Here is a 113942-nt window from a genome sequence, read left to right on the forward strand (position 1 = left end):
CGGCGGCCTCGAGTTGCTCGGCCTCTTCGAGCCCCAGCAGCAATTGATCCTCGGGGAGCGTCTCGGCACGACGGCCGAAGCGGTGACGCTGCAATTCCTTGATGATCTGGTGAAGGCGGGCGTTCTCGACGTCGCGCGCCAGGACCATCGCCTTCAGCGCGTCCGGATCGTCGGGAAGCTGGTCAGCAGTCATCGCCATGACAGGATCAGACCATATTCGCCGACAGCCCGCGACAGCGGAATCCAGGCTGATTCACTTGGTCGCGGGTCAGCCTGCCTGGGCTGGAACGCGGGTCCGGCGCGCCTCGTGGACCCGCCGCCAGTCCAGCCCTTCGAGTAGCGCCGAGAGCTGCGCGGCCGTCAGCCGCATCATGCCGTCATGCACTTTCGGCCAGCGGAACTCCCCATCCTCCAAACGCTTGCCATAGAGGCAGACTCCGGTGCCATCCCAGAAGATCAGCTTGATCCGGTCAGTCCGCTTCGCACGGAAGACGTAAACGGCCCCGCTAAACGGATCGGCCCCCATCGTCTCTCGCACCAGCGCCGCCAATCCTTCCGCGCCCTTGCGGAAGTCGACCGGCTTCGTCGCCACCATGACCTTGACCGCACCCGTTGGCCCGATCACGACGTCGCCTTCAGCGCGCGGATTACTGCAGCCACCGTCTTGGTATCGGCGCCCCGGCCGACGCGCATCGCGATGCCGTCGATCTCAAGCTCGATCATGCCGGCATCTCGAGTGACTTGCCGTTTCCGCTGCTTCGGTGAACGGCTGGCTACAGGTTCCGCCGCCGTCACAACCGCCAGCACAAAGGCAGGAGAATCTTGCTGCACCGAAGCGACCTGTTTGCGCGCTTCACGGCGCCAGGCGAAGACCTGCTGCGGCCTAAGGCCATACCGACGAGCGACCTCGGAAATGACTGCGTTCGGCTCCAGCGTCTCCGCGATGATCCGCGCCTTGTCATCCGCCGACCAATGACGCCGACCGCCGGCACCGTTGATCACCTCGAAACGCCGAAGCTGCCGCTCCGGGTCAAGCGTAAGGTCAAGTCCAGACACAAGCCGATCTCCGATCCCAATACAGGATCGGCAACCTCACGGATCGCGACCACTCCCGAAAGGTGGTCCCACAACAGCGCTTACACTGCTTCCGCTTCATCTGTCCGTCCTTCTTGGAGGCCGGACTCTAGCTCCAGGTGGAGGAAAAACTCAGTGGCATGTATGGACCGAGGCTCTAATCGCCACTGGATGAAACCTCAGCGGCGGGTCAGGATTAGATCAGCGGGGCAAGGTCAGACGCTACAGGTTTGGCAACCGACGGGCGTAGTTGCGCTCCAGAGCGCCATGGTGGGGAATAACTCCGCAGCCACTCCTCACCACCCAAGCAAGTCTTTACTTGGGCTTTCGTGCGATCACGATCATACTCTTCGCAAGCGGGGGGATCCGCCCCACCCGTTCAAAACGTAAAACTTCCAATCCAACCTCTTTGAGAAGTATGCCAAGGGTCCGGATGGACCAAAACTTGATATGGCCACCGTCCCACAGAGCCCAGAAATGGGCATCCATTTGGCCGGTCAGAGCTAGTGCCAAATTCTTCATATAGCCATGATAAGGCGTCGAAATGACGGCCGTACCACCTGGATTGAGGAGTTTGTAAACGTTCCTGGCAAATGCCCTCGGATCATAGAGATGTTCGACGACCTCAAGACTAAGTACCATGTCAAACGTGCCATATTGAGCGCGGAGATCGTCGTAAGCGGAACCGCTTTCAATCTTGATATCGGGATAGGCTTGATTAGCAATAGCGACTGCAGATATCGATGGATCTATTCCAGTAACCACACATCTGTTGCTGAGATGCTTCGCCACGCTGCCATTGCCACACCCGAGGTCGAAAATATTGTTAGGAGTAAACTCTGCGACAATTCTATCAACGGCCGGCAACAAAATATTATGGGAATCGTTCGTTTCGTGAGAATCATAAGTGTATTCTAAATTCATCTTACTCATTTGACTCTCCTGGATTAAACCATGGGCTCAACATAATACTAAGCGCTGTCCGCAACATCGGGCTCTCAACCTGCATCCACGACAAATCCCGTTCGTTCTTTGATGGCAGCCGCGATTGATACGCCTTCTTGTTTTGCGAGTTCTTCGATCTCGAAGACCTTCGCGTCAACTAATCCGCGATACCACAGCCCTTGTAAGAAATGAAAATAGAACCCCGGCCTGCCGTCGAGGAAACCAAGGCGTATCAAATAGCGGTAGAGAAAGTAGGCGATCGTTCGAATGCCGGCTGGTGTGCGGAGGTAAATTGCTTCTTTTAGAAAGCGACGCGCTCGAGCCTGCGGACTGGCACCGGAAACTGGCAGTTTGTCTGCCTTTAGAAAGTCGAAACGCACGTTCAGCTGATCTATGGCTTCCCGCGAAGCGTATTGATTGTGCTTTGCCGTCCACCATGTCAAAGAATTCAGGTTAATATCCGAAATTACGACGTCCGACTTCCGAACTTTTCCTTGGACAATTACGTGTTCGTCCATCCAGCGCTGTTCGCAGCGTCCTCGGCCATTGCGCCAAAGCCGAAGCTGCCAACTAGGCTCTATGGCGCCATGTTTCATACGGCGACCAAGGAAATAAATTCGGCGCCGCACGAGTACGCCATCGCAATCCCGTTCAGCCTGCGAAACAACATCGGCAAGCCGGCACGGCGTTGCTCGATCCAAGACCTCATCAGCGTCGATTCGCAACAGCCAGCCACCTTTTGCTGCGAGGGTTGAAATTCCGAAATTTAGCTGAGTCGCGTAGTTTTTCCAGGGATGACGAATCACCTCCGCGCCAAGCTTTTCCGCTATCTCGACCGTCCCATCGGTTGACCCGCTATCTATGACGGTGATGCTCTCAACTTCATCCTTGAAACTCTCAATGCAGCGGGCGATGTGAACCGACTCATTTAAGGTAAGGATAATCGCGTGAATTCGGCTCATTGCCTTACTACCATCGCACATGTCCGTGTAAGCATTTGTAGCTTGGACGAATTGTAATAGCCTATCGCAAACCTATTTGGCGGGCGGGATTGCCTGCAACCACCGTTCCATCAGGGACGTCCTTGGTTACCACCGAACGCGCCCCAATTACGGCTTGACGTCCCACACGTACACCGGGACCAATGAAAGCCTCAGCCGCTACCCAGGCGCCCATCTCAATCCAGATCGCTCCAACGAGAAGTGGAAACGCGGGATCGCGAAAGTCATGCGTCGCGGCGCACAGGTGAGCACCTTGACTTACTGTAACGCAGTCTCCAACCGTGACAGTGCCTACCGAGTAGCACATCACTCCCGGCCCGAGGCTGCTCAGGGCGCCAAGATGCAAATTCCAAGGTGCCCAAATACGCGCAGATGGATAAGGATGAGCGTCTCGCCCCACCGTTGCACCAAACAGCCGCAGGAGGAAGCACCGCCAACCGTGAAATGGGACAGGCGACCACCTGTACAGCGTGGCTTGCACAATTCGCCATGTAAATCGTCTTAATTTGTCATTTAGATCGGGATCAGGGACGGTCTGAAGCGGATGGCGTTGCGGGGGCAATTCGGGCATGGCCTATTCAGGTGTTACAAAGTGCGGCTGATATTGATCGGTGAGCATATGACCGGGCTTAAGGTGGCGCAATTCGATGTGTGAGTTTTGCATCACGTCTTTCGGGTGACGGCAACTGAGAAAGTCGCTCGACTTGGAAGCTCTCCCCGATCGAGGCCAGCACTAGGAAAGCGGATCCTTCTGTTTCTTATAACGGAAAATAGTCTGCAGAGGCTTTTCAAAGACAATATGAAATAATATTGCGGCAACAATACAAACAGCGAGCGTAACAATCCATGTGATCGTCGCACCTGCAAAGCCCGATAAGCCTATCTTCCTAGCTAGCTTGCACATTACGCTGATAATCGGGAAGTGGGTCAGATACAAGACATAAGACGCATTCCCTAGCAACTCACCAGCGCGAGAAACTGGTCTCCACCCAGCAAGTTCTCTTGATACCAACCCAAAAATCAGGACACTTGAAAAAAGCCCGAAGGCAAGAATTCCCCCTGAATCTTTGTGTAGATCGAGTTCCTGCCCCGGAAACAGTTCCCTGGCGGTTACCAGCAGCACCATCAACATCATTCCTCCCGCCCCCAGAATGACAGCCGGCACAGCAGCAGATTCAAAACAACGGCCGCGCACCAGCAGTGCCACGATAACTCCGAGTCCAAAAAGAGTGATAAAATATCCGTTTAAAAATCCAATCGCGAGATACGGTTCAAACAGCCAGCATCCAACCATCGCAATTCCGACCAGAGAAATTCCTACCCAGCCGCCTATTATTAAGATCGCAAAAAGCGCGTAGAAAAGCATCTCGTACTGAAGAGACCAAGCTACAATTATGATCGGCGCACCAGTACCTCCAACGACCGCGGGATCCTGTGGGAGAAGAAGTATGGTCTTTAATATTGTAGACGCATTCCTTGGAAAGGAATCCGACATTCCGGGCATAAAGGAGGCAACCACAGTCACTGCGAGAAGCGTTATTAAATATGGCGGATAAATCCGCGAACACCGCTTCACGATATAAGAATACAGCTGGCGCGGCTTGCCGATGTCAGAGAAATGCACATACGTTATGAGAAACCCACTAAGAACAAAGAAGAAATTAACGCCTGCGGAACCAGCCCCAAAGTAATAGGTGAAAACTGGCTGATTAAAATACTTCGGCGCTGCGACCGCTGCACTCAAGTGGAACAGTACGATCGCCAAGGCGGCAATCCCCCTAGAGATTTGGATCGAGGTCAAGGCCGGCTTGAGGGTCGACTTTCTCGAATACGCGCGTAGTCGTGAATCAAGCCTGCCAACAGCGAAATTCATGAAAAACGCTATGAAGCGGACAGCCCCCTCCTTTTGATTGGACATCGTCGGGCGTTATGCAGTTTTCATCACGGAGTTGGATGAACCAGGCTGCTCATAGAGGTAGTTCGCACCTCTCCGGTAGCGCAATTGATAGCCGGCGTTTAAGAGCGCCTCATGCGCTTGGAAGAAGCGCGTGTTGGATCGCTTCGAAGGGTGAGTGAGTTCATCAAACTCGACTAGTATCTGTGAGGGGCGCACTTTCCCGAGCACCATGTGCTTTAAAACGTCAACCTCTGCACCTTCGATATCCAATTTTAACAATGGCAGCGTTGTTAAACTGTAGTCCCTACAAATCATTTCGACGGTGACGGTGGAAACTTGAATGTGAGTCCCAGTCATTTGGTAGTTGTTTTGGAAGTCAATAATTGAGTGGCTTACGTGCTTTGGATCAGAAGGCGCAAAGAATTTAAGAGACGTTTCCTCAACCCACAACGCTTTTGGTATGAGCAAGAGCTGCGAGGGCTTGATGTTCGTTAGATCGTACCTACCTGGATGCCAAGGCTCGCCAGTAGTCGGCACCAGTTCCCCGCGGGCCATTCGATCTACTATCGCTTGGTAATGGGCAATAGCCCGCGGAGTGGGATCGAGTATGATCACCTTTGCACCGTATTTTGCCGCAAACTCTACGTCGAAACTGGCGTCCTCTCCGAGTCCGCAACTGATCACCGTCGAGCCGTGCAACTCTTCTCTGTCGATGAAGTCCCAGCCCCCATACGCCGATCCAAGTCGCAATGTTTGGACGCGCGAAATAGATACGCGAGGCTGGTGTAGGGCCCGCCGGAATTTGTGAACGGCCTTCTTCAGTAGGGCTATCGAGGGAACTCGGAGCGAACCAGCGCGCGAGAATTTCATTTGTCGCTCCATAATTCACCTTCGTCTAAAATCTTGTAGCCGTACCGCCGCCAAAGCGGCAATGCTCTTAAATACCGGGATCAAGATCAACGCAGACCAAGAAGTGACCCCACTAAGAATCCGGGCACATTCGAATCCAGACGACCAGTCACAGAACAACGCAATCTGGCCGACTGCCGCCACCAAGAAGCCAGGAGTAGACACTCAGCATTCGATCTGAGATCGAATTCCAGCGATAGTCGTTCAGCATCCAGCTCCGACCTCGCTGGCCCATTTTCGCCAGTTTGTCCGTCGACAGACACATGGCATTACGAAGCGCTTGCTCGAGTGAAGAATCGCCAATCTCAGGCCACCAACCGCATCCACGCGACACAAGTTCAGGCCACGGCGCGCCTCTAGAACACACGACCGGCTTCCCGCAAACAAGGGCTTCAGCCACTGTCATCCCGAAATTCTCATCGAGCGTCGGCAAAACAAACAAGTCCGCCTCCTGGTACGCCTCCAACCTCTCCTGCCCAAATTTGGCGCCGGTGAACTTAACTCTGGGGACGGCCATTTCTCGCACAAATTTCTCATATGCGGCAGCATACGAATTGTCGAGAGGCCCAGCAATCTCAAGTTGCCAATCTGGAAACTCGGAACAAATGCCAGACCAGACGCGCAATAGACTGTCTACGCCCTTTTTGGGGTGCAAGCGCCCCAAAAACAGCAAGGTACGTGTTCCTGGATCACGACGAAGGTGGGGTTTACCAGCAGGTAAAATATCGTCAATTCCATTAGGAATAACAGCCACGGGTGCTCTCAGTCCGAAGGAACGAATATCTTCAAGCTCTTTTTCGCTTGTAGCATGCCAACAAGCACACCCAGCCGCAGCAGCCTTCTGAAATAGGTACCAAAAGAGGCGCTTCTTCCAGCGGGAGAACTGCAAGGCGCCAGGGCCCAGCATTCCATGAGGACTGATAACAAGTGGCAGCCCTTCACGGCTCGAAACTATCCCAGACGCCACGTTGGGCATCATCCAAAGGCCATGATTATGAATAACCGCGGCATCACGAGCCAATACCCCCAACCCAAAGCTGAGCGACCGAGACATAGCAAGCCGACGAATCGAGGGAACACTGCGAAAATCTGATTTAAACGAGTGTATATTAAACCCGGTGTTAGACCGATTGTTCGACAGACCTGCGTCGTTAATGGTCACGACTTCCGCCGGCCAACCCGCCTGTATACTTTCCTGGACCAACCTGCGCACGCATACCGTCGTACCGGCTGCTTCAGTCGCCATAGAGGAGACCGTATGAATAACTTTGTGCAATTTAATCGCCTTCGAAGCGCCAGAATGCCTTACATCAGCGCCTGGACGCTGCTATGTCCCGAAACATTTTCAAAAACCGACGTGCCATATCGGCGGTATTAAACGAGTCACCAACAGTATTCAATGCGGCTCCCGACATCCTATTAAGTTCCTCAGGTGATTCCAATGCGGTTGCAATGGTGTCCGCCAGAGACTCGGCATTACCTTTGCGGAATAAGCAACCGTTGACCCCCTCTTCATGAGCAGCAATTTCCGGCATATGCGTCTTGCGATCGTCATGCACGACGCCAGGCAGGCCGTAGGCAAGGGCATGTATAAGGCTTAGGCCGACGCCGCCAGGATACACGAAGAGTTTACATTGATTCGCTATCTCGGAAATCCGCGCCTCGTCGGTCAGACCCCCGTGCAAGACTACCCTACCGTCAAGGTGACGGTCAGCAAGGCGGCGCTGTAACGCGTCTTTCTCCCCACCAGCTCCGATTACGTCCAGCGTAACAGACGCACATTGTGGATATGTAAGCGCGTTTAGCAATAAATCAATTTCGCTCTTTTCGGTAATCCTCCCGATGAAAAGTAAATCTCTTGGACGTTGATCAACGTTATAAGGGATCCGGAACTTTTCGATTGCAACCGTCTCGATGCCGTTATTCAGCCCGAACACGACTTGACGGTCATTATGACGCGCCGTTGCACGGTGCACCTCAACTTCCTTGTCTGTGTAGAAGAGCACGACATCCGCAAAACGCATCACCAATAAACGCAGCCACGAACTCCATTTTCGACTTGTTGCGGACCAGTAGTGCCCCCACCACACAGTTTTGGCTCCCATGAGCCTTGCCTTAACCAAAAGAGCTAGATTAGAGATGCAGCGAGGGGCTCCGGATACAACCACTATGTCATCTCGCCGTATCGGAATCGACAGGGCTCCTCGTTGCCAGAACAACCCAGGCGCGATCTTAAAAATTGAACCAAGCGAAGCTCTCCACTCTGGCAGCGACATTGACTCGCTAAGCACCCCCAAGTCCTCAAAGGAGGCATATACCGTAAAATCCCGTCCCAACTCCTTGGCTAAACGGTTGAATAGTCCAAGCCTATAAGAGGGGACTGAGGGTTGAACGACTATAAGCCTCATTTCGAACCCCTGCCCCGCAGACACGAGACCCCGCCGTCGATCCCGTGAGGGAAAGAACGGAGCATCAAAGGTCGAATGGCCGTAATGCGACGCATACAAAAACTTTCAGAGTGATCATTCGAATAGAGTTCTAGCGCCCTGTTGGGAGATAGGCTTAATTGAGCGCGATCGCCTTTCCCGTTTTGACCCGTACCAAAAAGTTATGACCATCACCGATGTTATCCAAAACGCCGAGTTCCCCCAAAGGCTCCCGCTTCCAGCACTGCCTATTGCTTCTTTGATGAATAGAACTGCTGCGAAGACGGCAATTAAGGGGAATCTTTTTGACCTTATCACTCCGATTGCAGCCCTTATAGCAAGCAAGCAATGAATGATGAACGGCAAGGACCCCAGCAATCCCAAAGCCATTAACGACTCAACGTAGATATTATGCGGATAGTAATTTGAGTGCATTTCAACCGCGAAACGACCAAATGCAAAATCGTCTAGAAACTGCTGCCAAGCTCCAGACAACAGAAGAGATCTAGAAAGGGTTGAACTGTCCGTCTCAGGATCTATTTTCGCCAGGCGTTCGAGTACGACATCTAGATACTGTGTACCGAAAGCGGATAGTAGGAGGCCAATCACGACAGCCGCGCCGAGGATGGTTAGCAATCGTCGTCGGCCCTCTAAGAGCAGTACGTACAATATGAGAGATCCAGCTCCTGCCAAGTATGCACCGCGGGATCGCGCCCACACCGCCACGAACAGCAAAATAGGAATAAAAATAGCTGCCTCAACTGTAAGACGTCGAGAACGGCCAAATGAAAGTACATAATAGATAATAAAGCCGAACGCTGTATGCCCCATCGCAATTGGGTTTATCTTCTCGATCGAGAGGCGGGCACCACCAACTATGTTAAGCTGCTGCCGGTTTAGAATCAGACCAACAAGAAAAATGACACACAGGACACTCACCGCCACAGCGAGATGGTCATCCCTCATTTCTCGATAAGTTCTAGCCAACAATAATGCTGAGAATACCCCGCTTACGAGGAAAAAGCCAAAGACAACACCATTCCCAGGTTTTATCTCTATCCCAAGCAAAAATACATTCTGAACCAGTCTCGCGATATAAAGCAAAGAAAAAATGATGAACGGGTAAAGAAACGAAAAATTCTGGCCAACAGCTTTCCAAGATAACGAGAAGGCAATTGTGATCACAGAGACGATCAGTGCCCTCGAGAGGACTGATCCAACGCTTCCATCAGGGAAGAACTTGGTCACTAAACCTCCAAAAGCATAGTAACCAAGTACCGCAAGCGCAAAACCTGCTGCCGGAGAAATCAGGGCAGAAAGGAACGAAGAATGCGGACTCGACACCCGCAACTTATTTCCCCTACTATCCGTATACATCAACAACCCCGCGTCAGAGTCGACCATAGAGACTAATATTCACTGGTAACTCCGTTGTTGTATTCTACAATCGTAACATGTCTCCCCCTCAAAGGTATATTCAAAGAGTTGTCCATACAGCTACTCTTCAGCAATGAGGTTTTGTTCTCATCTTGCCATGGGTTAACCGCCATCACTACGCAACTTGACGACTTTGTAACAATTGTCCGCACCAGAGGCTGTTTGCTCTGCCAAAGGCGTTGCACTGCCTCCTCCTTGGCAGCGGGCTGACCTCCTTCGATGAGTGTTGCGATCGCTGCGACTCGGTTCAATTGCGTCATGAATAGACCAAGGGTCCTGTAAGGCTGAATTCCAGCCTCTTTGATTTGAGGTTCGCTCCCCCATAGCACGATGCCCTTCGCTCCAAAAAAATAGGGAACAATCGCCAGAGCCTCGACCAGATATGGATCCAGCTCATCCTTTCCTTCTAGCCAATTCGAGTCGTGAAATCGCAACCATTCATAGGCGTAAACTGGCTTGTCGCCAAATGACCGTCCCAATCGGACATTTTCTTCCACGTTTCCCGCAACATAATACACAGAGCCTGGATCACGATAGAAAATATAAACACTAGAGACATAGAAATCCACATAGTCGTCGATATTCTTCCAGATCTCTAGCTCAGTCGAATGCTTTTCCTTAAGCTCTTTTTCGCTAAGTGAATAAAGGCCCCAGTAGTCTCTATCGAATAACTGCCTCCCATAAATTCCAACCCTGATATCAGGATGCGCCTCCTTGGTCCACTTGCTTGGAAGCGCATACCACTTCGACCACTCACGAAAATATGAAGTCGCGAATTCCGCTTCATCTTTCGCTTTCGATGCCTCCCGTACTTTCGTGTTCCGCCAAGCCTTGCTCACGTCCAGCTCAATTGGGAACTCGATATCGTTCACCCAAATTTCGCTAGCGGTTGGCTTTGAGACGTTTCTCCTCACAATCCTTTCAAAATACCCTGGCCGAGCCCAAGGATTATTGTTGGGCCGCCGACCCAAGGTATGGCGAATATTTTCTTTCTGCCCACCAGGATAGTCTGCAAAGGTGTTTACAATCGTGACGGGGGCAAAGCCATGCTCAGAGGCGATAGCTGCGTTGGCGCCTTTCGAAGAGTCGTGCACGTCCCAAAAAACTTGCAGCCCTCCCTTCATGTTGACGGTCGGCAGATCGTCCCAAGACCCAACGGCACTGCGCCCCGTGGAGCTTACGTCCCCACCAAGGATGAATGTTGCGCAGAGCACTGCAGGGCCTAGCGTCGCATAAAGTCGGCTCATTTGACTCGGTTGCTCCTTGTACTCTCGCCCACAGTGACGGACGCCGCCGGAGCGAGTTCAACCCTCTGTCTCGGGAGGCAAGTTGTAGAGGCTGGAGAGCCAGTCGGTTCGTAGCCCAGGGACTGGTCACCTTTACCTACGAAGCTATGCGTTAGGGCCGCGCCGCCTCTTGGTCAGGACCGGCGTCAACAAGTGACGGCGCTAGAGGGCTCCTTTCGATCGTCGATCGCTCTTTGATGAATTGCCGAGCCGGCACTTCAATGAAACGATTGGCTAGATGACTGACAAGCCAAAGCCCGATCACGAGACAGATGAACGGGATGGGGAGAGGAGGGTCCCAGCCCGTGTGCGCCAGCATGCCCTTCCATATCGACATTGCGGGTCTATGCAATAGGTATAAGCCAAAGGACAGTTCCCCCAGATACACCATAGGCCTCGTTCCAAGCACCCAGGCTACCGTAGAGGTCTGGTTCGCTTGGGCGGCAAAAAATACGATAGAGCTCATGAGGATAGCAGGAAATACGCTCTCATACCCGGGATGCTGCAACCCAAACGCCCAATATAGAATGTCTGGTAATGTCAAAACATAAACAACGAGTGAGGCCGGAAGCGCCCAGTTCGCAAAGGAAGTGCTGCGGATATGCCTATGGGCAGCAGCGGCGACCATCCCGAGCAAAAAGAAATGTAAATATCGCGTAATTGCGATACGGCCGCCCGGAAAGCCCAGAAACCATAAGCATAAGATCAGAAACACGGCAAACGCCACCAGACGGAATGTCGTTTTTGATCGAGAACTGGAACACCAGATCCAAATTGGAATGAACAATCCATAAAAATAAAACTCCGAAGCAATCGTCCAAATTGTATTTGTATCGCCAAATAATAGAAGATGTTGAATGGCGTACATCAGGTCGAGGTTGTACGCGAACCGGTTGTCCACGTAGTGCATTGCGCAAGAGAACAATATGACTACCGCAAACAAGGGATAGACTCTCCCCACTCTGGCAGCCGAATATTCTAAGATCGATCCCAGCGATGCCGGCTTCCAAAGATAGAGGTAGGCCATCAGGAATCCGCTCAACGAAAAGAACAACATAACACCGGTGCTAGCCGCACCATCCAAAAAGCTCTTGGGCAAAAACCCGGAGGAAGTGGCGTGCGAGAGAACAACTGTGATGGCGGCCACTGCCCTGATGCCACTCAAAGCCGGGATAAAGTTCGGTGTCGATGCCAAAAACTTTCTCCATTCGTCAAAAACAGCAAAGCTGGAACTCGATTGCAATTGCCGACATCGCATCAGATAGACTTCTGTCTGGGTGAAGGATTGGGTTGCGCCTACGACGTCAAACCGGCGCCCCAGAATCTCCCTTGCGATGGAGCTGTTTTCACCTCACGAGGACCGCCACCGTATCAAAGCTTTTCGGACACGCAATTGGCCGCCCCTCCTGTATGCATGCATCAGGGTGGCGGTCTTTTCCGGAAAAATCCAATGGGGCTTGAAAGAAGTTATGCACATGAACAGGCACGTGGCGCCGCCGGCGGAGAGCAGGGAAGCTAACCATGCCGGCATCGCCAGCGCACCAATTTTACTGGCCCCCAATCCAACCGCTGTCACCAAGATCCAAGCAAAGATACAGGGAAAGCCGAATCGGAACTCTGCTCCAAACGGCCGGCCCAAAATACTGGCCGAAAGCGCCGAGCCCGACAAAGCCGCACTGGCCACAATACAAGTCACGACCAAAGTTGCTGCGTATAGGGAGCTTGGCGCCAGCAGATAAAGCGCTAGCAACGAGAGTCCCACTGTGACCAACTGTATCGGGACACGCCATCCTTGACGTGCAGCTGATCGCGCCAGAACCGCATTCGCCCGATCCAAGGCGCGAAACGGAAGAACTAGAGACATAATCTGAATAAGTACCGCGGCTGGCTGCCACGCAGGTCCGAATAGGATCGATGTCCACTCCCCAGAAGCGACAATGATAGCTATTGACAGTGGAACGCTGGATATCAAAGCAAGTGCCTTTGCATTGTCAAACTCGTACCGAAGAGCTTCTGGCCGGCCGAATGCCGCCGATAGGCGCGGAAAGGTAAACACGTCCATCGGCGCAAATGCCATTGTCGACGCGATGGTTCGAACATTGGTGGCTCTCTGATAGTAGCCCACTGCTGAGACCCCTACCGCGCCGCTGACTGTAAGTCGGTCTAGCGTCATCGAGGCGGTGTCAATGACTCGCAGCCAAACAAAGACCCAGGAAAACTGAATCAATTCGATCACCTCCGCTCGATGGTAGCCGAAGGAAGGGCGAGCCGCCAAAAACGACAAAGCAAAATTGGTAAACTGATAGCCGATCTGACCAGCAACAAGAGCCCATGCTCCAAGACCGATGATCGCACCGGAAATCGAGATGACAATATTGACGGCCAGGGACAGTATTTCAATGCGCGCCAGCTCTTCAAACCTACGAGATCGTTGTAACAAGCCACGCGAAATAGCCAGAAATGGAGTAGTTAAAATTATAAACGACAACCAAGTTATAAGGTCAGATACGCCGTTTTCATTAGCAAAAAAAAACGGAAAATTCAGATTCAATAGGGTAATAGCTAGAAAAAGCGTTGACGAAAGAACTATAGCAATGAACCCGGCTGCAGCCGAGGCGAGATCAGCTGACGATCTGCTACGGACGACGCCCGGCCCAAGCCCAAACTCCGCAAATGCCGCGATCAGCGTCACAGGCGCGAGAGCCACTCCATAGACGCCGAACTCGTAAGGACTGATAAGACGTGAAAGACACACCAACATCGTAATTTGAACGGCTATGCCTACCCAGGCTTGCGCAGTCGTCCAGCCCAGGCCAGACAGCGCGCTCGGAACGCGATTTGGTTTTCTTCCTTGTAGCAAATTCACCACCCATACAGGAATCCTGGCTTGGGAAACAATAACGTGTACGCCACGAAATAGTTTTGACAACGCAGTTATATGGTCAGCAGGAACTCTTGAAGCAATTTTTTGTTTTTTAAGGCTGCAGCCCTTATTCGTGAGCTAACCTCGAACCTTTGATTTTTTCTCAGAAATGATTCCACAATAACTTCGACATCAGCCGCTGTAGCTTTACTGATCAATGCGCAATTGCTTGGAATGCCGATCTCTTCATATGCGGAAATGTTCTTTGGATGCTTGGCAAGCGAGAACGGTTCGGTTCCCATCGCCGCCGCGACGAGGCCAACATGCAGTTTGTCTGTCAGGACTGCGTCCATTCTGCTTAGCAGCGCCGCCATTTGAAAAGGCCCTGGGTAAGGAACGACAGTTGCCCGATCCGGCCCCAGCTTCTGCTTCATGTATGCCTGGAAACGCTGCTGCCCTGAACCCATGTAAACGTGATCTTCGAGCAGAAGGAAATGATTCCCATGAGTCAGGCCTATTCGGCGTTCAAGTATATCATAGAGCTGCTCATAGCCAGCCGACTCTTCCCTGAGACTTGAGATTTGCATGCCGAGGATGTTCTCGACGTTCTTGTTTGCATAGATCGGCGACACGACAGAGTCGGCATAATCTACTGCAGACTTAGGCAAATCCTCCGGCCTAAGAGCGAAGACCATGTCTGCTGTCTGAATCGGGTCTGCGCCACTTAAAAGGCTAAGGGACGCATCGAGAGAGCCGAGATCTCTAACGCAAATCAACCGTGCCGCGCCGAAAAGCTGCCTGATTCCAGCGCGTGTGATCCAATCAAGGCCTGATCCATCGGGAATTGGGCCGACTCCAACTCCGATCAATGCGGTGGGACGCCTGGCCATCTGCGCCAAAAGGATCGGGCCAGCATTCTTGTAAAGCCGCTTAAGAGGGTTCAGTCCGTTTTCTGCAAATTGAAAGTAGCCGCCTCCGGACAGAACGGCGGCATTGGCTCTCAGGACGTCGAACAGTGTAGCAGGAGCGAGGCCAAGACGTTCTCTCAGCTCTGGCGTTACAAATACAGCCTTGATAGGCAATGTGTAGACTTCTCTCACCCAAGAAAGGCATATCTTAGCGAGAAGCACATCGCCAAAATTGTGATTGCGAAGCATTCCATGAAATATCAGCATCGTATATTCGATCCCGTGTTACTTTGTCGAGGCTTCAAGCAAGAGATCATAAAACTTACCAGCTGCGATTTTGCTGTTTTGATGTGTGGTAACATACATTCTTCCACTATCAGCGTGCCATTTCATTAGCGAAGGAGCCTCTAGATATCTGCCAATGGCCTCTGCTATTGCACCGGCGTCCCTTTTGACAATTATTCCCCGCTCCTCGTCCAGAAGCTCAGATATCCCTGAGATCTGGGTGCCAATGCACGCCAACCCAGCTGACATGGCCTCGACCAAGGCGTTCGGCATCCCCTCGTCGGTCGAAGGAAGAGCAAATATGTCGCTTGCATAATAAGCTTCCTGAACGTCTTCGATGTGCCCGCATCTGTGAACGCGGCCCGCTAGGCCGTTCGCATTGATGGACGAGGCAAGGAGCGAGCTGTACTCGGCTTCTCTCGCGGGACCGACAAGTAGCAAATGAACGTTAGCGGGCAGATCGGACAGCGCTTGAACAAGCAAATGCTGTCCTTTCCGCCTCGTCACCGCACCAACCAATAGTACGACAATTCGTGCATCGGCTGGAATTCCAAAACGACGCCGCGCGTTAGACTTTTCCGTTGGATCTGCAGGCCGAAACCGCAGGCAATCTACCGAATTGGGAAAGTAAATTACTTTTTCGGGCGGCACGCCCAGTAGATATAACCGTTCCTGAATCTCGCGAGAAATTGCGAGAACGCTGGACAGCCTGGATATCAACGACGCGCGTCGCGAGGATAATCTCATCATCGTGCGACCTTTTCCGTTGTCGTAGAGTTCAGTGCCAGCAGCGGCCACCCTCCCAACAACCGGAATGCCCATAAGCATGGCATGCATGCTTGGAAGCAACGTTAAAATGTTCGAAGCCGGAGTAAACATGACGTCGAATTCGCGATAATTCTTGCGCATCCAACTATATGATGCCACTAAAAATCTAACCTGTCTGGCATACGACAAAATGCGATTTCCCACGATGTCGACTCGCGGCATTTTTATGATGCGTCTGAAGTGACCATCATCTTGATCTTGTACACTAGACCCATGAGCCAAGGTGATCTCTACCTCGGCATTCTTGACGACCTCCCGTATTAACCTATAGGTTGAAATCGCTGGACCGCTATAATGCGAACCGCATCCGGTTGGAGACCATATTAGAATGCGTAGAGTTTCTATTGCTTACTCCTACTAGGCTGCATTTAAGTGAACCGCCTCGACAAAAATTGCCCCAGCTTGCGCGCAGGCTTCGCAAGGAGCGCGTAGTCAATTGGACCGGAGCGAAGCCATTGGCGTCGAGACCGCAGGGCCTCAAAATTATGTCCGATGTAGGAAGCCAAGCTGCGCGTGCTAACGCCGCCGACCATCATATCCACCAAAACGTTGTTGGTGGTAACGGATTTGAACCCATGGAGTTCAACTGCCCTTAGCATCCAATCATAGTCCGATGCCACTTTGAGGCCAAGGTCGAACATACCAACCGTTTCCGCCACGTTCCGCCTGACGTAAAACGTTGGATGGGCCGGCATCCAGCCAGTCTGAAAACCCTTGGCCGGCCTCGGGACGGCACGCCAGCGCCGCAGGACCCGCTTGTTGACATGATTTTCAACAAAATCCAGATCGCCATGCACGATGTCGGCCTGTTCGAGCGCCGCGGAGATCCGTCCCAGCGCCGTACGATCGTGAAAGCAATCGTCTGAATTCAGTACGCCTACCGCGTCTCCGGTGTAGAGGCGCAGCCCTTTGTTAAGCGCATCATACATTCCCTTGTCGGGTTCGCTGACCAGCCGGATCTGCTCCTGTGGGTAAGACCGAACTATTGCCAGCGTCTTGTCCGACGAATTGCCGTCGATGACCACCAGTTCCTTGTCGCCATGATCCTGAGCCAGGAAGCTGTCGATCGTATGCCTGATCGTCGCCGCAGAGTTCCAACAGACGGTCAAAACCGAGATTTTCATGTCGATGCGGCCAACGTCGCTTACTGTGCCGAAACGCGAATTCGGTCCTCGTCTAGGCACCGATGTTCGGACTCCCGCCTTACCGCTTCGAGATCGGACCGAACCATTTCCTGGACCATTGTCGCCAGCGAGGTCGTCGCCTTCCACCCGAGAACACGCTCCGCTTTCGCGGGGTCGCCGATCAGAAGCTCAACTTCGGTCGGTCTGAAATAGCGCGGGTCCACCTCGACCAGGACAGCGCCTGATTTTGAGTCGATGCCTTTTTCTTCGATGCCGGAACCAATCCATCGGATTTTGATCCCAACCTCATTGAATGCAAGCTCGACAAAACGGCGGACCGAGTTCTTGACGCCAGTTGCAAGAACGTAGTCGTCCGGCACTACATGCTGGAGAATTCTCCACATGCCTTCGACATAGTCGCGGGCATGGCCCCAATCCCGTTCAGCCGACAGATTGCCCAGATAGAGCTTGTCCTGAAGGCCGAGGCTGATTGCGGCAGCCGCGCGCGTGATCTTGCGGGTGACGAACGTCTCGCCGCGCATCGGGCTCTCGTGGTTGAACAGTATCCCGTTCGAAGCATGGATATCGTAGGCTTCGCGGTAGTTCACCGTGATCCAGTAGGCATAGATTTTTGCGGCCGCATAAGGCGACCGGGGATAGAAAGGCGTCGTCTCGCGTTGCGGGATCTCCTGCACCTTGCCGTAAAGCTCGGAAGTCGATGCCTGATAAAAACGCGTCTTTTTTGTCAGGCCAAGCAGCCGGATGGCTTCGAGGAGACGCAATGTGCCGATCGCGTCGGCATTCGCCGTATATTCTGCGGTCTCGAAGCTCACCTGGACATGCGATTGCGCCGCGAGATTGTAAATCTCGTCGGGCTGCACTTCCTGCACGATGCGGATGAGGTTGGTGGCATCGGTCATGTCACCATAGTGCAGCGAGAGCCTTACGTCCTTTTCATGCGGGTCCTGGTAGAGGCTGTCGATGCGACCGGTGTTAAATGACGAGGAACGCCGCTTGATGCCATGAACATCATAGCCTTTTGCCAAAAGAAGTTCCGCCAGATAGGCGCCGTCCTGGCCGGTGATGCCGGTGATGAGCGCAGTCTTCCTATTCATTGTGCTTCTCCGGGATCGACTCGACGATATTCCCAACGCCGGTCAGGGAAACGTTAAGCATTACAACATCCATTTCAAACAAGCTGGAACATTTCAAAATCTCGTGCCTACCTCGTACTGTGAGGCTCACGACGGCAGCTTCGTGTCCGATTTCTTCGCTCGCTCAACGCGCGCCGAATCCTGTCAGCATGGTTCGGATGGTACGAAACACAATCAGTACATCGAGCCAAGGGGAGAAATTCTTGATGTAGTAGAAGTCATAGTGAAGTTTTTCCAGGACGTCGTCCACGGCCGCAACATGGCCCTGGTTGACTTGCGCCCAGCCGGTGATCCCAGGCCGCACGATGTGACGGTACCGATAGAATGGCAGCTCCGCTTCGTACCATTTTGACAGCACGAGTGCTTCCGGCCGCGGACCGATCCAGCTCATCTCGCCGCGCAGGATGTTGAAGGCCTGCGGCAACTCGTCGATCCTGGATTTTCTTAAGAACTGCCCCAATCGGGTGATACGTGTGTCGCCGGCCTTTGTGATAGCCGCTTCCTTCTCATCGCCAGTGGTGGCGCTAAGCTTCATCGTTCGAAACTTGTAGACCTCGTAAGGTTGTCCTCTGTAGCCCATTCGTTTCTGTTTAAACAACGCAGGTCCAGTTGAATCGACCTTTACAGCAATGGCGACGAACAACAAAAGGGGGGAGAAAACAATGAGGACAAACAATGCAGAAGCCCAGTCTACTGATTGTTTTATTTTGAGGTACGCCTGGTTTGGATTCAGAGAGCCCAGGGTATTTTCAGAAAGATGCTCGATCTCTACCCGGCCTGTGAGCGATTCGCTGATTTGTTTGACGTGATATACTGGTGTTCCCGAGAGCGCGCGGTCGGCGATATACCGCTCCCACTCATCCGAGAGGTCGGCTCGGAGATCGGCTACCACGCCGCTCGCGTACTCGACAACCGTGTCGGGCGAGTGGATCCTGTGCCAGCTCACACCCGGTATGCTCTCCAGCCTATTGACGTCTCCGCCAGGAATTATTGCCAGCCGGTATGCATCGAGCCGTCGCGTGGCCAGGCTCAGGCCAAAATACCACAATGTCGATTGTATGAAACTTGCGGCGGCCTGGAATCGGCTATAGTCAAATCTGAAGAAGAAGATAGTGATGAACACGAGGCCATAGGTCAGCGCGAAGGTCGGCAAGATGTAACCAGCCGCCGCAACGCCCGGGAAATTGCCGATGCGCTTGTAAAGGAAAAAGCCTGTCGTATGGGCGATGAATCCCGCAATAATCGTAACTTGCAAGTTTGAGTACAGGATAACCTGCTCATCAAACGACATGCGGATCAGCGCCGGTAACAAGATCGCGAATGTCAATCCGCCAAGCAGCTGAAAGCGCATCCGGAGCAGCAAATGCCTTCGATTGGGCAATTGGACAGTGGTGGTGCTCAAATTGAATCCCGCAACCCGGGTCCCATGGAAACCCGGACGTTCACCTGACAAGGTGCCGCTCTCGGCCAACGCTGGAATAGGCTATGCCTTCCCTCAAGACGTCCTCGCCGCGATAGACGTTCCGCAGGTCAACCATCACCGGCGTCGCCATAAGTGCGCGGAGCCGCTTCAGATCGAGCGACCGAAACGCATTCCACTCGGTGACGATGACGATCGCATGCGCGCCTTCGGCCACCGCATAGGCGCTTTCCCCGAATTCAATGCCCTCTATCATCTTGCGCGCCTGCTCCATGCCGACCGGATCATAGGCCTTGATCGAAGCGCCTGCATCCTGGAGTGCCTGAATAATGGCCAATGAGGGGGCATCGCGCATGTCGTCGGTGTTCGGCTTGAATGTAAGGCCAAGGATACCGACAGTCTTGCCGCGCACAGTGCCGCCGCAGGCCTCAACCACCTTGCGCGCCATCGCCCGCTTGCGCTGATCGTTTATCGAGACCGTCGTTTCTATAAGCCGCACGGGGCTTGCCGCGTCCTGCGCGGTCTTGACCAGCGCAAGCGTATCTTTGGGGAAACAGGAGCCGCCATAACCTGGCCCCGCGTGAAGAAATTTGGCGCCGATGCGGTTGTCCATGCCGATGCCGCGCGCGACGTCCTGAACATCGGCTCCCAGCCGCTCGCAGAGATCGGCAATCTCGTTGATGAAGGTGATCTTCATGGCCAGAAACGCGTTGCCGGCATATTTGGTGAGCTCAGCGGTACGCCGGCTCGTATAGAATATCGGCGCGACATTCAACGAGAGTGGGCGGTAGATCTCGCCCATGACGGCTTTGGCCCGTTCTGCATCGGTCCCCACAATGATGCGGTCGGGCCGCTTAAAATCCTCGATGGCCGATCCTTCGCGAAGAAATTCGGGATTGGAGACCACCGCAAAATCGGCGGCGGAATTTTGCTCGCGGATGATCCGTTCCACCTCATCACCGGTACCGACAGGGACGGTCGATTTCGTCACCACGACCGTAAATCCTTTGAGCGCGCGGCCGACTTCGGCGGCCGCATCGTAGACGAAGGACAGATCGGCGTGCCCATCGCCACGCCGTGACGGCGTGCCCACGGCGATGAAGACGACATCCGATTGCGAAACCGCATCGGCCAGATTGTCGTCGAAACGCAAGCGACCTTGCGCTGTGTTCGTGGTGACGAGGTCGTCGAGCCCTGGCTCGTAGATCGGTATCTTGCCGAGTTTGAGCATAGCAAGCTTTTCCGCATCCCGGTCGACGCAGCAGACCTGATGGCCAAAGTCGGCGAAGCAGGCGCCCGAGACGAGCCCTACATAGCCGGCACCAATCATTGTTATTCGCATATCGCGTACTCTCATCAGCGCCGACGAGACGATCTCGTCAGACAGCGCCTAGTCCCACCGAAGAACGGCTACCGCACTCCCGGGTGAAAACCCGAGAGCCGATCCTACAACAATTTGCATCGCCTCGCCGCATCTCGATGCTTACGACTATGCGATGGCGACGAGATCCCTGGCATCAAGGTCGACAGGTATCTCGCCATTCATGATGGCAACCAGAACCCGAGCCCTTCCGGCTGGATCGAGCCGGTCAAGGCGACCGATCATTTCCGCGAACGGGCCGGAAAGGATCCGAACCGAAGCACCGGCTGCGAGGCCGCCGCTGAAATCGAGCAAGCCATGCTTGCCGGTCAATGCAATGAAGCGCTCTACCAGACCGGAGGGGACAGGCAAAGGCCGGTCCCCTTGCATGACGAGGGAGCGCACACCGAACGTTCCGTTGATCGAGCGCCAACGTTGCAGCGCGACGTCAAGGGCGATGAACATATAACCCGGGAAATAAGCTGCGGACCGTGTTTCGAGCCGCCGGGCATGACGCACGGTTTTCTCGCAGCGAGGCACAAAGGGCTCGAATCCCTGGATCCGGAGATGCCGCTCGGCGACATGCTCCTTCCCGGGAAAGACGCTGGCCGCATACCAGCGCGTTGCCGGCGCGGCGGTCGGCTCCGGCGACAGGGCTGTTGCCTTGCTCGTTGTTTTTTCCGCGCTACTCACGTGTCTTCCTTCGGCGGTCGGCGCATGATCTCAGGTCAACGGTTACGACAGTGTGTGGATACCAGCAAGCAACCAAGCCACTAGAGTCAAGGCGGTTGGGCTAAGAATTTCCTACACATCGTCCAGAAATTTAGCTGTGCCTAAATAATCACCGAGCCGCTTTCTTTTTCAGCTAGCTGAGATGCTATGTCGAGCAATTTATTTCCATACGTAGGTGCTTGGTTACGCTGGTCGTGACGAATCGCCCGTTGGTTCTGGTGCTTAGTCCGTCGACTTGAAGCTAATGTGACGGGCTCGCCGAGTCATGGGGGTCAGGCAACAACATGGCGACAGCGATGCAACGTGCAGTTCCGTTTCTGACCTCAGTTCCGCTCGACCGGCTTCAGGAACGCTTCAACAGCGACCAAACAGCCGGCACCAGGCTCGCGGCCAGCGCAACCTTGATCAGATCACCGACGATAAAGGGCACCACCCCGAACTGCCAGGACTTTTCCGGGCCGATCAACAGCGCCAGCCAGGCAAAGCCCATTGCCATCATGACGATCTCGGCCACCAGCATGGCATTGAAGAGCTTGATAGGATGGCGATCCCAGCCACGATCGGCAGCCCAGCCGACGATCGCCGCCATGACGACGAAGCCGGCTAGATAACCGCCGGTCGAACCGAGCATGTAAGCGATGCCGATGCCCTTTTCGGGTGTGCTCTGGAAGACCGGAAGGCCCAACGCGCCCTCAGCCATGTAGAGAAGCAGCGTGGCGACCCCGAGGCGCATGCCGAAGGCGGCGGCAATCAGCAAGACGGCGAGCGTCTGCATCGAGATATCGACTGGTCCGAGGATGACCTTCGTCTTGGCAGACAAGATCAGCAGCAGCGTTCCAGCGATCGCCAGCAAAAGCTGTCCCGCCAGCCGGGCCGCGCCCTTTTCAGGCAAAGCGAGAGAAATAAGCGGACGCATCGTCGTTGCAATTGCCATGGTCTTCCCCGTTCCGGATTGCCGCCGAACGCGGCCTTGCGTTTTCCTATATTGGCTTCCGTGCTATGCGGCAATCGGTTTTGCCCTCGCCCCAAAAAAGGTCGCGACGTTCGCCATGGCGCTGAGATTCGATACCAGCTTCGACCCATCCTATGGCAAGGGCGTGACCGTTGCGCCAGACGTGCTTCGGATCACGGCCCCGAATCCAAGCCCGTTCACCTTTCACGGAACCAACAGTTATATCGTCGGGCGCCAGACGCTGGCGGTGATCGATCCGGGTCCGGATGACGAGGCGCACCTTCGAACGCTGCTCGAAACGATCGGGACCAGGCCGGTCAGCCACATCTTCGTCAGCCACACGCATCGCGACCATTCGCCGCTGGCGGCACGACTGAAGCAGCACACAGGTGCCGTGACGTTGGCGGAAGGCCGGCATCACCCGGCGCGGCCGTTGCACACCGGCGAGGTCAATCCGCTCGATGCCAGCGCCGACACCGACTTTGTTCCTGATTTCGCGCTGCCGGACGATATGGTGATCGACGGTGACGGCTGGGCGATCCGGACGGTGCTGACGCCCGGCCATACGGCCAATCACGCGGCCTTCGCGCTGGAGGGGACCGGCATTCTTTTCTCGGCCGATCACGTCATGGCGTGGTCAACCACGATCGTCGCGCCGCCGGACGGCGCCATGGCCGACTACATGACATCGCTCGATCGGCTGATCGGGCGCGACGACCGGCTGCTGCTGCCCGGTCATGGCGGGCCGGTGACCGAGCCGCGCAACTTCATGCGCGGATTGAAAGCCCATCGCAAAATGCGCGAAAGGGCGATTCTGGAGCGGATCAACAGCGGCGACCGTACGATCAGGACTATGGTGGAGGCGATCTATCGCGATACCGACCCGCGCCTGCATGGCGCGGCCGGCCTGTCGGTGCTCGCCCACCTGGAAGATCTGGTGACGCGTGGCCTGGTCCGCACCAATGGCGCGCCGGCCATAGACGGCATGTTTGCGCCGGCAAAGTAATAGGATCAAATATCATTCCGCCGGCGCCACGCCAACCTGGCCCGCGACTTCCTGGTCGAGCTCGGCAAGGAAATCGGTGATACGCGCTGCATTGTCGCCAAGGTCACAGCGGCCGAAACGCGAGGCCGAGCGCATATCGACGATGATCGCATCGCCATCATCGCTCACACGGATGGCGACATCGGCGGGAAGGCCAAGCAGGAAGCTCTTGGCCACAGCATCGACCGTCACGTCGCTTTGCCCTACGGCGTCGGGAAATGGCGCCGCGAGCTGCCAGCCCCGCCGATCGAGCACGGTTTTGACCGCCTCCAGAACGCGATCGAAAGGCAAGGTGTAGCTGCGTCCAGTAACAAGCGGATAAGCTTCGGTTTGCAGGCGCTGCTCGCCGGGCGTCGGAGGCAAAAGCTCGTTCATATCCTTTGTCCGGATAGAAATATCGAGCGCTGGCGGATCGTCGAAATCCGTCGAGATGTCGCGCAGCGGCGGATAGGTCGCCGCCCAATAGGCCGCGACAGCGTAAGGGATGAGCACCAGAAGTGCGAACAAAGCGCCGGCGGTCAGATCGTGGCCGCCGCGATCACCGAAATTCCACAATCGCGCAAAGGCAAACCCGGCAAACAAAAGCGCAAACGCGGCCAGCAAGGCGACAACGCCGAGCACCCACAGGAAAGCCGGCGTCTCGACGAAATCATATCGGTGGCCGATGAGAACCGTCAGCAGCAGGACCGCCGAAAAAGCGCCGGTGCGCCGCGACCAACCGGCAGCCCTCGACGTCTGTCGCTCTGGAATTGCCGTCATTGTTTTCCGCGCTGCCCCCAACCCGAACAAGGCATAGTGCCTTTCAGCGGCGGCTTGAAGGCGCAAAGACGCCGCATCTCCGGTCAATCCGTCGGCAGGTGATAATGCCGGAACTGCTGGCGCAAGGTAATCTTCTGGATCTTGCCGGCAGCGGTGTGTGGGATTTCGCCGACAAAAGCGACGTCGTCCGGCATCCACCACTTCGCCACCTTGCCGTCCATGAAGGCGAGGATGTCCGTCTTGGTCGGCTCCCTGCCCGGCTTGCGGACGACCACAAGCAAAGGCCGCTCGCCCCATTTGGAATGCGGAATGCCTATGGCGGCGGCCTCCGCCACGTCCGGATGGCCAACAGCGAGGTTCTCGAGCTCGATGGTCGAGATCCATTCGCCGCCCGACTTGATCACGTCCTTGGCGCGATCGGTGATCTGCATGTAGCCGCCGGGGTCGATATGCGCGATATCGCCGGTATCAAACCAGCCGTCCTCATCGAACTGTTCGGATCCGATGCCGCGATAATAGCCGCGCGCGACGGCCGGCCCGCGGACCTTGAGCCGGCCGAAGGTCTTGCCGTCCCATGGCAGTTCGTTATCGTCGTCGTCCGTTACCTTCATTTCGATGCCGAACGGCGTAAAGCCCTGCTTCTGCTGGACGGCGAGGCGGGCGTCACCCTTCAGCCCGGCATAGTCCGGCTTCAGGGTGCACAGCGTGCCGACCGGCGACATCTCGGTCATGCCCCAGGCGTGGATGACCTGGACATCGTAATTGTCCTGGAACTTCGTCGTGATCGCGCGTGGACAGGACGCGCCACCGATGACGACTTTCTGCAGATAGGGCAGTTTCTTGCCGGTCTCTTCCAGATGCTGAAGGAGCATCATCCACACCGTCGGCACGGCGGCGCTGAAGGTCACCTTCTCGGTGTCGAGCAGCTCGTAGATCGAAGCGCCATCCATCTTGCAGCCGGGCATGACCAGCTTGGCGCCAACCATCGGCGCGCTCTGGGCAAGGCCCCAGGCATTGGCGTGAAACATCGGCACGACCGGCAATATGGTATCGCGCGACGACAGGCCCATGGCATCGGGCATCGCTTCGATCATGGCGTGCAGCACGTTCGAACGATGGCTGTAGAGGACGCCCTTCGGGTCGCCCGTCGTGCCCGAGGTGTAGCACATGCCGGCGGCGGTGTTTTCATCGACTGTCTTCCAGGCGAAGTTGCCGTCGGCTTGAGCAAGCCATTCTTCATAGGCAACGACATTGGGCAGCGCAGCCTCGGGCAAATGCACCTTGTCGGTCAGCACGATAACCTGCTTCAGCGACTTGACCGCGCCGGCGACCTTTTCAAGCAGCGGCAGGAAGGTCAGGTCGACGAAGATCGCCTTATCCTCGGCATTGTTCATGATCCAGGTGATCTGCTCGGGAAAGAGCCGCGGGTTGAGCGTGTGATAGATCGCACCGACACCCATGATGCCGTACCAGGCCTCGATGTGGCGCGCGGTGTTCCAGGCCAGGGTCGCGATCCGGTCGCCAAGCCCGAAACCGTCACGCTCTAGCCGCTCGGCGACCTTCAGGGCACGAGCATGGATTTCGGCATATGTGCTGCGCACGATCGGCCCCTCGATCGAGCGCGACACGATCTCGCGGCTGCCGTGCTGCCGCTCGGCGTTGTCGATCAGCTTGTGGCAAAGCAGCGGCCATTCCTGCATCAGCCCGAGCATCTTGTTCCTCCCGTTATTTTTTTGCGCCATTGTGGGACGAACCGGCGGATTGTCCAGCCAGAACCGGGCTGGAGCGGTGCATAGAGCCAAAGGAGGCGAAATTCGCCACAATCCGGCCATGCTCGGCGTTAACGTTGATTAACAGGCGGGGCGCGATTGGCGAATGAAAGAGGTTCGCATGGATGCGCAGCTCGACGACAAAGCCCTCGAAAATACGCTTGTCGAAAGTCTGGCCGACCTGGTGGCGGCCGATGTCGCGCAGGCCGATCTGGTGCCCGACGCCAAAACCGTTTCCGAAGATGAATTCGTCGAGGTCGTTGGTGGCGCCCTCGAAGCGGTCGGCGGCAAGCTCTTGTTCAAGATGTGCGTCGAGAACGAGGGCGAAAGCCAGCACGTCGCTGCCGCCTGCGTCGGCGATGGCGGCAATCGCCAGTTCCTGCTGCTCACCTTGCCTGCCAGCGGTGGTGCGCTGAAGGTCGAGACCACCTCGAAAAGCTCCAATCCGGTGGCCGGCATTGCCGCCGCCTATGCTGGGCTGATGGACGCATTCCAGGCCGCCGCCTGAGTTTTCGGCGAAGCGGAAGAAAGAGGTGAGACTTGCCCCCGCGGGCGACGCTTTGGCGGCGCGGCAGGCAGGTCTTGCACAACGCGCTTGCCAGACACATTTGGGGTCGAGGCAAGGAGATTCGACATGGACCAGATCGCAAACCCGTCACCCGGCTTTCAGCGCAATCCGGGCAAGATCATCACCGTCGAGCCTTACAAGGGCACAGTGACGGTGCGCGCCGGCGATGTCGTCATCGCCTCGTCCAGCAGGGTCAAGGTGCTGACCGAATCGCCCTATCCCCCCGTTTTCTACCTTCCGTTCGACGACATCGACTTCAACCAGCTTGGCAAGACCGAGCACTCGACCCATTGCCCCTACAAGGGCGATGCCACCTATTGGAGCGTGCTGCCCGCCGGCGATGCAGGCAAGGATGCGATGTGGGCCTATGAGCGGCCTTTCGACGAGATGGCGGATATCCGCGATCACGGCGCGTTCTATCCAAGCAAGGTGACCATCGAGGCTACGCCCGACTGATCAGTCGGTGGTGCCTTCATTGCCGACACCGTCGGCATCGTCGAGCCGGACGAAGGTGAGGCCCTTGGCCTTCAGCGCCAGAAGCCCCTGCACTACGCCGTCGCCGGCCGCATGGGTTGGCTGGTTGATATGAGCGATGATGACGTCGCCGTCGTTTGCTGCCGCGATGCGCCGGGCGGTCTCTTTTGCACCGAGCAATGAGCCGCCGTCGCCGTTGATCGAGAATCCGGCGATCTTGAAACCAAGCTTGCGTATCATCGCGATTGCCGACGGGCTGTATTCGGCGGTTGCGCCGCGAAACCATTTCGGCGCCGGTTCGCCGATCACGGCAAGAGCGGCAGCACCCGATTCGACCTCGGCCAGCACGGCCGCCGGGCTGCCGGCACTGCGAATGCCGTAGATCTTTTGCGGCGTGTCGACGGCCGGGACGTGGCGGCCGCCATGGTTTTCCAATTCAAACAGTTCGGGATGCGCCCGCATGATCTCGACGGCGGCGGCGTTGTGCTTCAGCCAGATGCCGGTGACGAAAATGGTGGCGGGAATCTTGTTTTCCACCAGGGCCGAGAGAATCCGTGTGTCGGTCCTTCCGCCGCACGCATCGAACGTCAGCGCGACGCGGCCGCCCCCCGCCTCGGCCTTGATGTGCAGCGTCGGTGCGACGAGCAACTGGGCGTTGCCAGGAGAAACAGCCCATAGCGATATCGCAACGGCGCAAAAATACTTTTGGAACAGGCGCATCGATTATTTCCAGGTCGGCCGGATCAAAGTTGAAGCGGCGACCCCGAGACCGGCATCAAGGCGGAAATCGGGACGATGCCCCTGCAAAAGCGTCAGCAGCGGCAATTTGACCGCCGGCCTGACCTTTGGCAAGCGCGAGGTCACAATGCGTGCTCCACGTCCTTAACCGTACGTGAAAGGATCGCGCGCACCGCGTCGACCATCGCTTTGACCTCAAGTCGCCAGAAGCAGCAAGCCTTGCTCGGATCGGGACGGCGGCAGAGGTCCCTGGCTATGCACTCGCAAGGCATGGAGGGCCGCGGCGTAACACTGGCCACGCCGACAGGACCCCAGACGACGGGGTCGGTCAGGCCGAAGAGGCCGACAACCGGCGTTCCCGCGGCGGCGGCCATGTGCATCGGGCCACTCTCGTTCCCCAGAAACAGGCGTGCCTCGCCGAGGACCGCCAGCAGCGTTGCCAGCGACAGCGCCCGACCACGTTGACGACCGGCGAAGCGGCCTTGGCGATGATGCGCTCGGCAGATGCCCGTTCGTCGGGACCGCCGACAAGCAGGAAGTCCAAACCGGTCTGCCGCGAAATCTCGTCGATCGCCAGCGCAAAACGTTCCGGCTGCCATCGCTGCCCCGGAAGCTCGCTCCCGCATGAACGGCTATGAAGGCGTTACGCCGAAGATGATGCCGGTCGAGAAGCGCCAATACCCTGGCCGTCTCCAAAGGCAGCGGCTCAATCGTTGGGACCTCTGCACGCAACTCCACGCCGAGCGCCTCAAGCGGCGAAAGATAGCGGTAGAGATAATTCTGGCCACCAAAGCCAAAGCCAAATGGCTTGGCCAGGACATTGGCGGGCTGGCGTTCCAGCCAGCGCAACGGTTTTTCGGGAGGATCATATCCGACGCGGGTCTTGGCGTTGACGAGCCTGACGATGATGCGTGAGGTTTTGGAACAGGTCGATGGTCAGGTCAAGCCGGAAGCGGCGCAGCGCGAGCACCATCGCGTAAAGCTCGCGGCCTCGCTCCAGAGGGGTACCACGCATCCGTACGCGCCGGAAAGCCACCACGTCCGAGGCGAGGCCATGAGCCACCAGGAAACTGGCAAAGCTCGCCTCGCAAAGGAACACTGTCCTGGCCCTTGGATATTGGAGGCGCAGGTTACTGGCGAGCGCGGAGGCGAGGACAAGATCGCCGATGAATTTCGTCTGGAGGATGAGAATCGAGCGGACGTTTGTGCGCGGGTTCTGCAACATCTGTTTTCTGGCACCGGGGGTTCGGGAGCCGGAAACTGGGCAGAAACGATGTCGGGATTTGGAGCCGTCACGCGCACGTTCGCGTGAATTTGGTTACAAATCGGTAAGGTCAGATACTGGGTGGATTCCAACGCATACCGCGGCCGTTCTTTGCAGCCTGCGCAGCCGATTGCGCGGCACATCTGTTCCGGATCGAGCAGATCAAAGTCGACGCGGCGATCCCAAAAGCGCCATCAAAGCGCGAGGTAACAGTGCCTGCTTCGCGTCTTTACCGGCACGTGAAGGATCACGTCCACCGTGCCAGCAACCGATTAATCTCAAGCAGTCAGATGCAAGCTTTGTTCGCACCCGCCCGCGGCACACTTCGTGGAACACACATACAAAAGATTGGTCAAAGCGGTCTCACGAAGACTATTGCCACCCGATGCTTCCGCCGTTGTGTGCGCCCCCAGGGATCAAGCTACATGACCCACTAGTGAGAGTTGCCCTGTGGCTTTTCCTGGCCTTGAGACTTCGACCACCAGACAAAATACAGCGAGCCCATCTTCATCACAGGCACGCGGCGGTCGCGTTCCCTGGCTCGCAACTCACGATAGGTCTTCATCTTCAGAGTGCCGCCAGGCAACCTGATACGCACTGCCATCGGTCCAACTCCCGTTGTGCAACGCAGCAATTTTCGTGCAATGCGGTAAGTAGAGACCTTCCGTCACGGAAGAGTCAACGGCAGCGTCATCAACTTATTTTGCGAGCTCGCCTGCAGAGGCTCCGCGCGGCCTTCCCAGGCGCATGCCAGGCCGGAAGAATTGCTGCGTCACCCGGGCGACTGATCGTCAATCAGGCGCTGGCGGTTCGACCACCAGGTGAAATAAACCCGGCCGATCTTGACGACGGGTATGCGGCGGGCGCGCTCGCGGTCGCGCAATTCGCGGTACACTTTCACCTTCAGCGTGCCGCCCGGCATTCTGATACGCACTGCCATCGCTTCCGCCGCCCCAAATTGTGCAATGCAGCATCGCCTTTCGTGACGGAAGTGTCAACGCCTGACCGCTGACTTTTTCTGGGATTTATCGAGCGGTCTCGGAAGTTTTGGCGCGCACGGTGGTTGCTGATCCAGCACCGAGGCATCAGTGCCCAGTCGGGATAGTCGGGTGCGGGGGCTTTTTCCTGGGCGAGGACTTGTTGGGCGAGGATGGACAATCGGGCATGCCGCTCGGCCACCAGATGACGAAGTAATTGCCGACCTGCCAAACCGGCACCTCGCGCTTCTGCTCGCGCCGCCGCAGCTCGTCCCTTTTCTTGATCTTCAAAGTCCCGCCAGGAAGCCTGATTCTTATCGTCACGTGTCCTCCCGCACCCCTCCAGGTACGAACGATAGTCGTAACAGTTTCATCCCGGCTAAGCAATTTCATCCAGGCCGAGCAATTTCGGGGTCGGTAGACGCAGCGCGCCGGACCGGCGCGAGATCGCCGGAACCGGCTCTATTTGAAGAAATCCGCAATGCCGTTGATGGCCAGCACCGCATAGACGATCGGTCCGGCGATAAACGCACAATAAAGGCAGAGGATCGCCGCCAGCACCAGCAGCAGCGGCTTGTCGCGACCGACGGCGCGGAGCTCGGACTTCACCGACCAGCGCGCCGCAGCGGTTTGTTCATCATCAGGCATATGCACCATCCCGCGGCCATTTCACACGGCGGGTCGAAAACATCAACCTTCCTTGCTGCGCGGAGGAATCTTCGGTCGGGATCTATTCACGCTCCGGCTTTCGCAGCTTGCACCGCCGCTTGCGCGGCGGCCAGCCTGGCGATCGGCACGCGGTAGGGCGAGCACGAGACGTAGTCGAGGCCGACCTTCTCGCAGAAATGGATCGAGGCCGGGTCGCCGCCATGTTCGCCGCAAATGCCGAGCTTGATGTCGGGCCGCGTCGCCCTGCCCTTCTCGGCCGCCATCCGCACCAGTTCGCCGACGCCCTCTATGTCGAGCGATACGAATGGATCCTGCTCGATGATGCCTTTTTGCCGGTAGGTCTCGAGGAACGAAGCCGCATCGTCGCGCGAGATACCGAAGGTGGTCTGAGTCAAATCGTTGGTGCCGAAGGAGAAGAATTCGGCCGCCTCGGCGATGACGTGAGCGCGGATCGCGGCGCGCGGCAGCTCGATCATCGTGCCGGTGAGGTAATCGATCTTGACGCCGGTCTCCTGCATGACGCTTTTGGCGACGGCATCGATGCGCGCCTTGACGAAGTCGAGCTCCTTCACCAGCCCGACCAACGGTACCATGATCTCCGGCACCACCAGCGCGCCGGCCTTCCTGCCGGCCTCGACGGCCGCCTCGAAAATGGCGCGCGCCTGCATCTCGGCGATTTCGGGATAGGAGACGGCAAGCCGGCAGCCGCGATGGCCGAGCATCGGATTGAACTCGTGCAGCGCTTCGGTGCGCCGCCGGAGCTTGTCCGGCGATACGTTCATGGCGGCGGCGACCTCGGCCACCTCCTCCTCCGTTTTGGGCAGGAATTCGTGCAGCGGCGGATCGAGCAGGCGGATCGTTACCGGCAGGCCAGCCATGATCTCGAACAGTTCGAGGAAATCCGAGCGCTGCATCGGCAACAGCTTGGCCAGCGCCGTTCGCCGGTCCTTTTCCGTATCGGCCAGGATCATCTCGCGCATGGCAATGATGCGGTCGCCGTCGAAGAACATGTGCTCGGTGCGGCAAAGCCCGATGCCTTCGGCGCCGAAGGACCGCGCCATGCGGGCATCGAGCGGCGTCTCGGCGTTGGTGCGCACCTTCATGCGGCGCGCGCCGTCGGCCCATTCCATGATGGCGGCGAAATCGCCCGAGAGTTCAGGCTGCAGCATCGGTACGACGCCCTTCAGTACCTGGCCGTTGCCGCCGTCGATGGTGATGATATCGCCCTTGCGGAAGGTTGCGCCCATCGCCATCAGCGTGCCGGCCTTGTAGTCGACGCGCAGCGAGCCGGCGCCCGAAACGCAAGGCTTGCCCATGCCCCGCGCCACCACGGCGGCGTGGCTGGTCATGCCGCCGCGCGTCGTCAGGATGCCTTCGGCCGCGTGCATGCCATGGATGTCTTCGGGGCTGGTCTCGATGCGCACCAGGATCGCCTTGCGACCTTGCGTCTTGGCCTCCTCCGCGTCGTTCGATGAAAACACGATCTCGCCAGTCGCAGCGCCCGGCGAGGCCGGCAGGCCGACGCCGATAATGTCGCGCGCCGCTTTTGGATCGATTGTCGGATGCAGCAACTGGTCGAGCGAGGCCGGATCGATGCGGGCGACGGCCTCTTCCTTCGAAATCAGTCCATCCCTGGCCATGTCGACGGCAATCTTCAGCGCCGCCTTGGCGGTGCGCTTGCCGGACCTGGTCTGCAGCATCCACAATTTGCCGCGCTCGATGGTGAATTCGAGATCCTGCATGTCGCGGTAATGTTTTTCCAGGCGGTCGGAGATACTGACGAAAGCCTGGAAGGCATCCGGCATCAGTTTCTGCAGCGACGGCTTGTCGGAGCCGGCGGCAATGCGCGCCGCCTCGGTGATGTTCTGCGGCGTGCGGATGCCGGCAACGACATCCTCGCCCTGCGCATTGACCAGGAACTCGCCATAGAGCTGCTTTTCACCGGTCGACGGATTGCGGGTGAAGGCAACGCCGGTGGCCGAGGTGTTGCCCATATTGCCGAAGACCATGGCCTGTACGTTGACCGCCGTGCCCCAGCTTTCGGGAATGTCGTGCAGGCGCCGGTAGGTGATCGCGCGGTTGTTCATCCAGCTGGAAAACACCGCGCCGATGGCGCCCCAGAGCTGCTCGTTCGGATTCTGTGGAAAGGGCTTGCCGAGTTCCTCCTCGACCTTGGCCTTGTAGAGCGCGATTACGCCTTGCCATTCGATGGCTGTCAGCTCGGTGTCGAGATCGCGGCCGAGGCCGCCCTTCTGGTCCTCGAGGATTTCCTCGAACACCTCATGGTCGAGACCCATGACGACATCGGAATACATCTGGATGAAACGGCGGTAGCTGTCATAGGCGAAGCGCGGATCGCCTGAATCGGCGGCCAGGGCTTCGACCGTTTCGTCGTTGAGGCCGAGATTGAGCACGGTGTCCATCATGCCGGGCATGGAAGCGCGGGCACCGGAGCGCACCGAAACCAAAAGCAGTTTCGACGGATCGCCGAAACGGCGCCCGGTCAGTCGGCCGATGTGATCGAGGGCGACCGCAACATCCGCCTCCAGCGAGGCCGGATAGGTGTGGTCGTTGGCGTAATAGGCGTTGCAGACTTCGGTGGTGATGGTGAAGCCCGGCGGCACCGGCAGGCCCAGGCTGCACATTTCGGCAAGGTTGGCGCCCTTGCCGCCGAGCAGATTGCGGTCGCCGGCACGGCCTTCCGCGGCGCCGTCGCCAAAGGTGTAGACCCATTTGGTCATGCTTGTTCTCCGGTGCAGGAGATTGGAAATATTGGCAAATCGAGCGATATGATGCTGCAGTGCGAAAGGCAAGGCATCGACCGAGCCAGCCGGCCTCTACAATCGATTAAGGAGAAGCGGCGGCGGAAAGACTTGCTTTTTGGAACGCTTTGCCGCGCGGAACATAATGAGAACGATGAGAACGACCGGAGAGCTCGACTATCTGGAAATGCCGATGACGGGCGGAACATTAGACGGTGTGGAGGCCTTCTGCAGCGCGGCCTTCTCGTCGCTGCTCACCAATTCCGGTTATTCAGCCTATACCGAAGGGCTGGACGGCGGTCTTCAGGCGGACGGCCAGTATCTGCCGGCGAAGCCGCTCACGTGTGCTATTCCGAAAGGCTGAGGAAACATTGAGCGCCGTTGAGAATGCCGGCGGCACCATTCGTCAGGCCGATCTTTTCACTTGCCGGCGCCAGGCCGTTCCATTTCCTCGACTCAGCGGGCAATGAAGTGGCCGTGTGGGGTGAATAGGCCCGTTCAAGCTGACGATTGCAAAGCCGGTGAATCGGTCGCACATAGTCGATGTGTCGGCATTGAGCTTTCCCTCGGGTCGTCCTATAAGGCCGCGCGCACAGCGGGCACGCTCCGGCTGTTGGGGCGTCGCCAAGTGGTAAGGCATCGGTTTTTGGTACCGACATTCCCAGGTTCGAATCCTGGCGCCCCAGCCAAACGCAAACGGGGTCCATTCTGTGTCAGACCCGAAGACATGGGTAGCAGAGCGTGGTCCTTGTCGAGGAAGGGATATCTGGGATGAACTGTCACATCTCTGAAGAAGGGCAATGGTGTTAATTCTGGAGAGACGCGCTCACAGGAGTGTGCGATTGAGAGATGGTGAAGTAAGGGCGCGTAGGAGACCGTTCTCTGCCCAATCGCGGTTCTGAGGTCCTTGACTGGTCGTGGTTGCGGTGCCGAATGTGGCCTTCACGAGCGGTAGTGGCTCGCCCCGACATCGTGGTGGACGCGGCGCGACACCTCCGAGCTGGGTTTATCTACAGGTTCGGCCCGCGCCGTTCTGACATTCGTTGGCAGTCTCGGCCCGAACGCAAACCGAACTTGATACTTTTCCTCGCCTTGGTTGGCGCTGCGATAGAGCTCGTTCAAGGATCGGCCTTCATAAGGCGCGATTTGGACGGACTTGACTTGGCCGCCGATTGCGTTGGCATTGGATGCGGTCTGGTGGCGGTCAGCTGTGCCAGTTCGTTCGTTGGGCGGGCCACTTGACATCTGTGTGTGGCTCAGTCCCCTGGGAGTAGGCAATCCCAAGCTTGTTGGGGATGGCGCGCTGACAACCGAGTATTCACGCGAATTTCCGGGCAGCTCAGGGAGACTTGCCGAGGATCCTTGTTACTTCTGCTTGGCGCGATAGGTAATTAAATCCTCTTAAGTTATCAACGGGATCAGAACGGGTATGTCTTGGCGCTTGTTTGCTACTTTAGCTATGTTTTTGGCGCTGTTTATGTGCGGCATCCTCACCCTGCTGCAAGTGAACGATCAAAAGCGTTCTCCGCCGGTCATGGCCGACGGGCCTAAAGCTTTTAGCGGCACGCTGGTGATAAAAGACATTAGAGATATTACTGTCGCGGCAAACCACGTGATCTTGTGCGGAGCAACTTTCACGAAACCTGCCCAAATGACTGCCCTTGTATCCGAAGCGGCAAGCGATCGGTTCCCGCCTCAGATGGTCACATGCAAACCAGTAGGGCTTGGCACGCCCTGTGACGGTCTTGTCGCGTCAAGGCTGAACAACTTTATCGTGGCCCAATGTTTCACCAAAGACGGAGCCGATCTCGCCGAACAACTCATAAGCCAAGGAATTTTGTGCGGCCAGCCAGACCAATCCGGTGGACATTATAAGCCGTGTCCGTAGCCTCGTGGTATGGGAGCGCTGGCCCTAATCTGGCGCGTCGCGTCCTATCCGCTTAAACGTTTTCGACCTCATCGTCACGTTGCGCGTGTATTGGCTATCCATTCCGATTTATACCAGTCTACAAACCTGCCCAAGCCGACTTCCAGTGACGTTCGCGGTTTGAAACCGAAGTCGTGTTCCATCAATGTCATGTCGGCGAAGGTCTGCACCACATCGCCGGGCTGCATCGCCACGGATTGGCGGTTTGCCTTTACGCCTAACAGCTTCTCCAAAACATCAACGAAGTCGTCCAGTCGAGCTGGTTGGTTGTTCCCCACATTGTAGAGCTTGCTGGGCGGAACGTACGTTACCGGCGGCTTATCGAGCACCGCAACAACGGCTTCCACTACATCGTCTATGTATGTAAAATCGCGCCACATCTCGCCGTTGTTGAACACGCGGATCGCCTTGCCTTCAAGCATGGCCTTGGTGAACATCCAATAGGCCATATCCGGCCGGCCGAAGGGACCATAGACCGTGAAGAATCGCAGACCGGTCTGAGGCAGGCCAAACAAATGGGCATACGTGTAGCTCATCAATTCATCCGACTTTTTCGTGGCCGCGTACAGTGACACCGGATGGTCCACCCGGTCGTTCTCGCTGAAAGGCACTTTTTGGTTGCCTCCATAAACGGAGCTCGATGAGGCATAGACCAAATGCTCAAAGCCGGGGCAGCCACGACAAAATTCTAGGACCTCAAGATGACCGGCGATGTTGGACCGGATGTAGGCTCGTGGGTTTTCTAACGAATAACGCACCCCAGCCTGTGCCGCGAGATGAACGACTTTATTTATGTTCTGCCCGTTTAGGGCTCTCGCGAGCCCCATCGGATCAGCTATATCAATCTCTAGAAAGGAAAAACCTCGCCGTCCGAGCAGGCGCGCCAGCCGAGCTCTCTTCAATCTCGGATCATAGTAGTCATTCAAATTGTCGACACCCACTACGCTGTCACCACGTTCCAGAAGGTTGAGACAAACATAGCTTCCAATAAAACCAGCTGCACCTGTGACCAAGATTGGCAAGCGAAATCCTCTCAACGGCGTGGTAGATGAAGTCAGGATATTTTTAGTCTGCCCATGCGGAGCGAGCTGAGTACCATTGCTCGTCGGGGGGTTCAATCGGTACCCCAATCACTCTTTGAAAATTCTGAATCGCACTTAAGTTCACTCAGCCAATGTTGCCCGGCGTCGAATCGGAATTGCCGCACGATGGAAAATTGGTCACCGGGTTAGGGCACGCCCTCACGCACTAACAGCAACTTGACCATCCCGCTTCGCAATCTCAGTTGCGGCTGATCTCTTCGCGGGCTAGCACCGGCCCAGTATTTTTCCACAATAAATTAGTGTCACCGACGGAGAACATGATCCGGCTTGCATCTTAGCTTAACATCGGCTGTACCGGCCGCAGTCAAATGCCCGTTGTGGAAGAAAGCCGTTTTCTGACTATGATTTGGCGTCCTGCCTGTTGTATATTGAGACTTTCACAAGCCAAGATATTATATTTGTATGGGAGATCCTGCCGTAGCACAGTACAGCTACCTTATGTTCCTTTATCATAGTCGCCAGCCATCAATAAGGGTTGCTAAAAAATTCAAAACTTTTCTACAAATTATTTCATAAATAACCCATCTCAAATTAATCATGATGCAATTACTCTAACACCACAAATTACGTTCTGCATCACAGCTACGAACTCATCCACAGTCAACTATCCATTTATCCTCGCCCGCCATCTATTCGAAGTACGTTTTTTCAGCAATGTGACAATCCAGCCGCCGATCAATCATTCTATCAAGGCGTGCAGGTATGTGATTTGGCGCTAATATACACCTTCTAGTAGGCAGACATCCGCGGGGCGCTATCGAATCAAAATGAGGGATTATGGATGGCGACTCTCCATTATACGTCGGGTGGATCCGGCACGGACATTGCAAAGGCCGGATTCAATCTGGCTAGCGTGCAATATGTTGAGCAGGTCAATGAACTGCCGGAAGGCATGAAAGGCTTGGTGTACCTTGACGAGGCCAACGGCGTAACACAATCCTTTATCGACAAGGTTACACCTTTCCTAGGCAATCCGAACGTATTTGGGTTCTTCCTGGTTGACGAGCCGGATCCCACCGGCCAATGGGGTACTTACGCCTCCGCCGCAAATCTGAAGGCAGAATCCGACTGGATCCATGAGCATTTTCCAGGCGCCAAGACCTACATCACAATGATGAGCTTGGGGACGTCGGCGAATCCGGATTTTAGGGGCACGTACAATCCCGCCAATACGGGTATCGATTACTACGGCATAGATGTCTATCCCGTCCGCACGGATGGCCCGGTCGACTACAACATGATCGACAAATTCGTCGCCGCCGCTCAGGCATCGGGCATCCCGACGAGCCAGATCGTTCCGGGCTACCAGGCGTTTGGAGGTGGCGAGTATAACACCGACATGGGTGGCAAATATGTCGTGCCCACCGCCACCCAGATGGAAACCATGATGGACCACTGGGCCAAGCTGGTTCCGTCACCCGCCTTCGACTACGCATACGCCTGGGGTTCTCAGCGAGGCGACACAGCGTTGGAGAGCTCTTCGGAACTGCAGGCCGTTTTCCGGGAACACAACCTTGCAACGACGGGGACCACTCCGCCTCCCGTCGACACAAGCGACACCTTGTATGGCACCAGCGGCGACGATGTGTTTCATGGGGCCGGCGGCCACACAATGATCGGCTACGGCGGCAATGACACCTATTATGTCGATGATGTCCGCGATAAGGAGATCGAGGCGGCGGGCGGCGGTACCGACAAAGCACTCGCGTCAGTAAGTCATGCGCTTGCGGCTGGCTCCGAGATCGAACTTCTCGCCACCAACAGCCCGTCCGGCACGACGGCAATCAACCTCACAGGCAACGAGTTCACCCAGACCATCCAGGGCAATGCCGGCGCCAATGTCATCAACGGCCTCGGCGGCGCCGACACCATGACCGGCTATGGCGGCAACGACATCTATTATGTTGACAATGCCGGAGACAGGATAAATGAAGTGGTGGGCGGAGGCGCCGACAGGCTGCTCAGTACGGTGAGTTATGCCCTTTCGGCTGCCTCATCGGTGGAGCTTCTCGCAACCAACAATCCTTCTGCCACGACGGCAATCAACCTCACTGGTAATGCGTTCGCCCAGACAGTCAGGGGCAATTCGGGCGCCAACGTCATTGATGGTGGCGGAGGCGCCGATATCATGGTCGGCTATCGCGGCAACGACACCTACTTTGTCGACAACGCCGGCGACAGGGTGCACGAAGCGATGAATGCGGGCGCCGACAAAGTGCTCGCCTCGGTGAGCCACACCCTTTCGGCCGGCTCGCAGGTCGAGATTCTCGCCACCAGCAACCCGTCCGGCACAACTGTAATCAATCTCACCGGCAACGAATTCGCTCAGACGATCGTGGGTAATGCCGGCGCCAATGTCATCAATGGCGGACGGGGTGCCGACATCTTGACCGGTAACGGAGGCAATGATGCATTCGTGTTCAATAGCGCTCTTGGAGCCGGCAATATCGACAAGGTCACCGACTTCAACAAGCTCCAGGACAAGATCCACCTCGATGACGCCGTTTTTGCCGGGCTTAAGTTGGGTGGCCTTTCATCCGATGCTTTCTTTGCTGGTACGACCGCGCATGATAGCTCCGACCATATCATCTACAACAGCTCAACCGGAGCGCTCTCTTTCGACAGCGACGGGATCGGAGGCGCAGCTCAAATACAGTTCGCCACGCTTTCTCCAGGTCTGTCGCTTGCAGCAGGTTCGTTTCTTGTGATCTGAACGACCCAGAACGGCGGACCTTCTCATCGAGCCGGTCCGCCGCTCTGTCTTTGTTAAAGCACCGGATTTTCCTTGAGGTCGCCGAGGAAGGCAGCTCTCTGCGCGCGGCCCGGCGCGCCGATATCGATCACCGCCAACGGGCAAAGTTGCAGATCTGGATTGGCTTGCCCCAGATCCGCAGCTTACGGCAGACGGCACTTTCAGGAGCGCGGTTGGCATCTGCCCGGACAACGGCAATCCTGCCCTGCCGATCTTCATCGAGTTCCCGCGTGATCGGTATTCCTTCTGACGGCCGTCCGACCGGCATAAACCTGGAACACTTATCCCGGCTTCAGGCTTCGCCGGGTTCTGATAAACGCCCCGTCTTGTCATGAACCGGATCAGCATCGGCCCTATCAGCTTTGCCGGATCGGCAACTACCTGTCCGGTCTCGCAGACCGAGCAATTCAGCATGGGCGACCAGATCGCGATGTACGGCTCCGGGGCAGTTCGACCGTGATCTTGACCGGACGGTCATCGGGAATGGCGGAGAGTTTCAGCTTGGTGGTGACGGATCCTTCGGCGCCGCATCCGGTCAGCACCAAAGCCTTCGGCGATGCGCATCAGGTCGCTGAGCGCTGAACGGATTTGCGCCCAAGGAAATTCGGAGCATTCCTCCCATGCCTCGCCCTCGCGTAATACGGCATCGAGCTTGCCTGCCACACCGGCGATAGTGGTGGCGGGAGTCGCTGAGAACGCTTGCAGCAGATCTTGCATTTTCTCGCCTGCCTGGCGCTCAGCGCTGAAGGCGGCGGTATAGCCAATTTCCTCCGCGGCCGCATCCCAGCGTGCCTGATGCGCCGCGAAATCAGCTTCGGCCCTATCGCGGAGAGCCGCCATATCCGGCGCTTTGCCGAGCAGTTCATTGAGCATCTCGATCGAATGGACCGTCACCTGCTCACCCTCGGCTAGGCGCACGGTCGCACAAGGAAAGCCGACGCTCTCGACAAGCCTTGTCTCAAGGCGCTGCTGCTCGCGGCAATGCCGTTCGGTCTGTTTGCGGACTCTCTCCCATTCCCGCCAAAGCGCCAGCGCAGGATCAGAGCGCGCATTCGAGCTTTCGGCGCCGCTTACGGACGCGTTGCCTTCGAGCGTCCACGCGGAGGTGGCTACGATCGTTCCCGCAAGCACTCGCCTGCGGGTGACGTAAGGCAGAGTCATGATATTGTCGGAATCAGCCATGATCCGAGCTCCAGTCAGGTTGGGCTGTGGTCAGGCTGACTGGGGTGTTGGCGCACTCTGGCCAGCCGCCGCACTTGCGATGCAAGTGCAATGCACGTGCATATTTATGCGCCTTTTGAAACTGAATATCAAGCCCCAGAGCGAAAATGACAAAAAAGCCGTTCACCACCCGCCTTGATCCGCCGGTGTTGGCGTTGGCACAACAACTTGCAGAAGCGGAGCGGCGTTCTATCACCTCGGTGATAGAACTCGCATTAATCGAGTACGCAGAACGGCGGGGAATCAAGATAAGTGCGAAGGAAAGGGAATAGTCAGAGCGAGCTGGCGGACGCCGCCAAGGTATCGAGTTGGCGAGCACGCATACGATTACATGGAGCAAAAATCAGTCGACGGCCCGGCTGGCCAACTGTGGGTGATTGGCACGTTTCCGGCCCCTGCCCCCGCGCTCGGCCGCCAACGATAGATCAAACCTAATGCTGCCCATCGTATCGTAGACCGGCAGGCGCACTCTTCTCACAATCTCATCGAAACAAGATCGACAAGTATCGTTACAATCGATCTTGCCAATGCGGAACGGCTCGCTGCCAGCGAATTCAGCAGCTCTGGCCGACATTGGCTAAACCATAGCGGCGGATTCTCGACCTTTACTCCGCCGCTCCCCGCTCACGTCCCGGGCAAGAATATCAGTTCGCTGAAGATGTCATCCCATTCGATATCGCCCCAACCGAGGGGTAAGTGCAGGTCGCCTAGACCTAGACTAGCGCTGCATCCTCCTGCGGCAGGTAAATTCGATGGAGGCCCTTCGGGCGCCCGAAGGAATCATGGACATGCAGGTGCCCCGCGACCGGCGCCGTGGCCCGCAATTGAGCGCGGAAGTTCAGGCCACCACGGGCGGACTCGATATAAGCGTGACTGAAATCGATGAGCGCCACCAGGTTCGGATGGCTAACCGCCTTTACCGTCTGCGCCACCTCGGCCGGGCTCTGCTGGCACTGACCCGGGGTCCATGGCGAAGAGGTTCTCGAAGGCGATGCGCACACCATAGGGCTTGCAGAACTCGGCGAACTCGAACATCGCTTCGCGTTCGCGTTCCTCGAAACCGGACCATCGAGAACCTGGTTGGCGAAAAGCCGCTATGCTGGACAAGGACACGGGCATCGATCCGATCGCAGAGTTCGACCAAGGCCTTGGCGGCATCGATCTGGTAGCGGCAGACCGCAGGGTCCATGAGGTTCGATGAGACGACGCCGTGAACCGTATAGCGGAAATCGAACTGCCTCGTCAGTGCGATAAGCCTCTCGGCTCTTTCAGGGACTATACGGCCACCCGCTATGAGATCGAGGGTCGTCAGGCCCAGTTCGACGGCCTCGACGCCCATATCAGCAAAGCTGCGAAGGTCCGCTTCAATGCTCTCCAACCCGCCATTGGGGGAGATTGAGTTAAAACCTGTGGCGATAATGTTGCTCATATGCATCCCCCGATGACGGGCGGCCAGGAGTCCCAGCCGGTCCGTATCACTGCTAGGTGAGATGGCAATTGCTGAACCGATGCCACTCTCGAAACGAGTCTTCGTTCGCCCCCAGGTGCGATCGAGCGGTCTACCGCTGTGATCAGTAGGCCTACATTAACGCGGATCGGACCGAAGCGACGTCGAGTCTCACGAAGCAGGCTGCCTGCCCCGGACCTGCAAGCTCTCAAGAGCACCTCTCGTTCCGAACAGACTTCATACAGAGAACCTTTCTCAGGCTAAACTATTACGGTTTCAAGCAAATCATCCTGTCATCCTGGCGAATTCATCAGCCTCAGAGCTGGTGGTACTGGCAAGATGCGCCGCATGAGGCAAATCATCCGAACGCCAGAGAGGCCCTGCCTCTGCAGAGTTTCCGGGTTTTAAGTTTCATTGGTGCGGCGTGCTCGCAGAGCCCACGAAAAGATCGGTGAAGTTCGCAACACGTTGAATTCTCGGCGACACGCAGAGGTTACAGCCCGCCTGTATGCACCGCAATGGCTCAGATTTGTCTGGGTAGGGTCTACTCGGCGCCTGGAGAAGGCGAAGATTCCCGGATCGAGGCGCTTAGGCCACTGCGCCAGGGCGGAGCGATCAGATTCGTGTCATACCGTCAGAGGCAAGACACTCGCAATTGGGGGAACAGGTGAAGGAAGAGAACGACGTTGAGAAGCTGGTGCGCACGCTGCGTGCTCGAGCACCTGATGACGCGGCGGTATTGCTGGCCCGAGAGTCTCCCGAGTTCATTCGGGATACACTAAAGTTGTTGCCGGACCGGCACGCCCGTAAGGTGGCGGAGCATTTGCCGCCGCACATGCGGCCTATCAAGCCTCACGGCGATGGCAAGGACCTCGCGATGCCCGAGTCGCTCGTCGAGCTGATGGACCCGATTCCCGCCAGCGTTCCTGTCGGCACGACGGTAGCCGCCGCAGTGGAGGCCGTCAGACGCACCCAGGTGCCGACCGAGCTCACTTATCTCTATGTCACCGACGAGGGCGACAAACTGGTTGGCCTCGTGGTCCTGCGCGATCTGATGCTGAGCGAAGCGGACGCCACGGTGGATCAGATCATGCTGCCAAAGCCGTTCGCCCTCCCCGTCGGACTGTCCTTGAGCGACGCATGCAAGGCAGCGGTACGCCGGCACTACCCTGTCTATCCCGTGGTGGACGCGGACAACCGGCTGCTCGGGCAGGTTCGCGGCTGGCGGCTGTTCGAGCAGCAAATCATCGAGATTTCCGCCCAGTCTGGCCAAATGGTGGGTGTCCAGAAAGAGGAGCGTTCTTTTACGCCGCTGTTTTCAGCCTTCCTGAAGCGTCATCCGTGGCTGCAGCTGAACCTGCTGACGGCCTTCATGGCCGCTTTCGTGGTCAGTTCATTCACAGGCACGATCGAGAAGATCGTCGCCCTGGCGGCGTTCCTCCCGGTCTTGGCCGGGCAGAGCGGAAACACCGGCTGCCAGGCACTGGCTATGACGCTGCGTGGCCTTGCCCTGGGGGATGTGGACAAACGACCGAAGCTGCACCTGGTGATGAGGGAGGGCGCGCTCGGGATCGCCAACGGCGTGCTCGTCGGCCTTGTGGCGGCTGCGGCGATGTGGTTCTACGCCTCGCGGCAACCGGAGTCGGCGGCCCAGGCGCCCATGCTGGCACTTGTGATCCTGCTTGCCATGTCCGGATCGTGCCTCATGTCCGGAATCTCCGGCGTGCTGATCCCGTTGGGCCTGCGCCGGGTCGGCGCCGATCCGGCGGTCGCTTCGGCGATCTTTCTTACCACCGTCACCGATATCGTAGGCATGGGCCTGATGCTTGGGCTCGCCACCATGCTCGTGCTGTAGTTTTGGCCTGTCCGCCGATGCGCGTCCTGCACAGGACGCGGTCGGCGGGATCATCACCGTTGGATTTTTGGAGCTTTGAACCACCGTGACTGAGCAGGTTGCGATACAGACGGATTTTGCGCGTAATTTAAGCGCAGGCATGGGCTTTCTGGCCCAGGAACTCACCGCGGGTGTGACGACCGCGGGCGTAGCGCTGCCGATGTGCGTCTCCTCCGGCGTCCTTGCCCTATCGCCGCTCGGCGCAGATCGGGTGGCGGAAGGCGCGCTTGCCGGCGTCATCGCTGCCATTGTCGGCGGCGTTGTCGCGTCCGCATTTCAACGGTCGTGCTTCGTGACGACCATGCCCAGTAATTCGCTGATCCAGGCCAGCCTGCTAGGATCCCTGCTCGTCGCTCTCGACGGCAACACGACCCAAGCGCTGCTTGCCTTCGTCGGCTACGTGATGCTGACCGGCCTGTGGATGATGCTTATCGGCGCAACCGGTCTCGCCCGGATTGTCAAGCTTGCCCCCCATCCGGTTGTCGCCGGGTTCGTCTCGGGCGTCGGAATCCTGGTCATCAAGAGCCAGACGCCGATGCTTTCGCAGTTTCCTCCTGGAGCGGCATCATGGCGGCGGATTTCAGCCTGGCGACGATCACAAGACTTCCATTCGGTCTTGCGCTGATCGCGGTCATGGCGATGATCACGCGGCATGCGCCCAAAGTTCCGGCGCTGCTTGCCGGCCTGATCATCGGCTATGTAATCTACCATGCTGCCCGTCTGTGGGCGCCCGACATTGAGCTCGGGCCCGTTATCGGATCGATCGATATAGAGGGCTGGGCACCGGTAAGCATGATCGAGGCTGCCTCAACGCTCCGGCTGGGGCTGAAACATATCTGGTGGACCCTGATTGCGGGCTCGTTGACCTTGGCGATCGTGGGAACGCTCGACACCGTCTTTACCCTGCGCACTGCGCGCAATCTGGCCGACATTCAGGTCGGCCAGGACCGCGCCCTTGTCGGGCTGGGCATGGCCAATCTTGTCTCTCCCATGATGGGCGGGCTGTTCGTATCCACGTCGGCCGCGCTGACCGCCGCCAACTACCGTGCCGGCGGGCGCATGCGCACCTCGACGTTTGCGAGCCGGGCGGTGCTGCTTGCGGCCATCCTTGCGTTCCCGAATCTGATCTTCTCGATGCCGCTGGTTGTGCTGTCCGCCATTCTGGTCTTCGTCGGCATCAATACCATCGACCGTTGGGCACTGCGGACGGCGCGGCAGGCACTTCTCGGCGACAGCGCGGTGGGCCGCAGCCAGGCACGGCGCAATATGGCCGTGGTCGCCGCTGTGGCGCTCGCCACAGTCCTTGGCCAACCCGTTATCGGCGCCGTGGTCGGCGTGGCGCTGGCCTGCATTGTCTTCATGATCGAAATGAGCCGACCGGTGGTGCGGCGCAAGGAGATCGTCGGCAAGACGCGTTCCAGGCGCATTCGCTCCACTGCTCAGACCGAGTTGCTGGCGATTCACGAGCGCGAGCTGGCAGTCCTCGAGTTGCAGGGCGTGCTATTCTTTGGCAATGCCGATGAGCTCGCGGAGGAAATTGACCGGCTGCCCAGCGTGGTGCGAGTGATCATTCTCGATTTCCGCGCCGTCAGCGACGTCGACGCCTCCGGCGCATTGACCTTGCAGCAGATCTCCGCTCGCAGCGCCCGGCGTGGTCAGCGATTGTTCTTCAGTGATTTCAGGGATGCCGAGGCCCTGGAGGAGTTTACGTCACAAAGCGATGGGCCCAACATCTACCCCGATCTCGAGGCAGCGCTGGAGCGCTTCGAGGAGGAAATCGTCGAGCGCACGGACAGTACTGCCCGCTCGGTGATAGAGGTGCCGCTCGAGCGCACCGATTTCGGCATGACCATGGCGCCGGAAGATCTGAAGATGCTGATGAGCTATCTCGACCGCGTCGAGTTCCCCAAAGGCGCCGTGCTGTGCCGCGCTGGCGATCAGGCCGACCGACTGTGGATGCTGACGCGCGGCTGTATCAGCGTCTGGGTTGATGCGCCTGGCGGACGGCGGCGGCTGGCGAGCATCGGGGCTGGATGTACTGTGGGGGAAATGGGCTTCCTGACTGAGCGACCGCGCTCGACCGACGTCATCGCGGACGAGGACGTTGTTGCCTATGAGCTGACCTCGTCGGCCGCCAACAAGATATCAAAGGCCAGGCCGCATATCGCGCAAGCCGTGTTGAGAAGCATTGCCCGCCAGCTCTCCGATCGCCTCCGCAATGCGACGGAAGACCTTCGGATGAGCCATATGTGACATCGATGGGTCAGGCAGCGACCAAATGCGCGCAGAATCACGCGAACTATATTGATCTTGAAGAACGCTAGATTCGCTATCCGGAGATGAGTTTTGTTAGTTTATACCGCTATCGAATACTTCGGCCAATACAGCAACGCTGCGAAGATGTTCTGGCAACCAGCGCAGCCGAAATGTGAATTAACCCGATTGTTTGTTGCGCGCCTGCAACAGCTGCTGAAAACTCGGACGATTTCGTCACAGGTCAGTCGCCTTTTTCTTGTAGTCGTGCTAAATCGTTCGCACTAGTCGGGTTTGGGGTGGGTTCTCGGCATGCAATCTTCGTTTCGGACGATCGTCGGCTGCGCCGCAGCGCTGCTTTGTACCGGCGAATTGCCGGCCGGCGCGCAGGGTCTTTTTTCGGCCTATGACGATGCTTTTTCAGCCCGCATCGCCAGTCCGGCCGACAACGGAACGCTCGCCCAATTCGTCACGGTTGCCGTTAACGCCGGGCAGTACGATCAGGCGATCTCGTCAATCGAGCAGTATTTGATCAAATATCCCCGCGATGCGCGCGCCCGGCTGGCGGCCAGCCGGTTGTACTATCATGTCGGCTCCTATGAATTGGCTCGGCGGCAGGTGCAGTACGGCATGGAAGTCGGCGGCCTGACCGCAAGTGAGCAGCAGGAAGCTGTTCGCCTGCTCGCCCGCATCGAGCGCGCGTTGCGTGGCGTCACCTGGGAACTCGCCCTGACCGGCGGCGTGTTCAGCGCATTTACCGATTTTGAGCCCGGCGGGGCGCAGGACGACGACAGCTTCGTCTCGCCCTATGGGCGGGCGGAAGGCTTTGTCCGATGGGACCTCGGCACGCCAAGTGCCGACGCTCTCGTTCTTTCGGGGTCATTGACGGCGACACAGCGCTTTTTCACGCCAGACCTGTCGGTTCCGGGTGGCAAGGAGACCTTCATCCACGGCAACGCCGCGATCACCTGGGACAAGGGATTACCCAACAGTGGGATCGATTCGCTGCGCCTGCTGCTTTCCGCGTTCACAGTTACGGATCGCTTCGACAGCGATATCCAGGAAACCGGCATCGGCGTCAGTGGGCGCTTTCTTGTGCGCCCGACGGTCGAGACGACGCTCTTCGCCGGTGGCGGCTACATCGATCTAGGCGCCTCGCAAGGCATTTTCGCCGATAGCAGGCTTTTCTATGAGGCAGGCGGCAGCTACCGCTTCCGCAATGGCCAGGCGCTCGGACTGCGCTTTGTCGGCTCGAATGACTTCGCCTCCGGATCTGAAATCGGCCGCAGCTACACGGGCGAGGTCCGCTATGGCGGCCTGTTGATGAACGTACCGGATCTTTTCGCATGGTCGCACCAGGTCGCTTTCTCGGCCGGACATAGCGACGCTCCCGATCTGTCCATCGGCATCGGCACAAGTATCAAGAGCGACTTCTGGCGCATTGCCTCGGAAAGCGATTTTCAGCTGACGGAGGCGCAGAAGATCAGCGTCGATCTCGCCTATCGCGAAACCAACTTCGACATCGCCAGCCGCGACCGAAAATCGTTCGAAATGCTCATGAGCTATACGTTGACGCTCAATTGAAAGAGGCCGCGATGAGGACCCCGTACCGTCAGATCGCCATTTTTATCGCCTGCCTTGCCTTCGCGGCACCATCCGCCGCTGAGACGGTCGGGTCGATGACGGCCTATCAGACCAACATCGTCCGCAACAACGGCGGGACAATGAACGTTGGTGCCGGCGTCGAACTCGGCGACCAGCTGCGCAGCAATCCCACCGGTCTTGGAATGCTGGTGTTCCGGGATGAATCGAGCGCCAAGATTGGTCCGAACACCAGCCTGACGATCGATGAATTCGTCTACAATCCGGGCTCCGGATCGGGAAAGATCGACATCGGGATGAACAGCGGCCTGGCCCGGTTCTATGGCGGCCAGGTTTCGAAAGGCGGCGTCATGCAGGTTGCGACGCCGCATATGGTGCTCGGAGCCAGAGGCGGCATCATCGAAGTGCTGGTGGCAGCCGGCCAGACCGTCGGCATTCTGCGCGCCGGCCGCATGACCTGCACGATCAATGGGAAACGGCTGGTCATCACAAACCCGGGCTACGCCTGCACATCGGAAGATGGCAAGCTGCTGACCGGCTACGGCGGAATCGACACCTTCCCGATATTGGACAGCATCGACCGGATTGCCGGCACCGGCCTGCCAGGCGCACCGGGTCCGGGATTGGACGTAAGCGCGATTTGTGCGTCGGCACTCGGCGGCTCGCTCAAAGTCTGCGACTCCACCGACGGCGCATTGCCAGGAGTCGTCATGGAGTTCCCCGACAGCCCAACGCCCCCTGTGGGCGGCGGCGTGGAGGATTATGGCGATGGCGAGGGCGACGGCTGCGACTACTACTGCAATTAGGCCCGGCCGCACGACATGAGCCTTTTGGCCGGTTGGCGCTGGGCTGATTGGCGGCAAGCTGGCAGGCGCAAAATATCCGGCCTTGTGGTCGTGCTCCTGCTGCTCGCTTGCCATTTGGCTTTTGACGGGCCGTTGTCGCGCCTGCGTGAGCGGACGTACGACTTCTACCAGTTTCTCGCCCCACGCCAGGCGACGAGCAATCCTGTCGTGATCGTCTCGATAGACGACGCCAGCCTCAAGGCACATGGGCGATGGCCCTGGAACCGTGGCCTCTTGGCCGATCTGGTCGATGGCATCACCGCATCCGGCGCCGCGGTGGTCGGGCTTGCGCTGGTACTCCCCGAGGCCGACACCTCGCCTGAGGGCATCGGCGGAGACAAGCGCCTGGCAGCGGCGCTGGCCAAAAATCGAACGGCGCTTGCCGTCAGCCTTGGCAATGAGGCGACGGTTTCAGAAGCAGAACCCAAAGCCGGCTGGTCGATCGTCGGGCAGGTACCCGATACACTTCCCGGCTTCACCGGCCTGACCGGCTCGCTTGCCGAATTCTCGAACGCCGCCGCGGGCCTCGGCGTGATTCGCACCTTGCCCGATCCCGACGGCGTACTGCGCCATGTGCCGCTGCTGTGGCTTCGCAATACCGCTCAAGGCGTGCAGCTGTGGCCGTCCTTCGCGCTCGAGCTTCTGCGCCTTTACGCCGGGCAGGACGGCTACATAGCCCGGATGAATGCCGCCGGGTTTGACGCACTCAGGATGGCCGGCGCCATTGTGCCGCTCGAGCCCGAGGGGAGCATCCGCCTCTGGGAAACCGCCACCGATACGCCCCGCCTATCTGCCAGCACTATCCTTTCGGGCCATGGCGATCCGCGGCTGCGGGACGCCATCGCCATTGTCGATCTGTCGGCCGTGGGACTGACGCAGTACCTGCCCACCCCGACACGTCCAGCGCGACCAGGCGCGGACATCCACGCCGATGCAATCGGCCAGATGCTTGCCGGGCGCTACCTGGCAGAGCCAACGCACGCGCGTATGCTCGAGCGGCTCTGGTTTGTCCTCAGTGCCGTCGTTTTCATCGGGCTTTCCGGAGTGCTCGCCGGGCGCGTCGTGCTTGGTGCCCTGGCTCTCGTGCTGCTGGCCGTCACGCCGTTCGTGTTCGGCGCTCTCGAATACAGCCTGCAGGGTGCACTCTATGACCCGCTGCAGCCGGCGCTTGCGACGATCCTGGTAGCCGGCTTCGAAGGCTATGTTCTCTACAGGCGCAGCGAGCAGCGCCGGTCCACCCTGGCACGGCAGTTCTCCCAGTATCTGTCGCCCTCCGTGGTGCAGCGCCTCGCAAGCTCGGACACCGAAGCGATCCTGTCCGGCGAGAAGCGCGAGATTACGATCCTGCTCAGCGACATACGCGGCTTCACGACGATGAGCGAACAACTCGATACCCAGGAAATCGCCAAGGTGGTCAATCACTTCCTCGGCATTGCGACCGATGAGATCCTCAAGCGCGACGGCACCATCGACAAGTTCATGGGCGATGCGGTGCTCGCCTTCTGGAACGCGCCGCTTGATCAGCCGGACCATCGCGAGCGCGCGCTCGACGCGGGGCTTGCCCTGATCGAACGGGTGAAGCGTGAAGACGCCGCCTTCACCGCGGACGGCCACCCCTCCATCGCAATCGGCGTCGCCATCGAGACCGGCATCTGCTCGGTAGGCAATTTCGGCTCCGAACGGCGCTTCGATTACACCGCGATCGGCTCCCCGGTGAACCGCACGGCACGGCTCGAGTCGACGACCAAGAAGCTGGGCATCCCCCTGGTGCTTGGTCCCGGCTTTGCGGCAGGAGCATCGATGCCGGTCGTCCAGGCAGGCGCCTTTGAGCTCCAGGGTTTCAAGGGCGAGGTGCCGGTTTTCACCGTTCCGGAGATGCAAGCTGCTCACCAAGGTATGAGCCGCGAAGTAGAGAGCCAACGTGGTGAGCAATCTGGCGCCCCTGCCGTGGTGGTTGGTTCGCCGCCATCCGTGCAAATGGCACCGCCTGATCTTGCACCCCGAACCCGAAGCACACGCTGACCGGATCCAGCGGATGGCAGGGGTGCCGACCTGCTTTGTGAATTAATACTGCTGGGGAGGCCTAGGTGTCATCAAACGGCCCTTTAATTGCGGGTGGCTGTCAATCCGGATCAGCGCGACAGCCGATGAGACGCGGATAGACGGCGAAGGGATCCGTCGAGGTAACCCCGGCAATGATTGTCGAGGCCGCCGAATTTTCGAGCGAGAAGATAGGCCCTGTTATCCAGTTCACCACGAATGCAGCACGGCTTCGTTGAGTTCGCCGGCGCCATCATGTGGAGGCAGCGCGTGGTTCAGATTGTTTATCCTCGCCGCCGGATCATGCGCTCGGGATGTTCCCAAGAGCATCCAGCCGTAGCACTCCCCGAGCTGCCCTAACGAGAGAGTTCGCTGGGCCGGGATTATGGCCGTTATGAACCTGACGCAATCGATGCAGCTGGCGCTGGCCTCGTCGGGCGCGTGGGCGGTTTATCGACATCAATCGGTCGCCGCGGATGTTGGGATGCGCAGGCGTCGGCGTACGTAGCACCGATGCGCCTTGGGCATGTGGGCGTTGACAGTGACATGGCCGCAGCGACGTGTTTCAGACGCCGAGCAATTCCAAGGACTGAGCACCAGAACCGAACCTTCCGACGGATTTTCGCGAGCTGCATTCCTCCCTCCCCTCCTTATCAAAACCGCCGCTCGCGAATTCGCTGGCCAGTATATCTGCGATATGATATACATATATCACTCAGAGGATATACAAATGCCGCTCTTCATTCGCGATCCCGACGTCGATGCCATGGCCGTCGAGCTGCAGCAGATTACCAACGCGCGCAGCAAGACCGAGGCCGTCAGAACCGCCTTGCGCCATGAGATCGAGCGCAACCGCGGCAGCGTCCCGCTGCGCGAGAGACTTGCCAAAGTCAAGGAAATGGCGCGGCGGATCGGGCCGGCCAACCCTGATTTCGATATGAAGAAATTCACCGACCAAATGTGGAGCGACGACTGATGTTCGTCGATGCCTCGGTGATCGTTGCCATCCTGAACGAGGAACCTGGCGCGGAAGAACTGGAAAAGCGGCTCGAGGCCGCGACCAAGCCGCTGTATATTTCCCCGCTCGTCCGGTTCGAGGCAGTCCAGGGTCTCGCGCGAGCATCGGCCGAAGCCATCAAAAAGAACGCCAAGCCCACGGCCGACATGCTGGCGCAAGCCCGTGAGACCGTCGACGCCTTTTTGATCGAGATCGCCGGCAAGGAAATCATGATATCCGGCGACATCGGCGACCGGGCGATCGAAGCCAGCATGAAATACGGCAAAGCAGTCGGGCACAAAGCCGATCTCAATTTCGGCGATTGTTTTGCCTACGCTTGCGCGAAGGCTCACCGGCTTGCCCTGCTTTACAAGGGCAATGACTTTTCACAAACTGATCTGGCGTAAGGCTTTCCTGGCCTTGCATCGCGGCGCGAGAGCCGATGGGCCCTTTTGCATGCTTTGGGCGAATCGTCGTCTTTCATGGTTAAACGCAATATTACGAGGAACGTTCGCTGCAGCACTGGTTTTTTTCGGCACGATCACCGTCCAGGCACAGCAGGCTGGGTGCTGCGATCGGGTGCGCCATGCCGCGATCTTCCAGGGGGCGATACGGCCCACGCACCACCTGCTACAATCGCTTCGTTCGATGGCGGAAAGCTGGTGTGTGGAACCGCCTCATGCATGGCATCACCAAAGCCCATGATGCAACGGTGCAGATGATCGATACCTCCATTGTTCGCGTCCATCAGCAAGGCGCGACAGCAAAAAGGGGGATCGAGATTATTGTCTCGGTCGTTCCCGATGCGCGCTGACGACCAAAATCCATGCTCTTGTCGACGCCGAAGGCAGGCCGATCAAGCTGACGCTCACGGCAGGTCAAATGAGTGACATCGCCTACGCAGCGGACTTGATCAAGGATTTGCCCGAGGGTGCCATGCTGCTCGCCGACAAGGGCTATGATGCCACGCCTTGCGCAATGCCGTCACCGAGCAAAAGGCATGGGCCAACATCCCGCCCAAGGCCAACCGCAAGGACCCGATGTGCTTCAGCCCCTTTCTCTACAAGGCCCGCAACCTCGTCGAACGTTCTTCAACAAGGCCAAGCAGTTCCCTCGCATCGCAACTCGATATGACAAGCTGGCAGAAAACTACCTTGCTGCCCTGAAACTCGTGTCAACTCGCATCTGGCTACGCGGTGATGAGTCTACGTCCTAGCGTTTTGCGTGCCCTGCCCGGTTGTCATTCGCCGCGCATGGTCGCCTGGAACGTCGGCAGGTGCTTCTTCTGCGCCTCGAGCATTTTCTCGCGATAGACGCCATAGATGACGTCGGTGTCGTGCAGTGTGACGCCGGCAATTGTCGGCGAGGCAAAAACCGGCAGTTCGATGCCGCGTTTCGAAAGCGCCTCGGCGGTGCGCGCGATCAGCTCATGCGCCAGGATCATGGCAAGCACGGTCGACGAACCGGAGACCGGCCGGCTCCAGCCCTCGACCGGCACGATGGCATCCTCGATCGGCGAGCAGGTGTCGATGACAAGGTCGGCGGCATCGGCAAGCCGTTTGCCGGAAGAGTGCGTCGCCGGCTTGTCGAGATTGTTCTTGCTAGTTATCGCAACGACGAAGATGCCGCGTCTTTTCGCATAAAGCGCGGTGTCGATGCCGGACGAATTGCGGCCGCTGTGGCCAAAGATGATGATCGAATCGCCTTTGTTCAGCGGCTGGTGGTCGAGGAATTTCTCGGCGTATTTCTCGGTCCGCTCCAGCCACAGAAGTTCGCGCACGCCGCCGGCGCCGAGCACGTTATGCCACATGACACGCGGGTCGGTCAGCGGATTGAAGCCGACATAGCTGCCGTAGCGCGGAAACACTTCCTGGACCGGCAACACCGAGTGGCCCGAGCCATAAAGATGAACCAACCCGCCGCTCTCGAGCGTGTCGGCAAAGCGGCTGGCCGCTTCGCCAAAGGCTTCGGCATTGGCTTTCGAGGCCTGTTCGATGAGGGCGGCAAGGCGGGGTATGTAAAGATCGGACACGTCGGTACTCCTGTTATGGGTCGGCTTGGGTATGGCTCAGCTTCTTGCGGTTGGCGCGGCGCGACCGGCACGCAGCGTCGAGCGGATTTCGTAGCGGTCGCCACGCATCACCGAGACAGTGAATTCGAACGGGCCGCGCTCGTCGGTGGTGATGCGCTCGACCACGAAAGCGGGGCTCCCCGCAGGCAGATCGAGCAACTCGGCATCCGCCGCCCCGACAGCGCCGACACGGTAGTTTTCGCGCGCTGCGACCGGCACGATGCCGTAATGGCGTTCCAGCGCTTCGTAGAGCGAGCCTTGCAGCAGGCCGGCATCGAGAAAGCCCGGCACGCGCGCGGCCGAGAGTTGCGCAGTCTGAATACCGATCGGTTCGTTGTTGCCGAGCCTGAGCCGCCGGATGCGCACCACCGGGTCGCCCTCCTCGATCTCCAGCGCTCCGGCCGCGGCGGCATTGGCGGTGGTCAGGCTGCAGTCGAGCAAGCGCGAGCCGGCGACCACGCCCATATTGCCCATTTCCTGCGTGAAGCTGGTGAGTTCGCGGGTGCCGGCGACCAGCGTGGTGGAGCGCACGAAGGTGCCACGGCCATGTTCGCGCCTGAGCAGCCCGTGCTCCTCAAGATTGCGCAAGGCGTGTCGCAGCGTGATGCGGCTCACCCCGAACAAGGCGCACAGTCTGTCTTCGGCCGGAATCTGGTCGCCGGTCGCCCACTCGCCACTCTTGACAATGGCGCGGATGGCCTCTTCCACCTGATACCAGAGCGGCTCGGGCCTTCTGCGGTCGGGCAGATGGAAGCTCGCTTGACTCATCTTATCTGCCTCCACTGTGCTCCGGCGAGACCAGCCAGCGAGGCGCCGACGAGACCGGCGCGGGAGCCGAATTCGCCGGACCGCAAAACGACGTCGCGCAGATGCGGCGGCAACTGACGCCGCAATGCCGCAAGCAGCGGCGGCCCTATCACGTCCAGCGCATCGGCAAGCCCGCCGGAAATCAGGATCGCCTGCGGATCAAGCAGCGCGACCGCACCCGCAAGGGCAGTGCCCAGCCGGCGCGCCGGCAGCTCCAACGCGTCAAGTGCGGCCGTGTTGCCAGCGCGCGCGGCCTCGATCAGCCTGCCGCCATTGGCCAGCCCGATCTGGCGCGCCGCGGCGTCGAACGCCCGCCCGGAAGCGAAGCGCTCCAGCCAGCCGCTACGGTCCTCGCCTTCATCCTCGATGTCGGCGCAGGCCCAGCCGAATGAGCAGGCGCCGCCACGTGCGCCTGCAACGATGCGGTTGTTGGCCAGAACGGCGGAGCCGATACCGGTGCCGATCGCCAGCAGGATGGCATCGGACAGGCCTTTTGCGGCACCTTCGACCGCTTCGGCCAGCATGGCGACCTGCGCGTCATTGCCAATGGCAACAGGCAGACGAGGAAACAAGGCCGCGATGTCGATGCCGTCGAGATAGGGAAGGTTCGGAATCCAGCGGCAGACCGAGCCCTCGACAAGTCCGGGCACCGCAAGCCCGAGGGCGTCGACCGGACCGGCCTCGGCGCGCAAGGCACCGATACGGGCGACGAAGGCATCCAGGCTTGTCGGCGCAGGCTCGCGGCTCAGCATCTCCAGCCAGCGAACATCGCCGCTATGGATTGCGGCGCGCAAATTGGTGCCGCCAAGATCGATAGCCAGAATGCGTGTCATCGAGAGCCGCTCCGATTGGCTGGCGCGAACAGGCCACTGCCGGCTTGCCAGGACTGCGAGGCCGCCGCAAAACCCTGCGCGTAGCGCGTGCCGCGCAGGCAGCCGCGAAGCCGATAAAGCGCACTGTAATAATCGACGTAGGGGAAACTGCTCAGGCCGCGTGCCAGTTCGTATTCCCGCACCGCCTCGCTCCAGGCCTCGAAGCCGTCGCTGACGTCGACGAGGTGTTCGGGGCGAAAGCCTTCGTCGTCCTCCCAGTTTTCGCCGAACAGCAGCAGTTGCGGTGTGTGTGCAGCATGGTCGCGCTTCAGCGTCGGCAATGCCGCAAAAAAAATACCGGTCTGTGTCAGTCGGGCCGCGGCGCGATGGTCCTTGTGCCAGCTGCCATGCCAGTGAGTGATGACGATTTGCGGCTTCAACTCGCGCACAACATCGCAAACCTTGAGCGCCGTCTCGTCGTCGCAGGGCAGGAAGGCGTCGTGCAGCCCGAGACTGCGCATGGCAACGCCCAGCCTGGCTGCGGCCTTTGCGGCCTCCTCCTGCTTCTGGACGCAATAGTACTCGGGGGCGAGGCTTGGATGGCCCTGCTCGCCCATGCTGAGATGCAGGAAGATGACTTCGGCACCGCCTTGCACCGCCGCCGCCGCCAGTGGACCGGCAATCACCTCGGCATCGAAGGCATGCGCCCCGACGACCAGAATCGAGCGTGCGGCATAGACCTTGTCCTCGATCATTTCGCGCCTCCCCCGGAGCCGACGCCCTCGCGAATCTGGCGGGCAAGCAGACAGTACATGATCAGGATGGGCGCCATGGAGATGGCAAGCGAGGCGAACACGAGGCCCCAATCCGTGCGGAACTGGCCGACAAACACGCTGATCGCCAGCGGCACGGTCTTGTAGCGGTCGTCGAAGATGAAGATCAGCGGGAAGAAGAAGTCGTTCCACACGGCGATAGCGGTGAAGATGGCGACGATCGATACGGCTGGCTTCACCATTGGCAGCACGATCTGGAACAGAATGCGCGCCTCGCCGGCCCCATCCATGCGCGCAGCCTCGTCGAGCTCGGACGGCAGTACCCGCATGAAATTTGCGAAGATGAAGACGGCGAAGGGAATGCGGATGGCTGAATAGACGAGGATCAGGCCGATCAGCGAATCGAGCAGGCCAAGGTTGCGCATCAGCGTGAACAGCTCCACCGAGGCAAGCCGGATCGGCAGCATGATGCCGGACAGGAACAGGCCCAGCATGATACCGTTCCAGCCCAGCCGATAGCGGCTCAGCGGATAGGCGGCCATTGCCGACACGATAATCGTCAGGATCACCGCACCGCCGGTGACGATCAGGCTGTTGATGAAATTCTGGCCGAGATCGGCGCGCGTCCAGGCCGCAACGAAATTGTCGAAGGCAAAGCTTTGCGGCAGGCCGAGCCTGTTGTCGTAGATCTCCGCCGTGGTCTTGAAACAGGAGACGACGAGAATATAGAGCGGCAGCAGCACCGCTGCGGTCCACAGGACCAGCGCCGTCCAGCCGGGCAGCCGAGCAAGCTGTCGAGGGATGGCGAGCATATTCACAGTTGCACCGTGCGGCGGTCGAATAAGCGCAGCATCACAAGTGTGCCGATGCTGAGGATGAGAAACAGCAGCGTTCCCAGCGCAAGCGCCAGGCCTATATCGGTGATACCGACCGCGCCTTCGGCGCCGAAAGCGAGCCGGTAGAAATAGGTCACCAGCGTGTCTGTGGAATAGCTCGGATTGCCCTGCACGCCTTGCATGACATAGACGATGTCGAACTGGTTGAAGGTGTTGATGAACGACAGCGTCGTCAACGTGCCGACGGCCGGCATCAGCAAAGGCAGGGCAACCGAGACCAGCATACGGCCGCTGCCGGCGCCATCCAGCCTGGCAGCCTCGAATATCTGGGACGAAATCTGCCTGAGGCCGGCGGTGTAGATCAGCACCGGCAGGCCCATCCAGTTCCAGGCGTCGACGGCGATCAGCATCACGAGTGCCGTGTGGCTGTTGCCGAGAACCGTCAGGCTGCCTTGATGCAGGCCAAGGCCGTTGAGCATCCATTCGATGGTGCCGCCGGGCGCCAGCAGCAGCCGCCACAGGGCGCCGACGATGACCGGGCTCAGCACTGCCGGGAAGAAGAAGACCGACTGGAAGAAGGCCGCCCCTTTGGCGCGCAGGAACAGCAGCCAGGCCAACAGCAGACCAAGGCCGTTCTGGAACAGCATGATGCCGAAGAACCAGGCGACGTTGTGCCAGAGCGCTCCGTAGAGCCGCCCACCGCTCGGGAAAACGAACAGGCGGGTAAAATTCGACAGGCCGGCGAACTCCAGCATGCGCAGGCCCCTCCAGACGAAGAAGCTGCCCCACAGCGACATCAGCAGCGGATAAAGGACAAACAGCGCATAAACGGCCAGTGCCGGCACGATGAACAGCACGGCCATGCGCTGCTGAGTGCGCTGAAGGCTGCTTTTGCGGCGACGGGCGATCATGTGCTGTTTCGCGCAGGGTGTGACGGCCTACTGCTTCGGCTTGAACCAGCTGCTGACGGCGGCCTGCATGTCCGCCGCCAGCTTCTGCGGCGTGATGTTGCCTTCGACCATGTCGATGATCTCGGACTGCAGGATCGAGGAGGCCGTAGGCGTCTGCCAGCGGAAGCCGACAAGCGTCAGATAGGGTGTGGAATTCTTCGACATCTCCATCATCGTGGCGAGTACCGGGTCCTTCACGGTGACGTCGGTACGGGCCGGCGGCCAGCCCAACTCGTCGGCGAAGAGCTGCGCGAACTCGGCCGAAGCCATGAAGTTGAGCACCTTGATCGCTGCCTCCTTGTTGGTGCTTTCAGAGACCAGACCATAGGAGCCGTCTGAAAAGGCCGAGGTGTAGAGCTTGGTGGCAGGATCGTCGGCGGGGAACGGGAAGATCGAGAATTTCAGCTTCGGGTTCTGCGCCTTGAAGCTGCCGTTCTCGAACGAGCCGCCGAAGAACATGGCCGCCTTGCCGCCGATGAATTGCTGTGTCGAGGTGGTGTAATCGACCCCGGCAAAGCCGTCGGAGAAATATGGCTTCAAGTCGGCATAGCGTTTCAGGGCAGCCACGTAGCGCGGATCCTCGAAGGTCGCCTTGCCGCTCATCATTTCGTCGTAGAAGCCCGGGCCATAGATGGTCGGCCCGACAACACCGACGCCGATCTCCAGCGCCCAGGCGGAGCCGTTGGCACCGCCGGCGGCTATTGGCGTTATCCCCGCCGCTTTCAGCTTCTCGCAGGCGGCGACGAAATCTTTGTAGGTCTTGGGAATCTCGATGCCCTGGGCGGCGAAGATATCTTGATTGTAGAAGACGCCCATCATCGGCACCGAATAGGGCACGCCATAGGTCTTGCCGTCGGCACGGCCACGAGCGCCGCCCAGCGCGCTATCGGGCATGTTCTTCAGCTCCGGCACGCTGTCGTCGAGCGCGTCGAGATACCCACCCTCGATGAACGGTTGCAGTTCGCCGTAAGCCTTGAGCTGAGCGATATCAGGCCCGCGGCCGCCACGCAGCGCCGTGCTCAGCCGGTTCTGGTAGTCGGCGTCGGGGGTGAACTGGATGTTGACCTTAATGCCGGGAGTCTTGGCCTCGAAGGCGTCGAAGATGCGGCGCATCGCAGCCTCGTCCTCGGTGCGCCAGCTCCACAGGGTCACGGTGTCGTCGGCCTTGGCCGGCAGTGCGGTGAGGACTCCGGTGCAGACTGCGGCAAAGCCGCCGATCAGGCCGAGTGTGGCGCGTCGATGAATTGAAAACATGCTCAGTCTCCCATTCTTGTCGATATTGTCATCCCCACGGCGGTTCAAAAGCCGCAAGGCAGTCATAGCTTTTCTCATGTCATTATAACGACATGACTTCGACCGCAAGTGCCTTGCAGTATGTTCGGGCATGGCCGGCAGCGGAGAATCATCTCGAACTGTATCAGATAATTTCTTGTTTTCACGATGTAATCTTGCATGCTTTGTTGACCGCAGTAAGAAAACGCCGCAACACCGGCAGGAGCTCTCCACGAAGATAGCGCTTGCATCGTTGCTTCAAGTTGTCATAACGTCATGGACGTCGCTGTGTGGCTATGCGGAGGGTCGGATGTCTTTGGCTTGGATTTCGAAACTGGCGCTGGCTGCAGGGTTGTTGGCCTCGCCCACCATTGGTTGGGCCCAATCGGTCAACATCTCCTATCTGACCCACTGGTCGCCCGAAACGGTCGCTTTGCTGGACGCCGCGGCCAAGGACTACGCCAAGATCAATCCGGATGTGACCGTCACCGTGCGCGCCGTCCCCTTCGGCGATCTCCTGACGACACTGCGTTCCCAGGGCGGCAGTTCCGATGGGCCGACGATCGGCGGCATCTACGATTTGTGGCTGCCCGAACTGGCGCGAGACAAACTGGTCGCGCCGGCCCCCGACACGGTTGCCGGCGAGGTCAGGAGTGCGTGGCCGGCCGGTGTCGTCAGCGCAGCCTCCGTTGGTGGCACGCTCTACGGCATTCCAAACGAGATCGACGTCTATGCGCTGAACTACAACAAGGAGCTGTTCAAGCAGGCAGGCATTACGGCCGCGCCGAAAACCTGGTCCGAATTGAAGGATGCGGCCCAGAAGCTGACCAGGAAAGATGCCGGCCAGCAAGGTTTCGGCATGATCAATTCCTGGGCGGCGGGCGTCGTCCATCCCTTCGCCTCGCTGCTGGCCTCCAATGGCGGCGAGCTGGTCAAGGACGGCAAACCGGTGCTCGACAGTCCTCAAGCCGGCGAGACTTTCCAGCTCTACGAGGACCTGATCAAGTCCGGTGCCAGCGATCCGGCGATGGCCACGGCCGACGCCAACACAACCGGTCCCTTCCTCGACAATTTCGTTTCCGGCAAGACCGGCATGATCATCATGGCCAACTGGTGGGAAAGCGCATTGAAGAGCGGCATGGGCGACAAGTTCTCCAATATCGCCACCGCACCCATCCCGGTGGGTCCGAACGGCGACAAGCCGCACTCGATCTCCTATTCGTGGATGACCGTCGTCAACGCCAATGCCGGTGAGGCCGAGCAGAAAGCGGCATGGGATTTCCTGGCGTGGCTGAACAGTCCGAAGTCCGGCGAGAACGGCGCCTCGGCAATGTCGGATATTCTGATGTCGATGGGCATCCTGCCGACGCGCACCTCCGACATCGAAGCCCATAAGGATAAGCTCGGCTCCGAGTTCCTGTCCGGCTATGTCAGCGTCCTTGCCGACGCCAAGCCCTTCCCTGTCGTGCCGGGCGGCCAGGAGTTCAGCGAATCGCTGCAGCAGACGCTCGAGGCGTTGCAGTATGGTCAGCTCTCGGCCAAGGATGCGCAGGCGAACGCGCAGGCCGATGCCGTCTCGATCCTGGAGCGTGCCGCCAAATAGCGAAGGCGCTGTTTCGAGAGCCCGACGCTTTGGAAGCAGAGCGATGATCAAGAACTATCGTGCCTCGGCGGGCATCATGCTGGCGCCTGCCGTGACATTGATCGGTGTTTTCATCCTGCTGCCGATGCTGCTCACCATCTGGCTGTCATTCCAGGAGTGGTCGACGCAAACACCTTTTTCTAATGCGAGCTTCATCGGCTTCGACAATTTTCGCGAAATATTCGGACCGACCTCGGTCGGGCGGGATTTCAAGCGAGCACTGCTCAACACCGCGATCTACACGGCATTGTCGGTGATGCTCATCCTGCCCCTTTCGGTCGCGTTCGGTTTGATGGTCTACCAGCGCGATGTCGCAGGCGGCACGGCGCTGCGGACCGTGTTGTTTTCCACCTACATGGTGCCGATGATCGCCGTGACGCTGGTCTGGTCGAAGCTTTATTCGCCGAGCGAAGGGCCGCTCAACCAAATGCTCGGCCTCGCCGGCATCGGCCCGCAACCCTGGCTGTCCTCGCCAAGATCGGCCTTGATCTCGATCGTCGTCCTCAATGTCTGGCAGCAGATCGGCTATTTTACCGTGCTGGCCGTTGCCGGGCTGACCCAGATCCCGGGCAGTCTTTACGAGGCGGCGACTCTGGACGGCGCCACCCGACGCGAACAGTTCCGCTTTATCACGTTGCCGCTGCTGCGGCGCACGCTTCTGTTCAGCGCCGTCATCGCCATCATAAACGCCGTGCAGGTGTTCGAGCCGGTGGCGCTGATCACCCAAGGCGGGCCGGTCGGCTCGACCAATGTGCTGACCTATCACATCCGCCGTGTCGGCATCGAGCGCGCGCAAGGCGGATTGGGCTCGGCCATGGCAGTGATGCTGATGTTGGCGCTGATCGTCGTTGTGTGCGCGCTGTTTGCATTTACCAACCGGAAGGATGACGAATGAGCGCGCCGGGCCGATCAGCATCGAGCCGGTTGGCGCGCAAACGCCTGGCGGGCCGCAGAGCACTGCTCGCCACGCTGATGCTGCTGGTTGCCGTGGCCTCCGCCTTTCCGCTGTTGTGGATGGTGCTCTCCAGCCTGAAGACGCCGGCCGAAACCATGCAGGTGCCGCCGGTGTGGATACCGCGCACGCCGAGCCTCGAAGCGTATGAGAAAGTGTCCGGCGTCATCAATGTCGGCCGCTCGATGTGGAATTCGCTCGTGATCGCCACGATCACCACCGCCGGCATTCTGGTCACCAGCATGATGGCTGGCTACGCCTTCGCCAAGCATCACTTTCCCGGCCGCTCACTGCTGTTTTCGGTGCTGATCGCCACAATGTTTCTGCCGCCGATCGTGACTTTGGTCCCGCTGTACCGTCTCGTCGGATCGATCGGTCTGAATGCCAGCCTTGCCGGCATCATCGTGCCCAACCTCGCCAATGCCTTCGGCATTTTCCTGATGCGCCAGTTCATCGCCGGCGTGCCGGACGATTTGATCGACGCGGCACGGATGGATGGGGCGTCGGAACCTGTGATCCTGTTCAAGATCGTCGCGCCGAGCGTGGCGCCCGCGACCGCGGCATTGGCGCTGTTTGCCTTCGTCTATCATTGGAACAGCTATCTGTGGCCGCTTACCGTGCTGCAGGGCAATGCGGAAGATTATCCGATCGTCATTAGCCTCAGCCGCCTGCTCAGCTACAACAGAGGTGCGCTCAACACCGGACTGGTCATGGCGGGCGCCACTCTTGCCGTGCTGCCGCCACTGGTGCTGTTCGTTTTCCTGCAGCGCTTCTTCGTGGATTCGATCGTCGGCTCGGCGATCAAGGGATAGCGTCGGCGGCACTGCCGGCTTACGCCGGTCGGTCGTTGGGACGCGCTCTGCAAGCTCCAGGCAATCAGCGAACTTGGACGCCAAATGCCCACAGCTTAGCTGCACCTGTGATACCGGTTGTTGTGCTACATATGTAACCATGCTCATCACCCCAGGAGCGGGAGATCATGGCACTTACCCATGAGACTATTGAACTGTCGGGATTTGGCGTCCTCACCGGAAGGCCGAAGGAGGTTGGTGACCGACTTGATCGCCTAACTGCCGAGCTGGTCATAGCAGTAACGGTCGAGCATGGGAGTGAACCTGCTGTGCGCGGCCTCGCGGACACGCTCGTCAGCATTGCGCCTCTGGTGCGTACGATCCTGATGAGTCGCCAGCGCGAAGCCATAAGCACGATAATCGACGCCCTGGTCCCTGACGTGCCGCCTCCGCAACACATGCTCATACAAGCGCGGATGGCGGCCGAGGCGAGAAGAGAAGTATTGGAAAGCGGCGGTTGGCTGACCGCTCCTCAAGTCGCGACAATGGCGGGGTTCAGCACGAGCAACCCACGTGCGCAGCCAAACAAGTGGAAAAAAGAAGGCCGGATCTTCGCAGTTCGGCATCGGGGTGTAGACTATTTTCCCGGCTACGCTCTGGATATTGCAGTTGGATATCGGCCCACTAAACCGCTCGCTAAGGTTCTGAGTGTGTTTCGCGGGAAAAAGGATGCCTGGGGGCTCGCCTATTGGTTTGCATCGATCAATAGCTTCCTTGGCGGCAAACGTCCGCAAGATGTGCTCGCCTCGGACCCCGAACGCGTTCTTTCAGCTGCCGTGGATGAGTTAGCACGCGCACCACATGGCTAACCGACGCGGCTTGGCGCACGAAGCTATCCATGAGCCGCATCCGATGGCGCCAATGGCGCTTAGTATCGGACGCATCCAAGCCGCGCCTGTATGGCGGTTGAGACGAGTCTCTTTTTGTTACTCAGGGACAGTTGGCGCGACGCGATCTGAACGACATCGGCGGCCCGTGATGGCCCGAGATGCCGCAACGCCTGAACGACTGTTCCCGCAGCACTCCCCGGTGCTATCGGGTGTTTGGGCGACGCATGGCGCAGGTCGATAACACGCTTTCCGAGCACCACGCGACGGGATGGACCATCCGTGAGATATGAGGTTCGGGCGGGAACTTGGCTGGTCAGACCAAGCGCATTGGCCGCATGCGTCCCGGCGACCTGCACATGAGAGCCCGTCTCCCTGGCCAGCGCCTGGGCAACATAATCGGGCGACGGGGAAAGCGCCCCAAGTTTTGGATGCAGTTTCGGGAAATCGTAAAGTCCGCGGGCGAGACGCCGCAACTTATCTCTTTTGACGAGGCGCGAGAGCGCCTGATCGATCGCTGACCGTCCCGCCAGATCAAGAAAATCGCTGGGCGTGAAAACGCTCCCGCGCCCACTACCGCGGGCGCGCCTCAAGATCCGATCAGGAACTGAGGAAACGACCATCTTCATGCGTCAGAAAATAACGCATCTTTTACTGACATTCATCGAAAAAATAGGCATCGCTGTCTGGTTGCTAGGTTTCTCAACAGAGTGCGAGAGCCCAACCAAGCGCCGCGGACTCAGTTGGCGGGCCGCAGCGACAGAGGACTCGGAGACGGCTTGTCCGTGAGAACCTGTTGTTGAAACGAATTCGGGCGCGAGGGTCATGCCGGCCACCGGTCACGCCCGTCGGATGGCAGCCTGCTACAGACTGAGTACTGCGGAAAGCTGCCGAGACGATGACCGCCACAAAGTGACGGCTCGATGCCGAGCTTCACGCAGCAAATCTTGGCTCCGGAACTCCCGTTACGCCGAGGCCGGTGATGGCAAAAAGGCTGCCGCGTAAAACTCCGTCGCCCGGAAAGCGCGGCAGCGGCGGCTTGGCCATCGACGTGACGTACAGGGTATCGAGCTTCGGCCCGCCGAACATGACGCTGGTGATCTTCTTGACGGGCATGTCGATGATGCGGTCGACGCTGCCGTCGGGCGCGTAACGCACCAGCCTGCCGTCATAGACCAGCGCGTTCCAGAGGAAGCCCTCGGCATCGACAGTTGAGCCGTCGGCCGCCCCTCCCCGGCTGGTATCGACGCGGGTGAAAGTGCGCCGGTTGGTGGCGGCACCGGTTTCGATATCATAGTCGTAGGCCCAGATCTCGCCGGTCCAGGTGTCGGCGAAATAGAAGGTGCGGTCGTCTGGACTCCAGCACGGGCCGTTCGAGCAGATGATGCCGGAATCTATCCTGGTCACGGAGAAATCGGGATCGAGCCGGTAGAGCCCTCCGGAGGGTCCCTCTTCCATCGTGTCCATTGAGCCCGCGAAGAAGCGGCCGCGCCGATCGACCTTGCCGTCATTGAGCCGGTTCATCGGCCGGTCCGGCTCCGGATCGTGGATCGGCGTCACCTCGCCGGTGGCGAAATCAAGCAGATGGAAGCCGCGCTGCAGCGACACCACCGCGCCACCGCCGTCCTTGCGCAACGCCATCGAGCCGATCTTCATCGGCACGTCCCAGCAACGGATCTCGCGGCCGTCGGCGGTCGCCCGAAACACGCGCCCATCGAAACTGTCGATCCAGTAGAGGCGCTCCTGTTCAACGTCCCACAGCGGTCCCTCGCCCAGCGTGGTTTTCACGTCCACCACGACCTCGATCTTCATGCCGTCCTCCTCTGTTCGAACCTTGCAGAAACCGGTCAGAACGCGACCTGGTCGCCGCCCTTCAATGACAGGATTTCGCGAGCCTCGTCGGGCGTCGCCACTTCCATGCCGAGGCCTTCGATAATCTTACGGGCAAGCACCACCTGCTCGGCGTTCGATTTGGCAAGCTTGCCCTTGCCGGCCCACAGACTGTCTTCGAGACCAACGCGAATATTGCCGCCAAGCGCTGCCGATTGCGCGGCAATGCGCAACTGGCTGGCGCCGGCACCCAGCACCGACCAGCGGTATTGGTCGCCGAACAGCCGGTCGGCGGTGCGCTTCATATGGGCGACGTCTTCCGGGTGCGTACCGATGCCGCCGAGCAGGCCGAACACGGATTGTACGAAGAACGGTGGTTTCACCAGCCCGCGATCGGCGAAATGCGAGAGGTTATAGAGATGGGCAATGTCGTAGCACTCGAACTCGAAGCGCGTGCCGTTGTCGTAACAGGTCTCCAGTATGTACTCGATGTCCTTGAACGAGTTGCGGAAGACCAGGTCACGCGTCGCTTCCAGGTGCGGCCTTTCCCAGTCGAACTTGAACGTTTCGTATTTGTCTACGAGGTGATAGAGCCCGAAATTGATCGACCCCATGTTGAGCGAGGCGACTTCCGGCTTGAACTGGGCGGCGGGCCGCACACGCTCCTCCACCTTCATGTAAGGACTGCCGCCGGTGGTGATGTTGATGGCGGCATTGGTGCCTTGCTTGACGCGCGGCAGGAAACGCGCGAACGCCTCCGGCGTCTGGTCGGGCTTGCCGGTCTCAGGGTCGCGGGCATGCAGATGCAGGATTGCCGCACCAGCCTCGGCCGCCGCAATCGCCTCCGAGGCGATCTGGTCTGGCGTGATCGGCAGATAAGGCGACATGGTCGGCGTATGGATTGCCCCCGTCACCGCACAGGTGATGATGACCTTGCCCTTGGCCTGCGGGGCGCCGGGCTTGCGGCTTGTTTCCATCATCGTCCAAACTCCTGATCCGATTTTTTCTTGTGCGCCGCCAGCGCCATCAGCCGACGGTCACGCCAGACCTGCCGTTCGCCGAGTTCCTCTCGCGGCAGGCGCTTGCGGCGCTCGGCCTCGACCGTCTCCATGACCTCGCCGGCCCAGTCGACCCGACGCAGCATCTGCGGGAAGATGTTGCAATAGATTGTCTGGTAGCGCTCTACATAGTCGCGCACACCACCGGGCGCGTTGAGGTCGATCGTTTCGAACGGACCCATGAACGACCAGCGCAGCGCCAGCCCCTCGCGCAGGCCCGTGTCGACGTCCTCGACGCTGGCATAGCCGTCGGCGACGAGCCGGAACGCCTCCTCCAATAGCGCGCCTTGCAAGCGGTTCATGATGAAGCCGTCGAGTTCGCGCTTCATCACCAGCGGCGCATGGCCCGCCTCGATAAGAAACGCGCGCGTCCTTTCCACCGTTTCGGCGGAGGTCCATGGCGCCGGCACGACTTCCGCTGCCGGGATGAGATAAGGCGGATTGATCGGGTGCACGACCAGGCAGCGATGGCGCCCCTGAAGATGATCGGTGAATTTCGACGGCAACAGCGCCGAGGTGGAACTGGCGATCACCGCCTGCGGACCGGCAAGGACGTCGATCCGGGAGAACACGTCACGCTTCACCTCGAGGTTTTCCGGCGTGTTCTCCTGCACGTGGACGGCATCGGCCAAGGCCTCGCCAAGCTCCGCCACAATGGTGATGCGGCCAAGCACGGCATCGACCGCCTGTCCCCGCAGCAAATCGTTTGCGGCGAGGTCGCCGAGCACGCCGGCTATATAGTCGCGCGCACCGCTGGTCGCGGCCGACGCCTGGTCCCACATCCGCACATCATGCCCGGCTCGGGCGAAGCTGATCGCCCAGGCTCGCCCGATGAAGCCGCTTCCGACAATTGCTACCTTCGCCATGATCGCCCCCTCACAGTGTCTCGACATTGCCGTCGACGCCAAGCGACTGGCCGGAAATGTTGACGCCCGCATCGGAAAGCAGGAAGGCCACCATTGCCGCGACATCGTATGGGCTGGTCATGCGGCGCAGCGAGACGTTCTGCAGATAGCGTTGTGTCATCTCCTCGTTTGACACGCCGAGCTGCTTTGCCCGGTCGGCAATGACCTTGTCGATGCGCGGCCCTTCGATGATACCGGGCAAGATGGCATTGACCCTGATCCCATGCGGTCCGAGTTCCTTGGCAAGGCTCTGGGTCAGGCCGACAACGCCGAACTTGGCAGCCGAATAGGGCGTCCGGAACGCGTAGCCATGGCGGCCGGCGGCCGAAGACATTGAGACGATCGAGCCGCCGCCCGCCGCCTTGATCAGCGGCACGGCACGCCGCGCGCACAGGAACTGGCCGGTCAGGCAGATATCTATGCAACGCCGCCAGTCTGCCGGATCGATCTCGTCGACGCCGCCGGTTGGCCCGGCAATGCCGGCATTGTTGATCAGGGCGTCGAGCCCGCCGAGCTTCTCCTTGACGATCTCGAACAGTCGGTCGACATCGCCGTCGCGCGAAACGTCGGCCTTGACTGCGGCGGCGAGCGTAATTCTCTCTGGAGCAGCGGCCAGCGCCTCGTCCGAAATATCGCAGATCGCGACGCGTGCGCCGAGCCGCGATAGCGTCTCTGCAATGGCAAAGCCAATGCCGCCAGCGCCCGCCGTGACCAGCACACGCTGGCCTTTGAGCCCGGTCAGGAATTCGTCCGCCGAGGCCGGTGCGCTTGAGCTCATTGTTCCATTCCTTTCACTGAATCCGCCTTTCGCGCAGCGCCATGACGGCCCCGAGCACCACCAGCCCAAACAGGATTGCCCGCGTCGCGTAAGGCAGCGTCGTGCCGGCGAGCAGCATCTGCAACGCGGTCAGGAGCAGCACCCCGCCCAGCATGCCGAGATAGTGGCCGCGCCCGCCGGTGATCAGCGCACCGCCAACCACGACGACGGCGATTGAGGGCAGCAGATAGTCGTCACCCATGCCGAGGCTGGCCTGGCCGGAAAAGCCGGTCAGCATGATGCCGACGATCGCCGCGCAGACCGCCGACAGCACATAGACGAGGATGAGCGTGCGACCGACCGCGATGCCGGAGAGCTGGGCTGCGCGCAGGCTGTTGCCGATGCCATAGACGCGGCGGCCGAAAGCGGTGCGGCCAAGCAGCAGCACCGCAAAGGCGACGAAGGCAATCATGAACAGCACCACCGGCGTGATGGCGAATATCTTGCCGGTCATGAACCAGCGCAGCATCGGCGAGGAGAAGCCGGCCGGCGTGCCTTGCGAGTAGAGCAAAGCGAAACCTTGCAGAATGCCGTTGGTGGCCAGCGTCATAACGATCGGCGAGATACCGAGAAAGACGATGCCGATGCCGTTGGCGAGACCGATCAGGCAAGCGACGACGAGCACCGCCGGCAGCGCATAGGCAAGTGCAGCATCGGATCCGTTGACCATACCGGCAAGCAGGATTCCTGACAGGCCGATCGTCCACGGCACTGAGAGGTCAAGCCCGCCGGTAAGAATCACGCTGCCTTGCCCAAGCGCCAGGATGGCGAGAAAGCTCGACAGCACGAACAGCGAGTTCCAGTAGGTGAAATTGACGATGGCGCGCCCGAGCCAGATCTGGGTGACGATGACGACGATGGCAAGACAGACATAGGCCGGCAGCGCATAGCGCAGCGTCTCGGCGTTACGGACATGGAAGGCAGGCTGCGGCGCCTGCTGCTCGCCGGCGCTGCCTCGCGCGATTCTCAGTCGTCGGTCGGTGCGATCGATCTGCGATGGCAGCATTCCGGCGCGCCACGCGGCCAGCCGAGCCCGCAGCGCACGCAGTTGGCGGGCAAGCACGGAGTCATGCGATAGCGAGCCGGCAAGCACGGCAAGGATCAGGATCGTGCCCTCGGCGATCGTCGAATAATAGGCCGAGACGTTGAGCACGAGCAGGATGTTGACGACCATCATCAGGATGTAGGCGCCGAAGACCGTGCCGACCGGCCCACCTTGACCGCCGCCCAGCCTTGTACCGCCGACCACGACTGCCGCGAACATCGACAGCAACAATGAGTTGCCGACCAGCGGATCGCCGCTGCCGGTCTGGGCGCTGATGAAAACGCCTGCAAGCCCATAGCAGCCGCCGGCGATGACATAGACCAGGAAGCGCACGAGAACGACGCGCACGCCGACCGCGGCGGCGGCATCCGGATCGCTGCCGAGCGCATAGAGCGCTGTCCCGAAGCGTGTGCCTTTGAGCCAGAACCAGCCGAGCAGGACGACGCCGATGACCACCAGCGGCATCGGTATCCAGCCGGCGATAGCATCACCGAGATAGAAGGCGCCAAGATCGGGCGAGACGAAGCCGCCCGGCTTGTCCATGACCAGCAGGGTTACCCCCTGCAGGATGAACATGGTCGACAGCGTGACGACGATAGGCTGCATGCGCAGGACGGCAATGAAGAAGCCGTTGAAGGCGCCGACCAGCATGCCGACCCCAATTCCGGCCAAAGTCCACAGCGCGACACTGGTGCCGGTCGCCATCGGATCCATGCTGTTTGCCAGGACGACATTGACCAGCGAGATCACCGCGCCGGCGGACAGGTCGAAACCGCCGGACAGGATGACAAGGGTCTGGCCGATCGCCGCCAGTGCGGAAGTGGCGCCGCCGCTCGATAGGAACGAAATGTCGAAATAAGTGAGACGCCCGGCACTGACCAGATCGACGATCAGCAGGAGCGCCGCAAAGACGATCGCCGCGATGATGGCGCCGCGATGCCGCGCGAGGAGCCGCGCCAATGTCGCGGCCGGTGCCGCGGCGGCCAAGCTCGTCACACTCATTCCGCCGCCTCCCGGACCATGTCCCGGTGGCCAAGCGCCGGCCGCATGATCGCGCCTTCGGTGATCTCGTCGCCGGCAAGCTCCCCCACCAGATGGCCGTCATAGAGAACGAGCACCCGGTCGCATTGATGGACCAGCTCGGGAATTTCGGTTGAATGCAGGAGGATCGAGCCGCCGGCCGCCACATAGTCGCGCATCATCACGTAGAGCTCGTGCTTGGTGCCGACATCGATGCCCCGGGTCGGATCGAAAAGCAGCAGGATCCGGCTTTCGGCGACGAGCCATTTGGCAATGGCTATCTTTTGCTGATTGCCGCCCGAGAAGGCCCCTGCCCTCATCCACAAGGCACTGCGGTCGACCTCCACGGTCGAGAAGGCGGACTGGACGGCCTTTGACTCCTCGTCTGTTCCGATCAGGCCAAACCGGGTGAAGCGCGCGACGACCGGCAGCGATGCATTCTGCCGGCCCGAGAGCTTCAAGAACAGGCCCTCCGTCTTGCGGTCCTCCGGCACCAGCCCGATTGCCATATTGGGCTTGAGCGCATCGGCCGGCGAGCCGAGCCATACTTTGCGGCCGTCGACCAGGATATGGCCGCGCTCGATCTCGGCCATGCCGAAACAGGCGAGGAACAGGTCGAGCTGACCCATGGCCTGCAGCCCGGCAATGCCGAGGATCTCGCCCTTGCGCAGGTCGAAATCGACGCCGTCGAGCTTCCTCCCCGCTTTGAGATCGCGCACACCGAGCACCGGCGGACCGAAGGCGGCCTCACTTTGAGGTTTCGGCGGGAAGGTCTGGGCGATGCTGCGGCCGATGATCTTTTCGATCACCTCACCATCCGAAACATCGGCAACCGGCGCGGTCACGATATGGTGGCCGTTCCTGAGAATGGTCAGCGTGTCGCAGAAAGCCCGCACCTCGCGCATGCGATGGGTGATGAACACGACCGTGGTACCGGCCGCTTTCAACTGCGCGATGATGGTGCCCAGCCACTCGACATCGCCACCGGACAGTGTCGAAGTCGGCTCGTCGAGCAGAAGGATGCGCGGCTTGCGATAGAGCGCGCGCGCGATTTCGATCTTCTGGCGGTCGGCGAGATCGAGCGTCGCTACCTCGGCATCGAGATCGACCGTAAACCCCAGATCGGAGATGTGCTTGCGGACTGCCTTGCGCGCGCTCAACCGCCTGATCAGGCCGATTGGGCCAACGGGCGCATAAGGCAGCAACATGTTATCGAGAACACTGAGATCGCGTACCAGGGTCATTTCCTGGAAGGCTGTCTGCACGCCTTTGGCGTGCGCGGCGCGCGGCGAACCGAGTGGCGCCGGTACGCCTGACAGGGTGATTTGCCCATCGTCGGGCCGTACCAGCCCCGACAGCAGCTTGACGAGCGTGGACTTGCCCGCACCGTTCTCGCCAAGCAAGGCATGCACACTGCCGGAAGCGATCTCGAAGGAAACGCCATCGAGGGCGACTGTTGCGCCAAACGCCTTGCGGACGCCCTCTATGCCGACAGCTGTCAAATGCGCTGACATCATGGTCCCAGTCCCGGCCTGCATGAAAGGTGCGTGGAGCGCCTCGAAAGTACCCCACGCCCACTTCGGAGTGCCTACTCCTCGGGCTGGCCTACAAGGGCGGCCGCGAGACCGATTTCAGGTGTCTGATCGGAGAAGATCGAGGCGAACCAGCCTGGATTCGAGACCAGCGACGGTTTGAACGCGTTGCAACCAGCCTTCATCTCCGCCCAGGTGCCCTCGTCGCAAAGCTTTATCGTCTCGTTGGTGACGACCGGCAGCGGCAGGATCGTCTTCTTGGCAACGTCCTTGCCTTCAAGCGCCTCGACGGCAAGCTTGAGAGCGAGCGCCCCGGAATAAGGCGGCGAGGCGTAGGAAATGCGCGAGGCGCCGAGCGGCGCATAGGGTGACGTCGCGCCCTCGACCTCCGTGCCTTCCGGCAGCATCTGGATACGCCCGCCATTGGAACCCTCGCCGGCGCAAGGCAGGAGTTCGCTGCTCTTCTTGCCGGCCTCGAGCTGCATGGAATTGGCGGTGAAGCAGCCGACCTGCATCCATAGCCCGTTGATGTCGTCCCAGCTGCGCGTCGCCAATATCTTGGAAAGTTCGGTACGGGCCACCGCCTGGCTCCACATGCCGACAGCCTCGCCGACGATCTTGATGTCGGGATGCTTGGCAAACACCTCCTTCGCGGCCTTGGTGCGCAGATCATCGACCGAGGTGCCGGGGACGCCGGTCACCGCGATGATGTTGCCCTTGCCATTAAGCTTCTTGACCAGCCACTCCGCCGTCACGCGGCCAGCCTCCTCCTGGTCGATATGGACATTGTAGGCGCAGGGCTCGGTGATCTCGGCATCATAGGCAAACACCTTCACGCCCTTGTCGCAGGCGTTCTTCACCACCTGGTTGAGGGCTGTCGGCGAGATCGGGAAGATGACGATGGCTTCGGCGCCTGCCTGGACCATGGCATTGATCTGCTGGATCTGGCGCTGTGCGTTCGGCCCCGCCACCTGGACCTGGAGGTCCACCTTGTCGGCCATGCTCTTGTGCGACGCCATCGCCTTGACCATGTTGGCGGCCTCGGCCTGCCAATCATTGCCGATGAAGCTCATGCTGAGAAATATCTTGTGCTTTCCGGCCGCTTCGGCGGCGGACATCGCAAAAGTGCAAACAGCCATGCCGGCAAGCAGCGCAAGCGGCCGGGCTCTCGATCCGATACCCATTCGAAACTCCTCCCAGTTCAGACGACCGAATGCCTCCCAAGGGCACGAAACGCAACGCCTTGTCATTCGGTGCGCCTGACCGTATCATGATTTGATCAAAGATCAATGATGAAATGGCTGAGAGGCAAAGCTGGACACGCGGGCGCTTGACGCGGCAATTCGAACCTTGCATTCCGGGCTCAGGCGCCGGGTATGACAAGAGCGCCGCCCGAATGGGGGAAGGTTGGCAGAAATGGCTGGGGCAGCATTCAGGAAGCCGGGCGTCGAGATCACGCCGCTGTCCAGGGAAACCCTGCAGGACAGGGTTTACCGGCACGTTACAGAGCTGATCCTCGACGGCAGCATCGTTCCAGGTGAAATGGTGACGGTGCAGAGCCTCGCAGACGCTTTCGGCGTCAGCCCGATGCCGGTTCGCGAGGCTCTGCGGCGTCTGAGTGCCGCCAACGCCTTGATGGTGGTTTCGGGCCGTTCGATCGGTATCCCGGCATTAAGTCGTGCGCGGCTTATCGATCTCAGGAACGTCAGGTTCGAAGTCGAGGCGATCGCCGCCGCATGGGCCGCAGAACGCATTGACGATCAGGGCGTGATGCTGCTGGGCCAGCATCTGGAGGCACTCGAGCAGGCCAATGCCGCCGGCGACGTCAAATCCTATCTCAGGGCCAATTACGCCTTTCACTTTTCCATCTATCGGGCCGCGGGCTCGGAAAACATGCTCAGCATCATCGAGAACCTGTGGCTGCAGATCAGCCCCTATTTCAACATGCTGCACGATTCTGGAAATTATTCGACCGCCAATCAGCACCATCAGCAGATGTTTGCAGCGCTGCGGGACCGCAATGCGGAAGCGGTCCGGGCGGCGGTTCGCGCCGACATCGACGCGGCTTTCACCGTGCTGATCAAACTGCTGAAGTAACATTCCTCGGAGTCCGGTACACCGGCGAGCCGCCGCTAGGCACGAACATGTCCATTTGAGCATGGCGGCCTCCGGTCTGCCCCCCCTGAGATCAGGATGGTATAGAGTCCGGCTGCATTTCAGAGGCTTCGACCAGCTGGGTCGGCTCGACCAGATCGGCGTTTGCGCCCACCATCACTTCGTCCAGGTGATGATAGTGACGGCACGGCTTGCGAAGCGCTCGATTTCCTCGCGGGCCTGGGGGACGGCGTTCAGATAGTCGATGAGAATGTTGATGTCGAAAAGCGCGCCTACCATTCGCGGCGCAATTTCTCCTGATAAGCCAGCCCATCAACCTTGCGCTTATCCCACAGGCCGAAGCCATCCTCGACCTGCTCCCGATGATGGCGGTCGAGATAATCGTCTATTGCCACCCGGATCAGGGCCGTACGGGAAGCGGCCGGCTCGAGGGCACATGGCTGGCGCCCTCGATCTCGGCAGCCCGGATAAGAGGGTTCGCGATTTCACCGAAGTTCATGGCGTGCCGCCTTTTCCTGGCTGTTCTGTTCCTCGCCACCGTCCGTGCGGTTGATTGTCACCGTACACGTGATCAGGGTATTCCAGTCCGGGCCGTGTTCAATGACGTTATTAAGCTCGGATATCTCTTCTAGAAAATGCTCGATCGCAATGGGGCCGTTCTGGTGCGCGTAGACTAGAACCGCCTTCCAGCGTTTGTCACCATGAAGCGTTACGACGTTGCTCATGCCGAGTGTCTCCTGGGTCACGAACAAATCCGGCTGGATGCCCGCCGGGCCAAATGCCTAGACCACAGCTCATGTAGCACGCATCGAGTGCAAACCTCAGTGGGATGACGCCGCGAAAGCCTGGGCAACAATCTAAAGCTCACATCAATCGTTCGCCGGCGCGGGCAAGCTTGCACCAGCCACAGGCGGCGCATCGCGGCCACCTAGAAAGAACCCCGGGGTCGAGGCGCAACGTGCAATCGCGTGACGTGCGAGCCGGGCGGCTCTGTCGGGCAAAGCCTAGCGCCCAACCTGATACTCCCGGCCCGCAGGGCTGAGGCGACTAGTCCCGCTTTGGCACAATCGGATTTGGCATCTGAGTTGCCTAGCAAGACTCGCTGGCGTGTAGCCACAGGGCTCACTCAGGAGGTGGAAGTGGTTTTGGCCCAAAATTTGTCTGATGTTGCGCTCACGTTCGACTGTCCGAATTGCTCGCATCCGATGGATAAGGAACGGCTCTGCGATAAGAACGATCGCGCACTTCATATGCGACGGGTGTAAAGCCAAGGTGCCGCTCACTTATCCGCAGAAGCTGGCAATCTTCGAACTGCACAAGGGATTGGCCGGGCAGTCGCGAAGGCACGAGCTGAGAGATCGTGCGCCTGCCAGCGCGGCTGGATTGTCGCCGACAAGATGACTCAGCGAGAAACGCCCAAAGTTGACGCACGGATGGGAGCGCCATGATGTGCGCCGGAAAGACGCTCTGTTCTCGAGGATCGTTGGGCGGGCGATACGATGATGCGGGAGCAACTCACTTTGAGGCTGGTCGTGGTCAACTCAAGACGAATTCCGCCAATAGGACCGTTAGGAGCAGTGACAGCGGGACGGCCAGGAGACAGCACAGTTCAAGAGTGTTGTTTTGGCGCCCGTCCATCGTGCTGATCCCATTTCTTGTGCTTTGTCATTTGACAACAACGGGCAGTAGCAGCCAGCGGTTCCATACCTGTCGGTTCATGAAGCGCTTATCGTGGCGTATATTAGCGACACCTTGACCACGTCCAAGGCTGCTCCACCCTCATTCCATGGCGCGGATCAGCATTGGAGATGAGGTGGCAATAACCGCTACAGTTCGGCGCCGGGTTATGGAGGATCGCGTAAGTGTTTCTATCCCGGGCTACAAATTCCCGCATTCCATCAAGGACAGCACCTCGAAGGTAAAGCGAGGCCAGCAGATCGAGCTTAGAGGAGAAGTTACCCGGATCGGTGAGGAGCAAGTGACGATCGATCTTGGACCGCTGGTGACAGTTGATCTGGACAATGTCCGCCTGGTCGAGAAATACCGCCCACACCAGCGCAGAACGAACCTACACGACAAGACAGGCTAGGCTCGGCGTATTCGTCATCGACTGGCCTTTGCGTCCTTCGTTCGCATGCTTCGCTTCCATTAGCATTAGCTCATATTTAGATAGCCGGCGCTGCCCCTCTAACCCCGCCGGTCAGGCCCGGCATCCTGCTGACACCCCGCCGGGTGGGTGCCGGGCCACACGCGTCCGCGATCGCCGCGAAGGATGCTTGACGCGCAGTCTTCTCACACCATGTTTGACCCACTGGATTCGCCGGCTGCTTCTTTGGGGCGCCTGGCGGTGGCACAGAGATGATTCCGCGGCTCGGCAACGAAAGTTGCCTGCCCAGCGGTGCGTTGATCCAAAGCTGAAGGAGCACCAGGATGGCTGACGACCACAGCAAGCTGGATCTTCGAGATCGCACCCACGTATCAGCGCACGAAGTCCATGAGGTGGAATGTTTCGCCCAGCAGAATGGCCTGACGCCAGACCACGTTCGGCATCATCAGGACCCACGGCAATGACCGGACCCGCTGAGGGAAGCTGCCAAGGCGCAGATGGCGCGTGGACTTCTGAGGGCAAGCTCGCGCGGTGCGTCCAGGTTTTCCACTGCAAATTTCGCCCGTTCTCAAATTTTTTCCTCCATTTCGCGCGACTCAATTAGCATCTTCTGATGGAACGTCGTCACGCCCTCCGAAGAGTCACGAACGGGTTTTGGGAGGTGTATGACATAGATGACGACGAGGTTGTCTTCACAGACGGGGTAGCTCTGACAAATTTGCAGGGAGAAGAGGCACTCGACGCCCTGGAGCTGCTAAAGGGCGGATTTCTGATCCCGAGCAACCGAAAGTATTCCCGATTCTGACCCGGCGGTGAGCTGCTGTCCGACAAGGTGCGGCATGGAATTATCGCGCATTACAAATGCGCGATAATTCCTGTCGGCGCTCAGGTGGCCAGATTTTCCGCGCATCTTAATTTTCCGCGCATCTTAAATGCGCGATATTCTCGCGAGAGGTCGGGCCGGGCGAAGCCCGCTCTCGTCAGAGATCGCGACAGCCAACACCGCTCGGATGCATTCTAACGCTGCCAAGAGGGGCGACCTGTGTGAGCTCACCAAAGCAAGTTTTGCCAAACTTCTGCGAGGCCATGTCAGGGGACTTGGAAGCCATGCCTATTGCCCCGTGGACGTTGCGACACAGCAGCGATTGGGGCACATTCGAGGCCATGTGCAATCTCTACAACATCACGATCAGCCAGGAGGCCATCCGCCAGTGGACCCGCGCCTTGCGCGATATCCTCGGCAATCTCGAACCCTCCATCGACATCTATCCCAACCAGCCCGGCCCGGTGGTGCGCAACGCGCTGGACGGCAAACGCGAATTGGCCAATCTGCTGTGGGGCATGCCGACGCCACTGGAGCGGGTGAAGGGCAAGGCCGACTACGGCACCACCAATATCCGCAATCCGCAATACGGCCACTGGCAGCAATATCTCGGCATCGAGAACCGCTGCGTGGTGCCCGTCACCAGCTTCGCCGAGCCCAGCCCGACGCCCGGCGACAAGGACCCCCAGACCGGCATTCAGCGCAACTTCTGGTTTGCACTCGGCGAGGACCGCCCGCTGTTCTTCTTTGCCGGCCTGTGGACGCGCTGGCAGGGCATTCGCAAGGTCAAGGACGGCCCCGCCGAGCACCAGGTCTATGGCTTCATGACGACCAGGCCCAACGCGCTGATCGCGCCGATCCACGACAAGGCAATGCCGGTGATCCTGACCACGCCGGAAGAAACCGAGGCTTGGCTCAGCGCGCCATGGTCGGAGGCAAGACACCTGCGGCGCACGGCGCCCGATGACGCGCTGGTGATCGTCGACAAGCCGGCGACGCAGATCAAGTTTCCGCAGCAGGCGCCGGCGCAAGGCTCATTGTTTTAGCGCTTGAATTTCTGCAGCACCCAGATGTAGCCCTTGGGCGGATGATCCTGGTCGATGAACTGCGTCTTCACCGTCGTGTCCTTGCGGCTGCATCGCTTGCACCTGAACCTGATCGCTTCCAGCGGTTTGTTCCAGCCCACCACCTGGGCGACATCGTTGGCCCTGAAGCGCCCGACGTGGTAGCAGTGGCCGCACTCCACGATAAGCAGCATGTTGGCCTTGGCGGCACGCCCAACGCTGTCCATCGGCCCGGCCATGGCTCATTTCCGGGTCGAGTAATCCTCGGGGAGGGGAAGCAGGCCAAGCTCCGCCATCCGATAATCGGGCTCCTTCTCCGCTACGCTGGCCAGCACCTCGTGCAATTTCTCGACAAGCCCGCAAAGCTGCCAGAACAGCTCGCCATGCGCCTTCAGATGCAGCTGCGACGACAGCACCGTCCGGCGCAGGCTCAGAGCATCCCTGATGATCGCCTCCGCATCTCTCGCCGACAGCCTGTCGAACCGGCTTTTTCGTCTGCCCATCGCGGCTCTCCTCGATTTGTGAGCAACCGCCCCGCCTACTGACAAATAGGAAGGCATTCCTCGCAGAGTCAATTCGCTCTTGACATTTTTGTTCCCGTTTTGTTCAATTTCAACAGGAACGGATCGGAGGCACCGCCATGGACCACATCGTGAGGCTGGACAGCCGCCAGGAGGCCGCCCTTCAGGCCATCGCCGACAGGTTCATTGCATTGCATAAGGGCGATGTAGTGAAGGCGCTGAAGGAGATGATTGTGCTGAATGGGCATCTCCAAGACCGTCTTGACGAACTCTCGGCTCCGCGTCGGGCAAACATCAGGAGGAACGACAATGGGCATTATTCGTCTGGACGCTGAAGCGAAAGCCGAACTCCATTCTGAGGCAGTCAAGCTCATCGCCCGATACGACAGTCCCCTTGAGACCGTAAAGGCGCTCATGGCGTATAACTGCGAGCTTGAGACTCAAATTCTGGCCCTCGCTCACCGGCACCCTGGACTGGTAGAGCTCGGTTACGACGACACGCCGCCAATCTTGGGATGAGCCATAGATATCGGAACGGCCGCCATGCCGCCCGACGGGTATGATGATGACGGCGAGTGCCTCAGGATGTTCGAGATGCAATGAGCCCGGAGGATTCGCGACAAATATGCCAACCAGGGCCGAGCCAGCCGGTGACAACAGCTCGCTTATTTGCGGCATGACGGGGTAGAGTTGACCATGCAGGATCTTATCAGCTTTTTGGAAGCCAACTCCGCGCTGATGCTGGCCAACCCGGCCGCCTTTGCCAGTTTTGCGGTTCTTTTCGGAGGAGCCGGATTTGCGGTCGGCCGCTATATGTTGACCGAGCGTCTCGCCAATCTGGAAAGCCGCATTGCCAGGCGTGACGAGGAAATCGCCGAGCTAAAAACCAGGAAAGTACAAGATGGCGACCCGCCCATGGTGCCCATAGTCGGCACTGCTGCAATAGGTCCAATCAGTCGAAGCGACCCTGTAGCTCTGGCCATCGGACGGGCCAAACGCACCGGCCCGGCAACCGCAAATGAAGGACGACGAGCATACTGAAGGCCAGCCATCCTCTGCAAAAAGCGCGGAAAATGATTGTTTACTGCCTTCGACCCACGATAGCCGCAACCTTGGCCAATCACGATCCAACTGAGCAGCAGGGCGAAGGCCGGATGCCATGCACCGAGTGATACCAATGACACGCCAGTCTGTTGCTGAAGATCTCGAAAGCGCAGCTCAGCGCATAGCCGACATGTCTCGCGCGGATTTGCAGATCCTCCTGCGTCGCGCTGCTTTGATGCTCCGAAACGTCGGTGGTGTGCCGCTGGAGCCCGCGACCGCAGATGCACTCGATTCCGTAGCAGCCGAGATGAAAATCGGCAGGCCAGACCTTATTCAGATCATTTTGCGAGAATGGCTGGAAACCAATGCCTATTTACCGGTTCGGACGATCGACGAGGAAAGCGAGACGGAGGGGAGCGCCTAGCTGCCTTCAGCCAACCACGGCATCCGATCGCTGACCTGTTTTCCGTGTCTTTCGAAGTGCCCTATTCAAAGCGACAGAGCGGCGTTTTTTCCGCCGTCACCTGGGTAGGAGCATCCATCCAGCCATTACCAGAATTCGGTCGCGACTCCGTGATGAGGGGTGATGGCCGTCCCTGCAGGACATCCAACATCCCATATGAAATCACCACAATAGAATGCCCGATATTCTCTACAACAGGGTTCTGGGGCGTTGATGGCGAGTAGCGCCACCGAACTCGCCAATGCCAGCCTTTGAGCACTGTGACAAACAAGGCCCCATTCGACACAAAATGTCGATGAATGTTTAACCAGATTGCAGCGCCAGCATGTTAACCTAATTGGTTCAAAGTCCTGAGTGCTCTTTGCCTATCTGGCGGCAACAATGGAAAAGGTACCCACGGCCCGTCGAGTGGCCGCTGACGCGCAAAAACTTCGCGCAGCTCAGTACGTACGAATGTCGACCGAGCGCCAAAGCTACTCCATCGAGAATCAAAAGGACGCCATCCGCAAATTTGCGGACGCGAAGGACTATGAGATCGTGGCCACATATCAGGACCTTGGCCGCAGCGGATTGAACCTTGGCGGCCGCGCGGGGCTTCAACAGCTCTTGGCGGATGTCGAAGCGGGGCGAGCTGAATTCGAAACCGTCATTGTTTATGACGTAAGCCGCTGGGGGCGCTTCCAGAACCCTGATGAAAGCGCTTCTTACGAGTTTCGGTGCCGGGTTGCTGGAGTGCGAATTGAATATTGCGCCGAGCAGTTCGTGAACGATGGCAGCGTTGGGTCGGATGTCCTCAAAGCAATAAAACGCAGTATGGCAGCCGAACTAAGCCGTATGCTTTCGGTCAAAGTGTTTGCCGGCCAGTGCAGGCTGATCAAAATGGGATACCGGCAAGGAGGGCCGCCCGGACTCGGCCTTAGGCGGCTTCTCATTGATGAGCACGGGCATACAAAAACGGCGCTAGCTGCCAAAGAGTACAAAAGCCTTCAAACTGACCGGGTCATTCTCGTGCCTGGGCCACCTGAAGAAATTGTGACGGTGCGCTGGATCTATGACGAGTTTGTGAAAGCAGGTCGAACAGAGCTCGAGATTGCTCGCTCATTGAACGCACGTGAAATAGTAACCGATCAGAATCGACCGTGGACTCGCTTCACCGTTCATCAAGTGATCGCCAACGAAAAATATGTCGGCAACAACGTCTGGAATCGACGCTCCTTCAAGCTCCAGCGAAAATGGGTAACGAATGATTCGAGCTACTGGGTGCGCGCAGACGATGCTTTTGAGCCGATCGTAGATCGCAAGCTTTTCGAACGAGCTCGAGCGATAGCCAGCGCCCGTTCGACTAAAATGAGCGAAGATCAGATGTTGAGCGCCTTGGCCGACCTTCTCAAGAGCCGCGGCTCATTGTCTGGCACGATCATTGATAGCGCGGCCAACTGCCCGCCCAGCAGCCGCTACAGAGCCAGGTTCGGCACGCTGCTAAGGGCCTACAAGCAGATTGGATATGCTCCCCCAAAGAACTACCGGTTTTTTGATACCAACAAGCGTCTTCGCGCAATGTTGGAAGAAGTCGTTCGAGCGGCAATGGTGACAATCGATGGATCGGGTGGATCTTCGGTGCGCCAGAGCGGGCCAGGACTGCTTCGGGTCAACGACGAGTTCAATGTTTCCATTGCAATCGCTCGCTGCCGTAAAAATCGATATGGCTATCTTCGTTGGTTTGTCCCGGTGGAACGTGGAATCGTGCCAGACGTGGCGGTAGCCATTCGCATGAATCCCGACAACGACACGGTTCGTGACTACCTGATTGCGCCGAGAAATGAGATCGAGGGAAAACCTCTGATGATCGCTGTAAACAATAGATTGGGATTCAACGCGTTCTTCTTCAAAACGCTAGATCCCCTGTTTGCCTTGGCCGAACGAAACCGACTCAATGCAGCAACCCGATGGTAAACCAACCTATCTCGCTGATTCTTGTGGGCGCGATCAAGGTCACCAACCCTCGCGCCCGCGGGAAGAAATCTTTCCAGGATATCGTCGACAGCATAGAGAGCGTCGGCCTGAAGCGCCCAATTACGGTGACGAAAAGAGCTGTCGATCAAGGCAGCTTCACCCACGACCTGGTGTGCGGCCAAGGGCGTCTTGAAGCCTTCAAAGTTCTCGGTCAGGCCGAGATCCCGGCGTTCGTCATAGAAGCCACGAGGGCAGAGGCTCTGGTTAAGGGATTGGTCGAAAATTGCGCCCGACGCCAGCATAACGCTTACGAGTTGCTGCGCGATATCAGCCGATTGAAGGCCAGCAAGTACACCGACGTGGAGATTGCAGCAAAGATTGGTCTTTCGGCCGAGTATGTCAGAGGAGTCGCCCGGCTCCTGGTGCAAGGCGAAAAGCGTCTTCTGCGTGCGGTAGAGTCCGGTCAGATCCCGCTGGCGGTGGCTGTCGACATTTCGAACGCCGATGACCTTGGTGTTCAAATGGTCCTTCAGCATGCTTATGAGAGCAACGCTCTACGTGGCCATAAATTGGTGATGGCGCGTCGACTGATTGAGAATCGGCGCAGACGCGGGAAAGGCCTGGAGACCTCGCTGCCGCAGCGCCAGAGGAGACTCTCCGCTGCCGCCTTGATCAAAGCTTATGAAGAAGATACGGACAGAAAACGCATTCTGGTCCGGAAAGCGGATGCGGCGCGAAACCGCCTTCTGTTTGTCACTCACGCGTTGCGACAACTCATGGCAGAAGAGTCATTTCACGACGTTCTGACCGCGGAGGGGTTAGGGACCATACCGAAGACTTTGGCCGCCCGGATCAGCAAAGTTGAGCCGGCGTGACATCAGAGCAATCTAAAACTGCGAATATCAAGCACGCGTTTGAACCCGCGACAACGCACCTTTTGCTTGGGGACATTGTACCTCTTCATCTTTTCTCTGCAGATGCCAAGTCGTCTACAAAATACCGACAGGTCCAATCTTCAGTGCGCGAGATCGGCCTCGTGGAATTGCCAGTTGTCGCACGCGACAAAGACGCGCCAGGCAAATATCTCCTGATCGACGGCCACATGCGCATCGAAATTCTGCGCGAGCTGGGCATCATGGAGATCGAATGCCTGGTCGCTACCGACGACGAGGCCTTCACCTATAACAAACGCGTAAGCCGACTGGCCACGATTCAGGAACATTTCATGATTCTGAAGGCCATCGATAACGGAGTTCCTGAAGAGACCATCGCTAAAACTCTGAACGTCAACGTCAATCAGATCAGGCTCAAAAAACGCTTGCTGAAAGGCATTTGCCCAGAGGTGATCGAAATGCTTGAGGACCGCTTCGTCCCTATGAATACCTTTACGGAGCTACGAAAGTTGGCTGCGGTTCGTCAGGTTGAGGCAGCCCAATTGATGATTGCAATGAGCAAGTTCTCGATCAACTACGCAAAGTCGTTGGTCGGAGCCACGCCGCAGTCGCAACTTGTCGATACATCGAACCCGAAAAAGGTACATGGCCTTAGCGACGCGCAGATGGCTTTGATGGAGAACGAGTCTGCCAACTTGGACCGAGAAGTTCGCCTTATCGAAGAGAGCTACGGATCTGACCACCTCGATCTCGTGGTGGCGACCGGCTATCTCACCCGATTGTTGGAAAACGCCCGCGTCGTCCGATATCTCGCACAGTGTTTCCCCGAAATACTTTCTGAATTTCAGAAAATGACCGAGCCAAATCGGTCCGCTCCCACAACCAGCCGTCGACGGCGGGCTCCGATCATTCGGCCGATTTGAAGTAGCCTCGATTTCCGCAGCATTTTTCGGCACTATCTTTCGGATGATGCGCAGCACATACCGCTTCGCCTGCGGTTCGAAGCTCCGGGCTGGAACGGTCGTAGCGCTGCCGCCGGGCGTCCAGCACAGCGGGTGAACATACCCGACAAACCCTGCCAGATGTTCGTCACCGGTGGGTGCGAGCAGCTCTTCATCGGCATCGCCCGCCATAGAAGCCGACACACCGGCAGAGATCGCCGCCATCGAGAACCCGGCTCGGGATCATCAACGCCGAAACGAAGGCACTTGCGACACGTCAGAATGGGAACCAAGAGCGACATCCCGATCGGCACGCTCAAGAGTATCGAAAAACAATCCGGCGTGAAGCTGAGGGAGGCAAATGCGGAACTACATCGGACTGATCCACAAGCAAGCGGACAGCGACTTCGGCGTTTCGTTCCCCGATTTTCCGGGCCTGGTGACAGCAGGCGTCAATCTGGATGATGCCCGCGCCATGGCCGAGGAAGCACTGGCCTTTCATGTCGAGGGGCTGGTCGAGGATGGCGAAGCAATTCCCGAGCCGTCGTCCCTGGAGGAAGTGATGTCGGACAAGGACAATCTGAGCGGTGTCGCCATCCTGGTTCCCTTGAAAGCCGAAGCGGCGAAAGTCGTGCGCGTCAATGTCACCATTCCGGAAGATATCCTCGATCAGATCGATCGATATGCAGAGCGCCACGGCTACAGCCGATCCGGATTTCTGACCGCTGCGGCAAAAAAGGTTATGCAGATCGAGGCAGCGTAGCCCCTCGAAGGTCGATTTGAGATGAAGCTCTGTGGTCTTGTTCGGTTACATTTCTTTCCGAAACCGAGCTGTCAGACTAAAACAACCATGTCTTATTTCGTGAGGCTCGGTGCCTATGTTCCGCCGCAAATGCCACCGCACTTGGCAAAATCGGCCCGTGTATTAGTTCATAGACTTCAAGGGAGTACCAGACGATGACCATGTCCAGAGCCATTGCCGCCATGCTCGTAACCGCCGCATTGGCAGGCTGCGCGCAGACCGAAGCACAGCAGAGAACCAGCACCGGTGCGCTGCTCGGCGCCGGCGCCGGTGCGCTTGCCGGCCAGGCGATCGGCGGCAACACCAAGAGCACGGTCATCGGTGCCGGAGCCGGCGCCTTGCTGGGCGCCGTCGTCGGCAACGCCACCACGCCGCAGCCGCGCGGCGAACAGCTTTGTCGTTATCAGGATCGCAACAGCGGCCGCATCTACACCGCCCCCTGTGACGACCGCTATTATAACGGTGATTATTGAGCGTTAACGCTCCTCCCCGTCCCTTTTACGGGAGAACGCGCCAAGCTTTGGGGATGAGGGGCAGCGCAGTTCAGAAATGCTGGCACCCCTCACCCGCCTGTCGGCATACCTCTCTCTGGTCGAAGCTGTCGATTGGCCTGGTCGAGCACGGCGAGCGCCATGTTGGCGATGTCGAGCGGGGTGATGGCCATGGCTCAGGCCTCCGTCTGCCTGGTGGGTCGGGGATAACGGGGCATAGCGCCTCCACGGCAAAAAGCCGCTTCAAGGCGGCCGGGGACCTTTTGTGATTTGTGGCCTGGCGAACCGTCGCACGTTTTGTGCATGGAGCCGTCACGATGCCAGCCGCCCGTCAGGGAATGGGTGGGCACGTGCTGCGTGATCCGCCTTTTTTCCATTCGAGCAAGGAAGACGGCAATGCTTCGGTTATTGCAGTTTCACGACACCGCCGCGCAATGCGGCGATGTCTTGCCTGGATTGAGTCAGCCGATGCGTGCGCCGGTCGAGATCCCTGTTTCGGCTGACTTGGCAAAGACGCTTGCTTTCACCCTTCCGGCACCTCCCGCCATAGCCAAGCCCTTGTCCAGGGCATCCTGAAGACTTGGTGTGTAGTAGGCGGTGTCCTCCAGACCGCTGAAGAAGTTTATGCGATGAACTTCCCCCTTCTTGCTCATAACAATGCCCGCTTTTCGGAGCACTTCCTGAACTGTTTTGTACTTCACGTTCATAGTTACCTCCCTTGCTCAGACAAGGCAGCATCGCCCTTTCTTGTAACTATTTGGTGCCGTCGATTGGCCAAAAGGGCAACATGAATGTTGTGGCGAACTCGTATCACTCTGGCGCGGCGCACCGGGTGAACTTGGGATTCGCACATTGGCCGACCTAGCGTCCAGAAGGGCGACGTCTGATGCCCGCTCCTTCGCGGGTCAGGCCTCGTCGTCTTCAGAGCGATGAACGTCATCTGCTTGACGCTCGACGCCGTGCAGTCCAATTCGCCAGCGCCAGCTTGGCATCGGTGGCGAGTTCGCCGGCCGAACCCAACGATTGGGACGCGCTGTTCAGCGAAGTGCTGGTGGGCGGCGTTCCCCATCAAGATGGCGCATCCCTTGACCTACAAGGCCAGCATGATCGACGTCGGCCCGCAGCCCCAATGACAGGGCGCTGGTGCAGCTAGAACCCGTCCGGCGGCTGGTCATGCGCCGGGCTTGACCGCCTCGAGGGCCGGGCTCCGCCCAAAACGCTGCACCACGAAACGGCCCATCTTCTGGCCTGGCACCTCGATCAGCGTGTAGGTGATCCAGGACAGCAGGCACACCACCGGCAAGACGACGACAGTGACGACCGCGAAGCGCAGCGGCGCCGATAATTCGTGGCCGAACTGGGTGATGACCAGGGCCGCGACCGGCTGGAGAACCAGCAGATGGATCAAATAGATGCTGAAGGAAAGCTCGCCCATCAGATGAAAGAACCTGTTGGCGAGCGTCATGGCGATCTTTCTGGCCATGATGCCCATCATTCCCGGCAGCATCCGGTAGAGAACCAGGGCAAAGAAACCCACGACGAGCGCTTCCCGCATCCAAAACTTGCCCAGCCCGTAGCCGCCGCCGAAGGGCAGCGCGGCCAGAGCCATGGCCAACGCCAGATGCGCGAAAGGCCGCTTCTGCCTTTGATGGACGACGCCCGCCAGCAGCATCCCGCACAGGAAAATCTGCATCTTCAGCGGCAGGAACGACGGCATCGGAAAATGCACCGACAATTGCCCCATCAACAACACGATCGCGCTGCCGGTGGCCGCGACCAGAATGGCGCTCCATACCCAGTCAAGCCTGCGCACCAGCAGCATGATCGCCGGAAACACCGCATAGAACTGCATCTCCAGCCCGAGGCTCCAGTCCGGCAGCGGCGTGCGATAGGCGAAATTCGGCACCAGGCCGAACAGGAACAGCAGATGGGCGCCAATATTCTTCAGGCCGCTGTCGAGATAACGCTCGGGCGCCTGCGGCGACCTCAGCAGGAACTCGTCGATGACCATCCTCGACTGGTAGAGATAGGGGCCAAGCGCCAGGGCAGCGAACAGCATGACGTAGAACAGCGGCGCGATCCTGAAATAGCGGCGGGTCCAGAATTTCAGCCAGGTCTCCGGCCTTTGCCAAGGCTCCTTGTCCTGGCGCAGCTGGTAGTGGAACACCATCAGGAAGCCGGACAGCATGATGAACAGATCGACGCCGAGGTCCGGTTCGCCGAGGATGGGAATCTGCCAGCCGGTCAACAGCAGGCAGTGCCCGATGAGCACCCAGATCGCGGCGAGCGCCCGAAGCCCGTCCAGGCACTCGATCCGCGATGACCGGTCTTCCGTCATGCCGAACTCCTCGATGGCCATGTTGCAGTGCAGCATGGCGGCTGAGGGAGGAATGTCAACCGTGGGGGAGGAACACGATTTGCGCTCGGTTGTTACGGAACCGCCGAGGCTGCCGATCTTCCAAAGGGTTCACCCTTCAACCTCGGTTATGATTTGCCTGCCTAACAACCTCGCCGGCCATGCCGCCTTAGGATCTACCACGCCTTTCTGCACGTCAGAGCATCTCATCTATACGCCCACAGAACCTAGCGGCTTTGCAGGACACATTGCCTCTGCGCTTATGCGATCGTAACGGGAGGTTCTGCTCCCGCTCGATCAAAACCTAGGCAGATTAGTTATGGAGACAGCGGTGAAAATCGCACACTTGTTGGACATGGATGGTGTTCTTGTGCGTGGTGGAGTGCCGATCGAGGGTTCAGTCGACTTTGTCGGAGCTTTGGTCGAAGACAAGAGAACTTTTCAGGTCTTTACCAACAATTCCAAGTACACGCCGGAGGATCACGCGTTCCGTTTGCGCAGAATGGGTTTTCCGGTCGAGCCTCACCACATATATACCTCTGCCCTGGCCACCGCGCGGTTTGTCAGCACGCAAATTCCGGGCGCCTCGGCTTATGTCATTGGGGATCAAGGACTAACTTCCGCGCTCCAAGCCGTCGGCTGCCGGACCACGGCATTCTCCCCCGATTATGTCGTTCTTGGAGACGCTACCTCATATCACTATGAGGAGATCGCTGCTGGTGCGCGGCTCATTTCTGCAGGCGCCCGATTCATCGCCACGAATTCCGACCCAACAGCGCCGGCGGAAACAGGACTTCATCCCGCCTGTGGGGCCGTTGCAGCTGTGATCACCTCAGCTACTGGAATGCAACCTTATTTCATCGGCAAGCCCAATTCTTTTATGACCCGATGTGTCCTCGAGAAACTCGGTGTCGGTGCCGAACAAACCGTTTTGGTCGGCGATCGAATGGACACTGATGTCCTTGCCGGGCTAGAATCAGGGATGCGATCCGTGCTTGTCCTAACGGGCGTGACCGCATCTGCTGACCTTTCGCGTTTTCCTTTCAAGCCCGACCTGATCGTCGATCGGTTGGCCGATCTTGCTGGTCACATATGGGTCTAGTGCATTGATCCTTCGACCGGTCAGGTTGATCCGCCTCAGCGAGGCGGCAGCGACGTCCCTTGCGTGATGTTAGAGGGGCGGCCGCCTCAGGGGACAATTTAGCCCAGTCGTGACCCCATCCGAACAGTCCGCGAGCGAGTGTCCGCTGACTAGCTGGTCGGAATAGGGCGGAGGACCAGCCCGTTTTCAGACGGTTCTGGTCACCTTCTCGAGCAGACGTGGCCTGTCCGGGTCTCGACCGAGAGCAACAGAAATACGGTCCGCGCTTAGATAAAACGACTGGACCAGTGAGATGGGATCAAGTGCTGAATGCGCGGTCTCGGTGAACACCGGCAGAAGGATATTCGCTCCTGCGTGCTTCAGCCGATCCAGATTTGCGAGCGTCGTCGAAAATGCGGCGTCTTTTGGAGCAAGAACCAAGATCGGGAACCGCTCGGTTACCAGTTCCATCGGTCCATGTATGACTTCCGCCGCCGAATATGCTTCGGCGTGGATGCCACAGGTCTCCTTGAGCTTTAATGCTATTTCCTGCGCCATCGGCAGCGAAGGGCCGCGCCCGAGAATATAGAGGGAAGCCGCAGCAGCAATGGTGTCCTCAACTTCGGTCCGGCGATGTTGTTGCGCCTTTGCTAGGGCGTCAGGCAGGCAATGAACTGCGTTATTCAACCGGGTGTTTTCCGCTAGCGCGGCAACGATCGCGGCTGCCAGACTCGCCGATGCTATAAAGGTCTTCGTCGCTGCCACACTCAATTCCGGTCCCGCATGGAGGGGCAGGCAAATGTCGGCCTCCTTGGCAAGTGGTGACGTCGCATCGTTGGTGATTGCGACCGTCGGCACGCCGGCGCGCCGAGCCTGCGTCTGAACGGAGAGAATATCCGGGCTGCGGCCGGATTGGGATATGGTTATCAGAATTGTGTCGCGCAGGAGGAGCCGAGCCGCGTAAATCGACACGACCGAAGCGCCCATCGAACAAACGGGAACGCCAAGTTCAATTTCCGCCAAATACTTGAAATACGATGCCGCGTGGTCCGAGGAGCCCCGCGCGCAAGTCACAAGGTAAGATGGCCGGCGTGTACGAAAGAGTTTTACAAAATCCGCGACGGCGTCGGCATTCTTCAGAAGCATCCGCTCCACAACCATTGGCGCTTCCGCGGTCTCAAGAGCCATTTGGGTCGGCAGAGAAGCTCTGGTCATTTGCTAAGACCGGTTATCATCGAGACTATTTCGTTTTTGTCTGTTTTGACCGTTTCACGGATACCGATCTGCTTGCCGCGCCGGAGAACGCAGATGCGGTCTGACAGGCGAAAGACCTGGTCGAGGCTGTGGCTGATGAGCAAGATCGGCAGATTTCGTGCCTTCAGTGTTTCGATGATTTTTTCGACTTTGGCCGTTTCGGCGACACCGAGTGCTGCGGTCGGCTCGTCCATGAGCACGAGCTTGGTAGCCCAGTGTGTAGCGCGCGCAATAGCCACACCTTGCCGTTGGCCACCGGACAGATCGCGGATCGTCGCTTTTGCGGACGGAATGCGGACGTCAAGCTGCTTCACAAGCGTCTCCGTCTCGGCCACCATGCGCTTGCGGTCGAGCCGCCGGAGCGGCCCTCTCACCAACTCTTTGCCGAGGAACATGTTCATGTAGACAGGCTGGTTGTCGGCGAGCGCCAGATCTTGGTAGACGACCTGTATTCCGAGCGCCTGGGAGTCGCTCGGGTCTGACATCGTTACCTCGGATCCATCGATCATCACGCGGCCGGCAGAGGGCGGATGAAAGCCAGCGATGATCTTGACTAACGTGGACTTGCCGGCGCCATTGTCACCAACAAGAGCAACGACCTCGCCGGCGAAGATATCGAGGTCGAAACGTTCAATCGCGACGATGGCGCCGAACGCTTTGTGAATGCCCTGGAGCGAAAGGACGGGCGTGATGTCGTCGGAGGTGGCAATAGGGAGAGAAAGGGCCGGCATGGGACGCTCCTTACATGGGCCAGTTGGTCGGGCGGCCGAGTGCATCGTGGATGGTCTCGACAACCGGCTTACCTGTGGATAGGCCGGCGACGCCGGCGATATAGGCGCGGGTAACAAAGGCCTGCGGACGGAAGCCGAAGACGACGCTATCACCTATGCGTGGCTTTACCCGACCGGTTGCGTCGATCATCCCGTAGTAGTCGATCGAGGCCGGGGCCGGGATGTTAACCGGCGCAAGCGCGGCATCCGATACAGTCGGCTCGCGCGAAACGATGGCCCGGACCTGATAGTGTGGAAATACCGGATCGATGTAGAGGCCACCGCCGAAGCAGAAGGCCTCGCCACCGATCAAATGAGAAACTTCGCTGAGATAAATCACTGCCGGCAGCTCCGGCAGGTCCTCCGTCGCGTGGAGTGGCGTAGTGCCTGTCAAGCCATGGCCCGGCTCGATCTGGGTCGCGCCTGCCTCCTCCAGCATGGGCAGTATCTCCGCCGATGTGGTTCCAGGCGTGTTGATCTCGATGTCTTTTCGACCCGCCTTAGCGAGCGCCTCGGCGGCGCGCTGCAGAGTCGCGAGGTTCGGCGTAGGCTTTACCTTGCGGCTTTTCGGATCGAAGAGCTGTGAGGGGAAGGTGACGATGCCGCCAAAGCGGGCGCCGGCAACTGAGTCAAACGCGTCGGCAACTGCAACGATACTGTCAGCAGGGAAGCCGCCTTCGTGCCCCCGATAGAAGGTATCGCCGTCGGCGACGATGCGAGCCAGTAGGGACTGTGTCCGCCCGACTTTCGCGGACGCCGCACCCGCTTCGATCGCCTTTTCGTAGCTGAAGACCGTCCAATTCTCGGGATGCATTGCCGCCGCGGCATCGGCTTCGAACCGCGGCACTTGCACCAGATGGCCCACATGCCCGAGGCCCATGCCAGCGCGATGCGTGGCTCGCGCGCACTCCATGTCCACGGCTACTGATTTGGGAATGCCGCCGCGCATGATCGCCTTACAGTACGACGCGTTGCGCCCGATCTGCTTGGTCATCGCGTAAGCCTTCAATCCGAATTTGGCGGCAATGCCAGCTATATGCCGTGTGTTGGCCTCCACGGCATCGAGGTCGACAACATAAGTATTGGCCGGAAGCTTCCCGTTCTGATGGAGCTCGATAACTTGTTCCACAAGCGCCGGATTTCGGCGACGGATAAGGTCCAGAAACATCGGAATTCCTCCGGATCAGCGGTTGGGTTCACGTAGCGTCGTGGCCACCGCAATCAGGATAATCAGGCCACGTGCAATCATTTGGTCGGATGGCTGATATCCCATGAGGATCAGGCCGTTGTTCAGTATCCCCATCAGCAACGAGCCGATCAGCGCCCCGATGATGGTGCCGGAGCCGCCGTTGAGACGCGTGCCGCCGACAATAACCGCCGCGATAACCGTAAGCAGATCCGCCTCACCCAGGGTGTAGCGTGCGCCATGCAGGCGGCCCGCATAGAGCAACCCGGCGAGTGCCGCGAGCATCCCGCTCAACACCAGCACGCTGAAGCGCACGCGCAGCACCTTGATGCCAGTAGCGCGTGCCGCGCGGGCGCTGTCGCCAACCGCGTGGAGGTGCGCGCCGTAGCGAGTTTCGCGATAGACAAAATAGCCGACCGCCACTGCAACCAACGTCCACAGTATGAGCGAAGGCAGACCGAGCAGGGAACCCGAGCCAAAGAATGCGTTGAAGAAATCGTTTTGGATCGGAACTGATTGCAGGTCGGTCATCCGACGCGCGACACCGGCGAAAACGCCCATCGTCGCCAAGGTGACCAGAAAGGAAGGCAGTCGCCCGTAAGCGACGAGGGCGCCATTCAGCGCCCCAATGGCAGCGCCTGCGCCAAGGCCGGCGATCACCGCCACAGGCCACGCCCATTCGCGGAGCACGACAGCCGCCAAAAGGGCTGAAACCGCCACAATGGAGCCGATTGACAAGTCGATTTCGCCGGCCGTCAGCACATAAACCATGCCGATCGCCATGACAGTCACCGGCGCAGTCTGTTGCGCTATGTTGAAAAGATTCGATAACGTAGCGAAGCCATCGTTTCGCAACAGCACGGCGAAAGTCGCAAAGATCAATAGGAAGCCGACATAGATCACGTAACGGCTTGGCGGAATGGTTTTGAAAATGGCTGTCATGAGAGCCTCAACGCATGTCACGGGTTAGTATATTGTAGATCGCAGGCGGCCTTCTGCGCCGCCTTGCAGTGTCCGCCTGCGATCCGCTCGCCTGAAAACCGCGGCGGGAGATCCGTCGGCCCTGGCGAGCAATATCCTGGCGTCAATTTGCCAGGATTGATGCCGGTGGCTCGCGATGCAGCGACTGGCGGTATCCGTCAGGGATATTGTCCTTCGTGACCGTAAGATTGTCGACGGCAAGGAATGGTGGAACCTTCTTGCCGAGCAGGCCAAGCGCACCGGCCCTCGCGGCTGTGGCACCAATGCTATATGCTTGGTCAGCAACGATCGCAGCGACGTTGCCCCCATGCTTCATATCGAGAGCCAAAGGTTCAGAGAGATCCATGGTGACAATTTTGGTCTTCGAGTTTCCAGCGTTGCGCAGCGCAGCCAGCACGCTTTCAGCCGGTGAGGCCCACGTCACGTAAATGCCGTCGACGTCGGGATTCTTCGCCACTATCGCGTTGGCAATATCCTCTGCGCGCGTAGGGTCGGCGAGACCCTGTTCGGCCACGATTTCGGCGCCCTTGCAGTCGTCAATGATGGTCTGCTTGAAGCCGCCATCGCGCTGGTTGGTAACGAAAAAATCGGCGTCGTGATAGACGTAGGCAATCTTGCCCTTGCCCCCGATGGCGGCACACATGGCGTCGCCAGCGCGCTTGCCCATCTTGCTAAGGTCGTCAGACACCACCGCGACGTAATCCACCCCATGCACATACCCTTTTGGCGGCTGGTCGACAAAGACTAGCGTCGTACCGGCATCATGCGCGATCTTGTAGGTTTCTGGAGCAGTGGCCGGATCGACCGCCTGCGAGAAGATAATGCTCGGCTTCTTGGCCATGACCGTCTCGATATCGCTCTTCTGTTTGGCGGCGTCAAAACCAGCATCGGTTTGCGCTACGACCTCAATTCCGAGTTTGGTAAATTCATCGATGGCGCCTTGACTGGCTGCCTTTGAGTAGTCGGAGGATTCGTGCCAAACCAACGCAGCGGTATAGTGAGCCGCTCTGATCGCCGCCTCCTGTTCCGGAGTCAGCGTTATGCTATCGGCGGGCGTTGCGTCCTCGCCATTCGGTCCTTTGGTAGCCTTGAGTTCAGCGTGTAGCGGCGTAGCGAGGGCGAAGCTGGCGAGGAAACAAAAGGCCCTCAGGGCGATCGATTGCTTTGACATGAATATTCCCCTTTGCTGTAAATTGGCGCCATAGGGTAATGTTCCGGTTGGACGGCGCTTGCCAGCCGGGTTCCAGTCACTTCAATGCAAAGATCGGCTGAGGTGCTGAGCGATGCTGCGTTTCGTACCAATCGCCGACGATGTTGTTCTTCGTACTGGCCAGCATTTGCTGAACGGGTGGCCCGAAAGCGTGGCAACGCAAATTCTCTGTAGCGGTCGACACAGCGCCAATCAGGCCCGCGCGGGTGCCCAGGGCACTCCCAACGATTCTAACCGGCCGGGCCAAAACGTTGCCGATCTGCAGTCGCACGCGTTCAATCAATTCGGGCCGCGCACCTATGCTCCCGCCCAAGACGAAGAGATCGAGATCGAGAACAGCTTGCAAAGTGGTAATAGCAAGTGCGACCGAACACGCCGTCGCGTTCAGAACCTCGCCAGCGGCAGGATCTCCGCCGTTCAGCCGATCAAATATTTCGCGCACAGAGCTGACACTCGCATCTCCTTTGGCCCGATAGCGCTTGAGCATCGCGACCGAGCCGGCATCATGCTCGAACGCGCCAACATGCAGCGCTTCGGGCGAAGTGATATCCGCGCCGATGGGAAGATATGCGATTTCGCCGGCTCCTCCAGATGCGCCACGCACCAGCCGGCCATCAACCACCAGGCCCAGTCCCGTGCCTGTCCCAAGCGCCACAAAAGCAACATTGGTACAGCCCTGTGCGCAGCCGGTTGCCAGTTCACCTAGCGCAGCAAGGTTTACGTCATTCTCGTGCGCAATCGCGCCGCTAAAACGATTGGACAGTTCTTCCTGCACATCGAGACCATCCAACCCACGAATATTCGGCACGAGCGTAATGCGATGGGTCTGTGGATCGATGGCACCCGGAAAGCCCGCGACCACGCTTCGAATTCGCCCTCTTCGGCAGGTGGCCGAGTGGGTCATCTGTTGTGCAAGCCTGCAAATCTGGTCGAAAACATGGGTGCTTCCGCGTGGATCTGTTGGTTCGCTCAATTCCGCTACAATCTGCCCGGTGGCGTCAGCCAGCGCGGCCGCGATTTTTGTGCCGCCGACGTCCACACCGAGTACATAAACGGCATCGGCCGCAAGCCGAAACTTGCGGTCCGACAGGCTCCGTTCATCAACCGCGATCCAGCCCTCCCCCTGAAGTTCGGTGATAGCAGCGACTATGTTCTGCTCAGGCATGTTAATATGCGTGCCCAGCTCAGATATGGTCATCGGCGAAGCTGCTAGTGCGTCGGCAATAAGGCGGCGCACTAGCATTTTTAGCAACGGTATTTGGGTGGTCATCATGCTCAATCTATAGTTCGTACTGGTGACGAATTAATAAGGGCGGCATTGAATATTGCGAAGACAAGCTATTGGATGGCGTCCAGAACGGCCTGTGGCGGGTCGCGATGTAGGGACGCATTCCAGCCCTCCTTGACGTTGTTTTTGGTAACCGCGAGCGCCGGCACGACTATGTAGGGCGGCGCCGATTTGCCGAGCAGACCCAGCCCGCCGGCTCTGGCAGCAGCAACACCATAGTTGTAGCCGTCGTCGCCAATAATCGCTGCGACGTTGCCACCCTTGATCATGTCGAGCGCGACTCCTTCGGAAAGATCAATAGTAACGAGCTTCGTATGCGTGTTGCCGGCATTGCGGAGCGACGCCAACACGCTTTCCGCCGGCTGTGCCCAGGTCACATAGATGCCATCAAGATTGGGATGTTTTAAGAGGAAGCCGTCCGCCACCTCCTCCGCACGCAAGGCGTCAACGATGCCTTGGGACGCAACGATCTTGATGTCCGGATACTTATGCTCAATCGTGTATTTGAATGCCTGGTCGCGCTGGTTCGGGACATAGAGCTTGGCGTCATAATAGATATACCCAATCTCGCCTTTACCGCCGATGGCTTTAGCTAGTTCGTCCGCTGCCTTCTCTCCCATCTGGAACAGGTCATCCGTCAGCAGCGCCACGTAGTCTTTACCCTGAACATACCCGTCCGGCACCCCTGCGGCGAACACCAACTTCACGCCCTTGTCGCGCGCCGGCGCAAAAGCAGCAGCAGAAGCCACGGGGTCTATCGGCACTGTCAAAATCAGATCGGGGGACTTCGCCATTGCCGTCTCGACATCATTACGCTGTTTGGCCACATCGAGATTTGCATCTGTCGTTACCACAACCTCGATGCCAAGCCGCGCCAGTTCGTCGTGCACACCCCGGTCGACAGCACTCATCAAGTCCGACTGCACATGCCACAATACCGCCGCCTTATATTTGCCCTCCTTCAGCGTAGCGACATCCTCGTCGGTGAGAACGAGCGCGCTGAATGGCGTGGCTGTCTCACCTTTTGGCCCGACAGTTTGCTGGGCTATGGCCGCAGTGGAGATCGTTACGCCAGCAAGGAAACTACTCAGAATCAAAGTTCGAAGTTGCAGCATAGTTTTTTTCCTCCTCTATTTATCAAGTGGACTTCAAACGCGAACGGCGGCTCCCGCCAAATAGGCAGCAAATACCACCACACCATCAGTATAATCCTGCAAGTTCACGTTCTCTTTGGGCGTATGGCAGATACGGACATCACCGGGCGCCCAGTAGACTCCTGGTACACCGAGGGCCGAAAAGAATGGAAGTTCGGACCATCCCGGAACCGCTTCGATCTGCCCACGATCGGGTCGCAAGGCTTTAATGGTTTCCCTCAGCCGGCGGACAGGTTCGATATCCGAGGGAGATTCGAACGGTGTGCCGCCGATAGCGTGATCGCGCCTGGCTGGATAGGAGAATGCGACCGTAATTTCTGGATCTTGAATCGCGCCCTTTATAGTCGCTTCAATATCCGATTGGATTGCATCAAGGGTATCCCCGGGGGGCACCTTGCAGATGTAGCTAAAGCCGCACTCGCCAGGTACCGCTATAGAACCGCCGCCGCCGATTGACGTCACCAGGACGAAGCCATGCCCAATCAAAGGATGTGCCGGTTTGATTTTGAAACGCTCGGAGTACTGCCAAATTGCCGACAGCATCGCATGCGTTGCCCTTAACGCATCGACGCCGAGTTCGGGCACGCCAAAATAGGCTGGCCGGCCAATAACCTTTACGTCGCCGATGAAGAAGCCCATGTGGGCCGGACAAATATTGAGCATCGTGGGTTCAGCGTAGATGGCAAAGTCTGGACGCTCGACTTCACCCGTGTTCAGCAGCTCGGCGAATGCCCGTACGCCAGCGCTAATGCCACTGCCCGTCTCTCCGCTCTCTTCGTCGCCGACAAAGGCGAAGGTAATGGTTGGGTCAATAGGTATGCCTGCCCGGTCAAGAAGACGTACGGCCGACAGCGCCGTGCAGATGCCGGCCTTCATGTCGCTCGTTCCCCGTCCCCAAATCGCGCCATCAATAAGGGCAGCACCAAACGGATTTTCCCGCTCTGTACCGGCCCATTGATCGTTCCAATTGCGAACATGAACCGTGTCAGTGTGCCCTACGACGAGTAGGTGCCCGCCTCCCTCCCTGCCACGTCTGATCCCCCACACATTCGGCCTGCCGGGCTCGAAATCGCGCACCGTCACGTGTTCAGCGCCGATCGCCCTCAGTTCTTCCGCCAGCAAGGCGGCGTATGCGGCTTCGTTTCCTGTGACGCTGGGGCAACGTACCGAGCGCTGAAGCAAGGATACCGCATCATCCGGATCAAACGATGTTTTCAGGCGCTCGATAATTGATGGTTCGACCTGGTTCACCCTCTCATCCTCTCCGTCTCGGCTTTAGGGGCGGGAAGCGCAAACGTGCCCGGGAACTCTGCAATGCCGAAGAGATCCTCGTGGAATCGGTTCAACGCAACAGCGAGGGCACCGACTACGCTTGCGCGGTTTCCCAGCGCACTCGGACGAATCTCCACCGGCCGTGGACCGAGCAGCGACGATTGCTCGGAAACCCTCTGCGCAAATTCGGGCCGCGCGCCTATGGAGCCGCCAAGCACTACGAGTTTTGGATCAATTGTGACCGCCACTATGGATACCGCCTGTGCGATCAGCCGAGCTGTTTCTCCTATGATCTTCTCGGCCAGGACCTCACCGCGTTTCATTCTTTCAAAAATCGGCAGCACGCCATCGACCTCACTTCCCCCTGCTTGATTGTATCGACGGACGATGCCGATCGCGCCGGCTTCGTACTCGAGGCAGCCTTGTTCTCGGACTTCGGCGCGCCAAGGATCGCCGCCGATCGGGAAATAGCCGATTTCGCCTGCTGCCCCGTTCTCACCTCGAACCAAACGGCCATTGGCGTAAATCCCCAGTCCAATGCCAGTCCCAAGCGCGATAAAGGCTACATCGGCAACGTTCTGTGCGCACCCGTGCCAAATTTCGCCAAGCAGCCCGAGATTAACGTCGTTCTCGACGGCGACAGGTCGGCCAAGTTTTTCAGAAATCGCACCGACCACATCGAGTTCGCCAAGGTGAGCAATGTTAGGCGCTAGATCAATCGCCCCGCTTCTCACGTCTACAACGCCGGGTGTACCAATGACGATCGACCGGATACGGCTCGGATGGGCGCCGACGTCTCGCGCCAGCCTACCGGCCAGGCGTGCGATCTGATCCAGAACCGCGACACCGCCGCGCGGATCTGTGGATTCCGTCGCTTCGGACAGAACCTTACTGGAAATGTCCGCAATCGCTGCCGTAACTTTGGTGCCGCCCAGATCGACACCTAGGCAATATCCACCATCGGGGCTGAGCTCGTAGAGCACTGCCGTGCGTCCAACATTGCCGCTGGTGCGTCCCATTGGCCGAACTAGACCCTGCTGTTCGAACGCGTCGATCACTTCAGACGTCGTCTGTTTTGAAAGGCCGGTTACCTTGGAAAGATCTGCCCGGGAAATCGGCCCCTTCTGAAGAAGCACCTCGAAGACGCTTCGCTGCGACAGCTGCCGAGAGACACGGGGTGAAACAACCTGCTGGTTTATGGTCAACGCAATACCTTATAGTTCGTTCATATCTCGAACTAATGTCGTCTGAGAGCGCTTTGTCAAGGCTCATTTTGAGTTCGATGCGCAAATCACGTTTTGGACAACATGCGGGGCGTGCTGCGGAGAAGCCGGCGCTCTAAAGCTCGCCCCCCGTGCTGGAACTTGACATTGCCGCCACGACGCGTTTCCTATTAGTTCGACATGTTGACGAATAAACATTTGGGAGAGGTCGATGTTTCTGCAAAGTCTACTGCGCAGCAACCCAGCTTTCGTCGACGCCGCGATTGAGCTTCATCAGGCAGGCCAGATACCCGCCAATAGCTATGTTCTTGATCTCGACGCGATAGCGACGAACGCCGGACATATCGTTGCCGAGGCCCGGCGGCATCAGCTTTCAGTCTTCCCCATGACTAAGCAATTCGGCCGCAATCCCGAAGCTTTGAAGGTGATCTCGTCAGCGGGGATAGAACGTTTTGTGGCGGTGGACATGGCTTGTGCACGCGCCATCCTGAATGGCGGCTTTGCAATCGGCCATCTCGGCCATCTTGTGCAAATTCCGCGCCATGAGGTTGCCGAAGCGCTATCGATGAGCCCGGCCTACTGGACGGTATTCAGCCGCGAGCAGGCCAGTGCGATCAGCCAGGCCTCACAAGAGGGCTTGCAACAGAAAGTCCTGCTTCGCATCTATGGTTGCGACGATACCGTTGTCCCAACTCATGCTGGAGGGTTCGCGCTCGAAACGCTGTACGCCGACATCGATCACCTTTCCACCCTCCCCGGCTTGACAGTCGCGGGCGTGACTACCTATCCCTCTGCGTATTTCGATCGCCTCAGCCGCACGGTTACGCCGACGCCGAATGTTCGCTCGATGCAAAAGGCAGCCACCATTCTAAAGGCGCATGGCATTGCCGATGTTCAAATCAACATGGCAAGCGAGCTCTCCACACGCACGATTCAGTTGGCGGCGGAGGGCGGCGCAACACAGATAGAGCCTGGCCACGCGTTCACAGGCACCAGCCCCTATCAGATCTTTGCCGACGCGCCGGAGCGTCAGGCAATGATCTATATCAGCGAGATTTCGCATTTCGCCGGTAGCGGCGCCTTCTTCTTCGGAGGTGGACTTTATCAATGCATCGGGGCAGTCGAGCACACGCCCGAAGCATTGGTGGGCCGCAGCAGCGTTCATCGTCCAAGCTTCGAGCGTGCCCTCCTAACCACTCCACCGAACGGAGTCATCGATTTTTATGGCCGACTCGACTATCAAGCGGGAACCGATGTAAGGATCGGCGACACCGTGGTCGTGTGTACCCGCCCGCAGGCGTTCTTCACACGCGCTTTCGTCGTGCCCGTCCGGGGGATCTCATCTGGTATGCCGCAAGTATTAGGTGTCTGGGACGTGAACGGCTTTCGCGCAAGCGGAGCTCCCGCTCACACACTTCGCAAACAAGGAAGTGGGCCGCTGACAGCCCCATAACGGCAGGCGCAAGACCCTTGCCTCGGCATCCTACTAAATCCAGCTTTTTGCCGAAGGGAATTGGAGTAAGTTCTCGCGGCTGGCGACGCCAGCTTGATGAGACGTACGGCGTTATGAACACCATGCGCCAAAGCTGCTCGCCAGTCGAAATTTGCCAACGTTTTCTCGCCTATGCAGGGCGGCTTGGCGCGACCAACCTCCTCGCTGGAACGATCCCCCCGCCGGGCTCGTCCCGGCGCGAGCAAGTATCACATGTGCTCCTTGAGACATGGCCGGAGGAATGGTCGTTGCGCTACTTTTCGAACGGCTACCTTTACCATGATCCGACGATACGACTTGTTTGTCGAGACAACTCGCCCTTCCTATGGAAGGAAATCTCTCAGCTTTGCGTGACCGACAATTTCGGCAGCAGGGTAATGATGGAAGCGGCAGAGTTTCGCCTGCGAGATGGACTGACAATCGCCTTGAGAACGCTTGAAGGAAAGATAGTCGGTTTTTCGGTTGCCGGCGAACGCCTCGAGCTAGAGGCAGGCCAGGCCCAAGCTCTCCAGCTACTGGCGGCCTACGCATTGGGTCATGCTATTGTCCTCGTCGATGGGGAGCGACGTCGTGACCACGTCCATCTCTCGTCCAGGCAGCGCGATGTCTTACACTGGGCTGCAGAAGGTCTTACGACTGATCAGATCGCTGACCGTTTGACCATCAGCAAGAACACCGCGGATACTCATTTGCGCGCTGTGCGTGAAAGGCTGGGCGCTGCAAACACCATCCATGCCGTTGCCGAGGCTTTCAGGCTCGGCCTGCTAAGCTGAGGACCTCACGAAATCACGTGATGCCGACTTCTTCCTGAATTCAAGAAAATGGTTGACCTCAATCCTGGAGGACAACCAATGCTGCATATCGTGACAAACGAGAATGTCGACTTCTACCGTGCAGAAATGCAACAGGCCTTCCGCCTTCGCCACAGAGTATTTGTCCAAGAGAAAGGCTGGAGCGGCCTGGAGCGTGAAGACGGTCAAGAGATCGACCGCTTCGACGATGATCATGCCGTTCACATGCTCTATATCCTGGAGAACCAGGTCATCGGTTACCAGCGTATGCTGCCCTCGACGCGGCCTCACCTCTTGTCAGACGTGCTCCCCTTTCTTTGCGAAGGCGAGCGGCCAGTTGGTCCGAACATATGGGAATGGACACGCTATTGTGTCGAGGCCAGCCATCGCGAGCGTGGCCGCATACTCAGTCCGGTCGCTAACGCCCTTCTGTCGGGCATTGTCGAGTGGGGCCTTACCAGCGGTGTCGACACGATCATCATCGAGATGAATCCGCTCTGGCTGCTACGGCTCGTGCAACTTCATTTCAGGGTTGTCCCTCTCGGGTTGCCACAGATTGTCGGCTTCGAGGAAACGGTGGCCGTGACAGCGAGCTTCGATGAGCGGACACTCACCAGACTCCGCGACATGCGCAAGGCGAGCACCCAACCAGGCATAGTGGACAATTGAACCGTACAAAGCAGCGAATTGGCCCAAAGGTTTCGCCGGTGAAAGGGCGACCCGCGGCTGGAGCCGTCGGCGCCAGTTCCTGTTGAGGAGGTAGGCGCCGTGCGGCGGCGAAGGGTCCAGCTCATTACTCTTGATTGCGCGCTTGTCGTGGCCGAGGAAGGCAGTTTCCTCGGCGCCTCTCGACGCACGGGAATCCATCATTCCGCGCTAAGCCGGCGCATACGTGACCTTGAACACGCACTTGGAACGGTCCTGTTCGAACGTCACGCAGGCGGTGTTCGACCAACCCTGGCTGGCGCGCGACTCTTGCACAACCTTCGTCGCGTCCTGACCGATCTCGACGGAACGCTTGCGTTTGCGGAGGCAGCTGGGGAAGGACGAGATGCAGCGGCCTCTGTCGACTTCGATGCATCCGACCACGCAATCGAGTTCCTGGATGCAGTTGCTGACTTCATTCGAAGCAGGCCGGACGTTGCGCTGCGCTTCATGGAGACGAAGCGCCCTGCTCGCCTGAGGTGATCTGGGTTCGCGCCAGGCTCCTGCCGAACGATTGCCATGAACCGTCCCAGCATCGGCGCGATTGGTTCCCGGACCAATCTCACCAAGGCGTTCGCGCTTTTAACGCCCTTCCCTCTGCTCGCCTGCACCGCGGGGCCACGGTTCTTCCTTGCAAAACTGGAACTGGACTCCAGAATTGCAAGGATGATTGAACGCCGCATCAGCACAGAACTCGCCGAGATGCTGGACAGCACGCCCGCTGTGGCGCTGTTCGGGCCGCGTCAGGTCGGCAAGACAACCCTAGCGCTGGAAATAGCCGAACGGCGTCCTTCGATCTATCTCGACCTCGAATTGGACACTGACCGCTCACCGCGGCCGACGCCGCCGGCACGCTGAGCAATTTCTACCGAACAGCCGCGGGCGTCCGATGCGCCCATGATCGCCAGCCGACAGCAATGCTGATCTTGAGCAGATGAGGGGGTGGCTCTCAGTGCGGACAACCGTCAGGCCGAGCCGACAACCATCAGGCCGATCGCTGCCGTTGATTACCCTGACTTCGTGTTGGAACGCATTCGGCCGAATGCCCTGTCCGTTGCCATGAACCGTGCCAGCATCGGTGCGATCAGCTTTGCCGGATCTGCGATTGTCTGGCCGCTTTCACGGCCAAGCACATCGGCATAAGCGACAAGGTCGCGATGAACGGCGGCAGGCAGTTCGGCCGTGATCTTGACCGGACGGTCATCGGGAATGGCGGAAAGTTTCAGCTTGGTCATGATGGATCCTCTGCGCCGTGTGGCGCCAGCACCAGGTCGTGATTGACGATGACGCGAACCGGAAAACCGGGCCGCACGGTGAGCGTCGGCTGGACATTGAGCTGATTGCGAACGAGCTGCTGGCCAATATCGGAGGCCGAATCCTGCGCGCTTTCCCGGATGGCCTTGGCGATTTCGCTTTCGTCGTCGCTGGACCCCAGCGATGTCCCAATGCCCAACAATGTGGAGAGCGCTGCGGCCCGGAACATCTGGCTCCAATGATGGTCGACCTCGTCCTCCAGCCCAGAAAATCCTTCAGCGTCTGCGCCCTGCTGGCGCTCCAGCACGATCGAGGTGCCGTCAGGCATGATCAGCCGGTTCCAGACCAGCAGCACGCGCGACTGGCCGAAGGCGACGTGGCTGTCGTACTGGCCGATCAGCCTCGCACCCTGGGGGATCAGAAGATTGGATCCTGTCGGGCTGTCGTAGACATTTTCCGTGACCTGAGCGGTGATCTCGCCGGGCAGGTCGGAGCGGATGCCGGTGATAAGGGCAGCCGGTATAACGGTACCAGCTTGCACCACATAGGGCGAGGCTTTCTCGGCGAGCCGATTGGGACTGACGGTGCGACGTTCTGGCTCGGCATTGACGAAGGCGAGCTTGCGGTCCTGCATGTTTTGCGCGGCACCAGGCTCGAGCGATGGCTCCTCTATCGGCAATATCGGGCCGGACAACGCGTTTGCGACGGTATTTCCCGCACCAGCACCTTGTGTCACCGGACTTGGCCGCACATTGGTATCGGTGAAAAGTTTTGCCACTCGTGCGGCCTCGATCTCGGCCAGTCGGCGTTGTTCTTCCGGATCGGCGCGCGGCGCACTGATGTTGGACGGCACAACCGGCTGGCCGCGCTCCTGGGCACGCAAGATCGGCCGGCCGAGGTCGCCAGGCAGCGCGGGGCCGAGTTGCGGAACGCCGGCATAATCCTTAGGCAGGATCTGCAGCCCGTCGGCTGTCGTGCGGTTTTCGGTGGTGAAGAGCTCGGGCGGTTGCTCGATCCCGCGCCGTCTGGTGTCGAGCGCCCAAATCAACGTGCCGAGGATCGCAGCGCTGGCAATTCCACCAACGCCTAACAGCGTCTTGCGCGACAATCGCGTGACCCTGGCCGGCTCGGGCCGCAGGCGCAGTTCCGCTCGAATGTCCTGGTTGGGCACATTTGCAGGGTCGCTCATCGGAACAGCCTGGTGCTGGGCGAGGTTCGTTTCCCGTCCGTGCGTACGATGCGGACGCGCTTCTCGCTCGTCTTGTCGCCGAGCCTCAATTCAGCGGCGGCAAACAGCCGATCGACGACGTAGTAATTCTGGCGAGCACGGTAGTTGACCAGTTCCGAGCCGCCCGATGGGCCGATGACAAAGAGCGGCGGCATTTCGCCCTGCCCTATGCCTGACGGGAACTCGATATAGACTTTTGCACCGTCGTCGAAGGCGCGAAGCGGCCGCCAGGGTGCTGTGTCGCCCTCGATGCGATAGCGGAAATTCAGCTTCTGAATGTCGACGCCGGACGCGACCGGCTGTGCGGCGGAAGCCTGCGCATTCTGCCGCCGCAGCGCAATCAGCTGGTCCTGCGGGTACTGCCAGGAGACCGAAGCCATGTAGGTCGTTTCGGTCGAGCGCAGCTCGAGATGATAGGTGCGGCGGTCGCTGTTGATGACGAGATTGGTCTGGAGATCTGGCCGTGTCGGCTTCACAAGAATATGGACCTGCTGGCGCTCCCCTGCCCCACTTTGTGTATCGCCGATGATCCAGCGCACCGTGTCGCCGGCGGCCACAGGCCCGGAGCCGACAAGCTGCTCCCCGGGCTGCAAGGCGATGTCTGTGACCTGGCCGGGCGCGGCATAGATCTGGTAGAGCGCGCCCTCACTCCAGGGATAAAGCTGGATGGCATTGACGAAACCGTCGCGAACCGGCTGCATCCTTGCTGCCTCGTTCGCCTGGCTGATCCGCTGCTTCGGATCGGTCGGTTCCGGCTTCACCTTCATGGCCTCGACCGGTTTCAACTGACCTGGCAGCGGAAGCGGTTTCGGCACTTCCACCACCTTCACCGGACCAGGCGGGTCGACCTTGCGCACGGCAGCCACCGCATCGTCATAGGCGATTTCCGGCGGAATATATTTCTTCGAAGCACAGCCGGCGAGCGCCGTTGCTGACAGCAGTGCCAGGACAAGCATACGCGCCTTGGGCGCATTGCGCGTGGCCGGTCTCGCCGATGTTCTTGTTCGTGCCGCACGCATCATGAAAGCTCCTTCGACCAGTTGATGGCGTTGACATAGACGCCGAGCGGATTGGCTTTGAGCCGGTCGGCGTCGCGGGGTTGTTGAATCACGATGGTGAGGATTGCGGTCCAGCGCTCGGTGCCGGCCAGATTGCCATTCTCGTAGCGGCGCTCGATCCAGGCGACGCGGAACGAATCCGGCGAAGCACGGATGACGCTGGAAACCTCGATGGCGACCTGGAGTTTGCCCACTTTGGCAAAAGGGTCGTTCAAGCGAGCGTAATCATTGAGGGAAATGGCGCCGCGGTCTGTGGTGTAATCGTAGGCGCGAAGCCAGTTTTGGCGGACGATGACCGGGTCGGCCGGAATGCTTCTGACCTGTTCGATGAGGCGGGCCAGATGCCAGGCGATCTGAGGATCGGTCGGCCGATAGTCGGCAACGGCCGGGGCGACAACCTGCGCCTCGCCAAACTTGTCGACCTGAACCACCCAGGGAACCACCGAGCCGCGCGTCGACTGCCAGACCAATGCGGATGCAAAACCGCCGGCCAGGACGAGCGAGCCGAAGGCCATCAGCCGCCAGTTTTTCGCCTGGACGCGAGCCGAGCCGATGCGCTCGTCCCAAATCTGGGCGGCACGCTGATATGGCGTCTCGGGATGAGGCGTTTTTCCGTAACGAACAAAAGGGCGTTTAAAGGGGGTCATCGGCGGTCGTCCTGATCGAGGGAAACATTCATCGAACCGCCGCCATGATCGCTGGAGTGGACTGAATGCGCGGCGATGCTGGCGCCGTGGCTCATGGCCTGGCCGCGCTTCATGCGTTTTGCCCAGGTTGGCGGCGAGTCCGCACTGGAGTCGGCGGTGTCACCCGAGGAAGCTCTTCCCACTAACTGTTCTCCATTCGTCGCAGCCCAAGCTGCCAAACGGCCGGCCTCGTAGCTGTCGGACAGGGCTGACGCGGCGCGCGACATTGACTGCTTGACGGGTTGAACGGCAGCGCTGGCACCAGCCTTGGCGACACCCGCCATGCCGGCAGCGATTGAGCCAGCACCACTTCTTCCGGATGTGGCTGCGCCAAGTTCCCAGGCGGCCGAAGTGCTGCCGGCCAGGTGTGCGCCGCCGCGTGCGGCTGCTGCCGATATGCGTCCACCGGCATTGAGTGCGCCTGCAGCACCGCCTATTGCGGCGCGGGCACCCATAGCGCTGGCAAGGCCAAGGCCGCCAGCCGCGAGGCTCGTGCCAACAGCGGCACCTGCGCCCAGTTGCGGGGCACCAGAGACCAGCCCCGTCGCAATGCCGGGACCGAAGATCGACAGCCCCATCAGCGACAGAGCACCCAGGACAAGCGACAGCGCATCTGTGATCGTGGGTTGTTCGGCGCCAAAGCCGTGGGTGAACTCGCCGAACAGGCCCGAGCCGATGCCGACGATGACGGCAAGCACTAGGATCTTCACGCCGGAGGCGACGATGTTGCCGAGCACCTTTTCAGCGAGGAAGGCGGTCCGGTTGAACAGCGCGAAGGGGATCAGCACGAAGCCGGCAAGCGTTGTCAGCTTGAATTCGACCAGCGTGACGAAAATCTGGACGGCCAGAAGAAAGAACGCAATCAGTACGATGGCCCAGGCGATCATAAGCACTACGATCTGGACGAAATTCTCGAAGAAAGAGACGTAGCCCATCAGCTGGCTGGCGGCCTCGAGGATCGGATTGCCGGCGTCGATGCCGACTTGCGCGACGCGGCCCGGCTGCAGCAATGCCGAGCCTGAAAGTGCCGAGCCTCCAGCCTTCAGGCCGAGCCCGGAAAAACTCTCGAAGACGATGCCGGCCAGACGGTTGAAGTTGCCGATGATGAAGGCGAAGAAGCCGATATAGAGCGTCTTCTTCACCAGCCGGTGCAGCACGTCCTCGTCAGCGCCCCAGGCCCAGAACAGGCCGGCAATCGTGATGTCGATGACGATCAGCGTGGAGGTCAGGAATGCCACCTCGCCGCCGAGCAGCCCAAACCCGGAATCGATGTAGCGAGTGAAAGTTTCGAGGAAGCGATCGATCACGCCGGTGTCGTTCATGGCGCCACCGTTTCCGGATGATGCCGGTCTTCCGCGAGAGGTGGTGTTGGCGGTTGGAGCGGCAACATTCGGCTCGGGTCTTTTTCGATCGACGGAGCCGCATTTGGCGCTACGGGACGAGATGGCCGCAGGAAGCGTCGGCGGTTTTCCGCCCAGGCTTTCCTGCAGGCGTCGTCATCAATCGCCGCCATGCCAATGTCCCGGCATCGGGCAAGTTCGACGCTTGCCGGCTCGCCGCCCGGATGTGCGGAGCGCGGGGAGGACGCGTCCTGTGAGCCGTCGCCGCGCAGCGCCATGAAGGCGGCGGTCATGGCGGCGCCAAGGGCGAGAACGGCTGTCATCCGAGCGGCGATCTTGAGATCCATGCGTCTTCGCCTCAGTCGTGGAACATTTTTACGGATGACGGGCTGTAGCTGCTGCCCGTCATGAAACGGCTGAACTGTTCCCGCGCCTGCTCCTGCGCTGCCGCCCTCCTTGCCTGCTCAAGGGCCTCGGCTCTTCCTTGTGCCGCCAGCATCGCGGTAAGATCGGCAACTTGCTTGGCCTGCACGGCAAGAAGCTGGTTGCCGGCCTGCGTCGCCTGCAGCACGCCGACAGCCGACTGGCTGGCGCTGACCAGCGCGCTCGTCTGCTCTTGTGTCCCTGCGATGTTGTCGACTGCGACGGCGCCGGTTTTCAGCGAATGCTCGAAGGCAGACACCGAGGTCTGCCAGCGTTGATGCGCACCCTCAACAAGCTGCTGGCTGGAGAGATCCGAACCGAAATTCTTGTAAGTGGAGGTAAACTGGCTCTCGATGTCCTGGACGCTATAGGCCAGCTTCTCGGCCTCGCCGAGCAGGGTCTTCATCTCGGAAAAATTGGCCTCAATCTGGCCAAGCAGCGAGGTCGGCAGCGAAGTGAGATTCTTCGCCTGGTTGATCAGCATCTGCGCTTCGTTTTGCAGCGAGGTGATCTGGTTATGGATCTGCTCCAGGGCGCGCGATGCCGAAAGCAGGTTTTCGGCATAGTTCCTGGGATCGAACACGATCAGCGCCGATGCTGGTGCCGATGAAAGCGCCGTGGCGACCGCGATGGCGCCGGCTGCCGCCATGCGACGGATAAGGCTGCCTGCAAGAACGGGATTCATGACGAAATCTCCTCTGTGGACTGGTCGATCACATTGGTGAGATTTGGGATGAGGTCGGCCGCCCAGGAGAGACCGCGCTCCGCTAGCCAAGCCTCGAGAAAATGGTCTCGGCCGGCCTCGGCGATAATCCGTTCGATCGCGGCCTGGTCCGATTTGGACGACGTGGCGCAGAGCGCCAGCGCGATCGGACCGAGCCCCAGTTCGAACAGGCGGTTGCCGCGGCGGCTTTGACAGTAATAGTCGCGCTTCGGTATCGCCCGGGCGATGATCTCGATCTGGCGATCGTTGAGACCAAAGCGTCGGTAGATCTCGGTGATCTGTGGCTCGATGGCGCGCTCGTTTGGCAAGAACAACCGCGTCGGGCAGCTTTCAACTATTGCCGGCGCGATTGGCGATCCGTCGATGTCGGAAAGCGACTGCGTGGCGAAGACCACGCTGGCGTTCTTCTTTCTCAGCGTCTTCAGCCATTCGCGCAGCTGGTCGGCGAAACCGCCATCGTCGAGCGCCAGCCAGCCCTCGTCGATGAGCAGCAGTGTTGGCCGGCCGTCCATCCTCTGCTCGATGCGGTGGAACAGATAGGCAAGCACCGCGGGAGCAGCACCTGTGCCGATCAGGCCCTCGGTTTCGAACGCCTGGACGGAGGCTTCGCCGAGACGCTCATGCTCGGCATCAAGCAGATGGCCATAAGCACCGCCGATACAATAGGGACCAAGCGCCTGTTTCAGTAGCGAGGACTGCAGCAGCACGGACAGGCCAGTCAGCGTCCTCTCCTGGACTGGCGCAGAAGCGAGCGACGTCAGCGCCGACCACAGATGTTCCTTGACCTGCGGCGTGATGGCCACGCCTTCGCGCAGTAGAATGTCGAAAAGCCAGTCGGCCGCCCAGGCCCGCTCTGGCGTATGATGGATGCGGGCAAGCGGCTGCAGCGACACGGTGTGAACGTCGTCCGACAGATCGGCCAAGGTGAGCAAGGACAACGGATCGTCAGACCCCTGCCCGCCTGCGGCATTGCTTCCGAGACTGTGCCAATCGCCATTCATGGCGAGCATGGCCGCGCAGATTGAGCCGCCGAAATCGAAGCCAAAGACCTGGCTGTTTTGGTACCGCCGGAACTGAAGCGCGATCATCGCCAACAGGACCGACTTGCCGGCGCCGGTCGGGCCGATGACGAGAGTGTGGCCGACATCTCCAACATGCAGGCTGAACCGGAACGGCGTGGCGTCTTCCGTTCTGGCGAAGAACAGCGGCGGAGCGCCAAAGTGCTCATCCTCGATCGGCCCTGCCCAGACCGCGGAGAGCGGAATCATGTGCGCGAGGTTGAGCGTGGAAAGCGGCGGCTGGCGAATATTGGCATAGACATGGCCAGGGATACTGCCCAGCCAAGCCTCGACAGCGTTGACGCTTTCGGCGATGCAGGTGAAGTCCCTGCCCTGAATGATCTTTTCGACCAGACGCAGCTTTTCGTCGGAAATCGAGGGATCGGCATCCCAGACAGTCACGGTGGCGGTGACATAGGCTTCGCCGATCTGGTCAGAGCCCAGATCCTGGAGCGCTGCGTCCGCATCGGCCGCCTTGTTGGCGGCATCCGTGTCGACGAGAACGGACGCCTCGTTGGTCATCACTTCCTTGAGGATCGCGGCGACAGATTTCCGTTTCGCGAACCACTGACGGCGTATCTTCGTCACCAGCTTGGTCGCGTCGGTCTTGTCGAGCATGATCGCCCGCGTCGACCAGCGGTAGGGGAAGGCAAGGCGATTAAGGTCGTCGAGAATCCCCGGGAAGGTCATCGTCGGAAACCCGGTGATGGTGAGTGTGCGCAGATGCGCCTCGCCAAGCTTCGGCTCTAACCCGCCGGCCAGCGGCTGATCGACAAGCAGGCCATCGAGATGCATCGGCGTTTCTGGTACGCGAACGCCATGCCGCTTGGTCGAAATGGTTGAGTGCAGGTAACTCAGCGTCTCCCCATCGTCGAGCCAGTCAGATTCCGGAACGAAGCCTTCGATGAGGTTGAGCACGCGGTCGGTGCGATCGACAAAACTCTTCAGGAGCTCCCACGGATCGACACCGGTCTTTTCCCGGCCTTCGTAGAGCCAGCTCTCCATTCGCGACGCCTCCTCGGCCGGAGGCAGCCACACGAAGGTGAGAAAGTAGCTGCTTTCAAACAGCACACCGGAGTCTTCGAACTGTTCGCGACGCTCGATGTCGAGAAGTGCGGATGCACAATCCGGGAACCGGCTGTCGGGGTAGCCGCTGGCGGGATTGCGCTGCGCTTCGACAAAAATTGCCCAGCCGGAGCCGAGACGGCGCAGCGCGCCGTTGAGCCGCGCGGTTTTGCCGACCAGCTCGGCCGGCGTGGCGGAGTCCAGATCCGGCCCGCGAAAACGCGCCGTTCTTTGAAAACTGCCGTCCTTGTTGAGCACCACGCCCGGCGCCACCAGGGCGGCCCAAGGCAGATAATCGACGAGGCTGGCACTCTTCTTTCGGTATTCCGCGAGGTTCATCATGGCGAAAACCTCAACATCCGAAATGCGTGGGATAGCGAAGGTGCCGGCGAACCACATCGATGAATTGCGCATCGCGCTTTGCCGCCCAGACGGCCACGAGATGCCCGACCGCCCAGATGATGAGCCCCGCGATCCACAAACGAAGTCCCAATCCGACCGCGCCGGCCAGCGTGCCGTTGGCAATCGCGACTGCACGCGGCGCGCCGCCGAGCAGGATCGGTTCGGTGAGTGCGCGATGAACCGGCGCGAAAAAGCCACGGATCTCCTCATCCATCAGATCAGCGCTCCGCCGCCGAAGGAGAAAAAGGACAGGAAGAACGAACTTGCCGCGAAAGCGATCGACAGCCCGAAGACGATCTGGATCAGCCGGCGAAATCCGCCTGAGGTGTCGCCGAAGGCGAGCGAAAGGCCGGTGATGATGATGATGATCACCGCCACGATCTTGGCGACTGGTCCCTCGATCGATTCGAGGATTTGCTGAAGCGGCTCCTCCCAGGGCATGGAGGAACCGGCAGCATGGGCGGGTGCAATCATCATGATCGCAGCGGTCGCCGCATACGACAGCTCCACGGCAGGCTTACGGAAAGCCGATGAATTGAAGCGGATCTGGGTCATTCTGAAGCTCCATAGGGCGAGTGGTGATTCAGGGTCGTTGTGGTCTCGAGATTTGCTTCCAGGGTGCGATAGTCGCCGGTGGCCGGATCGAGCCCGTCGACCAAGGCGATCTCAACGAGCCGGCGCGCTGAGCCGCGGCCAGCGAGAACCGCGATGAGATCTATGGTTTCGGCGATCAGCGCGCGCGGGACCGTAACGACGGCCTCCTGCACGAGCTGCTCTAGTCGCCGCAGTGCGCCAATGGCAGAATTGGCGTGAATAGTGCCGATGCCGCCGGGATGCCCGGTGCCCCATGCCTTCAACAGATCGAGCGCTTCGGCGCCGCGTACCTCGCCGATCGGGATGCGATCGGGCCGAAGCCGCAGGGACGACTTCACCAGATCGGACAGCGAGGCGACACCGTCCTTGGTGCGCAGCGCTACAAGATTGGGCGCAGCACACTGCAACTCGCGTGTGTCCTCGATCAGCACGACGCGCTCGGCGGTTTTAGCCACCTCCGCCAAAAGCGCGTTGACCAGCGTGGTCTTGCCCGTCGATGTGCCGCCGGCCACCAGCACGTTCTTCCGTGTCTCCACGGCAAGCTGCAGGGCGTCAGCCTGGCCTTCGGTCATGATGCCGGCGGCGACATAGTCTTGAAGCGTAAACACCGCGACTGCCGGCTTGCGGATGGCGAATGTTGGTGCCGTGACGACAGGCGGCAACAGGCCTTCGAACCGTTCACCGGTCCCGGGCAGTTCAGCCGAAACGCGCGGCGAGCCCGAATGCACCTCCGCACCGACATGGTGCGCGACCAGCCTGACGATCCGTTCGCCGTCGGCCGCGATCAGTATTTCATTGCTTGCAACAAGTCCTTCGGTGAGGCGATCAACCCAGAGGCGACCATCGGGATTAAGCATCACCTCGACGATGGCCGGATCGTCGAGGAAGCCTGCTATGGCCGGGCCGAGAGCGGTGCGCAGCATGCGCGTGCCGCGCGACACCGCTCCTCCCTTGCTGGCATGATGGTTGGTGGCCACGATGGTCCCCGTTTCTCGCGGCGGACTGGTTCGTGCCGCGGTCGGGGATCATTAGAAAAGGCAGGAGCGCCGGCCTTGCAACAAGCAAAACCGACCATCGTGGCATGACGTGCAGAGACTTGCGAAATGCAGTGCCGCGACCGCGATAGCTCAGCAACCCGGCGCCCGACTGGCCATCGCCGCTCAAAAAGAACAGGCGGCTATATCTACGAGAAGGCCTATCTGCTGCTCGGCATCGACCAACACGGATCGCTTTCGCCGATCGAGACCCATGACCAGTGTCATCGACCGCCCGACATTCAGGGTTGGCATCCCAACGGAGGATCAGCGGCTCGGCAGGCGCCGGCCAGGCGACTGTCGTGGTCAATCCAGTACGGGTATAGGCAAGGCAGGATGTATGTTGAAGAGCCTAGTGGGCTATGGTGGAAATTGCCTGAAAGGTAGATTTTGGAGTTTCTCGTGTCCCTGAACATCAAAAATCCGGCCACCGTTGCTCTCGCCGATGAACTCGCACGCCGCCAGGCTATCAGCAAGACAGCAGCCATTCATCAGGCCCTTAGCGAGCGCTTGCATCGCTTGGGCTTTGGAGAGACCGCGCAGGAGCGTCTGCTGGCTGAATTGCGCGCCATCCGAGAAAGAGTGGCGCGATTACCTGAACTGGATAGTCGCAGCGACGAGGAGATCATCGGGTATGACGAGCATGGAACCCCTAACTGATGGTGATCGATACCTCAGCCGTTGTAGCGATCCTTCGGAGCGAGCCTGAGGCAACAAGGCTGGAACGAGCGCTGGTCTCCGACCCAATCCGTCTCGTCCCGGCAACCTGCGTGCTCGAGGCACGCATGGTGCTGGTCAGCAGGCGCGGCGAACTGGCCGAGATCGATCTTTGGCTGCGCAAAATCGAGGCCGACATTCCTGTCGACTTGGTTGATCTGGCGACCCAGGGTTGGCTGACCTACGGCAAGGGCCACCACCCGGCGGCGCTGAATTTTGCCGATTGCCTCTCCTATGCTTTGGCAAAGCGTGCAGACGAACCGCTGCTTTTCATCGGCAAAGACTTCTCCCAAACGGATATCGAACCGGCATGAGCACGAGACTCTAAGATCATCGGCTGTCTCCAGCTTGAACCCTGTAATAGCGCCCAATCAGTTTCGATTCTGTCGGCTGGGCCTGCATCAAGGGGTGTCATGCCAATTGGTCCCAAAGCAGAGCAAGCTGGCGTCTTTCGTCCCTTCGATCTGGCGCTGCTGGGCCGCGTCTTCGATCGGTTGGAAGTTGAGGGCCAATCCAGCCGGCCAACATGTAGCTCAGACATTCACGGCCGCGACGCTGGTCGCGCGAATAAATGATGGGCTTCATCGAAAACGGCCCTTGGTAGGACCCGAAGCTCGCTTGCTTTGTAGGGGAGATGCTCGAGATATTGCGTCGTCAGCCAGGCAACCACTT

General features: G+C 59.1%; 114 protein-coding genes, 1 tRNA gene and 3 pseudogenes (1 of these 118 running past the window's edge). 42 read left to right on the forward strand and 76 right to left on the reverse strand.

Annotated features, from left to right (window positions below):
• From NKG95_RS06540 to NKG95_RS06640, 21 genes are all read right to left on the reverse strand, one after another.
• The coding region (locus NKG95_RS06540; RefSeq protein WP_353040241.1) for an IS66 family transposase at positions 1 to 199 on the reverse strand (199 nt) is incomplete at its 3' end.
• 69 nt (positions 200 to 268) lie between these two features.
• Entirely contained in the window at positions 269 to 625 is a 357-nt protein-coding gene (gene tnpB / locus NKG95_RS06545; RefSeq protein ID WP_353040242.1) for an IS66 family insertion sequence element accessory protein TnpB, read from the reverse strand.
• Positions 622 to 1056, reverse strand: coding sequence for an IS66-like element accessory protein TnpA (gene tnpA, locus NKG95_RS06550; RefSeq protein ID WP_353040243.1), 435 nt, complete (start codon positions 1054 to 1056; stop codon positions 622 to 624). Before tnpA ends, tnpB begins: the two co-directional genes overlap by 4 nt.
• Before the next feature lie 333 nt (positions 1057 to 1389).
• Positions 1390 to 2007, reverse strand: a complete 618-nt coding sequence (locus NKG95_RS06555; protein ID WP_502897213.1) for a class I SAM-dependent methyltransferase — start codon at positions 2005 to 2007, stop codon at positions 1390 to 1392.
• Positions 2008 to 2072: 65 nt separating this feature from the next.
• Positions 2073 to 2981 (reverse strand): glycosyltransferase family 2 protein, encoded by a 909-nt coding sequence (locus NKG95_RS06560; RefSeq protein WP_352812711.1) that lies wholly within the window; start codon positions 2979 to 2981, stop codon positions 2073 to 2075.
• A 772-nt stretch (positions 2982 to 3753) separates the two neighbouring features.
• Positions 3754 to 4938 carry an acyltransferase family protein gene (locus NKG95_RS06565; RefSeq protein ID WP_352812712.1) on the reverse strand — a complete coding sequence of 395 codons (1185 nt, stop codon included), beginning with the start codon at positions 4936 to 4938 and terminating at the stop codon, positions 3754 to 3756.
• 9 nt (positions 4939 to 4947) lie between these two features.
• A complete protein-coding gene (locus NKG95_RS06570; protein ID WP_352812713.1) occupies positions 4948 to 5787 on the reverse strand; it encodes an FkbM family methyltransferase in 840 nt (279 codons plus the stop codon).
• 148 nt (positions 5788 to 5935) lie between these two features.
• Complete coding sequence (locus NKG95_RS06575; protein WP_353040244.1) at positions 5936 to 7102, reverse strand: glycosyltransferase; 1167 nt, start codon at positions 7100 to 7102, stop codon at positions 5936 to 5938.
• A gap of 34 nt (positions 7103 to 7136) precedes the next feature.
• Positions 7137 to 7931, reverse strand: a complete 795-nt coding sequence (locus NKG95_RS06580; RefSeq protein ID WP_353040245.1) for a glycosyltransferase family 4 protein — start codon at positions 7929 to 7931, stop codon at positions 7137 to 7139.
• A 417-nt stretch (positions 7932 to 8348) separates the two neighbouring features.
• Entirely contained in the window at positions 8349 to 9500 is a 1152-nt protein-coding gene (locus NKG95_RS06585; protein WP_353040246.1) for an O-antigen ligase family protein, read from the reverse strand.
• Positions 9501 to 9661: 161 nt separating this feature from the next.
• Positions 9662 to 10936 (reverse strand): hypothetical protein, encoded by a 1275-nt coding sequence (locus tag NKG95_RS06590; RefSeq protein ID WP_352812719.1) that lies wholly within the window; start codon positions 10934 to 10936, stop codon positions 9662 to 9664.
• Positions 10937 to 11087: 151 nt separating this feature from the next.
• Positions 11088 to 12170, reverse strand: a complete 1083-nt coding sequence (locus NKG95_RS06595; RefSeq protein ID WP_352812721.1) for an acyltransferase family protein — start codon at positions 12168 to 12170, stop codon at positions 11088 to 11090.
• A gap of 156 nt (positions 12171 to 12326) precedes the next feature.
• Positions 12327 to 13844: an oligosaccharide flippase family protein gene (locus NKG95_RS06600; RefSeq protein WP_352812723.1), complete on the reverse strand. Its 1518-nt coding sequence runs from the start codon at positions 13842 to 13844 to the stop codon at positions 12327 to 12329.
• Between the two features lie 65 nt (positions 13845 to 13909).
• A complete protein-coding gene (locus NKG95_RS06605) occupies positions 13910 to 15013 on the reverse strand; it encodes a polysaccharide pyruvyl transferase family protein (protein WP_353040247.1) in 1104 nt (367 codons plus the stop codon).
• Between the two features lie 18 nt (positions 15014 to 15031).
• The gene (locus tag NKG95_RS06610; RefSeq protein WP_352812755.1) at positions 15032 to 16204 is read right to left on the reverse strand and encodes a glycosyltransferase family 4 protein; all 1173 of its coding nucleotides are present in this window, start codon (positions 16202 to 16204) and stop codon (positions 15032 to 15034) included.
• A gap of 23 nt (positions 16205 to 16227) precedes the next feature.
• Positions 16228 to 16983 (reverse strand): glycosyltransferase family 2 protein, encoded by a 756-nt coding sequence (locus NKG95_RS06615; protein ID WP_352812727.1) that lies wholly within the window; start codon positions 16981 to 16983, stop codon positions 16228 to 16230.
• Positions 16984 to 17003: 20 nt separating this feature from the next.
• On the reverse strand, positions 17004 to 18098 hold the full coding sequence (gmd, locus tag NKG95_RS06620) for a GDP-mannose 4,6-dehydratase (protein ID WP_353040248.1): 1095 nt from the start codon (positions 18096 to 18098) through the stop codon (positions 17004 to 17006).
• A 163-nt stretch (positions 18099 to 18261) separates the two neighbouring features.
• A complete protein-coding gene (locus NKG95_RS06625) occupies positions 18262 to 19539 on the reverse strand; it encodes a sugar transferase (protein ID WP_353040249.1) in 1278 nt (425 codons plus the stop codon).
• Between the two features lie 40 nt (positions 19540 to 19579).
• Positions 19580 to 20899, reverse strand: coding sequence for a UDP-glucose dehydrogenase family protein (locus tag NKG95_RS06630; RefSeq protein ID WP_352812732.1), 1320 nt, complete (start codon positions 20897 to 20899; stop codon positions 19580 to 19582).
• Positions 20900 to 21046: 147 nt separating this feature from the next.
• Complete coding sequence (gene nusG / locus NKG95_RS06635) at positions 21047 to 21610, reverse strand: transcription termination/antitermination protein NusG (RefSeq protein WP_353000895.1); 564 nt, start codon at positions 21608 to 21610, stop codon at positions 21047 to 21049.
• A gap of 382 nt (positions 21611 to 21992) precedes the next feature.
• Positions 21993 to 22583 (reverse strand): biotin transporter BioY, encoded by a 591-nt coding sequence (locus NKG95_RS06640; RefSeq protein WP_352812735.1) that lies wholly within the window; start codon positions 22581 to 22583, stop codon positions 21993 to 21995.
• Between the two features lie 115 nt (positions 22584 to 22698).
• Between NKG95_RS06640 and NKG95_RS06645 the strand changes: the two genes are divergently transcribed.
• A complete protein-coding gene (locus NKG95_RS06645; protein ID WP_352812736.1) occupies positions 22699 to 23607 on the forward strand; it encodes an MBL fold metallo-hydrolase in 909 nt (302 codons plus the stop codon).
• 12 nt (positions 23608 to 23619) lie between these two features.
• On the opposite strand, the gene NKG95_RS06650 is transcribed toward NKG95_RS06645, so the two are convergent.
• A complete protein-coding gene (locus NKG95_RS06650; protein ID WP_353040250.1) occupies positions 23620 to 24405 on the reverse strand; it encodes a DUF1499 domain-containing protein in 786 nt (261 codons plus the stop codon).
• Positions 24406 to 24488: 83 nt separating this feature from the next.
• Positions 24489 to 26117 (reverse strand): fatty-acid--CoA ligase, encoded by a 1629-nt coding sequence (locus NKG95_RS06655; protein WP_352812739.1) that lies wholly within the window; start codon positions 26115 to 26117, stop codon positions 24489 to 24491.
• 178 nt (positions 26118 to 26295) lie between these two features.
• Here NKG95_RS06655 and NKG95_RS06660 point away from each other — a divergent pair, with 178 nt between their 5' ends.
• Together NKG95_RS06660 and NKG95_RS06665 are read left to right on the forward strand one after the other, a co-directional pair.
• Positions 26296 to 26682, forward strand: coding sequence for a hypothetical protein (locus tag NKG95_RS06660; RefSeq protein ID WP_352812757.1), 387 nt, complete (start codon positions 26296 to 26298; stop codon positions 26680 to 26682).
• Positions 26683 to 26808: 126 nt separating this feature from the next.
• A complete protein-coding gene (locus tag NKG95_RS06665) occupies positions 26809 to 27198 on the forward strand; it encodes a DUF427 domain-containing protein (protein ID WP_352812741.1) in 390 nt (129 codons plus the stop codon).
• Here the strand turns inward: NKG95_RS06665 and NKG95_RS06670 are convergent, their stop codons facing one another.
• Both NKG95_RS06670 and NKG95_RS06675 read right to left on the reverse strand, forming a co-directional pair.
• On the reverse strand, positions 27199 to 27936 hold the full coding sequence (locus NKG95_RS06670) for a polysaccharide deacetylase family protein (RefSeq protein WP_352812743.1): 738 nt from the start codon (positions 27934 to 27936) through the stop codon (positions 27199 to 27201).
• Positions 27937 to 28076: 140 nt separating this feature from the next.
• Positions 28077 to 28580, reverse strand: a complete 504-nt coding sequence (locus NKG95_RS06675; RefSeq protein WP_353040251.1) for a glycosyltransferase family 9 protein — start codon at positions 28578 to 28580, stop codon at positions 28077 to 28079.
• Between NKG95_RS06675 and NKG95_RS06680 the strand changes: the two genes are divergently transcribed.
• The gene (locus tag NKG95_RS06680; RefSeq protein ID WP_352812746.1) at positions 28579 to 28869 is read left to right on the forward strand and encodes a hypothetical protein; all 291 of its coding nucleotides are present in this window, start codon (positions 28579 to 28581) and stop codon (positions 28867 to 28869) included. The genes NKG95_RS06675 and NKG95_RS06680 overlap by 2 nt on opposite strands.
• Positions 28859 to 29266 carry a hypothetical protein gene (locus NKG95_RS06685; RefSeq protein ID WP_352812747.1) on the forward strand — a complete coding sequence of 136 codons (408 nt, stop codon included), beginning with the start codon at positions 28859 to 28861 and terminating at the stop codon, positions 29264 to 29266. The genes NKG95_RS06680 and NKG95_RS06685 overlap by 11 nt, the downstream gene beginning before the upstream one ends.
• Positions 29267 to 29651: 385 nt before the next feature.
• Here NKG95_RS06685 and NKG95_RS06690 read toward each other — a convergent pair whose 3' ends face one another.
• The 4 genes from NKG95_RS06690 to ppdK all read right to left on the reverse strand — a co-directional run bounded on the left by NKG95_RS06690 (position 29652) and on the right by ppdK (position 33605).
• A complete protein-coding gene (locus NKG95_RS06690) occupies positions 29652 to 29822 on the reverse strand; it encodes a hypothetical protein (protein WP_352484421.1) in 171 nt (56 codons plus the stop codon).
• Between the two features lie 168 nt (positions 29823 to 29990).
• Positions 29991 to 30158, reverse strand: a complete 168-nt coding sequence (locus NKG95_RS06695; protein ID WP_352484420.1) for a hypothetical protein — start codon at positions 30156 to 30158, stop codon at positions 29991 to 29993.
• A gap of 499 nt (positions 30159 to 30657) precedes the next feature.
• Complete coding sequence (locus NKG95_RS06700; protein ID WP_352813348.1) at positions 30658 to 30843, reverse strand: hypothetical protein; 186 nt, start codon at positions 30841 to 30843, stop codon at positions 30658 to 30660.
• An 86-nt stretch (positions 30844 to 30929) separates the two neighbouring features.
• Entirely contained in the window at positions 30930 to 33605 is a 2676-nt protein-coding gene (gene ppdK / locus NKG95_RS06705; RefSeq protein ID WP_353000887.1) for a pyruvate, phosphate dikinase, read from the reverse strand.
• A gap of 175 nt (positions 33606 to 33780) precedes the next feature.
• On the opposite strand from ppdK, the pseudogene NKG95_RS06710 reads away from it, so the two are divergent.
• The 3 genes and pseudogenes from NKG95_RS06710 to NKG95_RS06720 all read left to right on the forward strand — a co-directional run bounded on the left by NKG95_RS06710 (position 33781) and on the right by NKG95_RS06720 (position 35514).
• Positions 33781 to 34118, forward strand: a pseudogene (locus tag NKG95_RS06710) (VOC family protein).
• Positions 34119 to 34240: 122 nt separating this feature from the next.
• Positions 34241 to 34315, forward strand: a tRNA-Gln gene (locus NKG95_RS06715).
• A gap of 740 nt (positions 34316 to 35055) precedes the next feature.
• On the forward strand, positions 35056 to 35514 hold the full coding sequence (locus NKG95_RS06720; protein ID WP_353040252.1) for a hypothetical protein: 459 nt from the start codon (positions 35056 to 35058) through the stop codon (positions 35512 to 35514).
• Between the two features lie 74 nt (positions 35515 to 35588).
• Here NKG95_RS06720 and NKG95_RS06725 read toward each other — a convergent pair whose 3' ends face one another.
• Positions 35589 to 36575 (reverse strand): NAD-dependent epimerase/dehydratase family protein, encoded by a 987-nt coding sequence (locus NKG95_RS06725; RefSeq protein ID WP_352813354.1) that lies wholly within the window; start codon positions 36573 to 36575, stop codon positions 35589 to 35591.
• An 862-nt stretch (positions 36576 to 37437) separates the two neighbouring features.
• On the opposite strand from NKG95_RS06725, the gene NKG95_RS06730 reads away from it, so the two are divergent.
• Positions 37438 to 39369 (forward strand): calcium-binding protein, encoded by a 1932-nt coding sequence (locus tag NKG95_RS06730; protein ID WP_353040253.1) that lies wholly within the window; start codon positions 37438 to 37440, stop codon positions 39367 to 39369.
• A gap of 446 nt (positions 39370 to 39815) precedes the next feature.
• Here the strand turns inward: NKG95_RS06730 and NKG95_RS06735 are convergent, their stop codons facing one another.
• Together NKG95_RS06735 and NKG95_RS06740 are read right to left on the reverse strand one after the other, a co-directional pair.
• Positions 39816 to 39908 carry a hypothetical protein gene (locus NKG95_RS06735; protein WP_352813389.1) on the reverse strand — a complete coding sequence of 31 codons (93 nt, stop codon included), beginning with the start codon at positions 39906 to 39908 and terminating at the stop codon, positions 39816 to 39818.
• Positions 39883 to 40590, reverse strand: a complete 708-nt coding sequence (locus NKG95_RS06740) for a hypothetical protein (protein WP_352813356.1) — start codon at positions 40588 to 40590, stop codon at positions 39883 to 39885. Before NKG95_RS06740 ends, NKG95_RS06735 begins: the two co-directional genes overlap by 26 nt.
• 146 nt (positions 40591 to 40736) lie before the next feature.
• On the opposite strand from NKG95_RS06740, the gene NKG95_RS06745 reads away from it, so the two are divergent.
• Complete coding sequence (locus tag NKG95_RS06745; RefSeq protein ID WP_352593088.1) at positions 40737 to 40901, forward strand: hypothetical protein; 165 nt, start codon at positions 40737 to 40739, stop codon at positions 40899 to 40901.
• Positions 40902 to 41342: 441 nt separating this feature from the next.
• Here NKG95_RS06745 and NKG95_RS34255 read toward each other — a convergent pair whose 3' ends face one another.
• Positions 41343 to 41561 carry a hypothetical protein gene (locus NKG95_RS34255; RefSeq protein WP_502913924.1) on the reverse strand — a complete coding sequence of 73 codons (219 nt, stop codon included), beginning with the start codon at positions 41559 to 41561 and terminating at the stop codon, positions 41343 to 41345.
• A 1182-nt stretch (positions 41562 to 42743) separates the two neighbouring features.
• On the opposite strand from NKG95_RS34255, the gene NKG95_RS06755 reads away from it, so the two are divergent.
• From NKG95_RS06755 to NKG95_RS06795, 9 genes and pseudogenes are all read left to right on the forward strand, one after another.
• Positions 42744 to 43931: a magnesium transporter gene (locus NKG95_RS06755; protein ID WP_353040254.1), complete on the forward strand. Its 1188-nt coding sequence runs from the start codon at positions 42744 to 42746 to the stop codon at positions 43929 to 43931.
• Positions 43932 to 44070: 139 nt separating this feature from the next.
• Positions 44071 to 44595 carry a SulP family inorganic anion transporter gene (locus NKG95_RS06760; RefSeq protein WP_353040255.1) on the forward strand — a complete coding sequence of 175 codons (525 nt, stop codon included), beginning with the start codon at positions 44071 to 44073 and terminating at the stop codon, positions 44593 to 44595.
• Positions 44538 to 46223, forward strand: coding sequence for a SulP family inorganic anion transporter (locus NKG95_RS06765; RefSeq protein WP_353040256.1), 1686 nt, complete (start codon positions 44538 to 44540; stop codon positions 46221 to 46223). Before NKG95_RS06760 ends, NKG95_RS06765 begins: the two co-directional genes overlap by 58 nt.
• Positions 46224 to 46535: 312 nt before the next feature.
• Positions 46536 to 47807: a tetratricopeptide repeat protein gene (locus tag NKG95_RS06770; RefSeq protein WP_353040257.1), complete on the forward strand. Its 1272-nt coding sequence runs from the start codon at positions 46536 to 46538 to the stop codon at positions 47805 to 47807.
• 11 nt (positions 47808 to 47818) lie between these two features.
• Positions 47819 to 48631: a FecR family protein gene (locus NKG95_RS06775; protein ID WP_353040258.1), complete on the forward strand. Its 813-nt coding sequence runs from the start codon at positions 47819 to 47821 to the stop codon at positions 48629 to 48631.
• Between the two features lie 90 nt (positions 48632 to 48721).
• Positions 48722 to 50692 carry a CHASE2 domain-containing protein gene (locus NKG95_RS06780; protein ID WP_353040259.1) on the forward strand — a complete coding sequence of 657 codons (1971 nt, stop codon included), beginning with the start codon at positions 48722 to 48724 and terminating at the stop codon, positions 50690 to 50692.
• 748 nt (positions 50693 to 51440) lie between these two features.
• A complete protein-coding gene (locus NKG95_RS06785; protein ID WP_023722247.1) occupies positions 51441 to 51686 on the forward strand; it encodes a type II toxin-antitoxin system VapB family antitoxin in 246 nt (81 codons plus the stop codon).
• A complete protein-coding gene (locus tag NKG95_RS06790) occupies positions 51686 to 52114 on the forward strand; it encodes a type II toxin-antitoxin system VapC family toxin (protein WP_353040260.1) in 429 nt (142 codons plus the stop codon). Before NKG95_RS06785 ends, NKG95_RS06790 begins: the two co-directional genes overlap by 1 nt.
• 156 nt (positions 52115 to 52270) lie before the next feature.
• Positions 52271 to 52923: pseudogene (locus NKG95_RS06795) on the forward strand (IS5 family transposase); the annotation flags it as partial.
• Between the two features lie 24 nt (positions 52924 to 52947).
• On the opposite strand, the gene NKG95_RS06800 reads toward NKG95_RS06795, so the two are convergent.
• Genes NKG95_RS06800 through NKG95_RS06830 form a run of 7 tightly spaced genes read right to left on the reverse strand, consistent with a single transcriptional unit; the run spans position 52948 to position 59210 of the window.
• Positions 52948 to 53739 carry a sugar isomerase domain-containing protein gene (locus NKG95_RS06800; protein ID WP_353040261.1) on the reverse strand — a complete coding sequence of 264 codons (792 nt, stop codon included), beginning with the start codon at positions 53737 to 53739 and terminating at the stop codon, positions 52948 to 52950.
• Positions 53740 to 53775: 36 nt separating this feature from the next.
• On the reverse strand, positions 53776 to 54546 hold the full coding sequence (locus tag NKG95_RS06805; protein ID WP_031195039.1) for a GntR family transcriptional regulator: 771 nt from the start codon (positions 54544 to 54546) through the stop codon (positions 53776 to 53778).
• Positions 54543 to 55418: an ROK family protein gene (locus NKG95_RS06810; RefSeq protein WP_353040262.1), complete on the reverse strand. Its 876-nt coding sequence runs from the start codon at positions 55416 to 55418 to the stop codon at positions 54543 to 54545. Before NKG95_RS06810 ends, NKG95_RS06805 begins: the two co-directional genes overlap by 4 nt.
• Complete coding sequence (locus NKG95_RS06815; protein ID WP_353040263.1) at positions 55415 to 56152, reverse strand: PIG-L deacetylase family protein; 738 nt, start codon at positions 56150 to 56152, stop codon at positions 55415 to 55417. The genes NKG95_RS06810 and NKG95_RS06815 overlap by 4 nt, the downstream gene beginning before the upstream one ends.
• Entirely contained in the window at positions 56149 to 56982 is an 834-nt protein-coding gene (locus NKG95_RS06820) for a carbohydrate ABC transporter permease (protein WP_352549465.1), read from the reverse strand. The genes NKG95_RS06815 and NKG95_RS06820 overlap by 4 nt, the downstream gene beginning before the upstream one ends.
• 2 nt (positions 56983 to 56984) lie before the next feature.
• Positions 56985 to 57917 (reverse strand): carbohydrate ABC transporter permease, encoded by a 933-nt coding sequence (locus NKG95_RS06825; protein ID WP_353040264.1) that lies wholly within the window; start codon positions 57915 to 57917, stop codon positions 56985 to 56987.
• Positions 57918 to 57944: 27 nt separating this feature from the next.
• Positions 57945 to 59210, reverse strand: coding sequence for an extracellular solute-binding protein (locus NKG95_RS06830; RefSeq protein ID WP_353040265.1), 1266 nt, complete (start codon positions 59208 to 59210; stop codon positions 57945 to 57947).
• A 328-nt stretch (positions 59211 to 59538) separates the two neighbouring features.
• On the opposite strand from NKG95_RS06830, the gene NKG95_RS06835 reads away from it, so the two are divergent.
• The 4 genes from NKG95_RS06835 to NKG95_RS06850 all read left to right on the forward strand — a co-directional run bounded on the left by NKG95_RS06835 (position 59539) and on the right by NKG95_RS06850 (position 63482).
• Positions 59539 to 60831 carry an ABC transporter substrate-binding protein gene (locus NKG95_RS06835; protein ID WP_353040266.1) on the forward strand — a complete coding sequence of 431 codons (1293 nt, stop codon included), beginning with the start codon at positions 59539 to 59541 and terminating at the stop codon, positions 60829 to 60831.
• 43 nt (positions 60832 to 60874) lie between these two features.
• Positions 60875 to 61765 (forward strand): carbohydrate ABC transporter permease, encoded by an 891-nt coding sequence (locus NKG95_RS06840; RefSeq protein WP_353040267.1) that lies wholly within the window; start codon positions 60875 to 60877, stop codon positions 61763 to 61765.
• The gene (locus NKG95_RS06845) at positions 61762 to 62634 is read left to right on the forward strand and encodes a carbohydrate ABC transporter permease (RefSeq protein WP_353040268.1); all 873 of its coding nucleotides are present in this window, start codon (positions 61762 to 61764) and stop codon (positions 62632 to 62634) included. The genes NKG95_RS06840 and NKG95_RS06845 overlap by 4 nt, the downstream gene beginning before the upstream one ends.
• Before the next feature lie 167 nt (positions 62635 to 62801).
• Positions 62802 to 63482, forward strand: coding sequence for a hypothetical protein (locus tag NKG95_RS06850; RefSeq protein WP_353040269.1), 681 nt, complete (start codon positions 62802 to 62804; stop codon positions 63480 to 63482).
• Here NKG95_RS06850 and NKG95_RS06855 read toward each other — a convergent pair.
• From NKG95_RS06855 to NKG95_RS06890, 8 genes and pseudogenes are all read right to left on the reverse strand, one after another.
• Positions 63459 to 64129, reverse strand: a pseudogene (locus NKG95_RS06855) (DUF6088 family protein). The gene NKG95_RS06850 and the pseudogene NKG95_RS06855 sit on opposite strands and share 24 nt — an antisense overlap.
• A gap of 304 nt (positions 64130 to 64433) precedes the next feature.
• Positions 64434 to 65312 carry an SMP-30/gluconolactonase/LRE family protein gene (locus tag NKG95_RS06860; RefSeq protein ID WP_352593129.1) on the reverse strand — a complete coding sequence of 293 codons (879 nt, stop codon included), beginning with the start codon at positions 65310 to 65312 and terminating at the stop codon, positions 64434 to 64436.
• Between the two features lie 35 nt (positions 65313 to 65347).
• Positions 65348 to 66310, reverse strand: coding sequence for a 3,5-dioxohexanoate:acetyl-CoA acetone transferase (gene kce / locus NKG95_RS06865; RefSeq protein ID WP_352494302.1), 963 nt, complete (start codon positions 66308 to 66310; stop codon positions 65348 to 65350).
• Positions 66307 to 67254: a 3-hydroxyacyl-CoA dehydrogenase gene (locus tag NKG95_RS06870; protein ID WP_353040270.1), complete on the reverse strand. Its 948-nt coding sequence runs from the start codon at positions 67252 to 67254 to the stop codon at positions 66307 to 66309. The genes kce and NKG95_RS06870 overlap by 4 nt, the downstream gene beginning before the upstream one ends.
• Before the next feature lie 10 nt (positions 67255 to 67264).
• Positions 67265 to 68071 carry an SDR family oxidoreductase gene (locus tag NKG95_RS06875; RefSeq protein WP_353040271.1) on the reverse strand — a complete coding sequence of 269 codons (807 nt, stop codon included), beginning with the start codon at positions 68069 to 68071 and terminating at the stop codon, positions 67265 to 67267.
• A gap of 13 nt (positions 68072 to 68084) precedes the next feature.
• Entirely contained in the window at positions 68085 to 70157 is a 2073-nt protein-coding gene (locus tag NKG95_RS06880) for an ABC transporter permease subunit (protein WP_353040272.1), read from the reverse strand.
• Positions 70154 to 71689 (reverse strand): sugar ABC transporter ATP-binding protein, encoded by a 1536-nt coding sequence (locus tag NKG95_RS06885; protein ID WP_353040378.1) that lies wholly within the window; start codon positions 71687 to 71689, stop codon positions 70154 to 70156. Before NKG95_RS06885 ends, NKG95_RS06880 begins: the two co-directional genes overlap by 4 nt.
• 74 nt (positions 71690 to 71763) lie before the next feature.
• Entirely contained in the window at positions 71764 to 72891 is a 1128-nt protein-coding gene (locus NKG95_RS06890) for a sugar ABC transporter substrate-binding protein (RefSeq protein WP_353040273.1), read from the reverse strand.
• A 232-nt stretch (positions 72892 to 73123) separates the two neighbouring features.
• On the opposite strand from NKG95_RS06890, the gene NKG95_RS06895 reads away from it, so the two are divergent.
• Positions 73124 to 73804 carry a GntR family transcriptional regulator gene (locus NKG95_RS06895; protein WP_353040274.1) on the forward strand — a complete coding sequence of 227 codons (681 nt, stop codon included), beginning with the start codon at positions 73124 to 73126 and terminating at the stop codon, positions 73802 to 73804.
• A 174-nt stretch (positions 73805 to 73978) separates the two neighbouring features.
• Here the strand turns inward: NKG95_RS06895 and NKG95_RS06900 are convergent, their stop codons facing one another.
• The 3 genes from NKG95_RS06900 to NKG95_RS06910 all read right to left on the reverse strand — a co-directional run bounded on the left by NKG95_RS06900 (position 73979) and on the right by NKG95_RS06910 (position 74547).
• The gene (locus NKG95_RS06900) at positions 73979 to 74101 is read right to left on the reverse strand and encodes a PIN domain-containing protein (protein ID WP_353040275.1); all 123 of its coding nucleotides are present in this window, start codon (positions 74099 to 74101) and stop codon (positions 73979 to 73981) included.
• Positions 74095 to 74217: a hypothetical protein gene (locus NKG95_RS06905; protein ID WP_353040276.1), complete on the reverse strand. Its 123-nt coding sequence runs from the start codon at positions 74215 to 74217 to the stop codon at positions 74095 to 74097. Before NKG95_RS06905 ends, NKG95_RS06900 begins: the two co-directional genes overlap by 7 nt.
• 90 nt (positions 74218 to 74307) lie before the next feature.
• Entirely contained in the window at positions 74308 to 74547 is a 240-nt protein-coding gene (locus tag NKG95_RS06910; protein ID WP_353040277.1) for a hypothetical protein, read from the reverse strand.
• Positions 74548 to 75668: 1121 nt separating this feature from the next.
• Between NKG95_RS06910 and NKG95_RS06915 the strand changes: the two genes are divergently transcribed.
• Both NKG95_RS06915 and NKG95_RS06920 read left to right on the forward strand, forming a co-directional pair.
• On the forward strand, positions 75669 to 75911 hold the full coding sequence (locus NKG95_RS06915) for a hypothetical protein (RefSeq protein ID WP_353040278.1): 243 nt from the start codon (positions 75669 to 75671) through the stop codon (positions 75909 to 75911).
• A gap of 1182 nt (positions 75912 to 77093) precedes the next feature.
• Entirely contained in the window at positions 77094 to 77798 is a 705-nt protein-coding gene (locus NKG95_RS06920) for an SOS response-associated peptidase (protein ID WP_353040379.1), read from the forward strand.
• Here the strand turns inward: NKG95_RS06920 and NKG95_RS06925 are convergent.
• Both NKG95_RS06925 and NKG95_RS06930 read right to left on the reverse strand, forming a co-directional pair.
• A complete protein-coding gene (locus tag NKG95_RS06925; RefSeq protein ID WP_023677293.1) occupies positions 77795 to 78055 on the reverse strand; it encodes a hypothetical protein in 261 nt (86 codons plus the stop codon). The two genes, NKG95_RS06920 and NKG95_RS06925, sit on opposite strands and share 4 nt — an antisense overlap.
• Before the next feature lie 3 nt (positions 78056 to 78058).
• The gene (locus tag NKG95_RS06930; RefSeq protein ID WP_254819421.1) at positions 78059 to 78319 is read right to left on the reverse strand and encodes a hypothetical protein; all 261 of its coding nucleotides are present in this window, start codon (positions 78317 to 78319) and stop codon (positions 78059 to 78061) included.
• A gap of 137 nt (positions 78320 to 78456) precedes the next feature.
• On the opposite strand from NKG95_RS06930, the gene NKG95_RS06935 reads away from it, so the two are divergent.
• The 8 genes from NKG95_RS06935 (at position 78457) to NKG95_RS06970 (ending at position 84906) form a co-directional block, all read left to right on the forward strand.
• Positions 78457 to 78672 carry a hypothetical protein gene (locus NKG95_RS06935; protein ID WP_353040279.1) on the forward strand — a complete coding sequence of 72 codons (216 nt, stop codon included), beginning with the start codon at positions 78457 to 78459 and terminating at the stop codon, positions 78670 to 78672.
• Between the two features lie 361 nt (positions 78673 to 79033).
• Complete coding sequence (locus tag NKG95_RS06940) at positions 79034 to 79378, forward strand: hypothetical protein (protein WP_353040280.1); 345 nt, start codon at positions 79034 to 79036, stop codon at positions 79376 to 79378.
• A gap of 136 nt (positions 79379 to 79514) precedes the next feature.
• The gene (locus tag NKG95_RS06945) at positions 79515 to 79805 is read left to right on the forward strand and encodes a hypothetical protein (RefSeq protein ID WP_353040281.1); all 291 of its coding nucleotides are present in this window, start codon (positions 79515 to 79517) and stop codon (positions 79803 to 79805) included.
• A gap of 420 nt (positions 79806 to 80225) precedes the next feature.
• Positions 80226 to 81797, forward strand: coding sequence for a recombinase family protein (locus tag NKG95_RS06950; RefSeq protein ID WP_353040282.1), 1572 nt, complete (start codon positions 80226 to 80228; stop codon positions 81795 to 81797).
• Positions 81791 to 82672: a ParB/RepB/Spo0J family partition protein gene (locus NKG95_RS06955; protein ID WP_353040283.1), complete on the forward strand. Its 882-nt coding sequence runs from the start codon at positions 81791 to 81793 to the stop codon at positions 82670 to 82672. Before NKG95_RS06950 ends, NKG95_RS06955 begins: the two co-directional genes overlap by 7 nt.
• A gap of 143 nt (positions 82673 to 82815) precedes the next feature.
• A complete protein-coding gene (locus NKG95_RS06960) occupies positions 82816 to 83613 on the forward strand; it encodes a plasmid partitioning protein RepB C-terminal domain-containing protein (RefSeq protein WP_502913925.1) in 798 nt (265 codons plus the stop codon).
• 379 nt (positions 83614 to 83992) lie between these two features.
• The gene (locus NKG95_RS06965; protein ID WP_023718152.1) at positions 83993 to 84394 is read left to right on the forward strand and encodes a type II toxin-antitoxin system HicB family antitoxin; all 402 of its coding nucleotides are present in this window, start codon (positions 83993 to 83995) and stop codon (positions 84392 to 84394) included.
• A gap of 194 nt (positions 84395 to 84588) precedes the next feature.
• Positions 84589 to 84906, forward strand: a complete 318-nt coding sequence (locus tag NKG95_RS06970; RefSeq protein WP_353040285.1) for a YMGG-like glycine zipper-containing protein — start codon at positions 84589 to 84591, stop codon at positions 84904 to 84906.
• 479 nt (positions 84907 to 85385) lie between these two features.
• Here the strand turns inward: NKG95_RS06970 and NKG95_RS06975 are convergent, their stop codons facing one another.
• Positions 85386 to 85631 carry a hypothetical protein gene (locus NKG95_RS06975; protein ID WP_352861874.1) on the reverse strand — a complete coding sequence of 82 codons (246 nt, stop codon included), beginning with the start codon at positions 85629 to 85631 and terminating at the stop codon, positions 85386 to 85388.
• Positions 85632 to 86095: 464 nt separating this feature from the next.
• Entirely contained in the window at positions 86096 to 87262 is a 1167-nt protein-coding gene (locus NKG95_RS06980; protein ID WP_353040286.1) for an acyltransferase family protein, read from the reverse strand.
• Between the two features lie 349 nt (positions 87263 to 87611).
• Here NKG95_RS06980 and NKG95_RS06985 point away from each other — a divergent pair, with 349 nt between their 5' ends.
• Positions 87612 to 88382 carry an HAD-IIA family hydrolase gene (locus NKG95_RS06985; protein ID WP_353040287.1) on the forward strand — a complete coding sequence of 257 codons (771 nt, stop codon included), beginning with the start codon at positions 87612 to 87614 and terminating at the stop codon, positions 88380 to 88382.
• Positions 88383 to 88568: 186 nt separating this feature from the next.
• On the opposite strand, the gene NKG95_RS06990 is transcribed toward NKG95_RS06985, so the two are convergent.
• The 9 genes from NKG95_RS06990 to NKG95_RS07030 form a co-directional block, all read right to left on the reverse strand.
• Positions 88569 to 89549, reverse strand: a complete 981-nt coding sequence (locus NKG95_RS06990) for an SIS domain-containing protein (RefSeq protein WP_353040288.1) — start codon at positions 89547 to 89549, stop codon at positions 88569 to 88571.
• Between the two features lie 23 nt (positions 89550 to 89572).
• Entirely contained in the window at positions 89573 to 90346 is a 774-nt protein-coding gene (locus NKG95_RS06995; RefSeq protein WP_353040289.1) for an ATP-binding cassette domain-containing protein, read from the reverse strand.
• Between the two features lie 10 nt (positions 90347 to 90356).
• A complete protein-coding gene (locus tag NKG95_RS07000) occupies positions 90357 to 91553 on the reverse strand; it encodes an alanine racemase (protein ID WP_353040290.1) in 1197 nt (398 codons plus the stop codon).
• A 15-nt stretch (positions 91554 to 91568) separates the two neighbouring features.
• Positions 91569 to 92513, reverse strand: coding sequence for an ABC transporter permease (locus tag NKG95_RS07005; RefSeq protein WP_353040291.1), 945 nt, complete (start codon positions 92511 to 92513; stop codon positions 91569 to 91571).
• Between the two features lie 142 nt (positions 92514 to 92655).
• The gene (locus NKG95_RS07010; RefSeq protein WP_353040292.1) at positions 92656 to 93723 is read right to left on the reverse strand and encodes a substrate-binding domain-containing protein; all 1068 of its coding nucleotides are present in this window, start codon (positions 93721 to 93723) and stop codon (positions 92656 to 92658) included.
• A 76-nt stretch (positions 93724 to 93799) separates the two neighbouring features.
• Positions 93800 to 95035, reverse strand: a complete 1236-nt coding sequence (locus NKG95_RS07015; RefSeq protein WP_353040293.1) for an ROK family protein — start codon at positions 95033 to 95035, stop codon at positions 93800 to 93802.
• A 65-nt stretch (positions 95036 to 95100) separates the two neighbouring features.
• Complete coding sequence (locus NKG95_RS07020; RefSeq protein WP_353040294.1) at positions 95101 to 96165, reverse strand: substrate-binding domain-containing protein; 1065 nt, start codon at positions 96163 to 96165, stop codon at positions 95101 to 95103.
• Between the two features lie 33 nt (positions 96166 to 96198).
• Complete coding sequence (locus NKG95_RS07025) at positions 96199 to 97455, reverse strand: M20 family metallopeptidase (RefSeq protein WP_353040295.1); 1257 nt, start codon at positions 97453 to 97455, stop codon at positions 96199 to 96201.
• Positions 97452 to 98681: an ROK family transcriptional regulator gene (locus NKG95_RS07030; protein ID WP_353040296.1), complete on the reverse strand. Its 1230-nt coding sequence runs from the start codon at positions 98679 to 98681 to the stop codon at positions 97452 to 97454. Before NKG95_RS07030 ends, NKG95_RS07025 begins: the two co-directional genes overlap by 4 nt.
• Before the next feature lie 229 nt (positions 98682 to 98910).
• Here NKG95_RS07030 and NKG95_RS07035 point away from each other — a divergent pair, with 229 nt between their 5' ends.
• From NKG95_RS07035 to NKG95_RS07055, 5 genes are all read left to right on the forward strand, one after another.
• A complete protein-coding gene (locus tag NKG95_RS07035) occupies positions 98911 to 100152 on the forward strand; it encodes an alanine racemase (RefSeq protein ID WP_353040297.1) in 1242 nt (413 codons plus the stop codon).
• 113 nt (positions 100153 to 100265) lie between these two features.
• Positions 100266 to 100964 (forward strand): autoinducer binding domain-containing protein, encoded by a 699-nt coding sequence (locus tag NKG95_RS07040; RefSeq protein ID WP_353040298.1) that lies wholly within the window; start codon positions 100266 to 100268, stop codon positions 100962 to 100964.
• Between the two features lie 78 nt (positions 100965 to 101042).
• Positions 101043 to 101651, forward strand: coding sequence for an acyl-homoserine-lactone synthase (locus NKG95_RS07045; RefSeq protein ID WP_352642321.1), 609 nt, complete (start codon positions 101043 to 101045; stop codon positions 101649 to 101651).
• Between the two features lie 99 nt (positions 101652 to 101750).
• A complete protein-coding gene (locus NKG95_RS07050) occupies positions 101751 to 102170 on the forward strand; it encodes a LysR family transcriptional regulator (protein ID WP_352642323.1) in 420 nt (139 codons plus the stop codon).
• Positions 102171 to 102206: 36 nt separating this feature from the next.
• On the forward strand, positions 102207 to 102545 hold the full coding sequence (locus tag NKG95_RS07055) for an AAA family ATPase (RefSeq protein ID WP_353040299.1): 339 nt from the start codon (positions 102207 to 102209) through the stop codon (positions 102543 to 102545).
• A gap of 149 nt (positions 102546 to 102694) precedes the next feature.
• On the opposite strand, the gene NKG95_RS07060 is transcribed toward NKG95_RS07055, so the two are convergent.
• From NKG95_RS07060 to trbB, 11 genes are all read right to left on the reverse strand, one after another.
• A complete protein-coding gene (locus NKG95_RS07060; protein ID WP_352589159.1) occupies positions 102695 to 102922 on the reverse strand; it encodes a DUF2274 domain-containing protein in 228 nt (75 codons plus the stop codon).
• On the reverse strand, positions 102919 to 104130 hold the full coding sequence (locus tag NKG95_RS07065) for a TraB/TrbI/VirB10 family type IV secretion system protein (protein ID WP_353040300.1): 1212 nt from the start codon (positions 104128 to 104130) through the stop codon (positions 102919 to 102921). Before NKG95_RS07065 ends, NKG95_RS07060 begins: the two co-directional genes overlap by 4 nt.
• Positions 104127 to 105125, reverse strand: coding sequence for a P-type conjugative transfer protein TrbG (gene trbG / locus NKG95_RS07070; RefSeq protein WP_353040380.1), 999 nt, complete (start codon positions 105123 to 105125; stop codon positions 104127 to 104129). The genes NKG95_RS07065 and trbG overlap by 4 nt, the downstream gene beginning before the upstream one ends.
• 62 nt (positions 105126 to 105187) lie before the next feature.
• Positions 105188 to 105874: a conjugal transfer protein TrbF gene (gene trbF / locus NKG95_RS07075; protein WP_352790897.1), complete on the reverse strand. Its 687-nt coding sequence runs from the start codon at positions 105872 to 105874 to the stop codon at positions 105188 to 105190.
• Positions 105871 to 107235 carry a P-type conjugative transfer protein TrbL gene (trbL, locus tag NKG95_RS07080; protein WP_353040301.1) on the reverse strand — a complete coding sequence of 455 codons (1365 nt, stop codon included), beginning with the start codon at positions 107233 to 107235 and terminating at the stop codon, positions 105871 to 105873. Before trbL ends, trbF begins: the two co-directional genes overlap by 4 nt.
• Positions 107232 to 107600, reverse strand: coding sequence for a putative entry exclusion protein TrbK-alt (gene trbK-alt, locus NKG95_RS07085; protein WP_352589147.1), 369 nt, complete (start codon positions 107598 to 107600; stop codon positions 107232 to 107234). Before trbK-alt ends, trbL begins: the two co-directional genes overlap by 4 nt.
• Positions 107601 to 107611: 11 nt before the next feature.
• The gene (trbJ, locus tag NKG95_RS07090; protein WP_353040381.1) at positions 107612 to 108325 is read right to left on the reverse strand and encodes a P-type conjugative transfer protein TrbJ; all 714 of its coding nucleotides are present in this window, start codon (positions 108323 to 108325) and stop codon (positions 107612 to 107614) included.
• Positions 108326 to 108357: 32 nt separating this feature from the next.
• Positions 108358 to 110865 (reverse strand): conjugal transfer protein TrbE, encoded by a 2508-nt coding sequence (gene trbE / locus NKG95_RS07095; RefSeq protein ID WP_353040302.1) that lies wholly within the window; start codon positions 110863 to 110865, stop codon positions 108358 to 108360.
• Between the two features lie 10 nt (positions 110866 to 110875).
• Complete coding sequence (locus tag NKG95_RS07100; RefSeq protein WP_353040303.1) at positions 110876 to 111139, reverse strand: VirB3 family type IV secretion system protein; 264 nt, start codon at positions 111137 to 111139, stop codon at positions 110876 to 110878.
• Positions 111139 to 111402 carry a TrbC/VirB2 family type IV secretion system protein gene (locus tag NKG95_RS07105; RefSeq protein WP_254818676.1) on the reverse strand — a complete coding sequence of 88 codons (264 nt, stop codon included), beginning with the start codon at positions 111400 to 111402 and terminating at the stop codon, positions 111139 to 111141. Before NKG95_RS07105 ends, NKG95_RS07100 begins: the two co-directional genes overlap by 1 nt.
• A gap of 74 nt (positions 111403 to 111476) precedes the next feature.
• On the reverse strand, positions 111477 to 112442 hold the full coding sequence (gene trbB, locus NKG95_RS07110) for a P-type conjugative transfer ATPase TrbB (protein ID WP_502913932.1): 966 nt from the start codon (positions 112440 to 112442) through the stop codon (positions 111477 to 111479).
• A 513-nt stretch (positions 112443 to 112955) separates the two neighbouring features.
• Between trbB and NKG95_RS07115 the strand changes: the two genes are divergently transcribed.
• Positions 112956 to 113213 (forward strand): type II toxin-antitoxin system VapB family antitoxin, encoded by a 258-nt coding sequence (locus NKG95_RS07115; RefSeq protein WP_353040305.1) that lies wholly within the window; start codon positions 112956 to 112958, stop codon positions 113211 to 113213.
• On the forward strand, positions 113213 to 113584 hold the full coding sequence (locus tag NKG95_RS07120) for a type II toxin-antitoxin system VapC family toxin (RefSeq protein WP_353040306.1): 372 nt from the start codon (positions 113213 to 113215) through the stop codon (positions 113582 to 113584). The genes NKG95_RS07115 and NKG95_RS07120 overlap by 1 nt, the downstream gene beginning before the upstream one ends.
• Positions 113585 to 113811: 227 nt before the next feature.
• Here the strand turns inward: NKG95_RS07120 and NKG95_RS07125 are convergent, their stop codons facing one another.
• Positions 113812 to 113942: the final stretch of a GSU2403 family nucleotidyltransferase fold protein gene (locus NKG95_RS07125; protein WP_352589134.1), read on the reverse strand. It continues 910 nt past the right edge of the window; the window shows 131 of its 1041 coding nt (coding positions 911–1041); its start codon lies off the right edge, out of view; its stop codon occupies positions 113812 to 113814.

This window comes from Mesorhizobium sp. M1423 (genome assembly GCF_040317575.1).
Classification (GTDB): domain Bacteria; phylum Pseudomonadota; class Alphaproteobacteria; order Rhizobiales; family Rhizobiaceae; genus Mesorhizobium.

Bases quoted from the DNA above. Each gene is read 5' to 3' on its own strand.
- NKG95_RS06555 (WP_502897213.1), bottom strand. From the start codon at position 2,007: ATGAGTAAGATGAATTTAGAATACACTTATGATTCTCACGAAACGAAC.
- NKG95_RS06560 (WP_352812711.1), bottom strand. From the start codon at position 2,981: ATGAGCCGAATTCACGCGATTATCCTTACCTTAAATGAGTCGGTTCAC.
- NKG95_RS06565 (WP_352812712.1), bottom strand. From the start codon at position 4,938: ATGTCCAATCAAAAGGAGGGGGCTGTCCGCTTCATAGCGTTTTTCATG.
- NKG95_RS06570 (WP_352812713.1), bottom strand. From the start codon at position 5,787: ATGAAATTCTCGCGCGCTGGTTCGCTCCGAGTTCCCTCGATAGCCCTA.
- NKG95_RS06580 (WP_353040245.1), bottom strand. From the start codon at position 7,931: ATGGGAGCCAAAACTGTGTGGTGGGGGCACTACTGGTCCGCAACAAGT.
- NKG95_RS06590 (WP_352812719.1), bottom strand. From the start codon at position 10,936: ATGAGCCGACTTTATGCGACGCTAGGCCCTGCAGTGCTCTGCGCAACA.
- NKG95_RS06605 (WP_353040247.1), bottom strand. From the start codon at position 15,013: ATGCTGATATTTCATGGAATGCTTCGCAATCACAATTTTGGCGATGTG.
- NKG95_RS06615 (WP_352812727.1), bottom strand. From the start codon at position 16,983: ATGAAAATCTCGGTTTTGACCGTCTGTTGGAACTCTGCGGCGACGATC.
- gmd (WP_353040248.1), bottom strand. From the start codon at position 18,098: ATGAATAGGAAGACTGCGCTCATCACCGGCATCACCGGCCAGGACGGC.
- NKG95_RS06630 (WP_352812732.1), bottom strand. From the start codon at position 20,899: ATGCGAATAACAATGATTGGTGCCGGCTATGTAGGGCTCGTCTCGGGC.
- NKG95_RS06640 (WP_352812735.1), bottom strand. From the start codon at position 22,583: ATGGCAATTGCAACGACGATGCGTCCGCTTATTTCTCTCGCTTTGCCT.
- NKG95_RS06645 (WP_352812736.1), top strand. From the start codon at position 22,699: ATGGCGCTGAGATTCGATACCAGCTTCGACCCATCCTATGGCAAGGGC.
- NKG95_RS06650 (WP_353040250.1), bottom strand. From the start codon at position 24,405: ATGACGGCAATTCCAGAGCGACAGACGTCGAGGGCTGCCGGTTGGTCG.
- NKG95_RS06655 (WP_352812739.1), bottom strand. From the start codon at position 26,117: ATGCTCGGGCTGATGCAGGAATGGCCGCTGCTTTGCCACAAGCTGATC.
- NKG95_RS06660 (WP_352812757.1), top strand. From the start codon at position 26,296: ATGGATGCGCAGCTCGACGACAAAGCCCTCGAAAATACGCTTGTCGAA.
- NKG95_RS06665 (WP_352812741.1), top strand. From the start codon at position 26,809: ATGGACCAGATCGCAAACCCGTCACCCGGCTTTCAGCGCAATCCGGGC.
- NKG95_RS06670 (WP_352812743.1), bottom strand. From the start codon at position 27,936: ATGCGCCTGTTCCAAAAGTATTTTTGCGCCGTTGCGATATCGCTATGG.
- NKG95_RS06680 (WP_352812746.1), top strand. From the start codon at position 28,579: ATGAACGGCTATGAAGGCGTTACGCCGAAGATGATGCCGGTCGAGAAG.
- NKG95_RS06675 (WP_353040251.1), bottom strand. From the start codon at position 28,580: ATGCGGGAGCGAGCTTCCGGGGCAGCGATGGCAGCCGGAACGTTTTGC.
- NKG95_RS06685 (WP_352812747.1), top strand. From the start codon at position 28,859: ATGATGCGTGAGGTTTTGGAACAGGTCGATGGTCAGGTCAAGCCGGAA.
- NKG95_RS06690 (WP_352484421.1), bottom strand. From the start codon at position 29,822: ATGGCAGTGCGTATCAGGTTGCCTGGCGGCACTCTGAAGATGAAGACC.
- NKG95_RS06695 (WP_352484420.1), bottom strand. From the start codon at position 30,158: ATGGCAGTGCGTATCAGAATGCCGGGCGGCACGCTGAAGGTGAAAGTG.
- NKG95_RS06700 (WP_352813348.1), bottom strand. From the start codon at position 30,843: ATGCCTGATGATGAACAAACCGCTGCGGCGCGCTGGTCGGTGAAGTCC.
- ppdK (WP_353000887.1), bottom strand. From the start codon at position 33,605: ATGACCAAATGGGTCTACACCTTTGGCGACGGCGCCGCGGAAGGCCGT.
- NKG95_RS06720 (WP_353040252.1), top strand. From the start codon at position 35,056: ATGTCTTGGCGCTTGTTTGCTACTTTAGCTATGTTTTTGGCGCTGTTT.
- NKG95_RS06730 (WP_353040253.1), top strand. From the start codon at position 37,438: ATGGCGACTCTCCATTATACGTCGGGTGGATCCGGCACGGACATTGCA.
- NKG95_RS06740 (WP_352813356.1), bottom strand. From the start codon at position 40,590: ATGGCTGATTCCGACAATATCATGACTCTGCCTTACGTCACCCGCAGG.
- NKG95_RS06745 (WP_352593088.1), top strand. From the start codon at position 40,737: ATGACAAAAAAGCCGTTCACCACCCGCCTTGATCCGCCGGTGTTGGCG.
- NKG95_RS06760 (WP_353040255.1), top strand. From the start codon at position 44,071: ATGGGCTTTCTGGCCCAGGAACTCACCGCGGGTGTGACGACCGCGGGC.
- NKG95_RS06765 (WP_353040256.1), top strand. From the start codon at position 44,538: ATGGCGGCGGATTTCAGCCTGGCGACGATCACAAGACTTCCATTCGGT.
- NKG95_RS06770 (WP_353040257.1), top strand. From the start codon at position 46,536: ATGCAATCTTCGTTTCGGACGATCGTCGGCTGCGCCGCAGCGCTGCTT.
- NKG95_RS06775 (WP_353040258.1), top strand. From the start codon at position 47,819: ATGAGGACCCCGTACCGTCAGATCGCCATTTTTATCGCCTGCCTTGCC.
- NKG95_RS06785 (WP_023722247.1), top strand. From the start codon at position 51,441: ATGCCGCTCTTCATTCGCGATCCCGACGTCGATGCCATGGCCGTCGAG.
- NKG95_RS06790 (WP_353040260.1), top strand. From the start codon at position 51,686: ATGTTCGTCGATGCCTCGGTGATCGTTGCCATCCTGAACGAGGAACCT.
- NKG95_RS06805 (WP_031195039.1), bottom strand. From the start codon at position 54,546: ATGAGTCAAGCGAGCTTCCATCTGCCCGACCGCAGAAGGCCCGAGCCG.
- NKG95_RS06810 (WP_353040262.1), bottom strand. From the start codon at position 55,418: ATGACACGCATTCTGGCTATCGATCTTGGCGGCACCAATTTGCGCGCC.
- NKG95_RS06815 (WP_353040263.1), bottom strand. From the start codon at position 56,152: ATGATCGAGGACAAGGTCTATGCCGCACGCTCGATTCTGGTCGTCGGG.
- NKG95_RS06820 (WP_352549465.1), bottom strand. From the start codon at position 56,982: ATGCTCGCCATCCCTCGACAGCTTGCTCGGCTGCCCGGCTGGACGGCG.
- NKG95_RS06825 (WP_353040264.1), bottom strand. From the start codon at position 57,917: ATGATCGCCCGTCGCCGCAAAAGCAGCCTTCAGCGCACTCAGCAGCGC.
- NKG95_RS06830 (WP_353040265.1), bottom strand. From the start codon at position 59,210: ATGTTTTCAATTCATCGACGCGCCACACTCGGCCTGATCGGCGGCTTT.
- NKG95_RS06835 (WP_353040266.1), top strand. From the start codon at position 59,539: ATGTCTTTGGCTTGGATTTCGAAACTGGCGCTGGCTGCAGGGTTGTTG.
- NKG95_RS06840 (WP_353040267.1), top strand. From the start codon at position 60,875: ATGATCAAGAACTATCGTGCCTCGGCGGGCATCATGCTGGCGCCTGCC.
- NKG95_RS06845 (WP_353040268.1), top strand. From the start codon at position 61,762: ATGAGCGCGCCGGGCCGATCAGCATCGAGCCGGTTGGCGCGCAAACGC.
- NKG95_RS06850 (WP_353040269.1), top strand. From the start codon at position 62,802: ATGGCACTTACCCATGAGACTATTGAACTGTCGGGATTTGGCGTCCTC.
- NKG95_RS06860 (WP_352593129.1), bottom strand. From the start codon at position 65,312: ATGAAGATCGAGGTCGTGGTGGACGTGAAAACCACGCTGGGCGAGGGA.
- kce (WP_352494302.1), bottom strand. From the start codon at position 66,310: ATGATGGAAACAAGCCGCAAGCCCGGCGCCCCGCAGGCCAAGGGCAAG.
- NKG95_RS06870 (WP_353040270.1), bottom strand. From the start codon at position 67,254: ATGGCGAAGGTAGCAATTGTCGGAAGCGGCTTCATCGGGCGAGCCTGG.
- NKG95_RS06875 (WP_353040271.1), bottom strand. From the start codon at position 68,071: ATGAGCTCAAGCGCACCGGCCTCGGCGGACGAATTCCTGACCGGGCTC.
- NKG95_RS06880 (WP_353040272.1), bottom strand. From the start codon at position 70,157: ATGAGTGTGACGAGCTTGGCCGCCGCGGCACCGGCCGCGACATTGGCG.
- NKG95_RS06885 (WP_353040378.1), bottom strand. From the start codon at position 71,689: ATGTCAGCGCATTTGACAGCTGTCGGCATAGAGGGCGTCCGCAAGGCG.
- NKG95_RS06890 (WP_353040273.1), bottom strand. From the start codon at position 72,891: ATGGGTATCGGATCGAGAGCCCGGCCGCTTGCGCTGCTTGCCGGCATG.
- NKG95_RS06895 (WP_353040274.1), top strand. From the start codon at position 73,124: ATGGCTGGGGCAGCATTCAGGAAGCCGGGCGTCGAGATCACGCCGCTG.
- NKG95_RS06900 (WP_353040275.1), bottom strand. From the start codon at position 74,101: ATGGTAGGCGCGCTTTTCGACATCAACATTCTCATCGACTATCTGAAC.
- NKG95_RS06910 (WP_353040277.1), bottom strand. From the start codon at position 74,547: ATGAGCAACGTCGTAACGCTTCATGGTGACAAACGCTGGAAGGCGGTT.
- NKG95_RS06915 (WP_353040278.1), top strand. From the start codon at position 75,669: ATGGAGGATCGCGTAAGTGTTTCTATCCCGGGCTACAAATTCCCGCAT.
- NKG95_RS06920 (WP_353040379.1), top strand. From the start codon at position 77,094: ATGTGCAATCTCTACAACATCACGATCAGCCAGGAGGCCATCCGCCAG.
- NKG95_RS06925 (WP_023677293.1), bottom strand. From the start codon at position 78,055: ATGGCCGGGCCGATGGACAGCGTTGGGCGTGCCGCCAAGGCCAACATG.
- NKG95_RS06930 (WP_254819421.1), bottom strand. From the start codon at position 78,319: ATGGGCAGACGAAAAAGCCGGTTCGACAGGCTGTCGGCGAGAGATGCG.
- NKG95_RS06935 (WP_353040279.1), top strand. From the start codon at position 78,457: ATGGACCACATCGTGAGGCTGGACAGCCGCCAGGAGGCCGCCCTTCAG.
- NKG95_RS06940 (WP_353040280.1), top strand. From the start codon at position 79,034: ATGCAGGATCTTATCAGCTTTTTGGAAGCCAACTCCGCGCTGATGCTG.
- NKG95_RS06945 (WP_353040281.1), top strand. From the start codon at position 79,515: ATGACACGCCAGTCTGTTGCTGAAGATCTCGAAAGCGCAGCTCAGCGC.
- NKG95_RS06950 (WP_353040282.1), top strand. From the start codon at position 80,226: ATGGAAAAGGTACCCACGGCCCGTCGAGTGGCCGCTGACGCGCAAAAA.
- NKG95_RS06955 (WP_353040283.1), top strand. From the start codon at position 81,791: ATGGTAAACCAACCTATCTCGCTGATTCTTGTGGGCGCGATCAAGGTC.
- NKG95_RS06965 (WP_023718152.1), top strand. From the start codon at position 83,993: ATGCGGAACTACATCGGACTGATCCACAAGCAAGCGGACAGCGACTTC.
- NKG95_RS06970 (WP_353040285.1), top strand. From the start codon at position 84,589: ATGACCATGTCCAGAGCCATTGCCGCCATGCTCGTAACCGCCGCATTG.
- NKG95_RS06975 (WP_352861874.1), bottom strand. From the start codon at position 85,631: ATGAACGTGAAGTACAAAACAGTTCAGGAAGTGCTCCGAAAAGCGGGC.
- NKG95_RS06980 (WP_353040286.1), bottom strand. From the start codon at position 87,262: ATGACGGAAGACCGGTCATCGCGGATCGAGTGCCTGGACGGGCTTCGG.
- NKG95_RS06990 (WP_353040288.1), bottom strand. From the start codon at position 89,549: ATGGCTCTTGAGACCGCGGAAGCGCCAATGGTTGTGGAGCGGATGCTT.
- NKG95_RS06995 (WP_353040289.1), bottom strand. From the start codon at position 90,346: ATGCCGGCCCTTTCTCTCCCTATTGCCACCTCCGACGACATCACGCCC.
- NKG95_RS07000 (WP_353040290.1), bottom strand. From the start codon at position 91,553: ATGTTTCTGGACCTTATCCGTCGCCGAAATCCGGCGCTTGTGGAACAA.
- NKG95_RS07005 (WP_353040291.1), bottom strand. From the start codon at position 92,513: ATGACAGCCATTTTCAAAACCATTCCGCCAAGCCGTTACGTGATCTAT.
- NKG95_RS07010 (WP_353040292.1), bottom strand. From the start codon at position 93,723: ATGTCAAAGCAATCGATCGCCCTGAGGGCCTTTTGTTTCCTCGCCAGC.
- NKG95_RS07015 (WP_353040293.1), bottom strand. From the start codon at position 95,035: ATGATGACCACCCAAATACCGTTGCTAAAAATGCTAGTGCGCCGCCTT.
- NKG95_RS07020 (WP_353040294.1), bottom strand. From the start codon at position 96,165: ATGCTGCAACTTCGAACTTTGATTCTGAGTAGTTTCCTTGCTGGCGTA.
- NKG95_RS07035 (WP_353040297.1), top strand. From the start codon at position 98,911: ATGTTTCTGCAAAGTCTACTGCGCAGCAACCCAGCTTTCGTCGACGCC.
- NKG95_RS07040 (WP_353040298.1), top strand. From the start codon at position 100,266: ATGAACACCATGCGCCAAAGCTGCTCGCCAGTCGAAATTTGCCAACGT.
- NKG95_RS07045 (WP_352642321.1), top strand. From the start codon at position 101,043: ATGCTGCATATCGTGACAAACGAGAATGTCGACTTCTACCGTGCAGAA.
- NKG95_RS07055 (WP_353040299.1), top strand. From the start codon at position 102,207: ATGAACCGTCCCAGCATCGGCGCGATTGGTTCCCGGACCAATCTCACC.
- NKG95_RS07060 (WP_352589159.1), bottom strand. From the start codon at position 102,922: ATGACCAAGCTGAAACTTTCCGCCATTCCCGATGACCGTCCGGTCAAG.
- NKG95_RS07065 (WP_353040300.1), bottom strand. From the start codon at position 104,130: ATGAGCGACCCTGCAAATGTGCCCAACCAGGACATTCGAGCGGAACTG.
- trbG (WP_353040380.1), bottom strand. From the start codon at position 105,125: ATGCTTGTCCTGGCACTGCTGTCAGCAACGGCGCTCGCCGGCTGTGCT.
- trbF (WP_352790897.1), bottom strand. From the start codon at position 105,874: ATGACCCCCTTTAAACGCCCTTTTGTTCGTTACGGAAAAACGCCTCAT.
- trbL (WP_353040301.1), bottom strand. From the start codon at position 107,235: ATGAACGACACCGGCGTGATCGATCGCTTCCTCGAAACTTTCACTCGC.
- trbK-alt (WP_352589147.1), bottom strand. From the start codon at position 107,600: ATGGATCTCAAGATCGCCGCTCGGATGACAGCCGTTCTCGCCCTTGGC.
- trbJ (WP_353040381.1), bottom strand. From the start codon at position 108,325: ATGGCGGCAGCCGGCGCCATCGCGGTCGCCACGGCGCTTTCATCGGCA.
- trbE (WP_353040302.1), bottom strand. From the start codon at position 110,865: ATGATGAACCTCGCGGAATACCGAAAGAAGAGTGCCAGCCTCGTCGAT.
- NKG95_RS07100 (WP_353040303.1), bottom strand. From the start codon at position 111,139: ATGGATGAGGAGATCCGTGGCTTTTTCGCGCCGGTTCATCGCGCACTC.
- NKG95_RS07105 (WP_254818676.1), bottom strand. From the start codon at position 111,402: ATGATGATTGCACCCGCCCATGCTGCCGGTTCCTCCATGCCCTGGGAG.
- trbB (WP_502913932.1), bottom strand. From the start codon at position 112,442: ATGCTGCGCACCGCTCTCGGCCCGGCCATAGCAGGCTTCCTCGACGAT.
- NKG95_RS07120 (WP_353040306.1), top strand. From the start codon at position 113,213: ATGGTGATCGATACCTCAGCCGTTGTAGCGATCCTTCGGAGCGAGCCT.